Here is a 115,343-nt window from a genome sequence, read left to right on the forward strand (position 1 = left end):
CCCCCAGTCTGCAGACTCGCATGATCGAAGCTGTCGCTACTTGCGTCCTCGACCGTGATTCCCGCCGGAGCACACGCGGCTTTCGCTTCGGAGACGATCTGCGCCCGCACCGGGTCCGGTGCGAGGTACCCGACCCGGACGGTCAACTGGTCGAGGTCGGCTTCCGACAACGACGTCTTCGCAGCCTCGATGTCGGCATTGGCGTACCGATCACCGTCGACCGCAGCGGCGTCGCTGTAAACGAGTGAATCCGGCGCCATCAGTCGCGAATCGACCACGCCGGAACCCAAACCCGCCTGCGGCGCATTCTCCGTCTGCCCGAACTTCTCGAACAGAGTCGTACGCGGAACACAATGCGCGAACGCTCGACGGGCGGCTTCGTCGCCCAGCGAACCAGAGGTCGCGAGAACGAACTGCTCGATCGACCGCGACGGAATCTGTTGGACGTCGAACCCGGACGGAGTACCGAGTTCGCCAGCCGAGCCGGAAGCGACGTCGACTACCTCGATCGAGTTCTTGTCGAGATCCTCGGTCAGATTCACACCACGTGGCCAGACGACGATGCGATCGGTCGCAGGCTTGTTGCCCCACCACCGCTCGTTCGCGACCAGCACCAGGCCGTCGTCGGTACTGTACGAGTCGATTCGATACGGACCAGCGGAGGGCAGTACGGAGGTGTCCACCTGACCTGGAGTCAGGTTCCACCCGGTGTTCCAGAAGTCCGCGATCTTCGACAACGCTTCGGTGTCACCGGCATTCACCGCGCTCACCACGTCGCTGACACCCGTGCGCTGCGTCACGACGTGTGAAGGCATCAACGCAGTCGCACCGAACAACGACCGCCAATCGGTGAACGATCGCCCGGGTTTGAAGAACACCGTCGCGTCCTTCGCCCCGCTCTGGCAGTCGATCCGGTCGATGTCCGCGTATCCGAGATTGTTCGCCGTGTCGAACATGGGCTTCACGGCACCATCGACGTCTTCGGTGAACTTGCCACTCGACGCCGCCCAGGTGAGGACGAGATCGTCACAGGACATCGGAATCCCGTCGGAGTACACGGACGCCGGATTGAGCTTGTACGAGACCGTGAGCACGTCACCGGGCAACTCAGACGCCGTTCCGATGTCGGTGTCGGAGACAGGTGCTCCGGCCGGGCCGGTGAACGTGAAGCCGGGAAGCACCCGGCCGAACGCGGCCATCGCCCCGGACACCGATCCAGCTGTCGTGTTGGCGTTGTACGTGGAGATGGAGTTGTCGATGGCATATCCGATGGACGGAACCTGCTCGGCGCTTTCCGAGCAGGCCGCCAACGAACCCGCAGCCACAGCGGTGGCCGCAACGAACGTCATCGATCGAACCAGTGTGCGTGTTCTTGGGAGCATGTTCAGTGCCCCTTCTTGTTTCGCTTTCCGGTCGGCCGCGCACCCGGCTGCGGAGCAACCGGCGCACGGCGTGCAACTGGTGCGCCGACGGCAACCGTCTGCGTACCCTTCTCGGCCAGCGTAGCCCGGCGCGAGAGCACCTTACGAGTGTGCGCGGCAACGGGTCCCCAGCGTTCCTTCATCGACACCAGGAGCGGCGTCGCGAAGAAGATCGAGGAGTACGCACCCACGATGATGCCGACGAGCTGAACGAGCGCAAGGTCCTTGAGTGTGCCGACGCCGAGCATCCAGACCGCGACGACCATCAGAGCGATCACCGGGAGCACACTGATGACGGTCGTGTTGATCGATCGCATCAAGGTCTGATTCACCGCGAGGTTGGCCTGCTCGCCGTACGTCCGGCGCGTCAGATGCAGAACACCGCGGGTGTTCTCTTCGACCTTGTCGAACACCACCACGGTGTCGTACAGCGAGAAGCCGAGAATGGTAAGCAAACCGATCACCGTCGCGGGCGTCACCTCGAAACCGACGAGCGAGTAGACGCCGGCAGTGACGATGATGTCGAAGAACAACGCAACGATCGCAGCTACCGCCATGTCCCGCTCGAAGCGGATGGCGATGTAGATACTCACGATCACCAGGAACACAATCAGCGCGATCAGCGCCTTCTTGGTGATCTGGCCGCCCCAGGTTTCACTCACGTCCGCAAAACTGATGGCTTGCGCCGACGGGTTCCCGTTCTTGTCCTTGGGCTGGAACTCGTCGAAGAGAGCCGACTGAAGATCGTTGATCTGCGTCGCGTTCAACGTCTCCGACCGGATCTGCACGGTTGCGCTGGCACCCGAGCCGACTGTCTGCACGCTGACCGGTTCGAACCCGAGTGTGTCGGAGTAGACGGTTTCCACCGCCGACGTCTCGACTCCGCCCTCGGCCGGGAACTGAATGCGTGATCCGCCTTCGAAATCGATACCGAAGGTGAAGCCGCGCAGGATGATGCTCAGCAGCGCAATGGCGACCAGAGCGCCGGTCAGTCCGTAGTAGAAGCGACGCTTGCCGACGACCTCGAACGCACCCGTTCCGGTGTACAACCGCGAGAGCCAGCTGTGCTTGGGCATCGCGCCCTGATCGACGCCTGAGTCAGTGATCTCCGACCGGGCCGCCGCATCGGCGGACTCGGCGGCGGAACTGTTGGTGGACCCCACCGGGGAGTTGTTGGACTCGCTCATGCTCGTGTCTCCTTAGCCGACGCAGCGGCGGCAACCTTACGTTCGCGGGCAACCTCTTGCACTGCGCCGAGACCGTTGACGCTGGGCTTGGACCAGAACGCCGAACGGGACGCCATGCTGACCAGTGGCCACGTCACGAGGAACACGACAATCACGTCGAGAATGGTCGTCAGACCCAAGGTGAAGGCGAAGCCTCGCACCTGTCCGACCGCCAGCACGTACAGAACCGCAGCGGCGATGAAGCTCACCGCGTTGCCGGAAAGAATTGTTCGGCGTGCTCTTGCCCAACCGCGTGGCACCGCCGAGCGGAAGCTACGGCCCTCACGCATTTCGTCCTTGATGCGTTCGAAGAACACGACGAACGAGTCGGCGGTCATACCGATACCGATGATCAGACCAGCCATGCCGGCCAAGTCGAGCGTGAAGCCGATGTATCTGCCGAGCAGAACCATGATCGCGTAGACCATGACTCCGGAGAGAATCAGCGACAACGCCGTCAGAACGCCGAGCATGCGGTAGTAGACGAGGCAGTACAGCAGAACGAGAACGAGACCGACCGCGCCGGCGATCAATGCCGCCTGCAGTGAGGCCAGGCCGAGCGTGGCCGAGACCGTCTCGGCCTCAGAGGCTGCGAACGAGAGCGGAAGCGAACCGTACTTCAGTGTGTTGGCAAGTTCTTTGGCACTCTCGGCAGTGAAACTGCCCGTGATCGAGGTGGCGCTACCCGCAGGCGTTGCACCTTGAATCGTGGGAGCGCTGACGACCTTCGAGTCGAGCGTGAACGCTGCCTGCTTGCCGATGTTGGCTGAGGTGAACTCGGCCCAGGTGTTGCTGCCGGTCGTCTTGAACGAGAGGCTGATCTCGTGGCGCGACTGCTGCGAGTTGAAGACCGAAGACGCGTCGGCAATCTCCTGTCCGTCGATGATCGAAGGACCGAGGAGATAGATGTTCAGTCCGTCTTGCGAGCAGGCGACCAGCGGCAGGGTCGGGTCGTCGTTTCCACGGAGCGGATCCGCGACGGAGCAGTCGAGGTTCGCCACTGCTTGCTGCTGCACTGTCGGATCGCTGCTCTGCCGGAGGGCGCGCGCTGCGGCGATTTCCGCTGCTGCTGCGTCGCCTTCGTCGGTGCCGTCGCTCGGCGCGTCCCCGGTGGGGGCCGGAGTCGTTGTCTGCGGCGCGGGCGTTGCCTCGGGAGTAGTCGGGTCCTGAGCCAGGAACGGACGGTTCTGCGGCGTCTGCGTCCCGTCAGCGGGTGCTTCGGGGGCCGGTGCATCAGTGGCCGGAGTTTCGGCCGCCGGCGCCTCGGGCGTAGCTGTCCGATTCGCGTCACGGGTGGCGACGTCGATCGAACCCGTCACCGGGCGGATGTACAGACGAGCGGTCTGGCCGAGCGAGCGAGCCTGCGCACTGTCGTCGCCGGGAACGGTGATGACGAGGTTGTCACCGTCGACAACGACCTCGGAACCGGAAACGCCGAGACCGTTGACGCGGGTCTCGATGATTTCCTGAGCCTGCTTGAGACTGTCCTGACTGGGAGCGCTGCCGTCCGGGGTACGAGCGGTCAACGTGACGCGCGTTCCACCCTGCAGGTCGATGCCGAGTTTCGGCGTGGCCGACTTGTCTCCAGTGAAGAACACCAGGGCATACAGTGCCACTACCAGGACCCCGAAAAGGGCCAGGTAGCGGACCGGATGCACCGTTCCGGTGGAAGGTGCCACGATCTTTAAGTCTCCTCGGTAGGTGCAGAGCTTCAGTAAGTGCACGGCTCGGGTGGTCGACGACCACCCGAGCTGCGGCGTTCGAACTGCAACGATTGATCAACGGGGTGAACTGAGCTGCTGGTGTAAGAGCGGACAAACCGATCTGGACGTGTGTCCGAGTTCACAACTCTAGAACACGTACCAGTTCGACGAAGTCAGGACTCCTTGGTGAGCCGGATTTCGGTGTCGGCAGCAGACTCTTCGATCTCGGAAATCGAGTCGTCGTCGTACTCGTCGGTCTCGGTCGTCTCGACGACGCGCTCACGGATGACCAGACGCGACCAGGTGGTGATGACACCGTCCGCGATCTCGAGGTCCACGGTGTCGTCGTCCAGGGAAGCGATCGTGGCGTAGAGCCCGGCCGTGGTCTGCACCCGATCGCCGACCTGCAGCGAGTCCTGCATCTCGGAAGTCGCGGCCAAGGCCTTCTTCTGCTTGCGCATGCCCAGGAACATGGGCACCAGCAGTGCGAGGATCAAGAGGGGGAAAAGCAAACTCGACATGTGTTGATCAACCTCGGTTGTGTTGCACGTTTTACGCCGCGATGGTCCCGGATGGACCTACGCAATACACCAGTGTGCCATTAGTTGCTGAGGATTCCCGACAGATCGGCCGTTCAAGTAGGCCTTTCCAGTCGAAATTCACTCGCCGTTCGGATCGAACAACGTGGCCTGCGGTTCGTTGACACGAACCTCGATACCGCCCGCTGCGGCATCCGGCGGCGGTGTCATTCCGAGTTGAGTCCAAGCAGCGGCGGTAGCCACACGTCCTCGCGGCGTCCGGGCGATCATTCCGGCCCGGACCAGGAACGGCTCGCACACTTCTTCCACCGTCGACGGTTCCTCGCCGACGGCCACCGCAAGCGTCGACACGCCGACGGGCCCGCCGCCGAACGAACGCACCAAAGCACTCAGTACCGAACGGTCGAGACGGTCCAAGCCCAACTGGTCCACGTCGTAGACGGCCAAGGCCGCCTGAGCGACGTCCATGGTGACGATTCCGTCGGCGCGCACCTCGGCGAAGTCGCGAACCCGGCGCAGCAATCGGTTCGCGATACGCGGTGTCCCCCGCGAGCGTCGTGCGATTTCGGCACCGGCATCGACTTCGAGATCGACGCCCAGAATTCCGGCCGAACGCATCAGAATCTGTTGCAGCTCTTCGGGTTCGTAGAAATCCATGTGAGCGGTGAACCCGAAGCGGTCGCGCAACGGACCGGTCAGCGCACCCGACCGCGTAGTCGCACCGACCAGCGTGAACGGTGCAACCTCCAGAGGAATCGACGTGGCGCCCGGCCCCTTACCGACGACGACGTCGACACGGAAGTCTTCCATGGCCAGGTACAACATCTCCTCGGCCGGACGAGCGATTCGGTGAATCTCGTCGATGAACAACACGTCGCCCTCGACGAGGTTGCTCAGCATCGCAGCCAGGTCTCCGGCGCGTTCGAGCGCCGGTCCGGACGTCAACCGCAGAGAAGAGCCCAACTCCCCCGCGATGATCATCGCCATCGACGTCTTGCCGAGCCCGGGGGGACCGGACATCAGGATGTGATCAGGCGTGCTGCCGCGAAGTTTTGCTCCGGTGAGCACGAGCTGCAGTTGTTCGCGAACACGAGGTTGACCGATGAAGTCGTCGAGACTCTTGGGGCGCAGACTCGCTTCGACATCACCGTCTCCCGCCACCAATTCGGCAGAGACCTGCGACTCGTCGTCGAAATCGTCGATCGGGTCGAAGTTCATCGAGTCTTACCGAGCAGCGACAGAGCAGAACGCAGTGCGACCGACGTGGTGGCCTCGGGCGATTCCGCCAGAACCGAATCCGTGGCCTGCTCAGCCTGCTTGATCGGGAAGCCCAGACCTTCGAGAGCCTCGACGATCTGATCACGGATCGAACTGCCGACGACGACACCGGACGCCGCGCCAGCCGTCGTCGCGACGGCGTCGACCTTGTCACGCAGTTCGACAACCATGCGCTCGGCGCCGCGTTTTCCGATACCGGGCACCCTCGTCAACGCCGTCAGGTTGCCTTCCGAGAGCGCCCGCCGCAGCGCGTCCGGTTCGAGAACTGCGAGAGTTGCCATCGCCAGGCGCGGTCCGACTCCGGAAACCGTCTGCAGGAGGCTGAACAGGTCCTTCGACTCGGTATCGGAAAAACCGTACAGCGTCATCGAGTCTTCGCGAACGATCATCGTCGTGAACAGTCGCGCTTCGCTTCCCCGGTGCAGTGCACCGAGAGTCACCGGGGTGGCATTGACCCGATAGCCGACACCTGACGCTTCGATGACCGCGTGATCGAGCGCAATATCGAGTACCTCGCCGCGTACCGACGCGATCATCGTGAACCTGCCTTCTTCGTCTCGGCCAATTTTGCCTGATACTTACACATTTGTTCAGCGGCCATCGCCTCGGCGCGGGCCATCCGCTCGATCATCGGTGCTCGCCAGCAGTGACAGATCGCCAGCGCCAGAGCGTCGGCAGCGTCAGCCGGTTTCGGCGCCGTCTTCAAATTCAGAATTCGCGTCACCATCGCAGTGACCTGCGCCTTGTCGGCGTTACCGCTGCCGGTGACGGCGGCCTTCACCTCGCTGGGCGTGTGGAAACACACCGGAATGCCGCGTCTGGCGGCAGCGAGCGCGACAACTCCGCCTGCTTGCGCCGTCCCCATCGCGGTACTGACGTTGTGCTGCGCGAACACGCGCTCGATCGCGACCACCTCCGGCTTGTACTGCTCGATCCACAGTTCAGCCGCATCGGAGATCCGCAGAAGCCGAGAACCGAGGTCCATCTCGGCCGGAGTCCGCACCACGTCGACCGCAATGGGGCGCACTTTCCTGCCGTTGCTCCCGTCGACCACTCCCAACCCGCAGCGAGTCAAGCCTGGGTCCACTCCGAGCACGCGCACTTGTCACACCTCTCCATACCGAACAGCTGTTCGATAGCTTAGCGGTGCGCGGGACTACTACCCCGCATCAACACGCAACCCGGCCCGGACGCGGACGTCAGGGCCGGGTTGAGTTGAAAAGCAATCAGTCTTCGAGAGCCGCGAGAACCTCGTCGGACAGATCGATGTTGGTGTAGACGTTCTGCACGTCGTCAGAATCTTCGAGCGCGTCGACGAGCTTGAAGATCTTGCGTGCGCCGTCGACATCCAAGGGAACCTCGACGGAAGCGCGGAAATCGGCTTCAGCAGAGTCGTAGTCGATGCCGGCTTCCTGAAGTGCCGAACGTACGGCAACCAGATCCTGTGGCTCACTGACGATTTCGAAGGTTTCACCGAGATCGGTGACTTCCTCGGCACCGGCGTCGAGCACAGCCATCAGGACGTCGTCCTCCGACTGGCCGTTCTTCTCGAGCGTGACGACACCCTTGCGAGCAAACAGGTAGGAGACCGAACCCGGGTCAGCGAGGTTGCCACCGTTACGGGTCATCGCGGTGCGAACTTCACCGGCTGCGCGGTTGCGGTTGTCGGTGAGGCACTCGATCAGAACGGCGACGCCGTTGGGTCCGTAGCCCTCGTACATGATGGTCTGCCAGTCTGCGCCGCCCGCTTCTTCACCGGCGCCGCGCTTGCGCGCACGCTCGATGTTGTCATTGGGAACAGACGTCTTCTTCGCCTTCTGGATGGCGTCGTACAAGGTGGGGTTGCCCGTGGGATCGCCACCGCCGGTTCGTGCCGCCACCTCGATGTTCTTGATCAGCTTCGCGAAGGATTTGCCACGACGTGCGTCGATCACAGCCTTCTTGTGCTTGGTGGTGGCCCATTTTGAGTGGCCGCTCATGCGATTCAAGCCCCTTTCCTGCTGCGTTGCGCACGCCGAATGCGCGTCTTTCAGCTCTGCCGATGTTACCCGTCCCACGTCACAACTCGCTGCATCCCCCGACACGAATTAGTCAAACCTCGCATTGTTTGCATAGAATGCAAATATGTTGGTCCGAATAGATCACGCCTCCACAACTCCACTCGCGGAGCAGATTGCAGCCGGGGTTCGTGGCTCGGTCATCCGCGGTGAGATCGGTCCAGGTGACCGCCTGCCGTCCGCTCGCGCCCTTGCCGAGTCGATCGACGTCAATCTCCACACGGTTCTTCGTGCGTACGCAACACTGCGCGACGAAGGCCTGCTCGACCTCCGACGCGGACGTGGCGCCGTCATTCGCGCCGAATTCGACTCGGGAAGAACAGCTCTCAACGAATCTGCGCGCGAGTTCGTACGGCAAGCCCGAAATCTCGGACTCGACACCGCGCACATGCTCGACCTCATCAAGGAGACCAGCACACAATGACGACCAGCAAGATCCGACTCTGGACAGCAGCTTCGCTGACTCTGCTCCCGACCCTGATCCTGGTTATCGCACGCTTCGCGTGGGGTGACCGCCTACCCGAGACCGTCGCGAGCCATTGGTCCGGATCAAGCCCGGACGGGTTCAGCACCACGACGACCTTTTTCTTCATCGCGCTGGCGATTTCACTGGTGGCAGTCGTTTGCGCGTGTGTCGTCGCGGCCCGTTCGAGCGACAACGCGCCCTTGTTTCTCGCCGTAACCTCGATCTCGAGTGCGACACTGGCGACGATCTGGATTCTGAGCGTCGCCCTGACGATCGACGCCGGGTCGCCGGAAGCCGCGCGTATCGGCTGGTGGATTCTTGCGCCGATCGCGGCGGTACTCGTAGGAGTTCTGGCATACGCGCTGCCTGACCAGCAACGAAGCGGCCCGGAGTCGCCACTGCCGACCCCGACGCTCGACACTCCGCTGACGGCCTCCGAACGTGCAGTGTGGGTCGGGCAGGTCCGCAGCGTCTGGCCGTGGATCGTTACCGCCGGCCTCGTAGTTCTCGTGATCGCGACTGCCGCGTACTCGGATTGGTGGGTTGCCGTGATCCTGGGTGTGTCCACCCTCGCCGTCACAGCATTCGCGTCGGTCACCGTGCGCGTCGACCGTCACGGTGTCGGCATCAGTTCCTGGGGCGTTCAATGGAAGAAGATCCCCATCTCGAAGGTGAAGTCCGCATCAGTCGACGCGATACGTCCGGCCGAATGGGGCGGATGGGGTTACCGAATGACACCGCGCGGAACAGCCGTCACTCTCCGCTCGGGTGAGGCCATCGTGGTCACTCTCGAGAACGGACGACTGTTCGCCGTGACCGTCGATCACCCGGAAGACGGTGTGAAGCTGATCAATTCGTTGGTTCAGGCTGGTTGATTCATGAACAACACGGCAGCGGCATTGCCGGCGAGGTAGAAACCGGCAATGCCGAATATCCAACCCATTGCGCTGTCGCCGTAGCGAGACATCAGCGAGTCCACTCGGCGCAGCGGCTTGTCGAGGCGGTTGCCGGCCACGACCCGCCCGCACAACAGAAGCACTGCGGGCATGGCCATGATCAGGCAGTATCCGGCAAGTATCGACGCAGACGTGACTGCGGACAGCCCAGCAGCGGTGATCATCGCGATCGCCGCCAAGTAGGGCAGCATCGTCACCAACTCGGCGGTCCCGGCAGCAATTGCCAGAAGTACAACACTTCTCGCGGAACTGCCCGAGCCGAGCACCCGCTCTCGCCAAACATGAGTTCGATCGGCCTGACCGGATGTGCGCCTCTTCTCGGAATCGAATCGAAAGCTCCACGCGAACAACGCGATACCGAGTATCAACTGCGCACCGCGGGCGGCGGGGGTTTCGAGCAGCGGGGCGACGACAGGCATACCTGCCCGTGCCGTCGTCCAGACTGCCACCCCGACAACAAAATAGAACGTCGTGATGACCACCAGATACGTCAGCAGCCTGCGAACCTGCGGTCGTCCCGGCATCAACAACATCCAGACCGGGACGACCAATGTTCCGATGCTCGTACTGTCCAGCAGGGCGAGCCCGCCCAGCGTGGTGAGCACGACGAGTTCCACCTCAGTCGTTTCGGCGCTCGGGTATCGCTGTCTCCCTCGTTCGGACTGCATTCACGATGTCGAAGGCACCGATGATCGCGAGGATCACGCCGAGTGGTCCGCCGCGAAACCAGAAGAACTCGGCGTCACGCGCGAACAGCCACAGACAGCCGCCACCGACGACCAAGAGAATGCCGATCATCAACTCGAAGCGAATTTTCATACGTCGAGCCTGTCTTCTCTATCGAATCCGCACATCAGCCATCGGAACAACGCCGACCTCATCATTTGGTATGACAAGTCAGACGCCCCGATGTGCTCTGATAAGCCTGTGGTGACCAGAAGTCGGAGTGTCGGCAAGTGGAACGATCCGCTCATCGCCTTCGGCCTGTTCGCGATCGGGGTACTCCTCTACCTGGTCGGCCTGTACCAAATGTGGACCGATGTCGGAGGTGTCGCCGACGTTCCCGCCGGGGTACGGATCGGGATGCTGGCTCTGCTGTGTGCGATCGACTCGTTCCGGCGGGTGCGTCCGGCAACAGCTTTGGCGGCGGGGGCCGTCATCGTCGCAGTCGACGCTGCCCTGGGACCCACTCTGCCGATGTGGCTGGTCCTCTCGGATCTCACCTACGCCGCAGTTCTGTACGGGACGGCGCGGCTGGGCCGAGTGGTGTGTTCTCTGACCGCGGTGACGGTTGCCGCGCTCACCGCACTCGTCTACCTGTCCACCCAGGACGTCCGCGCTGCGGCTGGGGCAGGCGTCGTGACCGCTCTGTTCTTCGGTACACCGGTGTGGTGGGCACTGGTCATCCGTCGACAAGTCGAACTGACCGAGGCCGAACGCGAGCGTTCCAGAGTCCACGAAGCACTCGCCGCTCTGGACCGCGAGGCCGCGGTCGCTCACGAACGCGCGACCATGGCGCGCGATCTGCACGACGTGATCGCAAGCCACCTCTCCGCCATCGCCATCCACTCGGAGGCGGCACTGTCCACCTCAGCTCTCTCCGCTGAACGGGGTGAACCCGACGACGGTTTGCGGGAGATGATCGGGGCGATCAGATCGAGCAGTCTCGCGGGCCTTTCCGAGATGCGGTCGATGATCGAACTGCTCCACGCCGGGGACGACGAGACCCCGGACCCGCGTTCCTCTCCCCCGCGGCTGACCGAGTTGCCCGTCGTCCTGGACGCAGTTCGGGCAGCCGGCGCCGCCGTGCACGTTGCGATCGACATCGATACTGCCGACCTGCCGAGCGTGGTCGATCACACGGCGTACCGGATCACCCAGGAGGCGTTGACCAATGCGCTCAAGCATGCGCCTGGTGCACCGATCTCGATGTCGATCTCTCTCCAGCACAATGCATTACAGATCGAGATCCGAAACCCCATCGGTCGCGACAGATCCAGTTTTCGGGCGGGAACGCACGGACTTGCAAACATGCGTCACCGCGCCGAACTGCTGGGCGGTTCACTCGACGCACTTCCGGTCGACGGAGAATGGACGGTATGCGCACAGATACCGGTCCCCGCGCCGAACGGAACGGATCGGTGATCACCGTCGCCCTGGTCGACGACCACGCCGCGATCCGGTCGGGACTCGCGATGATCCTGCGGCAGCACGACGACATCGATGTCGTCGCAGAAGCCGGTGACGGAGCGTCGGCGATCACCGTCACCCGCACGCATCAACCCGACGTCGTACTCATGGACGTCCGGATGCCAGGCACCGACGGCATCGAGGCGACGCGTCAGATCATCGGGACGACCCGCAGCCGGGTTCTGGTGTTGACCACCTTCGACCTCGACGAATACGTCTTCGCGGCCCTGCGCGCCGGTGCTTCGGGATTCCTGCTCAAGACTGCGACCGCGGACGAGCTGACCAGCGCTATCCGCAACGTCGCGGCCGGAGATGCAGTGCTCGCTCCGCGCGCGGCGCGTGTCCTGATCGGCGAGTTCGTGCAGCGCGCACCCAAACCCACCGAACCGCTGGGATTGAGCGAGCTCACCGACCGTGAACGCGAGGTCCTCGCGCTGTTGGGGACGGGTATGTCCAACGCCGAACTGTCGCGTGAACTCGGAGTCGGTGCTCCGACGGTGAAGTCGCACGTGTCGCGAGTTCTGTCGAAGTTGCACCTCACCTCACGCGTCCAGGCGGCGATCCTTGCCCGCGAACTGGAGCTGTAGGTTCGGCCGAGGCTGACTACTCCAGTTATCCGCGAACCAGATCGACGAACATCTCGTGCACTCGACGGTCCCCGGTAACCTCGGGATGGAAAGAAGTGGCGATCACCGAGCCCTGCCGAACCGCGACGATCCGGCCCGCGGCCTCCCCCGCGGCGGCGGGAACCTGCGCAAGGACCTCAACGCCCGGCCCAACTCGCTCCACCCACGGCGCGCGGATGAAGACAGCGCGAATGGGATCACCGATGATGCCCTCGAACTCCAGGTCGGACTCGAAAGAATCGACCTGCCGACCGAAAGCGTTGCGGCGCACCGTCATGTCGATGGCGCCGAGATGCTCGGCGTCCGGCCGGGTGTCTAGTACCTCGCTGGCGAGCAGAATCATGCCCGCACACGATCCGTAAGCCGGCAGCCCGCCGCGGAGTCGCTCACGAAGCGGTTCCAGCAGCTCGAATACCTGCAGAAGCCGGCTCATCGTGGTGGATTCGCCACCGGGGATCACGATGCCGTCGACCTTGTCGAGTTCCTCCGGGCGCCGGATACCCACCGCATCCGCTCCCGAATCATCGAGTGCGGCAAGGTGTTCGCGAACATCACCTTGGAGGGCGAGTACACCGATCAACGGACGCGTCATCACACAGTTCCTGTCTTGTTCTCACGGCTGTTCTTGCTCTCATGGCTGTCGGGTTCGCGTTCGAGACGCGTCAAACCCTCCTGAACCACCGCTGCCACCATGTTGCCATCGCGATCGTAGATACGCCCCTGAGTGAGCGCGCGACCAAAACCTGCCGACGGCGACGTCTGGTCGTAGAGCAACCACTCGTCGGCCCGGAACGGACGCAGGAACCACATCGCGTGATCGAGCGAAGCAGTCTGCGTCTTCACGCCGCGGTGCGGGACTTTGGAAGTTCCGAGCAGGGTCATGTCACTGAGGTACGCGAGGGTGCAGATGTGCAGCAGCGGACGATCCGGCAGAGCCTCGCGGTAGCGCATCCACACGCGTTGTTGCGCGGCGAGATCCGGCGCTGACGCGCTCTGCTCAGCGGGCACAATTCTGATGTCCCAGTTCTTCCACTCCTGATAGAACTGCGATTCAGCCAACTTCGGAACGGTCTGCGCGTCCGGCAAGTCCTCCGGCGCCGGAACGGAGGGCATCCGGTCCTGGTGCTCGATACCTTCGTCGTCGACGTGGAACGAGGCCGACATCGTGAAGATCGTCTTGCCGTCCTGAACTGCATTCACCCGGCGGGTGCAGAACGAGCGCCCGTCGCGGATGCGGTCCACCAGGTAGACCGTCGGAATCTTCGGATTGCCCGGGCGCAGGAAATATCCGTGCAACGAGTGCACGTGGTAGCTCTCGTCAACGGTGCTCACGGCAGAAACCAACGACTGCCCGGCAACCTGCCCGCCGAACGTCCGTTGAAGTGCGGTGGGATGGACCGCACCACGGAAGATGTCCTTCTCCAGGTGTTCGAGCGCGAGGATCTCCTCGATACCAACCATGAGTCCTCCGAAAACATAGACCGCCGCACTGGGCGCGATGACGGTTCACAATATCGCCTCGGCGAGCGGGCACGGCACCATGGTGGGCGTGAGTACATTCATCCCGTCCAGTCCCCTCGCCTTGGCCGAGCAGATTGCAACGCTGAGCGGATCGTTTCCGTCGGTGGCGGTAGTAGCGATCGACGGACCTGATTGTGCACAGCCGTCTCGGCTCGCGGAACTGGTCGGCACCGCCGTCGAGTCGCGCAACAGGCCGAGTGCTGTTGTGTCACTGCACGACTACGTACGGCCGGCTTCGCTGCGATACGAGTTCGGCCACGAGGATACGCTGAGTTACCGCACTATCTGGTTCGACTATCGGGCACTCGATCGTGAAGTGATCACCGCAGCCCGCACCAAACGGGCGTTCTTGCCGAAACTCTGGGACGAACCCACCGATCGATCGGCTCGTTCGACCCGTATCCCCGTCCATGAGCGCGCGGTCATCGTGATCGCCGGTCCGATGTTGCTCGGGCGCGGGCTGGAGTTCGACGTCAGCGTCCGCCTGGACATGAGCGAACCTGCCATGCGGCGGCACACACCGGAGGCAGATCTGTGGACCGTCGAGGCACTCCTCGAACACCGATCAGAAGTGTCCGAGGAGGTCGATTTCGAGGTCAGATACGACCATCCGGCCCGGCCTGCGGTGCGGTCCCGCCAGTGAAGGTCACACTGCGATTGATCTCACGTCGGCCGACCTCACTTCGGGCGATACAGCCTGGTCAGACCCTCCTGGACGACTGCAGCAACCATATTTCCTCGGCTGTCGAAGATTCGTCCCTGCGTCAGTGCGCGACCGAAGCCCGCTGACGGCGACGTCTGGTCGTACAACAGCCACTCGTCGGCGCGGAACGGCCGCAGGAACCACATGGCGTGATCGAGCGAAGCGCTTTGCATGGCGACGTCCATGTGGGGGCCGCGAGAAGATCCGAGCAGCGTCATGTCGCTCATGTAGGCAAGCGTGCACACGTGAAATACCGGGTCGTCCGGGAGTGCCTCGCGGGAACGGAACCACACTTGCTGCTGCGCGGCAGCGCCCGGACGTTTGTCGATGTCGGCCTTCGGCACCATTCGAAGGTCCCAATCGGACCACTCACGCGCCAGCCACGCAGTCTCGGGATCCTCCGAATCCTGGGCGATGGCCAAGGTCTCGGGGTCAGGAACGGGTGGCATCTCGTCCTGGTGCTCGATGCCTTCGTCTTGGACGTGGAAGGACGCCGACATCGTGAAAATGGCTTGCCCGTCTTGAATTCCGGTGACCAAGCGGGTCGCGAACGATCGACCGTCCCGAACACGATCAACCAGAAAAACCGTGGGCTCCATCGGATTTCCCGGACGCAGGAAATATCCGTGCAACGAATGAACCGAGTAGGCCGGATCGACCGTGCGTACCGCCGACACCAATGCCTGTCCGGCGACCTGGCCGCCGAAAGTGCGGGTCAGGGTGGTCTCCGCGATGATTCCTCGAAAGATGTCCCGCTCGAGGCGTTCCAACTCCAGAATTTCTTCGATCCTCGCCATCGATGCTCCACATCTTCCCGTGTACCGACGTCTACCGACCTTCACACAATGCCTGACGCACCCCCGGCCACCAAAGTGGGCATCCGAAAACACTGAGCGACGGGGCGCATCGACTCAGAATGGCGGTGGATCGTCTCCGCCGTCGAAGGTCCTCCTCTGTGCCTTCTTCATCCGCCGGTGCATTCGTATCCGCTGCCGCCGGCGTTCCCCCCACACACGAGCGGCCTTGTTTTCCAGACGTGTGCGCCGACGCCGACCACCCTCGGGCAGTACAGGCTCGAGCATTCCCGCCAGCAGACCTGACGGCCTCGTTCGGTAGCAATGTCCGGTCGGCGAGGTCAGCATGACGCTGCGGTCCGGGTTCGAGGTGTGCACCCACTGACCGGAGTGCTTGAGGCGGTGATGGTTTCGACAATAGGCACTCAAGTTCGAGGCCACGGTCTTTCCACCACGAGTGGGATCGCGATGATCAAAGGGTTCAGTGTGATCGAGATCTGAATTCCATGCAGCGACATCGCAGTGCAACCACTGGCAGCTTCCTGCGATCACCCGCACCCAGGTGTCGAGGACAGCGCCGGGGCGGTACACGAACGCAGAAGGAACGACGGGCGAAGGTACTGGCTCGCCCTCACCGGCAGACTCGAGCGCGGCATCGGCTGGTACCTTCACCTTCCGAATCAGCGCACCCGCGGCGATGTCACGCGCATGCTCTGCACTGATCACTCCATAACCGTCGAGGTGAGCGGGTTCGTCTGCACCTGGTGCGTCACCGCCCTGAAGCGTTGATTCCAGCATGACCACGTGAACCAACGGCCGACGCACCACCACAATCCCGCTTCGATCTTGTGGGCACTCGTGCCGGCCGCAATCGCACGGCAGAATCGTCGATCCGGATACCAACGCTCCCAATGCGTCAGCTCGTCGTTGCTCGTACTTACGGGAATCGTGTCGACACACCGACATTGCCAACTCCCGCAACCGACGGTCGAAAGCCCGTGCTTCCTCCGCCGGAATACTCCCCAATATCCGCGCCATTCCGTCCTCGGCAGCGCTCACACCCACGAACCGATCAGCCAGGGCGCGGCGTCGACGTTCGCGTATCCCCTCGGGATCCACCACGGCGACGATCCGGTCGATAGCCGCTGTCAATCGGCGACCCGTCAAGCCGGTACCGCCAGGCATCGGGGGCGCCGAGATCTTCTCGAGGAGTTGCCGTTCCACCTCGTCGATCAAATCGTCGGCTACGTTGGCCGTAGCGGAGTCGATCAATCCGACTCGATACAGATCCAGTTCTCCGCGCGCCATGGCGGCACGCGTGCGATGGAGGCGAGTCTTGAGAGAAAAGCCGAGACCGATCAACTTTCCCGCTGCGGCACGGCCCATGGTCAATGCCGCGCCGAGCTCGGCCTCAGCCAGTTCGTGAGCGGTAGACGACCAAGCACCGTTATCAGTGTGGTCAGCGCTGCGACGCTCGAAAAACTCGGCAATGGCAGCCAGTTTCCGTTCCACGAGCATCGATTCGCGCGCATGCAGATCGGCGATGAGATCGATGAGGGCGCAGTCGGATTCAGCACCGGACAGCTGCGCTGCGGTACCCGAACTTCCTACTCCGTCATCGAACATTCCTCAACATTATTCGAATATACGTTCGATATCCATGATTTCCAGGAATCAGTCCGAACAATCCTGATTGACCGAAAATTGTTGCGGAGCAACCTTTGCGGCCACTCGTGTTCCGGCAACGGATTCCCCTACTGAACCAGGGCGTTGATAATGCGGGCAGCTTCGGCCGGGTAGATAGGGCGGTCGGACCCACCACTCAATACCCAGTGGACTGGACTACCTTCGTCTAGGACTCGGAGTTGCACGTCGAGCGGAAACGCATCGATGTCAGCCGAGTCGACTCCAAAGACATGGACAATCTCATGCCCAGGTCGCCCCTCGAACTCGAAGATATTCTCGACGACCTCCGTGACAGAGTCCTTGCCGTCGAGCACCAGTACGCGACCGGACAGGCGAATATCACCAAAAGTGATGGGGTGGGCGCAAATACGACTTGGACTTGCCGAGACTCCCGATGACAGACTCGAGCATCATTCCCAGACAAAAGAATCCATTGAGGAACTCGATGAACGACGCTAGTACCTGGACCGCACGACTCGCAGCACTCGACCTGACCCTCCCGCCGGTCGCTACCCCGGCAGGCTCCTACCTCCCCGCTGTTCAGACGGGGTCATACGTCTATACATCGGGGCAATTGCCGCTCGTCGACGGCACTACGACGTGCATCGGCAAGTTGGGCGAGGGCGTCTCCGTCGAAGACGCCGCCCAGGCGGCGCGGTTGTGCACTCTCAACGGACTCGCGGCAGTCGATGCCTTAGTCGGGCTCGATCGCATCGTTCGGGTCGTCAAGGTCGTTGGATTTGTTGCGTCCGGATCCGGATTTTCGCAACAACCCCAGGTGATCAACGGTGCGTCCGACCTGCTGGCCGAGATCTTCGGTTCGGCTGGACAACACGCCCGCTCAGCGATCGGCGTCGCCGAACTACCCCGAAACAGTGCCGTCGAGGTCGAGTTCGTGTTCGAGGTATCGGACAGCATCTGATCGGTCTGCCACACCCCGAAGGGGCGGCGGTTGCCAACGCAACCGCCGCCCCTTCGTCTGTGAGGACTTTCAGGCACTGGGCCCGGTCGTCGAACCTGCTGTCACCAACCGCGCTCTGCGAGGCGGTGTCCGACAGGCAGGTCGTCGACGTTGATACCGACCATTGCCTCGCCGAGTCCGCGCGAGACCTTGGCGAGCACGTCCGGGTCGTCGTAGAACGTGGTGGCCTTGACGATTGCCTCGGCGCGCTGCTTCGGATTGCCGGACTTGAAGATGCCCGATCCGACGAACACGCCCTCGGCGCCGAGCTGCATCATCATCGCAGCGTCTGCCGGCGTGGCGATGCCGCCGGCGGTGAACATGGTGACCGGCAGCTTGCCGGCCTTGGCGACCTCGACGACCAGTTCGTACGGGGCCTGCAGTTCCTTGGCGGCTACGTACAGTTCGTCTTCGCTCAGCGAGGTCAACCGGCGGATCTCGCCGCGGATGGTGCGCATGTGGGTGGTGGCGTTGGAGACGTCTCCGGTGCCTGCTTCACCCTTCGAGCGGATCATGGCCGCGCCTTCGTTGATGCGACGGAGCGCTTCGCCGAGGTTGGTGGCGCCACAGACGAAGGGAGCGGTGAACTTCCACTTGTCGATGTGGTTGGCGTAGTCGGCCGGGGTCAGGACCTCGGACTCGTCGATGTAGTCGACGCCGAGGCTCTGCAGGATCTGCGCTTCGACGAAGTGACCGATGCGTGCCTTCGCCATGACGGGGATGCTGACGGTGGAGATGATGCTGTCGATCATGTCCGGGTCACTCATGCGCGAGACGCCGCCCTGTGCGCGAATGTCTGCGGGGACCCGCTCGAGTGCCATGACGGCGACGGCGCCGGCGTCTTCGGCGATCTTGGCCTGCTCAGCGGTGACCACGTCCATGATCACACCGCCCTTGAGCATTTCAGCCATGCCGCGCTTGACGCGGGCGGTGCCGATGGCGGTGGTGGGGGCAGAGTCGGGGGTGCTCACAGCAAACTCCTGCAGTAGTGGCGTGACGAAAGAAACAAGGCACGGCGAACACACGAGTTCATTCGCGCGGAGGCCTCTGGCCAGAACTCTAGGACGAACCGGCCTTCGATTCCGTATCCAATTTGCCATTGCTGGCCTTAAACTGCCCGCGAGAACTGAACGACCGAAGGATCAGCGGATGGAACGCACTTCCGGATCCTCGGTACCGTCCGCGATCGTCGCCGCTTCCACCAGGAGGTTTGCCAGATCCAACGGGTAGACCGGCTCACCGGACTTGGCCAATTGGCGGATCTCGTCGGCGCTGCACCAGCGATGGCCGGTGATGGCACGCTGCTCCAATTCCGTGTGGCCTTGGAAGACCGGCTCGAAGCCGTGAGTGCGCGTAGCGAAGAACAGCTCTTCCGAACGGATCAGCTCACCGTCGAACGGGAAAATCGCCACACGACGCCAGAGTGGACCTCGCAGATTCTCCGGAGCCACGACGAATCCGGTCTCCTCCTCGATCTCACGAACGGCAGCCGCCCGCAGGTGTTCGCCCCGTTCGAGCCCGCCGCCGACGGTGAACCAGAAGTAAGTGTTCGGGATCTTGGGATCGTGGCCGCGCAACAGCAGCACCCGATCGTCCTCGTCCAGCATCACCACGCGGGCAGAGGTCCGTGACGTATCCACGGTGATGCCCTCGGGCACCGCCGCCGCGGTGGTGCGCTCGGAGATCTCGAAATACTGAGGCAGCGGTGCCGTTCCACCGAGGTGCAGCCAGCGAACAAGTCGACGCGTACGCAACGCGAGAGTGTCTCGCACCGCGTCGTTGTGGAACCGCCGGGCGATCAGCACGCGCGCTTCGGCATCGGCCAACTCGGCCACCAGTTGAGGGCGCAGCGACGTCGTGCCGTAGGCAGCGAGAGCATTGGACAGCCGGTTCTCGGCAAGCTCGCGATCCTGACGATCCGCACGTTCGGCAGCGTCCGCCAAGGTGACGAATCTGCGCGCGTCGTCGGCGTTCATGTCCACCGCCGCCGCGCGGACAACCGCGGCACGACGGGACAGAGCCGCATCGAGCGCCAACCACGACTGATCCGAACGCACATGCAGTCGATCGAGTCGGTTCGCCGTCCCGTACGCCCACAGTCCGACGACCAGGACGACGGCAGCGACGAGCCCGAGAATGAAGATTGTCAGAGCGGAGAAGGTCATGAACCCACCACGCGTACGCCGGTGCCGCCAACCGTGACGGTCTCGTAGACACGCAGGATCTGTTCGGCCACCACCGGCCAGTCGTATTCGGCAACAACACTTGTCGCGGTGTTGACCAGCGCGCGTCGTCGATCCGGGTCACCGAGAACGGAATCGATTGCCTCGGCCAAGGCATCGGAGTTCCCGATGGGGACCAGCAAGCCGGCCTGACCGTCGCGAAGAACACGGCGAAAAGCGTCCAACTCACTGGCCACGACGGCAGTGCCAGCCGCCATGGCCTCGACCAGCACGATCCCGAAGCTCTCACCGCCGAGATTGGGCGCGCAGTAGACGTCCGCACTGCGAAGCGCCGACGCTTTCTCCTCGTCACTGACCTGCCCGAGCAGGCGGAGATGCTTGAAGTACTTACCCGCCTCTTTGCGGAGTTTCTCCTCGTCGCCGCGTCCGACCACGATCACTTCGAGATCCGGGTGACGCTCGACCAACTCCGGCAGCGCACCGAGGAGGACGGCCATCCCCTTGCGCGGTTCGTCGTAGCGACCGAGGAACAGAATGGTTCCACCTTCGCGCGGGTAGCCGGGCAACAGATCGGCCTCGGCAAACGCTGCGACATCGACGCCGTTGGGGATCTCGACCGCGTCGGATCCGAGAGACTCGACCTGCCAACGACGCGCCAACTCCGAGACTGCGATCCGGCCGCTGATCTTCTCGAGATACGGAGCCAAGACACCCTGAAACGTGCTCAGCACCAACGACTTCGTGGTCGACGTGTGGAAGGTGGCGACGATCGGGCCTTCCGCGATGCGCAACGCGAGCATGGACAGACTCGGCGCATTGGGTTCGTGGATATGTAGAACGTCGAAGTCACCTTCCGCGATGAACTTGCGGAGGCGGTTGTTCGCCGTCGGGCCGAAAGACAACCGCGCAACAGAACCGTTGTAGGGAATCGCGACGGCTTTACCTGCGGAAACCACAAAATCCGGCAACTCGTCGTCATCGGACGACGGCGCAAGCACACTCACTTTGTGACCACGTTCGATCAGCACCTCGGCCAGATCCACCACGTGCGCCTGGACGCCGCCGGGGACGTCGAAGGAGTACGGGCAGATCATGCCGATTTTCATTCACCCTCCATGCGGGCGAGCCGCGATTCGGAAAGGTCCGAGCGCCACAGCGGTTGAAGCATGTGCCAGTCAGCGGGGTGCGCTGCGATGTTGACCGCGAAACGGTCGGCAAGTGCTTGCGTGGCCGGGCCGACTCCGCCGGATACGTCGATCGGTGGGTCGATCTTGAAACCCCATCCGTCGGGTGTGAACCAGCAGTGGACCGGAAGTAGCGGCGCGCCGGTGTCGATCGCGAGCTTCGCCGGGCCCGCGGGCATCCGAGTAGGTTCGCCGAAGAAGGTGACGGGCACACCCTTCTTCGCCAGATCGCGCTCCCCCAACAGGCACACGATCTTGTTCTCACGCAGATGCTTGGAGAGTTCGACGAACGGTGGATGCTCCCCGCCGCTGAGCGGGAAGATCTCGAAGCCGAGACTCTCGCGATAGTCGACGAACCGTTCGTACAGGGATTCGGGCTTGAGCCGCTCGGCAACGGAGGTCAACCCGCCCCACTGCTGAACGCACCACACGCCGGCCATGTCCCAATTACCGCTGTGAGGCAGCGCCAATACCGCGCCATGACCTGCCGCCATTGCCTTTTCCAGATGCTCCTGGCCCTCGACCAGCGCATGCAGCGCCTTACCTGTCGCGACCAGGTCCATCGAAGGAAGACGAAACGCCTCACGCCAATACCGGGCGTACGAGCGCATCGAATCCTTGATCAACTGATCCGGAACTTGCTCCGGCGTCGTGCCCAGAACTCTCGCGAGGTTCTTCCTGAGTTGTTCGGGTCCGCCCTTGCGTACCGCGAAATCCGCTCCGGCGTCGAACAGCTTGACCGCCACCGATTCCGGCAGGCTTCGCACCAGACGCCAACCCGCGGCGTATCCCAGATCTGTTGCACGCTCGGCAAAGCTCATTTCTCTGCCTCGCCGTCCGTGTCCGGCGCACCTTCGACCGTCGATGCGGCCGGGGCGATCGGCAGAAGTTCCCGAGCGCCAGGGGAATTGCGCACCGCGAGCACTCGCTGGAAGACCGTCACGATGCTTCCGGCGGCAAGTACCCACATCGCGATGTGGATTGCCCACGGAAGACCCATACCCGTCAGGCCGGATCCGACCAACACGATGATCAATCGGTCCGGGCGCTCGATCCACCCGCCGTCCGCAGTCAGCCCGCTCGCCTCCGCGCGCGCCTTCGCGTACGAGATGACCTGCGAGGTGACGAGGCAGATGAGCGTCGCGACGAGCAGCCACTTGCTGTTCTCGTGGTAGACCGCCCACCAGGCCAGGCCGGCAAAAATCGCGCCGTCGGCGACGCGGTCGCAGGTCGCGTCCAGTACCGCCCCGTACCGCGTTCCGCCGCCGCGAGCACGAGCCATTGCGCCGTCGAGCATGTCGAACATGACGAAGAACCAGATGAACATGGTTCCCCAGAACAGATGTCCGGACGGAAACAGCGTCACCGCACCGGCGACGCTTGCCACCGTGCCGATCACCGTCACCGAGTCCGGCGTCAGACCGGTCTTGACCAGCGCCTTCCCCATAGGTGCCGTCACCTTGGACACCGATGCGCGCCCGAAGAAGCTCAACACCGCAGGAACCCTCCCCGTCGTGAGTTCCGGTTCGGAACTCGTTGCAGCAATGCATCCTGCCATGAAGCCGGATGCGTCAACCTATTGTTGCCAGGCACCGGCGAGTAGTCCCCTGGTCTCCCGCAGCAATTGCGGCATCACCTTGACCCCACCGAGCACGGTGATGAAGTTGGCGTCGCCGCCCCAACGTGGCACTACGTGTTGGTGAAGGTGCTCGGACAGCGAACCGCCCGCAGCGGCACCGAGATTCAGGCCGACGTTGAATCCGTGAGGATTCGACACGCTCTTGATCACCCGCAACGCCTGCTGGGTGAACGCCATCAACTCGGCGCTCTCCTCCGGCGTCAGGTCTTCGAGTGCCGCGACCTTGCGGTACGGAACCACCATCAGGTGCCCCGGGTTGTACGGATACAGGTTCAGAACCGCATAGACATGCTCACCGCGGGCAACGATCAGTCCTTCTTCGTCCGACATCTTCGGAATGTCGATGAACGGTTCACCTGTCGTGCCCGGGGTGTTGGGCGCCTCGGTGATGTACGACATCCGATGCGGCGACCAAATGCGCTGCAAATGGTCAGGGTCACCGACGCCGTGGTCGATCAGCGAACCCGGACCGTCGTCACCGGGGGCGCTCACTGCGCCACGCTTGGCTGCACCAGTTCGGCTGTCGGCGAGGCGTTCTCGCGGCGGCCGATCCACTCGGTGATGATCCGGACGGCGTCGTCGACGGGAATGCCGTTAATCTGGGTGCCGTCGCGGAAACGGAAGCTGACCGCGCCGGCCTCCACGTCACGCTCGCCCGCGAGGAGCATGAACGGGACCTTTTGCGTGGTGTGGTTACGGATCTTCTTCTGCATACGGTCGTCACTGAAGTCGACCTCGGCGCGAACACCGGCTGCCTTGAGCTTCTTCGTGACGTCGAACAGGTGATCGGCGAAGGCCTCGGCCACCGGGATTCCGACGACCTGCACCGGCGCCAGCCACGCCGGGAACGCGCCCGCGTAGTGCTCGGTCAGGACACCGAAGAACCGCTCGATCGAGCCGAACAGCGCGCGGTGGATCATGACCGGACGAGTCTTGACGCCGTCGTTGCCGGTGTATTCGAGCTCGAACCGCTCGGGCAGGTTGAAGTCGAGCTGGATGGTCGACATCTGCCAGGTGCGGCCGAGTGCGTCCTTGACCTGAACGGAGATCTTGGGACCGTAGAACGCGGCTCCGCCCGGATCCGGCACCAGAGTCAGGCCGGAAGCTTCGCCGACCTCGGCGAGGGTTGCAGTTGCCTCTTCCCAGACGTCGTCGCTACCGACGAATTTGTCCGGGTTCTTGGTGGACAGCTCGAGGTAGAAGTCGTCGAGGCCGTAGTCCTTGAGCAGGTTCAGCACGAACTGCAGCGTGGTGGTCAGCTCGTCGCGCATCTGCTCACGGGTGCAGTAGATGTGAGCGTCGTCCTGGGTCATGCCGCGCACGCGGGTCAGGCCGTGGATGACGCCGGACTTCTCGTAGCGGTAGACCGAGCCGAATTCGAAGAGCCGCAACGGCAATTCACGGTACGAGCGTCCGCGAGCACGGAAGATCAGGTTGTGCATCGGGCAGTTCATCGGCTTGAGGTAGTAGTCCTGGCCCGGCTTGCGCACGGTGCCGTCCTCGTTCAGTTCCTCGTCGACGTGCATCGCCGGGAACATGCCGTCGCGGTACCAGTCGAGGTGACCGGAAACCTCGTACAGATGCCCCTTGGTGATGTGCGGAGTGTTGACGAACTCGTAGCCCGCCTCGATGTGGCGGCTGCGCGAGTAGTTCTCCATCTCGGTGCGGATGATGCCGCCCTTGGGATGGAACACCGGCAGACCCGAACCGAGCTCGTCGGGGAAGCTGAAGAGGTCCAGTTCGGTACCGAGCTTGCGGTGATCACGACGCTCGGCCTCGGCGAGCAGTTCGAGGTATTCGTCCTGAGCCTCGGTGGACTCCCACGCGGTGCCGTAGACACGCTGAAGATCGGCGTTGTCCTGGTTGCCACGCCAGTAGGCGGCGGAGCTTCGGGTCAACTTGAAGGCCGGGATGTGCTTGGTGGTCGGAATGTGCGGGCCGCGGCACAGATCGGACCAGATCTTGTCGCCGGTACGAGGATCGAGATTGTCGTAGATGGTCAGCTCGTTGCCGCCCACCTCCATGATCTCGGGATCGTCGATACCGGACTTGTCGTCGATCAATTCGAGCTTGAAGGGCTCGTCGGCCAACTCGACCCGAGCGTCCTCGATCGAATCGACGACTCGACGCGAAAAGCGCTGTGATCCCTTGATGATCTGCTTCATACGCTTTTCGAGCTTGGCCAGATCTTCCGGAGTGAACGGGCGGTCCACCGCGAAGTCGTAGTAGAAGCCGTCCTTGATCGGCGGACCGATGCCGAGCTTCGCGTCGGGGAATTCTTTCTGAACCGCCTGCGCGAGGACGTGGGCCGCGGAGTGCCGGATGACGCTGCGGCCGTCCTCGGTGGATGCTGCCACCGGCTCGACGTCGACATCGACCTCAGGTGTCCACGACAGATCCTTGAGCGTTCCCTCGCCATCGCGGACAACGACGATCACGTCGGGCCCCTTCGTGGGGTATCCGGCTTCGCGCACTGCAGTCCCGGCGGTCGTCCCCGCGGGCACCCGAAGTGGGGCGGCTGAGTGCTCTGGCGCGGGACTGGTCACGGCGATGTGCTCCTAAAGGTATTGCGACAAGTTAGACAGGCGTCGTACCCACTGCGAGCACGCGCACGATCATGTTATCGGCCCTACCGACATGGTGAGACAACCGAGTGAAGGAAACCGGGCCGCGTTCAACTCACAGCGGCGACTCGAGCCACGAGTAGTCCAGGCCCACCCATGTCCCGATCAGGCCGAAAGTGCCGAGCACCCACAAAGTCGCCAGGACGATCACTGTGGTGAACAGAACGCCCAACCCTTTGACGAACAGCGACTGCTTGCCGAACCATTCCATGAACCGGTCGTATCGAGCCTTCGCGAAATGAAGGAGTCGATGTGCCCACGCGAACTCCGACGCCAGGATGCCGAGGCCGGCGAAAACGATGAGCCAACCGGGCCCGGGGTACGGAATAGCCACGATGCCGGCGGCGAACACGATCGTGCCCACGACTCCGACGCCGATGCGGTACGCAAGATTGAGGGTGGGCCGCGCGGCGATTCCCGCGCGCCACCGCTCCCAGCGGGACTCTGCGTCCTGGAAGACGGACAGGTCTGAATCGTCGACGGAAGAATCGACCTTTTCGGTACTCAAAGCAGTCACCTTTTCGGTCGCGAAATGTCTCTTCGACCAGGCTACCGAAATCGTCGCCCGGCGACCTGCGACGACGGTCTGCATGCCGAAACGACCGTGCCCTCGAACAGCTGTGCTCTCAAACAGCTGTGCTCTCAAACGACTGAAGGCGTCCCCGATGATCGGGAACGCCTTCAGTGTTTTTCTGTGGTCCCGGCTGGGATCGAACCAGCGACCTTCCGCGTGTGAAGCGGACGCTCTCCCACTGAGCCACGGGACCGTAAGTCATACGAACGCATGCGCTCGAACGAGTTGGAACATTAACACGGCTGCGCGATGAATACGAATCACCAGGTTGGCATTCGTTTTGCTCCAGGCCGCCCCGAAATCTACGAATTCGAACTGATTTCAGACCGTATTCATCGCCCAGACGGACAGTTGCAACGCGCGCGACGGGCCGATTCGACTCCGAACACGCCACTGAGCTGGTGATTTGTGTGTATCCGACACGGTCGGCTAATGTTTCCAACGCACCGAGGAGAGCGAGCAGCTCCCCAAGCAACACGGTGCGATGCGGACGTGGCGCAGCTGGTAGCGCACAACCTTGCCAAGGTTGGGGTCGCGGGTTCGAATCCCGTCGTCCGCTCGAGAGGTGTGACTCAACCTTTTACGGTGGAGTGGCCGAGTGGTGAGGCAACGGCCTGCAAAGCCGTGCACACGGGTTCGATTCCCGTCTCCACCTCGCGCGATTAGCTCAGCGGGAGAGCGCTTCCCTGACACGGAAGAGGTCACTGGTTCAATCCCAGTATCGCGCACCACGTCAGACCCTAGGGCCTGATGGTCAAGACCTGCTTGCAGGTCTGATAAGTTAGAAAAGTACTGAGTTCCGGTAACGGAGTTCATTGCTCATGCGGACGTGGCGCAGCTGGTAGCGCACAACCTTGCCAAGGTTGGGGTCGCGGGTTCGAATCCCGTCGTCCGCTCCATTTTTCTCCAGAACCCGCGCGATTAGCTCAGCGGGAGAGCGCTTCCCTGACACGGAAGAGGTCACTGGTTCAATCCCAGTATCGCGCACCATTTGAGAATGCAAGAAGCCGGAACCTCAGGGTTCCGGCTTTTTGCGTTCGAGCGCCGAACACACGGGCCGCAGTACTGACGCGAGCCCCCTCGGGAATCCACGTCAGTACTGCGGTTGATGTAGCTGATCAGATTGTTGTAACTGCTCAGTGAGAGAAGCGGTTCGCTGCCGAAGTCATCGCGCGGAGCGAGGACTCCGTCGACGACTCCGCGATACCCATCGCCCAGCTCCGACGGCCGTCGCACTCGGTGAAGATGAACGTAGCCGTGCGGTGGCCGATGTGATGCTGATGGAAAGACAAGATCTCGAGCGAGATTCCCGCGTCGTGCAGCATCGACGTCATGGCCGAGATCGCGCCGGTCGAGGTGGCGGACGCTTTCTGGATACGCTCCCCCAGACCGAGAGTCGCTTCGAAGGTCCAACGACCCGGCGCAATCTTCTCGGAGGACCACGCACCCAGACGGATCGGGCCGCTCATAGCCGCATACGTGGACTCGAACTCGGTCCACGACATCGCTGAGCATTCGGCACGCAAGCCGGCGGGCAGAGATTTGCCGTGACGCGCCGCGAAGGGATCAGCAGCAGAAGAAGAATCAGAAGCGAAAGCGAAGTTGTAAGTCATGATCGTGGTCTTCCTGGAATGAAGTGGAGGACCAACTGGTAGCAAGACGACCCGCAGCGAGGGGTCGGTCCGATTCAGACCCCGCTACGGCGGCTTACTACGAGAATTCGCTTCATGAGAGACGAGGCTAGGCGGCCCGGTTCGAGAATGCAACCCAGACCGCCTCCGCACAGGTCAGACCTGAGCCGCTTTGTGCTCGGCGATGAGGGCGCGATACCACTCGAACGAGGTCTTCGGAGTGCGCTTCTGGGTGTCGAAATCGACGTGCACCAGGCCGAATCGCTCTTTGTATCCCGCAGCCCATTCGAAGTTGTCGAGAAGTGACCACACAAAATAACCGCGGACGTCGACACCGTCGTCCATTGCCGATCGGAGGGCGCGAAGGTGCGCATCGTGGTAGTCGATTCGTGCTTCGTCGTCGACGACGCCTGCGGCATCCGGGGCGTCGTGGAATGAACATCCGCTTTCGGTGATGTAGATCGGCGGCAGTGCGTCACCGAAGCGGGCGTGGAACGTCCGCAAGATCTCGCCCAGCCCCTCGGGAACGATCGGCCAACCGAAATCGGTTGTGGGATAACCGGTAATCGCGACAGGGGCAAAGGGCAGGCCCGGGGGCAGGTCGACTTCGAGCACACCTTCGGTCCCCTGGCCTTCCACCGGAGCAGCAATCATCGTCGGCTCGTAGTAGTTGATCCCGTACCAGTCGAGCGGCGCCCCGATGATTTTCAAGTCCTCGTCGACAGGACCGCTGAGCAGCTGAGCGAATTCGTCGGCCGGGTACTTCCCGACCAGAACCGGGTCGGCGAACATCCAATTGACGACGTGGTCGTAGATGTCGGCAGCCATCACGTCTTCCGGCGAATCCGAAGCGGCACGCACCGGAGCATGGTTCGAGGCGATTCCGATGTTCGTGCATCCGGTTGCCCGAAGCGCTTCGACAGCGAGGCCATGCCCGAGCAGCTGGTGATGTGCGGCTTGGAAAGCCTCGAACCCCAAGGCCAGTCCGGGGGCGTGAACTCCGAGGGCATGCCCGTAAAGCGTGTGCACAACTGGTTCGTTGAGCGGCATCCACATTCCGACCCGATCCGACAGTCGCTCGCCGACGACCTGCGCATACTCCCCCAGCCGATACGAGGTGTCGCGGTTCATCCAGCCGCCCTGCTCCTGCAAGGCAATGGGCAGATCCCAGTGAAAGAGCGTGACGGCAGGAGTAATTCCCACCGAACACAGTCGGTCGATCAGGCGGTCGTAGAAGTCGAGCCCCTTCGCATTCACGGCCCCCGATCCGGTGGGCAGAATGCGCGACCACGACAGAGACAGCCGATAAGCGTCGAGCCCGAGCTGATTCATCAGCTCGATGTCCGACTCCCAGCGGTGATAATGATCGGCAGCGACCGTCCCGGTGTCGCCCCCGACGACAACACCGGGACGGTCACAGAACTCGTCCCAGATCGACGGTCCGCGACCGTCTTCGGCCACAGCTCCTTCGATTTGATAGGCCGCAGTGGCGGTTCCCCAGACGAAGGAAGTCGGAAATTCTGGTGTCGGCTGCCGAGTCATGTCGGTCAGTTAATCAAAGAACCGTGCAAAACACGCAGCTTTGTTGGACACTCGACCAGTATCAAGATCCAGTACCGTTCGGCCTAACCGAACGAACGAGACAAAGGCCCTGCTTGATGACGGATAACACCCGCACCCTGACGAGGGCTCGGATCGCCACTTCGGTGGCCTTCGGACTTCAAGGATTTCTGCTCGCCGCCATTCTGACGCAGCTGCCGCAGTACAAGGACTTGTTCGAGCTGAGCGAGACACTGGTTGTGGTTGCGGTTGTCACCGTGTCCGTCATCGCCGGGCTCGGCAGCGTGCTCGCCGAGATGCTGGCCGTGAGAACGTCGAGCAAGATGACCCTGCGAACTGGGCTCGCCGTCATCGCAGTCTTCGGCGGGGCAACCGGAATTGCGCCCAACGCAGCGATGTTCTTCGTCTTCCTGGCGATCTACGGCATCGGACTCGGCATGGTCGACGCGGCCGCCAACATGCAGGCAGTCTCGATCCAACACGCCAAGGGCCGCTTCATCCTCTCCTCGTTCCATGCTTCCTGGAGCGTCGGAGCGATTGTCGGCGCCCTGTTCATCTCTGCTACCGCAGGCCTCGACATTTCGATCCGCGTCACGCAGGTGATCGCGGGAGTTGTTGTCGGACTGATGCTTCTGGCCTTCGGCCCGCAACTGCTCGATCGGTCCGAGTCTCCGGTTGCCGAGGCAAACATCACGAGCACCGCGAAATTCGCGGTACCCACCCGCGCCTTCGTCCTCCTCGGCGTCGCGATGGCATTGTTCTACGCGGTCGACTTCAGCGTCGGAAACTGGTCGACTCTGTACGTCAAAGACGAACTGCTCGCCGACGCCGGGACCGCTGCCCTTTCCGTGGCGGCGTATCAGATCGCGGCACTTGTCGCACGACTGACCGGGGACTACTGGGTCGGGAAATTCGGTGAGACCACCGTCGTGCGGATCGGCTCTCTCATCGGCGTAGTCGGTATGACAGTTGTCGTCCTCGCGCAATCTCCCGCCGTTGCCATCGCCGGGTTCCTCATCGTCGGGCTCGGGGTACCGGTGATCGCTCCGATCTGCTTCAGCGCTGCCGGCAGGATGGCTCCCCCGGATCAGGTCGATGCGGTGATCGCACGCATCAACCTCTTCAACTACGTCGGCACAGTCGTCGGCGGCGGCATCGTCGGCGCGGTCGCTGCCTTCAGTGACCTTCGAATCGGGTTCCTGATTCCGCTGGCGTTCTGCGCGATCTTGATAGTTCTTGCTCCCGCGTTCGCACCGAAACGAGCCACAACTCCGGTGGCCGAGAACGCCGCTTGAGCATTGCGCCCGAGGAAAGTGGTGTACTTGATCGACCGAATTGTGTGCACGAGAGGCAGAAACTGACGTGACGATCACCGTTGACCGGGCCGGGATCTGGGATTCCGAAGCAATAGCCGACGTGGCAGCGGTGACATTTCCACTGGCGTGTCCGCCGGACGCATCCGACGACGACATCAGTGCCTTCATCGACAACGTTCTCTCCGTCGACAAGTTCTCCGAGTACCTGACCGATCCGACACGAACCGTTCTCAAGGTCATTCGCGACGGTTCGATCGTCGGCTACGCGATGCTTGTCGACGACGAGCCCTCCGACCCGGACGTCAAAGCTGCTGTGACACTTCGCCCGACAACGGAACTGAGCAAGTTGTACGTGCTTCCGGGTAACCACGGAACCGGCGCGGCAGCATCCTTGATGGACGCGGTTGTCGACCACGCACGACGCAGCGGAAGTGCCGGGATCTGGCTGGGCGTCAATCAGGAGAACCTGCGCGCCCAGAAGTTCTACGCAAAGCACGGTTTCACACAGGTCGGCACGAAGACTTTCCTCGTGGGCGCACAACTCCACCACGATTTCGTGATGGAGCGCCCCGTCAGCTGACAGGCGTGCAGACTAGCCGGCCGCGACCTCGAAACGAGAAAGTGCGAGCAGGCGCGAGGTCGCGCGCAAGTACTTCTTCTTGTACCCACCGGCGAGCATCTCGGGGGTGAAGATCTCGTCGAGGCGTGCGCCGGAAACGGTGACCGGGATGCTCGCGTCGTACAGGCGGTCGGCGAGAACCACGATGCGCAGTGCAACGGACTGATCCGTTGCCGGGTGGACACCGTCGATGAACACGGCCTTCACACCCTCGACCAGCTTGTTGTACCGCGACGGGTGCAGGGTGCTGAGGTGCTTGCACAGCTCGTCGAAGTTGTCGAGCGTGGCGCCGTCGATGGCGTCGGCCCGAGAGACCAACTCCTCCGAGGAGATGGGCTCGGGTGCGGGCGGGAGATCGCGGTGACGGTAGTCGGGGCCGTCGACGCGAATCGTCTCGAAGATCGAGCCGAGCTTCTTGATCTCGCGCAGGAAGTCCTGGGCGGCGAAGCGACCCTCCCCGAGCTGGCCGGGAAGCGTGTTCGACGTCGCGACGATGGACACGCCTCGCGCGGAAAGCTCCGAAAGGAGGCGGGATACGAGCATGGTGTCGCCCGGATCGTCGAGCTCGAACTCGTCGATGCAGAGAACGCTGTGGTCGGCGAGCGCTTCGACCGCCTTGTTGAAGCCGAGAGCGCCGACGACGTGCGTCAGCTCGACGAAGGTTCCGAAAGCCTTCGGCGACGGAACGCTGTGGAAGATCGACGCCAGCAAGTGAGTCTTACCGACACCGAACCCGCCGTCGAGGTACAGGCCGGCGCCGGTCGCCTGAGTCTTCTTGCCGAACAGTCCGCGGCGTCCACCACTACGGATCTTGGTGACGCGCTTGGAGAATTCCTCGGCCTTGGCGACAGCAGCTGCCTGGCTCGGTTCCTTCGGATCAGGAATGTAGGACGCAAAACTCACCTCGTCGAACATTGCGGGAGGCACCATTTGAGCTACCAGTTGATCGGCGGGTACCACCGGGCTGCGATCGACAAGACGTTCATGCATCCGTCAAGGGTATCTACGTGATGTGATCTCTCATGTGCACCGTATGGATATTGCGACCTACTTCACACCAGGCCACGACGACGAACTCCGCGGCTTGTACGCCTATCCGGAGAACCTCTCGCAACCCTGGATGCGCGTGAACTTCGTTTCCAGCATCGACGGGTGCGTCGCCGTCGACGGAGTGAGCGGTGGACTGGGCACACCGGCAGACAAGTCGGTATTCGGGATCTTGCGCGAACTTTGTGACGTCGTCGTGGTCGGCGCAGGCACAGCGCGAGCCGAGAACTACGGGGGTGTGCAGGTCTCGGACGAAGCCCGGGCGCGACGAAAGGCGAGCGGCCTCGCTCCGGTCCCACCGATCCTCGTCGTCTCGGCGCACGCGTCGATCGACCCCGAAAGCCGACTCCTTCGCGATACCGAAGTTCCACCGATCCTTGTTGTCGGTCGCGACGCGGACTCCGCGGCAATTTCGGCGCTGAGATCTGCCGGAGCGCAGGTGGAGGTGACGGACTCACCGAACGTCACCAGCGGCGACATCGACAGGGCCTTGTCGGCTCGCAAGCTCCGTCGCGTGCTGTGCGAGGGCGGACCGTCACTTTTCGGGCAGTTGATCGAGGACAATGCCGTCGACGAACTCTGCATCACCACGTCACCTGAACTGGTGGGGAGCAAAGTCGGCCGAATCTCACTCTCCCCCAACGCAATGCCCACAGCCATGCGTCCCGCGCACATTCTCGGTGATACGGACGGCACGATCCTCACTCGATGGGTTCGTCAGCAGCCACGTCGGTGAACCTGGCACTCTGGTCGGCATGCGCAGAGTTGCTTTGATGGCCGTCGTCCTCGCGACGTGTTGTGCGTGCGGCGCCGGTCCGTCGCTTCGGCCCGCCGTCGCGGTCGAAGGCCGCACCGACGGCAGCCCTGCCCAGAGCGAGGGACCGTCGCCCGATGCGCCGCCGGTTGACCCTGGCGTCCCGACCGATGACATACCGTGGCGAGACTGCACCGGCACGTCACTCGCCGACCAGGCTCTCGCGGCGTCGAGCGCCGGCGTCATTCTCGAATGCGCGGAATTCAATGCCCCCATCGACGTGACCGGCGCCATCGACGGCAACTTCACTGCCGGCTTGACCCGCGCTCGGACCTCGTCGACGCCTGCCGACGCGTATCCGATCGTGTTCACATCGGGCACCGATCGTTCGTCGGGAAACTCTCTGGCCATGCTCGCCGCATCCGGCTTGAACACGGTTCTCGCCGAACATCCCGTGGTTGCCCTCGATCGACGCGGAATCGACAGGTCCACCGCAATCGACTGCATGACGCCGGAAATTCGGCGCGGCCTTCACGATCTGGGCCAGTTCGACGCGGATTCCACCGGTGACGCCGCCGATGCGGTCGCGGCCCTCGGTCACGACGCCACCATTGCCTGCACGGACTACCTCGACCCTCAAGAACTGAAGTTCGGCGCCGACTCCGCAGCCGAGGACATCGACGCTCTACGTACGCGGTGGGGCGTCGAGACCATCGCTCTGTGGTCGGCAGGGTCCGGCTCGGACATCGCGCTGAGCTATGCGGCGGCCCACCCGAACAACCTCGCGAGGTTGATCCTCGATTCTCCCGCTCCGGTGGCCACCGACGCTGCCACCGAGGCAGAGAGTCGCGTGCAGGGCGAGGAAGCCGCGTTGACCGCGTTCGCTCAGCGATGTGTGGCGCTGGGGTGCTCGCTCGGACCTGATCCGAAGAAATCGGTCACGGACTTGATGGAGCGCGCTCGAGCCGATGAATTCCAGCCGCTGTCCGCCGCTGCGGTGTCGAACGCGATTTCGGCCAGCCTGTGGACTGCCGGAACCAACCGTGAGCAGGAGACCCGCTCACTGTCCGACGCTCTGTCCGCGCTCGGTACCGGCAACGCTTCGCCGATTCGAGAGCGCGCCGCCCGGGCGGAGAACGAGGTGGACGGCGACGGCCAGTTCATCGGACGGTGCACCGACGGCATGCAATGGCCGGGCATCGGGCGTGCGCGCGAGCTTGCGGACACCTGGGGCACCAACTATCCGGTGTTCGGGCGAGAAGCCGCGCTCGGGTTGCTGGCGTGCGCCAGCTGGCCGTCGACCGCCAACTCCCCCCTGCCGAATCAGTTGAAGCCCCCAGTCCTCGTGCTGAGCGGTCAGGGTGACCCGGCCGTCGGGAACTCCGGACTCTCGACCGTCACCGGCGTCGTGACCAATGCAGGATCGCGCTTCGCAACTCTGGACTGGCAAGGTGCGGGTCACCCCGCGGCACAATCCACCTGCGCTCAACAGGCGATGCGCCTCTACCTCAGCGACGCCTCCCTGCCCAGTAACGGAAGCGTGTGCCCGGCCTGACTCGGGCGCTCGTCCACCACGACCGAAAAGGGGTGCATCCCCCGATCACACCCTGCTCCGGTGTACCGTGCCGAAGTGTTCCTTCGACAGCTCGAGCCGCGCACCGGGCGGACAACCCAACAAGTCGTCAACTTCGTTTTGTGGCCGATCGCCGTGATGACAGTGCTCAATCGTGTCATCGTCACAGCAGTCAACGGCGCCATCACCGATGACTTCCGACCGGTCTACAACGCCGCGCTGGCGTTCTGGAACGGGCGCGACGTCTACACCGCAGATTTCAACTCCGTAGACCCCCATTACCTGTACCCACCATCGGGTTCCTTGTTGATGGCACCCCTGGCGATCCTCGATCCCGAGCGCTCACGGTGGCTGTTCATCGGTGTCAATGCCGTCGCCATTCTCGTGGCTCTCTACCTGCTGTTGCGCTTGTTCGACCTGACGATCAGTTCCATCGCGGCGCCGATTCTGGTGCTCGGCGCGTTCATGTCGGAGACGGTCACCAACACATTGGTGTTCACCAACATCAACGGCCTCGTCCTGCTCGGCGAAGTTGCCTTCCTCCTGTTGCTGATGCGCAAGAAGGATCTGTGGGCCGGCGCCGCGATCGGTCTCACCATCGCGGTGAAACCCACGCTCGCGCCGCTGCTCCTGCTGCCACTCGTTCGCGGTCAGTGGAAGGTGTTCGTCACCGCCCTGGGCATCCCGTTCATTCTCACGGTCGTGGCATGGCCGCTGGCGTCGGATCCGATGGACTTCGTCCGCCGCACCGTCCCGTACCTGCTCGAATCTCGTGACTACTTCAACAGTTCGATTGTCGGAAACGGCGCTTACTTCGGTCTGCCCGAATGGTTGATCCTGCTCTTGCGCGTCGTGTTGGCCGCCATGGTCGTCGTCTCTCTGTGGCTCCTGTACCACTACTACCGCAACGACGAACTGTTCTTCCTCACCACCGCGACCGGTGTGATCATGACCGCGTCGTTCCTGCTGCCCTCGCTCGGCCAGATGTACTACTCGATGATGCTGCTCCCGCTCCTGATGTCCGTGGTACTCAAGAACTCGGTCATGCGGAACTGGCCCGCGTGGCTTGCGGTCTACGGCTTCATGACGTTCGACAGCTGGTGGTCGAACCGCTGGCCGACCTTCGGCCGGGCGGCCGAATACACCAAGAGCACCCTCGGCTGGAGCCTTCTGCTGATCGTGATCTTCTGTGTCCTCGGATACCGGTATCTGGTCGCGCGTCGAGAGGGCCGCTTGGATCGGGGAATCGATCCCGCCTACCTCCTCGATCCCCCAATCGATACCGTCTCACCTGCCGACGAAGCCGAAACGGCGACAAAGCATTAGCGTGGAGGCATGAGTTCTTCACACGATGGCATCGACAGCACACCTGAGGTCACGTACACCGAGAGCGAGTGGCGCGAAAAACTGACGCCGGAGGAGTTCGCCGTCCTGCGCCAAGCCGGCACCGAACGCCCCTTCGTCGGCGAGTACACCGACACCACCACGGAAGGTGTCTACTCCTGCCGGGCCTGCGGAGCCGAACTGTTCCGCAGCACCGAGAAGTTCGAATCGCACTGCGGGTGGCCGTCCTTCTTCGATCCGGCGGATTCGGATGCCGTGATCCTGAAAGAAGACAGCTCACTCGGAATGCGCCGGGTCGAGGTCATCTGCAAGAAATGCCATAGCCACCTCGGTCACGTCTTCGAGGGCGAGGGATACCCGACGCCGACCGATCAGCGGTACTGCATCAACTCGATCTCGCTGGTTCTCAAGCCCGCTCAGTAGCCAGGTCGTGGGCTACCCCGTGTCACTGGTAGCCCACGATTCGAGACTTTCCACTCAGAAGTCCCAGTTCAGCGCAGTCGGGCTCAGACCGGCCGCATTCAGGTCCTCGTTGCGAGCGACAAGGCCGTCTTTGACGGAACCGATCCCGCCACCGATCGCGCCGGAAGTGATGTCCGTCAACGAGGCGTCGCCGCCCGTGACTTCCTTCGTCACGATCGCAGCGGACGCTCCCGACACCGCGTCGTCGAAGGCGCCCCGCGCGATCTCCTGCACTCGCGAACCGGTCGGGAGCGGGTTCGGGTCAGGGCCGACACGATCCGGCGTCGTCTTCAACCCTCCGTTCGCAAGTCCCTTGATGAAACCGTCGCGCCCCTCGGTCACGACCTTGCCACCGTCGATCGACTGGCGATGATCCATCGTCATCTGCCCGAGTTGAATGGCGAGGCCGGAGAAGACGGCAGCGGCAGCTTCCACTGCCGCAGCCTCGATCACTCGTATCAACAATTGCTGCAACAACATTCGGACCGTGAGTGTTGTTGCGACCTCAGCCGCCACGACCCCGGCGGTACTGACACCAAGTGTCGGGACAGCAGCCGCCATCATGGCGGCAATCTCGAGCGCCAGTGCGCCCAGCGCCGCGAGGATCGACAGTTTGGTGTACTCGATGTCCGTGCCGGTATCGGTGCATGACTGACCCAGTTCGGCCGCGGCAGAGGACAACCGCTCGAAGACCTCCGCAACTCCCCCGGCCTCGGACCAATACCGAGACAACGAGTCGCCGGCTCGACCGTCGATCGATGCCAGTACTGCCTGCAATCCGTAACCACCGGCAGCGGCCGAAGCCTCGATCCGATCGGCCGCACCTGACCAGGCATCACCCAACCTCCACAGTGCCGTTTCGTCTCCTTGCGGCCAGTCACTGCCCACCGCGACCGACGCAACCGCCTGTAACCAGCCGGGAATCTCGAGTCCCATCAGAGCCCACCCGCCATGTCGTCGGCAAGCGAGGTGTCGATCGATTCGAAACGATCGGTGATCTCGATCAGCGTGGCGGTCAATTCGCGGAGCGCGCCCGCGACCAGTGTCATCCCACCGACTGCTGACTCCGCACCGGGAACATATGCGCCTGAGAATGCGGATCCGAACTGGTCAGTGCCCCAGCAACCCTCTTCGGCGGCGACCACTGCGTCGAGAGCGCTCCGCGCCTCGTCGAGATCGGCACCGACCACCGCGAAGGCTGGTGCAGCACTTTTCATCGCGGCCACATTCACGCCCAGTTCAGACATTGCCGGAGCTCCTCAGAACGGTGCGGTCCCAGTTCTCGTCGCAGGAAGCCGGTGTGGAGCTCGGACGAGGTTCGAGAATCTCGCGCAATCCGAGCACGCCCGGAACCAGATCCGGCAAGTCGATTCCGGCCGCCTCCGTGAGCGGCTTCGTCATCTCGGCAACCTGTCGGCGTATGTCTTCTGCCGCAGACGCGGCCGTAGCCAGGATCAGATTCCCCAACGCTGCCGGCGAATGCTTGGCGTAAGAACTCCCCGAGAGATCGACTCCCACCACCGCCCCCGAGGCGTCGACGACGATTTCCACGCTGCCGTCACTCGAACGCGCGCTCGCCGTCGCTCGAGCGATCCTCTCCTGCAAGTCCGCCAGCGATCGAGTCCGCTCCAACAGAACGTGCTGCATCGAATCGATCTGAGCCCGAAGTACTTCGACTTGCCCCCGCATCGAACCAACATCCGCTGCACTCACGATGGCCCCCACCTTCGATAGATCGTGACACCTGATTCAGGCGCTCACGAGGTTCGACGCGAGAGGTGGCCGATCGGTTCCGTCAGCGTGAACGAAGCACGGGCGGATCGAATGCCTTGACCGGCGGCAGGGCCCCGTCGAATTTCTCGATCTGCACCAGAACGTGCTGGCCGGTGCACCCGTGCGAGAGTGACGACGTGCCGACGTCCGGTGTCAGAACGTTGGGATTGCCGTGCACACACAGAGAGTCGGGATCGGCAGGATCGAGCGGGTCGTACCAGGCACCGGTGGAAAGTTGGACGACGTCGCTCCGCAAGTCCGAGTCGACGATCACACCAGCAAGGCACGCTCCGCGATCGTTGAACACCCGCACCACGTCTCCTGCCGAGACGCCGCGCGCGGCCGCTGCATCGGGGTGCATACGAATCGGCTCGCGTCCCTGAATCTTCGACGCCTGGCTCGCAGCGCCGTGATCGAGTTGGCTGTGCAGACGCGTCTTGGGCTGATTGGCGATCAAGTGAAGCGGGAATTGCGAGGCTCGCGGTCCACCCAGCCACTCGTCGGGCTCGTACCAGCGCGGATGGCCGGCGCAGTCGTCGTAGCCGAAGGACTCGATGGTCTCGGAGAAGATCTCGATCTTCCCACTCGGAGTCGAGAGCGGATATTTCTCGGGATTCTCACGGAAGTCACCGAAGAGCACGAGGTTGTCTTCGGTTCGCATCCGGTAGTGCCCTTCTGCCCAGAAGTCCTCGAACGTCGGTGTGTTGCCGCCGTCTGCATCGACGAACGGCCGCCATTGACCGTAGAGATGCTCGATCCACTCCTGTGAGGATCGCCCCTCGGTGAACTGTTCCCCGAATCCGAGCGCAGAAGCCAGAGCGGCAAACGTGTCGTAGTCGTCACGCGAGTTCTCGAAAGGTGGAACGACCTGCTGCATCGCGACCAGAAGCGGGTCGTTTCGAGTGCAGCTCAGGTCATTTCGTTCGAGCGAGGTGGTCGACGGGACAACGATGTCGGCGTTGCGGGCCATCGGCGTCCAGTACGGATCGTGAACGACGATCGTGTCCGGACGCGCAAATGCCCGTCGCAGCCTCGGGAGATCCTGATGGTGGTGAAACGGATTGCCACCGGCCCAATAGACCAACCGGATGTCGGGATAGGTCAAGCGCCGGCCGTCGTAATCGAACTCCTCCCCGGGCGAAAGCAGCAGGTCGGAAATCGCGGCTACCGGAATGAAATCCGACACCGGATTCACACCTTGCGAGAAGGTCGGCAAGGGATACGGCACCGGAGCCAGACCCGGCTCGTTCATCGAACCGTAGCCGTGCCCGAAACCTCCACCCGGAAGCCCGAATTGGCCGAGCATCGCTGCGAGTGTCACGCCCATCCACGGTGCCTGTTCACCGTGTTTGATGCGTTGCAACGACCACGTGACGGTCACCAGCGTCCGGCCAGACGCCATTCTCCGAGCCAGGTCGGTGATGAACTCCGCCGACACACCGGAGATCTTCTGCGCCCAGCGCGGATCCTTCGGTACACCGTCGGAACGTCCGAGCAGGTAGTCCTCGAAGCGTTCGTAACCGACGCAGAAACGGCCCAGGAAATCGCGATCGTGCAGGTCCTCCGACGCCAGGACAAACGCCAGGGCAAGCATGATTGCAACGTCGGTTCCCGGAACGGGTGCGATCCACTCGCAGTCACCCTCGACGTCGTCACGCAACGGACTGAAGGAGACGATCTTTCCGCCGCGGGCACGAAACGCGTCGAGCGCCCCGCGCGTCGGATGATCGCTCGTACCACCGGCATTGACTCCGGTGTTCTTGATCGGCACTCCTCCGAACGAGACGAGGAGATCGGAGTGCTTCGCGATGACGTCCCACGACGTGGAGCGCGCGAACAACTTCGAGTGCGTTCCGACCACACGCGGCATGATGACGCCGGTGGCACCGAGCGAGTAGCTGTGAACTGACTTGGTGTATCCACCCAGCTGATTCAGAAATCGGTGAACTTGGCTCTGCGCGTGATGGAATCGGCCGGCGCTGGCCCAGCCGTACGAGCCGCCGAAGATCGCGTTGTTTCCGTGCGCGTCGACCACGCGACGCAGTTCACGCGAGAGGAGTTCGGTCAGTTCGTCCCAGGAGACCGAGACGAATTCGTCGGCTCCACGTCGGTCGCTGGGACCCGGCCCGTTCTCGAGCCAACCCCGACGCACCGCCGGGCCCGAAACACGAGCCCGACTGCGCACCGAACCGGCGAGGTTCCCGAGCATCGGCGAAGGATTCGCATCACCCTCGTACGGATGCACGGCGGTCACCTCGCCGGCGACCGATTCGGCGGTGAACATTCCCCAATGGCCCATGTGTTGACGACGCCGGTTCGGTGCAGTTGTCACAGAAACTACTTTCGAAGCAGATCAGGGAAGGGAAAGGACCAGCTTCTCGATGTCCACGCGCGGGCCGGTGAAGAACGGCACCTCTTCGCGAACGTGCAAGCGAGCTTCGGTGGCACGTAGATCGCGCATCAGATCGACGATACGAATGAGCTCGGGTGCTTCGAACGCGAGAATCCACTCGTAGTCCCCCAGGGCGAAGGCCGGGACCGTGTTGGCGCGAACGTCCTTGTACGAACGAGCAGCCATACCGTGATCGGCGAGCATCTTGCGACGCTCCTCGTCGGGGAGCAGGTACCACTCGTACGAGCGGACGAACGGGTAGACGCAGATGTAGTCGCCCGGATCCTCACCCGCGATGAACGAGGGCACGTGGCTCTTGTTGAACTCCGCGGGGCGGTGCACCGCCGAGTTGCTCCAGATGGGAGCACTGGCCTGTCCGAGGACGGTGGTGCGACGGAAATCCGCGTACGCGGCCTGCAGTTCCTCGATGGTGGCCGCGTGGGTCCAGATCATGAAGTCCGCGTCGGCGCGCAGGCCGGCGACGTCGTAGATCCCGCGAACCACGACGCCCTTGTCTTCGAGACCCTCGAAGAACAAGCGGGCGTCCTTGACCGCAGCTTCCCGATCATCGCCCAGCACACCGGGTTCCACCTGGAACACGGAGAACATGAGGTAACGGATTTCAGAGTTCAGTTTGTCGAAATCAAGGCGTGCCATGGGTCTATCGTGCCACTCGCTCGAATATCCGTGTAGCCGCCGTCGTGCCGACTGCGACACACGCCGGAACCCCAACGCCGTGCAGCCACGACCCGGCCAGGGCGAGGCCGTCGAACTGCGTCATCCCGGACTCGATTTCAGCCACGATTTCCGTGTGACCTGGGGCGTATTGGGGAAGACCTCCGTGCCACCGCTGTACGAAAGTCGCGCCTGGCTCCTCGGTGATTCCGGTCACGGTCTCGAGATCGGCGCGCGCGAAGTCGATCAACTCACCATCCGGCCGGTCGACGATCTCCGATGCACCGAATCGACCGAACGACACCCGAACGAGGTGCTCACCGCGATCAGCGAGGTGTGTCCACTTTCGGCTCGACAGCGTGAACGCCTTGGCGGTCAGGTCGGCGTCGGTGGCTACCAGGATCCCTGAATTCTGCGGAAGTTCGACCTGCCCGGACAACCGGAGCGCCACCACCGCGGACGACGCCAGTTCGATCCGAGCGACGGTACTCGCAACATCCGCATCGACTCCGGCCAACAGCGCCGCCGCGCGCGGCGCCGGGACGGCCAGAATCACCGCGTCGACGCTTCCGAGCGGATCGACGTTCCAACCAGCCCCGTCGCTGCGCAACCCGGAAGCCTCGCCACGGACGAAGGTCGCGTCGGCGGCCTGCTGCAGCGCATCGAGCAGGATGCCGTACCCGTCTCTGAGCGCTCCGAACACCGGCCCCGGTGCAGGCGTCGGCAATGCGGCTGCGACTGCATCCGTGAGGCTCCGAGAGCCCGCATCGAGGGCCGCAGCGAGTGTCGGCAAAGCTGCACGCACGCCGATGGTCTCCGCCAGCCCCGAGTACACCCCACCGAGAAGCGGATCCACCGATCGGCTGACCACCTGATCACCGAATCGCTGCGAAACCAGTTCGGCAACACTGCAATCGGAACCGCGGGTCCACTCCAGCGGGACGCCGGCCTCGGCCGCTATGCGCGCCAGGGTCTGCTCGTCGACAAGATCTCGAACCGACTCCGCCGAAGCCGGGATTCCCATCAGGGTTCCGGTCGGCAACCGATTCAGTGAGCCCTGAGACCAGATCAACGGACTCAGGCCCGCGGGATAGACGATCTGATCGGTCAGTCCCAGCTCGGCGAGAAGCGCGGGAACCTCGGGCCGACGAGCGATGAAAGCCTCGGCACCGATGTCGATCGGTCCGCCGCCCAGATCAATCGTTCGCAGCTTCCCGCCCAGCCGCGGTGAGTCGTCGACGATCGTGATGTCCGCTTCGGAGCCCAGACTGCGCCGAAGCCGGTACGCGGCAACCAGACCGGAGATTCCGCCTCCGATCACCGCGACCGACGACCGAGTCGTTGTCACAGCGAGTGCACCAGCTCCACCGCCGAGGTGATCGCCGTGGGATCGGTGTCGGGAAGAACTCCGTGGCCGAGGTTGAAGATGTGGCCGATGGCACCGGCCTCGATCGCGCGGTCCCCTTCGGCGGCGATCCGGCGCACCTCACGATCGATCACCTCGGGGCCCGCGAACAGTACGGCGGGATCGAGATTGCCCTGCAGCGCCTTACCCGGACCGACACGACCAGCCGCGACGTCGAGCGGAATCCGCCAGTCGACACCTACGACGTCGGCGCCTGCCTCCCCCATCGCGCCGAGAAGTTCACCGGTGCCGACACCGAAGTGGATACGCGGGACGCCGGCAGCGGCAACCTCGGCGAACACTCGCTCGGAATGCGGGAGAACAAATTCCCGGTAATCGGCCAGCGAGAGCGCGCCGGCCCACGAGTCGAACAGCTGGACCGCGTCGACGCCCGCCTTGAGCTGCGCCTGCAGGAAGCAGATCGTGGTGTCGGCCAAGCTTCCGAGCAACGCGTGCCAGGTCTTCGGATCGGAGTGCATGAGCGCTTTGGTCTTCTCGTGGTTCCGGCTCGGACCACCTTCGACCAGATACGACGCCAGAGTGAACGGCGCTCCGGCAAAGCCGATCAGCGGCGTGGAGCCCAACTCGGTGGTGAGAAGCCGAACGGCCTGCGCGATTGCGCCTACCTCTTCGGGGACCAGTCGCGGAAGTGCTGCAACGTCGGCGATGGAGCGAATCGGATTGGCGACCACCGGTCCGACGCCGGCAACGATGTCGAGATCAATTCCTGCGGCTTTGAGTGGAACGACGATGTCCGAGAACAGGATTGCCGCGTCCACGTCGTGACGGCGCACCGGTTGCATCGTGATCTCACAGACCAGCGCCGGATCGAAACAAGATTCCAACATGCCGATCCCGGCGCGGATCTCGCGGTACTCCGGCAACGAACGCCCGGCCTGGCGCATGAACCACACCGGCCGTCGACTCGGAGTGCGTCCGGTCGCCGCGGCAAGCAACGGTGCGTCGGGCAAGACTCGCCGAGCGCTGTATTCCGCCGACCCGGTAATGCCTGAATTCATGTTGTCCAACCCGCTCATCAGTCCTCGCGCTCTCCGCCAACGTGTGTCTTCGATCGACTCAATGCTGCCACGTCCCACACTCGGGATCGGACACCCGAGCGGTTCGTGAGCGGCCACACACCCGAGCCACACTCGGTCGGCGCGCCTCCACCTCCCCGCCCGCATCCCCGACTAACGTCCTGACCTGTGACGACATCCGGATCGACAGCCGACCCGGCCGAGTTCCGTGCCGCCGTGGAGGCGATGACCGCTGCGCGGGTTCGGCCCGAGATAGAGGTCGGTCCCATCCGCCCGCCGCAGCGCCTCGCTCCGTACAGCCACGCGGTGGGGGCCGAGGTTCTCCACCCGGACTCCGACGTCGTGGCCGAGCAGTCCGAAGGTGACGCTTTCGGCCGCCTGATCCTGTTGTTCGATCCGGACGGCGACGAGGCGTGGAACGGCACCATGCGGTTGGTGGCGTACATCCAGGCCGATCTCGACGAAGCCGTCGCCGCGGATCCACTACTTCCCGAAGTAGCCTGGAGTTGGCTGGTGGACGCTTTGGAGGCCGGACCGGAACCTTTTGTGGCCCTGGGCGGTACGGTCACAGCTACAACTTCCGTGCGGTACGGCGACATCGCCGGACCTCCGCGAGCCCATCAACTGGAGTTGCGAGCGTCCTGGACTGCAACTTCGTCCGAATTGGCTCACCACGTCGAGGCTTTCTGCGAGGTTCTCGCGTACGCGGCGGGGCTTCCGCCTGCCGGGATAACCACGCTGTCGCGGCAGAACGACTAACTCTGTCACTCGTTTGAGCATTCCCCCGGAAAAATACTAGAACCTGTTCTAGAATAAGTCATGCAACGTCTCAGCGGACTCGACGCGACCTTCCTCTACTTGGAAACACCGACCCAGCTATTGCACGTTTGTGGACTTGTCCTGCTCGACCCCACGACCATCCCGGGCGGCTACGACTACCGGAAGCTGCTTCGCGAGTTGGACTCGCGAATGGCCACCATGCCGACGTTCCGGCGCAAACTCAAAGATTCCCGTCTCAATCTCGACTACCCCGTGTGGGTCGACGATCACGATTTCGACATCGAGCGGCACTGCCACCGGACCGCGGTACCTGCTCCCGGCACACACGCGGAACTGGCAGAGCTCGCCGGACACATCGCGAGCCAACCGCTGGATCGTTCCCGACCGCTGTGGGAGATGTGGGTGATCGAGGGACTTGCCGACGGACAGATCGCCGTCATGTCGAAGATCCATCACAGCGCTGCCGACGGTGTCACCGGCGCGAACATCCTGGCTCAGCTGTGCAGTCTCGAACCGGATTCACCGGCGCTCGTGGATCCCACCGCACAGGGTGCGGGCGACGCGGGAACGCTGGACATCGCCATCGGCGGACTCATGGCCGTCATCGCCCGACCCGCAAGAATTGCCCGTCTGGTCCCCGGCGGAATCGCCATGCTCCCGAAGTGGGTGACGCGTGCGCGAAAGGGTGAAGCGATGCCTGCTCCGTTCACCGCGCCGCGGACCTCGTTCAACGGCGCGATCACCGGTCACCGCAACGTCGCGTTCAGCCAACTCGATCTCGCGAAGGTCAAAGCCGTCAAGGACCGTCACGGCGTCAAGGTCAACGACGTGGTTCTCGCGCTCTGCGCCGGGGCACTGCGTAAGTATCTGGAGGACCGGGACGAGCTGCCGGAGGACTCCCTCGTCGCCATGGTGCCGGTGTCGGTCCACGGCAAATCCGATCGTCCGGGCACGAACCAGATCTCGGGCATGTTCACGCAACTCGGCACCCAGATCGCCGATCCGGTCGAACGCCTGCACGCGATCAGCGATTACAACGCCACCTCGAAGAACCACAACGAGGCTCTGGGCGCGAACATGCTCCAGGACTGGTCGCAGTTCGCTTCGCCGGCGGTGTTCGGCGCCGCCATGCGCGTGTACTCGTCGCTCAAACTCGCCGAGCGTCACCCCGTCGCGTCCAACCTGGTCGTGTCGAATGTGCCTGGACCGCCGGTCCCGCTCTACTTCCTCGGTGCCCAGATCAAGGGAATGTTCCCGCTCGGCCCGATCTTTCACGGAGCAGGTCTCAACGTGACGGTGATGTCTCTCGACGGAAAACTCGACGTCGGCATCGTCAGTTGCTCCGATCTGGCACCCGAATTGGACCAGCTCGCGCAAGGTTTCGGAGCCGCACTCGACGAACTGTTCGACGCTGAGGTGACAACCCCGGCCCCGACTGCGACGTAGAGTCAGTGACCATGTCCGAAGTCACCGATGATGCAACCGAGCCCACCTCCGACGTAGTTCCGCTGCTAGTTCCGCGTGACGGAGTTCCGGACGTCATCACCACTGCCGCCGGTGTCGCCGACGCCGCGGCCGCGCTGGCCTCCGGCCACGGCCCGCTCGCCGTGGACGCCGAGCGCGCATCCGGATTCCGCTATTCGGCACGGGCGTACCTGATCCAGCTTCGACGCGAAGGAGCAGGATCGTTCCTGCTCGACCCGATTCCGACAGCGCAAGACCTGCAGCCGTTGGCCGAGGTGATCAACCCGTTGCAATGGGTGCTGCACTCTGCCGATCAGGATCTCCCCGGCCTCGCCGAACTGGGCCTGACGCCGGCCGAGCTGTTCGACACCGAACTGGCCGGACGACTGGCCGGGTTCGAGCGAGTCGGACTCGCCGCGATCGTGGAACGAACCCTGCGAGTGGAACTTCGCAAGGGTCACGGGGCTGCGGACTGGTCGACACGTCCGCTGCCGGACGCCTGGTTGAACTACGCCGCCCTCGACGTCGAAGTGCTTCTCGAACTGCGCGACGCAATGGAAGCCGAACTCGAATCCCAAGGCAAGCTCGAGTGGGCGAAGGAAGAGTTCGAGTACATCCGTCTGGCCGGCCCGCCCAAGCCCAAACCGGACCGCTGGCGTCGTACGTCGCACATCACCTCACTCAAGACCACCCGTCAGTTGGCGGCGGTACGGGCGCTGTGGCAGGCGCGCGAGGATCTCGCACGCAAGCGCGACGTGTCTCCGAGTCGGGTTCTTCCTGACTCCGCGATCATCGATGCCGCTCTCAAAGATCCTCGGTCGTTGGACGCGCTCCGCTCGCTTCCCGTCTTCGGCGGACCACGTCAACGCCGTTATTCGCGTATCTGGATGGATGCACTGGAAGCCGCGCGCAAGCTCCCCGACAGCGAGCTTCCGCCGAAAACCCCGCCGATCGTCGGGCCGCCCGCTGCCGGCCGCTGGGCCCGCCAGGATCCAGCGGCGGCCGACCGACTGACGGCGGCTCGGGCCGCACTGTCGGACCTGAGCAAAGAGGTTTCGGTGCCGGTCGAGAATTTGCTCCAACCCGACCTGGTCAGGCGCCTGTGCTGGGACTGGAAACTGGAACCCGACTCGGACATCGCCGAAGTCGAGAGTGCGATCGAGACCAAGCTCACTTCCGGTGGCGCACGTGGCTGGCAACGCACTTTGACCGTTCCCGTCCTCGCCGAGGCACTGAACTCCGTGGTCCCGGCCGAGCCCGAAGTGGAAGAGCCGGAATCCTGACCTGACCCCGGTGTGAGGTTGGAGCAATTCGGCACGTTAAGTTACCGGTCAGTAATGGGCAGTAGTACGCTCGATACGAGGCCGGACGCCTGGCCGTGATCGCCGAACCAACGTCTCACCGCCCTTCGGTGCGGTGGGCAGCTCCATCAGGAGGAATTCGCGTGGCTCCATCCACAAACAACCAACGCAACGTCGTCTTCGTCGACGGCATTCGCACCCCGTTCGGCAAGGCCGGCCCGAAAGGCATGTACGCCGACACGCGCGCAGACGATCTCGTCGTCAAGGCGATTCGTGAGCTGCTTCGCCGTAACCCGCAGCTCGATCCCGCACGGATCGACGAAGTTGCTGTCGCAGCCACCACGCAGACCGGTGACCAGGGCCTGACCATCGGCCGCACCGCTGCGATCCTCGCCGGTCTCCCCGAAACCGTTCCCGGATTCGCCATCGACCGCATGTGTGCCGGCGCGATGACCGCCGTCACCACCACCGCGTCGGGCATCGGCTTCGGCCAGTACGACGTCGTGATCGCCGGTGGCGTCGAGCACATGGGTCACCACCCGATGGGTGAGGGCGCAGACCCCAACCCGCGTTTCCTCGCCGACCGCCTGGTCGACCCGAGCGCCCTCGTGATGGGTAACACCGCCGAGAACCTGCACGACCGGTTCCCGACCATCACCAAGGACCGCACGGACGCCTACGCCGTCAACAGCCAGAACAAGTACGACGCTGCCAAGAAGGCCGGCTTCATCGCCGACACCCTGGTCCCCGTCGCCACCCGCAGTTCCGCGGGCTGGGGTCTGGCCACCGAAGACGAGCCGCCGCGCCCCGGAACCACCGTCGAAGATCTCGCGAAGCTCAAGACGCCGTTCCGCCCGGCCGGACGCATCACCGCCGGTAACGCAGCCGGACTCAACGACGGTGCCACCGCAGCACTGCTCGCCGGTGAGGACACCGCAGCCGAGCTCGGCCTGCCGGTCGGCATGCGCATGGTGGGCTTCGCCTACCAGGGCGTCGACCCCGCCGTCATGGGCATCGGCCCGGTTCCCGCCACCGAGAAGCTGCTGGCACGCACCGGCCTCAAGATCGAGGACATCGGACTCTTCGAGATCAACGAGGCGTTCGCCGTTCAGGTCCTCGCGTTCCTCGAGCACTACGGAATCGCCGACGACGACCCGCGCGTCAACCAGTGGGGCGGCGCCATCGCGTGTGGCCACCCCCTCGCTTCCTCGGGCGTTCGCCTGATGACGCAGCTCTCCCGCCAGTTCGCGACACGCCCCGACGTGCGCTACGGCTTGACCACCATGTGCATCGGCCTCGGCATGGGCGGCACCGTCATCTGGGAGAACCCGAACCACGCTGACTACCAGGCAGGAGTCAACTAAATGTCTGATATTGCAACAGCATTCGCCGACGAGGTCGTCACGAACGCCTACACCAAGATCATCTCGGTCCCCGGCATCGAGGGCCCGTTTGCACTGATCACCCTCGACAACGGCTTCGACCACACCAAGCCGTCGTCCTTCGGTCCCGGCGGACTCGCAGCATTCGACGCCGCCCTCGACGAAGCCTTTGCCGCCAACCCGGTTGCCATCGCCGTCACCGGCAAGCCCTTCATCTTCGCCGCCGGCGCGGACCTCAAGGGTGTTCCCGCGATCACCTCTCGTGAGCAGGGACTCGAGCTGGGCCGCTTGGGCCACAAGGTGTTCCGACGCCTGCGTGAGTCGTCCGTTCCCACGTTCGCCTTCATTAACGGTGTCGCTCTGGGCGGCGGCCTCGAGGTCGGACTGCACAGCCACTACCGCACGGTTGCCGCCAATGCGGGCGCACTGGGTCTTCCGGAAGCATTCCTCGGTCTGGTCCCCGGTTGGGGCGGAACGCAGTTGCTCCCCAACCTCGTCGGCCCGTCGAACGCCGTCACCGTGGTTATCGAGAACTCGCTGAACCAGAACAAGGTGCTCTCCCCCAAGAAGGCACTCGAACTCGGCGTCGTCGACGTCGTTCTCGATTCCGCCGACTTCATCGAGCAGTCCCTCGCCTGGGCGTCGCAGGTCCTCGCCGGCACAGTGACCCCCGCTCGCCCCGAGATCGATCGTGGCCAGGGCTGGGACGACGCGATCGCTCGTGCGAAGGCGATCGTCGACGGCAAGACCAAGGGCAACGCTCCCGGCGCCGTCAAGGCCGTCGAGTTGCTCGAACTGGCTCGCAGCACCGACATCACCGATGCCGCCTCGCTCGACAAGGGCTTCGCGGCCGAGGACGAGGCTCTTGCCGACCTCCTCCTGACGGACGAACTCCGCGCGGGTCTGTACGCCTTCGATCTGGTGAACAAGCGCGCCAAGCGTCCCGCCGGAGCACCCGACCGCTCGCTCGCTCGTAAGGTCAGCGGCGTCGGCATCGTCGGCGCCGGCCTCATGGCCAGCCAGCTCGCGCTGCTCTTCGTCCGCCAGCTCAAGGTGCCGGTCATCCTGACCGACATCGACCAGGAACGCATCGACAAGGGTGTCGGCTACGTCCACACCGAAATCGAAAAGCTCCAGGGCAAGGGGCGCCTGTCCCCCGACGCTGCGAACCGCCTCAAGGCGCTCGTCTCCGGTTCCCTCGACAAGGCCGCGTTCGCCAAGACCGACTTCGTCATCGAAGCCGTCTTCGAGAACATGGACGTCAAGAAGAAGGTCTTCGCGGAACTCGAGCAGTTCATTGCTCCCGAAACCATCCTCGCCACCAACACCTCTTCGCTCTCCATCACGGAAATGGCGTCCGGCCTCGAGCATCCCGAGCGTGTGGTCGGCTTCCACTTCTTCAACCCGGTGGCCGTTCTTCCCCTCCTCGAGATCATCAAGGGCAGCAAGACCGATGATGCCACTCTCGCAACGGCTTTCGCCACCGCGAAGTCGTTGAAGAAGTCCGCCGTCCTCTGCGGCGACAAGGCCGGCTTCGTCTTCAACCGCCTCGTCACCCGCACCTTGGGTGAGGTCATGTCCGCCGTCGACGAAGGCACCCCCTTCGACGTCGCAGACAATGCCATCGCCGAACTCGGCATGCCCATGTCGCCGTTCACCTTGCTGGCCCTCGTCGGACCCGCAGTGGCACTGCACACCGGTGAGACCCTGCAGGAGTCGTACCCGGACCGGTTCAAGAGCTCACCCGGACTCGAAGCACTCGTCGAGGCCCGCAAGCCCGGCGTGTGGACCTGGGGCGAGAACGGTCAGGCCGTCGACCCCGAGGTCGCCGCACTGTGGCCGCAGGGTGACAAGGTGTCAACTTCGGAAGAGGTCCTCGAGCGCACACGTCGTGCATTTGCCGAGGAAATTCAGATCATGCTCGACGAGGGCGTCGTGGCGGCAGCCGAGGACATCGACCTCTGCCTGCTGCTCGGCGGCGGATTCGGATTCTGGAACGGCGGCATCACGCCGTACCTGGACCGCACCGGCACCTCCGAGGCCGTCAACGGCAAGCGCTTCCTCGCGCCTGGTGTTGCCAGCGTCTGAGTCAGTCGATCGACCCGTCACGGACGGCGTGCCTTCGGGTACGCCGTCCGTGGCGTTTGCGCAGGTTCAGAATAGGGTTCCCACATCGTCTTTCACGATGTTCTCGAGCGCACGCTCCGCGACGGCGGCGATGGTCATCGACGGATTGCACGCAGCGGAGTTTCCCGGCAGCAGAGCGCCGTCGAGCACGTACAACCCCCGCTGGCCCAGAATCCGCCCATCGAGATCGCACACCGAGTTCATGCAGGCACCGCCGAGGGGATGCCACGTGGACGGCAGTATCGCGTTCGTATCGGTGAGCAGTCCTCCTGCCGCGATCTGCTGGGCCGCAGGTCCGATGTGGCCTTGCTGGATCGCAGAGTCGCCATCACTCGGCCAACGGAGCACCGCCTCGCCTCGCGCTGAGTCGTACACGAACCGACCCCGGTCGCTGCTGACCCCGAATCCGACCATCACCGTGCTGTGAGCGTCGAACGCCACCGGCGGGAACGACGCCTGAATGACGGTGAACGCGTTATGCGGGTCGTCCCAGTTCCGGCTGCCGTAGACGACCGGCCCGCCCTGCGTCGCGCCGAAATTCTCGGCGAGATCCGACCAGATGTAGATCCGATCGGCATTGGTCCCCCACCCTGCGCCGAGCTCGTCGGGCAGATCCGTGATCCGCCCCGTTGCCGCGGCGCGGACCAGGAGTTTGGTGGTGTTCATGCTGCCGGCAGCCATGACGAGCGCATCCGTCGTCAAGATCTTGTTCTCGAGAATGTTGCCGGAAATGTCGGTCCGGTCCACGTACACGCGCCACCGTCCGTCGGCAGCCCGCTCGACATCGGTGACCTGGTGCAGAGTCTCCACATTCACCAATCCGGTCGCTTCCGCTGCCGCAATGTAGGTGACATCCACCGAATGTTTGCCACCGTTGTTGACACCGAGCGCGCCGTCACCGTTGGTGTAAGACGGCTTCATCTCACCCCTCAGTTCGGCCAACGCGTAGTTCCAGTCGATCGGCATCGGAATCTTCGACACGGGTAGACCGGAACGCGTTGCGTTACGCGCGAATACACGTGCCGCCTCGTAGTTCGGGCTGGAAATCAGTTCGTCTGGTGCAGTTTCCACTTGCAGCATCCGCGCCACCCGCGGGTAATGGACGCGGTCCATTCGTGCGTAGTCGAGCTCCTCCGGAAAGTGCGTGTTGAAGACCGCTTCTTCCGGTTGCAGCGTCATCCCTTGGTACACAAGCGATCCGCCGCCCACACCGGCTGTGCAGATCGCGGTCATGTTCTCACCGGTCACCGTCTCCAACAAACCCGCGTATGGCTCGAAGATCGCCGGCCTGCCGAACAGAGTCGGGTTGGACTGATGCCAGAGGATGCGCTTGTCCGGGCTGGCGGGGTGCGGGAAAGTTTCGGCATTCGGCCCGGTCTGCCACCGAATCCCTCTCTCCAGCAAAGTGACCGGAACCCCCGCCTCGGCCAGGCGAAGTGCCGTCACCCCGCCGCCGAACCCCGATCCGATAACCACGACACGGTGCACTTCACGTGTCAGCGGAATCCCTGTTGCAGCCCTGGCAGTGCGTGGCGCCATCATCGCGACTCCCACGGCGGCCGTACCGGCCAAGAACGATCTGCGTTTCACTCCGGACATGACTGGTGCTCCCTCGAAGAATGTCGCCAGAGAATTCCGGGCACGCCAAAACTAGACACTCTGACGCTCGAGTGTCAAGGTTTTGGCGGAGCAGGCGAGGAACTACGAGGTCGACCGGATTGCGGGCCCGAGCCACCTCGAGAGAAAGGCCCGCAAGGAGTCGTCGGAATGTACGAGGTCACTGTCGAATGCAACAACCGAAAGCCCCAGTCGCACGGCAATTTCCACTATCTCATCCAACTCCGCCTCGGTGGCGAGGCCACGTTCGACCATAGGGGTGAGCATCTGACCAGCGAAAGGTATTGCTCGACTCATCATTTCGAGATCGAAGACAGGGTTTCCCCGCTCGGCGAGGAGCAGAGTCGCGAGCACCGGGTGAGCACGCACGGCAGTTCGCGCGGCAACGATGAATTCGACGACGTAATCACACGCCGTGTCGACCGACTCCACCTGTGCCGTGATCTCCCCGAGAACCTCGACAGCGAGACCGCCCATCGCCTGGGAGACGACCTCCTCACGTGTGCCGAAAATCGAGTACACCGTCTGGCGCGAGACACCGGCCGCGGTGGCAACTGCGGCAATGTTCACAGCCTCGAATCCGCCACCTTCGATCAGTTCGAGGGCGGCGCCGAGAATCTTCTGCTGTGATCGCACGAGGAAAGTATTGCCCACCGAAATGGTGCACTGAGAAACGCGGTCCAGATCCGACTCCCACCTGCATAAACGGCACAATCGGTTTCGTTTGGCTGCCGAAATTCAGTAGGTTAGGCTGCCCTTCATGAAAACTTCTGTTCGGGGCTTCACTGCCCTCGGTGCGGCTGCAATCGCGGTCACCGCACTTGTCTCGTGCTCCTCGGATTCAGGCACATCCACGCCATCCCAAGGTACGGGCGGATTCCCCGTCAGCATCGAGAACACCTTCGGCACCACGACCATCGACTCGAAGCCCGAGCGCCTCGTCACCCTCGGATGGAACGCGCAGGACATCCTGTACGCACTCGATCTGACTCCGGTCGGACAGCCCAAGTACACCTACGGCGCGGACGACAACGGCGTCATGCCGTGGGCGCAGGACTACTTCGACGCGGACAAGACAACGCTCTTCGACATGCCGGCCAGCGGAGAACCGCCGATCGAGTCCATCGCGTCGTTGACCCCCGACGTCATCCTCGCGCCGTACGAGGGCTTCGAGGAATCCGTCTACAACCAACTGAGCAAGATCGCACCGACGGCCGCCTACCCCGGCGCGGCCTGGCAGACATCCTGGCAGGACCAGACCCGCATCGTCGGCAAGGCAGTCGGCAAGAGCGAAGAGGCCGACAAGCTCGTCGACGGCCTCGACGCGACTCTCGCCGATACCGCCACAGCCCACCCGGAGTTCGCCGGAAAGACATTGGCAGTGGTCAACTTCGACACCGATTCGAGCAACATCAACGTCTATCTGCCCACTGATCCGCGGGTCCAGGTGCTGACTGAACTCGGATTCGTCAACGCGCCGGGCGTCGAGAAGCTCGCCGCGGACAATGCAGGTGGATCGTTCTTCAAGACGATCTCCTACGAGAACATCGCCGACATCGACGCCGACGTGATCGTCGGCTTCACCGACGGCTCCGGCGATCCGTCCGGCATACCCGCAGTCGGTGGACTCGACGCGGTCAAACGCGGATCCACCGCATTCCTCAGCGACACCCGCGTCATCGGCGGACTGAGCAACGTCAACGTCCTGAGCACGCCGTGGGTCCTCGGCCAGATCACACCGACGTTGAGCGAAGCCGCAAAGCGCGCCTCCGCCTAGAAACGAGATTTTCCCGACAACCCTCTCCGGCGTGATCCGTATCGAACGGCTCGCCGGAGAGGCGGGTGACCCGGAAATTCGTGGCGAAGGATCTCGAAGACATCGCAGCAAAAGCCGAGCGTCTCTCGGGCGAGTAAAGCGCCCTCACCTGCACTTACCATATTGTTTGCATAATAACTGCAATCAATACGACATCACTGTGTCCAGCTGATTCGCTGCGGGAATGGACTCAGCTGGGTAACGGCGCGTGAGTCCCCGCCAAATCTGCCCGGGTGGGCGTAGCGTGCAGAGTGCTCGCGGATGGATCGGCGCATCGGGGTGTCGACCGTAGGGCCTTTGAGGGGGCAGGAATGGCATTCAGCGGAACCGCCTCCGGCGGTGGATCCGGCGCTACTCGCGCCGACGTCGGACATGCAGTGCTCTTCGCCGGCGCCGCCGCGCTCGGCGGTTTTCTGTTCGGATACGACACCGCAGTCATCAACGGGGCGGTCGGTGCGATCCGAGACAAGTACGACATCGGCGCCTCGGGCACCGGGCTCACGGTCTCACTGACTCTGCTCGGCGCAGCACTCGGCGCCTGGATCGCAGGCACACTCGCCGACCGACTCGGCCGCATCCGCGTCATGCAGATAGCCGCGGTGTTGTTCATCATCGGCGCCGTAGGCTCCGCAATTCCGTTCAGCGTCTACGACCTCACGTTCTGGCGCGTGGTCGGCGGCCTGGCAGTGGGTTTCGCGTCAGTCATCGCCCCGGCCTATATCGCGGAGATCTCCCCCGCCGCGATTCGCGGACGTCTCGGCTCGATGTACCAACTGGCGATCGTTCTCGGAATCGCCGTGTCGCAGTTGGTCAATTACGCCCTCCAGGCCGCGGCCGGTGGTGATCGCAATCAGATCGCAGGCCTCGAAGCCTGGCAGTGGATGCTAATGCTCGAGGCGGTTCCCGCAGTCCTGTACCTGATCATGACAACCACGATTCCCGAATCTCCACGGTTCCTCGTGGCGCAGGGCAAGGACGATCGTGCTCGCAAGATCATCTCCGATCTCGAAGGTGGAGATCACGACGCCGTCACCGAACGCATGAACGAGATCCGCGAATCTCTGACGGAGAAGCAAGCCAAGACCACAGTCCGCCAACTCTTCTCGAAGCGGCTCGGGGTCTCCCATCTGGTGTGGGTCGGTATTGCACTCGCCGCATTGCAGCAGTTGGTCGGTATCAACGTGATCTTCTACTACTCGAGCACCCTCTGGCAGGCGGTCGGATTCGGCGCCGACCGGTCCCTGCTGATCAGCGTCGTGAGCGCCTTGGTCAACATCGTCGGTACGTTCGTCGCCATCGCCGTCATCGACCGGGTCGGTCGAAAGCCGTTGTTGCTGGTCGGTTCCGCCGGTATGGCCATCTCACTGGGCACCGCAGCGTTCTGTTTCCATTCGGCAACAGTGACCAAGAACGAGATCGGCGAATCCGTGGCCACACTGACCGGAGCCAATGCCACTATCGCTCTTATCGGGGCGAACGCATTCGTGTTCTTCTTCGCCTTGTCCTGGGGCCCGGTCGTCTGGGTGTTGATCTCCGAAATGTTCCCCAACCGCGTGCGTGCTGCAGCAGTCGGAATTGCGACCGCCACCAACTGGGTCGCGAACTTCCTGGTCTCCTGGACGTTCCCGGCACTGGCCGATTGGAATCTGTCGTACACCTACGCCGGCTACGCCGTCATGGCAGTGTTGTCGCTGTTCGTCGTCCTGAGGTTCGTGAAGGAAACGCGAGGCAGCACACTCGAATCCGTCCAGTAGCGAGCTCTCACGATTTCACCGAAAGCGGTGGCCCTCGGATTGATCCGTGGGCCACCGCTTTTCGAGATCGTAGTGAAGATTATCGTGAGACGAGCTGTCAGCCTTGCGCGACTTCACCTTGAGCCGACGCCGAGGACGCGTCTTCCTGGACGTGGACGCCGACGCTACCCATCCCCGCCACCCAGCCGGTGATCTTGCGGGAGAGGTCCTGAGCCGTGAGTCCGAGTTCCTTGTGGATGGCCTCGCGGCTGGCGTGATCGAGGAACTGCTGGGGAACGCCCATGTCGCGGCACGACGTGTGCACTCCGGCTGCCCGCATCGCGGCCGAGACCGTCGAACCGATGCCGCCGTGCAGACCACCGTCTTCGATGGTGACCACGAGGGCGTACTTGTCCGCCATCTTCACCAGGGAATCCGCGACCGGCAGAACCCACCGCGGATCGACGACGGCAACCGAGATGCCCTGCTTGTCGAGCCGCTCGGCAATCTCGAGTGCCAGGGATGCAAACGGGCCCACCGCGACGAGGAGCACGTCGCCGCGCTCACCCTCGCTGGACTTGAGAACGTCGACCATTCCGTCGAGTCGCTTCACGGCCGGAATCGCTTCGGGTACAGCACCCTTCGGGAAACGAACGACCGTTGGGCCGTCGTCGACGAGAAGCGCCTCGTCCAGCTCTTCCCGCAGCGTGTCTGCGTCACGCGGTGCCGCGACGCGGATCCCGGGGATGATTCCGAGCAGCGAAAGATCCCAGACGCCGTTGTGGCTGGCGCCGTCGACTCCGGTGACCCCGGCGCGGTCGAGCACGACTGTGACCGGTTGCTTGAGTAGAGCGACGTCCATCAACAACTGGTCGAAAGCCCGATTGAGGAAGGTCGAGTAGATAGCAACGACGGGGTGAAGTCCGCCAAGTGCAAGACCGGCGGCCGAGGTCATCGCATGCTGCTCGGCGATACCGACGTCGAAGATCCGATCGGGGAACTTCTCACCGAAGGCCGCGAGGCCGGTGGGCCCGGCCATCGCCGCGGTGATGGCGACGATGTCCTCACGACGCGAAGCCTGCTCGATCAACGCGGCCGAGAAGACCGACGTCCAGTCCGGCGCGGACGACTTGGTGCCGCGACCGGTGACGGGATCGATGACACCGGTGGCATGCATCTGGTCGGCCACGTCGTTCTCGGCGTGTGCGTAACCGTTGCCCTTACGAGTGACGGCATGCACGATGACCGGTCCGCCGTAGGCCTTTGCCCGGCGCAATGCCGATTCCATGGCGGCTTCGTCGTGTCCGTCCACCGGTCCGAGGTATTTGATACCGAGATCGGTGAACATGACCTGAGGGCTGACCGCGTCTTTGAGACCCGCCTTCATTCCGTGCAGGACGGAGTACGCGGTGCGCCCCACCCAGGGCAGTCTCTTGACCATGCGTCGGCCACTGTCGAGGGCGCGCTCGTAACTCGGTGCGGTTCGCAGTGCCGAGAGATGGTCGGCGAGTCCGCCGATGGTCGGTGCGTAGGAGCGGCCGTTGTCGTTGACGACGATCACCACCGAACGGTCCTTGCCTGCCGCGATGTTGTTGAGAGCTTCCCAACACATTCCGCCGGTCAGCGCGCCGTCACCGACGACGGCAACTACGTGGCGATTCTGACCCGTCAGCGCGAAGGCCTTCGCGAGGCCGTCGGCATAGGACAACGCGGCGGAAGCGTGAGAGGACTCGACCCAGTCGTGTTCGCTCTCGGCGCGGCACGGATACCCGGACAGTCCACCCTGCTTACGCAGAGTGTCGAACTGATCCTGACGACCGGTGAGGATCTTGTGTACATAGGCCTGATGGCCCGTGTCGAAGATGATCGCGTCCTGCGGCGAGTCGAAAATTCGGTGCAGTGCGAGGGTCAACTCCACGACGCCCAAGTTGGGCCCGAGGTGACCACCGGTCGCAGCGACCTTCAGCACGAGGAACTCACGAATCTCGTCGGCCAACTCCGTCATCTCGGCGTGGCTCAACTGACGTAGATCGTCAGGACCCTGAATGCGGGCAAGAACACCCAACGAGATCGCTCCCTCCGTGCTTCACAGCTGCACCGGTGCGCGCCGCGGCTGTCTTCGCGACAGTGCTGCCAGTCTACGGAGCGTTCCGGCGAACCGACACGCGGACTCGGCCCGATTCCGGTGTGACTTCGCGTAACAGCGAAATCCCGCGGATCGCTCGTGATCGCAATCACAGACAAATGGGATCCGTCGCGATCGACTCGGCAACTCTTCTTCCACAAAACGACCGCCATGTCAGCTTAAGGTCGACGTATGGGAACTGTGGTCGACGACCTGATAACGCGAGTGTTCGACGAAGTCCGATCACTCGACGAAGGCGAGTTGGCCGACTACATCCCCGAACTCGCGGCGGTCGCCCCCGATTCGTTCGGAATCTGCATCGCCACCGTAGACGGTTACGTCTACGAGATCGGTGACTCGCGAATCCCGTTCACCATTCAGTCGATCTCGAAGCCCTTCACCTACGCCTTGGCTCTCGCCGATCGAGGAAGCGAGGCGGTTGCCGCGAAAATCGACGTCGAACCATCCGGCGAGCCGTTCAACGAAATCAGCCTCGACCCGCTCACCGAACGGCCACGAAACCCCATGATCAATGCCGGGGCTATCACCGCTGCATCACTGGTTGCCGGACCGAATCCCGAGGCCCGCTTCGAGCGCATCCGCTCGGCGTACTCGCGATACGCAGGCCGCGAGCTGACCTTCAACGAAGCCGTCTACACCTCCGAGGCCCGCACCGGTCACCGCAACCGTGCGATCGGCCACATGCTGCGATCCTTCGACGTCATCACCGGCAATCCCGACGAGGCCGTCGACCTGTATTTCCGTCAATGCTCGATCGACGTGACCTGCCGCGACCTGAGTCTGATGGCTGCGACGATGGCGAACAACGGTGTCAATCCGCTCACCCACGAGCGCGCGCTGGCACCCGCAGGCGTCGAACAGGTCCTCAGCGTCATGGCTACGTGCGGAATGTACGACGGCGCCGGCAAGTGGCTGGTAGAGGTCGGATTGCCGGCCAAGAGCGGTGTCGGCGGCGGAGTGCTGGCGGTTCTGCCGGGCCAGATCGGCATCGCCGTGTACTCCCCCAGGCTCGACGTTCACGGCAACAGTGTTCGCGGAGTTGCTTCTGCCCGGGCACTGTCGAAGGAACTCGAACTGCACTTCCTCCACGTGACGCGGGCGTCACGCTCGTCGATCCGGGCCAGATACAGCGTCATCGAAGCACCGTCGCGAGTACGACGCACCCCGACCGAACAAGCCGTGCTCGACGACGTCGGCAAGCGCAGCCGGGTCTACGAACTGCACGGCGATCTCCTCTTCACCGGTGCCGAATCGGCGGTCCGCGAAATCGGCTCGGTGGACGAGGGCCTCGAAGTTGTCGTCATCGACGTCCGCCGCGTCGACGACGCCAGCGACGTCGCGGTGCGCATGATCACTGCACTGCAGGTTCAACTGGCCGAGCAGGCTTGTGCTGTGGCCGTCGTCGATCCGCAAGGACTGCTGGGACAACGAAGTTCGAGCATCGACCCCGCCAGAAGAAGTGGTCGGGTTTTTGCGGACCTCGATTCCGCCATGCAGTGGTGCGAAGACACGCTGCTTGCGGTGCATTGTGAGGCCGAACGGCAGGCGTCGACGATCTCGATCGAGGACCACCCAGTTCTCGATGCTCTGTCCGCGGCACAGATCGAGGGATTTTCGGCAGAGTTGGAGACGCGAACCTATGCCCGCGGCGAGAAGATCGCCCGCCGAGGTGAATCGGCGTCTGGCTTCTACCTGATTCTCAGTGGCCAGGTCAGCACCATGTTCACCGACGCGCACGGGGTCGAGCACCGCATCACGACGCTCTCCGCCGGAATGACGTTCGGCGAGATGACGATGTTCCTCGACACTCCGTTCCTCAACGACATCCGCGCCGATTCCACGGTCACCGTGGCCGTCCTGACTCCGGAGCGATATGCAGAACTGACCGCGCAGGCACCCGAGTTGAAACTTGCGCTTCTCGAACGACTGGCGGCGGGCGCCTACGAGCAATTGGACCTGATGTTGCGGAGTGTCATATCCGCCGGACGAATCGGATAGGAACCACACGTGCCCACCACCGCCTTCACCTCGGAGCCGTCCACTGTCACGGTGACCGGAACTGCCACTGCAACAGCTGTTCCCGACATCGTGCGATTGACGATCGGAGTATCGGTGACACAGACGGCCGTTTCCGACGCATTCGACGCCGTCGCGCGTCTGTCCACTGCGCTGACCGAGACCCTGCACGCGCGCGGTGTGCGCGGAGCGGACCTCACCACCGCCGGGCTGAGCGTCCATCCGCAGACTCAGTGGAGCGACGGAGGCCGCCAGGAGACAACAGGATTCACGGCATCGACAACTTTCCGAGTCGTACTGCGAGAGCTGGAGCCGGAAGCGGCGAACTCCCCCGCTGCCGTCATCGCGGCATGTGTATCGGTGGGTGGCGACGCGATTCGGCTCGACGGACTGGAGTTCGATCTCGACGACCGCAGCGATCTGGCGACAAGAGCACGCGAATTGGCCTGGACGGCAGCCGAATCGAAGGCCAGACAGTTCGCAGACCTGGCAGACAAAGATCTGGTCGAAGTCCTCGAGGTGCTCGAGGACTTCGACCAGATAGTGCCGATGCGCGGACGTGTCGCGGCCATGAAAGCGGATTCGGCCCCGATAGCCGTCGAACGCGGAGAGATCGAAGAATCGATCTCGGTCCGCGTTCGATGGGCTATGGCGTGACAACAGTAGTTCAGAAGACGCTGCCGGCAGTAGACCAGCCGGGCATGCGGATCAGCGAGTGAGGTTCTTCTCTTCGCGCTCTTCTTCGTACTTCTGCTCGGCGTCGGGGGTTGCCATGTCGATGGTGGTGCGCAACGGACGGTTCGGGATGAAGATGACCGACACGAGCGTGACCACGGCGACGACGGCTGCGACCAGGAAGATCCGTCCTGTTGCGTCGCCGTAGGCGAACCGAACGATCTGCGAGACGAAGTCAGGCATATTGCTCAGGTCGAGGCCGTCCTGGAGGCTCTTTCCAGCTACTGCCTGCTGCTCGGGCGGCAAGGTGGAGACCGAATCGACTGTCAGTGTCTTGACGCGGGTCGCAAGAATCGAACCGAGCACCGACACGCCGATCGCGCCGCCGAAGGTGCGGAAGAACGCCACGATACTGCTGGCCGCGCCGATGTTCTCGACGCTGACCGTGTTCTGCACGGCGAGAACGATGTTCTGCATCAGCATGCCGGTACCGAGACCCACGATGGCGATGAAGATTCCGATTGTCCACAGGCTGGTTGCGTGGTCGATCGTCGACAGCAGCCCGAAACCGACCAGCAGCAGAACTGCGCCGGCGACGATGAAGGGCTTCCACTGACCGAACTTGGTGATCAGCTGGCCCGAGCCGACCGAGGCGACGAGCATGCCTGCGACCATCGGAATGGTGAGCAATCCGGCTTCGGTGGGATCGAATCCGCGTGCGGTCTGGAAGTACTGCGTCAGGAACGTCGTCGCGCCGAAGAGGCCGACACCAACTGCGATCGAGGCGATGATCGCGAGAGCCGTTGTGCGCTCGGTGATGATCTTGATCGGCAGGATCGGATCCTTGACCTTGGATTCGACGAACATCGTCAGGCCGAGCAGGGCCAGACCACCGATGACGAAGAAGGCCGACTCCTTCGAGAACCAGGCGTAGTAGTCGTCCTGACCGGCAAACGAAACCCAGATCAGCAGGACGCTGACACCGGCGGTGAGCAAGGTGGCGCCCATCCAGTCGATGGAGACGTTGTCCTTCTTCACGGTCTCGACGTGCAGTGTGCGCTGAAGCAGGAACAATGCGATGACTGCCAGCGGAACACATACGTAGAAGCACCAGCGCCAGCCGGCAGTGTCCACGAGGACGCCGCCGAGGATCGGTCCACCGGACATCGAGACGGCCATGGCCGCACCCATGTATCCGGAGTAGCGACCGCGATCTCGCGGCGGGATGATCGTGCCGATGATGGCTACGACGAGAGCGGTCAGACCGCCCATACCGATGCCCTGGATGACACGCGCACCGAGCAGCAACGGAACGTTGTGCGCCGCGCCGGCGATGACCGAGCCGATCACGAAGATGACGATCGCGGTCTGGACCAGGACCTTCTTGTTGTAGAGGTCGGCAAGCTTGCCCCAGATCGGCGTCGACGCCGCGGTGGCGAGCAACGCTGTCGTGATGATCCAGGCGTACTGCGTCTGAGTTCCGTGCAGTTCACCGATGATCGTGGGAAGCGCTGTGGAAACGATGGTGCTACTGAGCAGCGCGGTGAACAGCGCTGCGATGAGTCCGGTGAGTGCTTCGAGAATTTCGCGGTGAGTCATCGCGCCCGCTTCGCGAGCCGATCCGTCACCTCCGGTACTTGCCCGGGTTTCTCCTACTGTTGCTGCCATGTGCCTTATCTCCCAATACTTTCTACGCCCGTGTGCGGAACTGCCGGTGAGGCCTGCCGATTCGATGCGCCGAACGTCTCGTTGAGACGTTGCAGCGATGTCACTGCGGCCATGGCCTCTTCCTGGCTCCAGTCTTCGAGCATGTTGCGCAAACGCGCCGCACGCCGCTGCGTGGTTCTCCGTAAAACGTCGTGTCCCTCTTCCGATACTCGGATGCGGAACGCCCGCTTGTCAGCCGGATCGGGATTTCTCTCGACATACCCAGCGTCGACCAGATCCGACATTTGTCGGCTGAGCGACGACTGACTGACACACAGATCGACGGCCAATTCGTTCTGTCGGCACTCCCCACGCGCCGCCAGCATGAACAACACACTGACCAGCGCAGGCGGCAGCAGGCTGTCTGCACCGGTGGTGACCGCGGCTCGCAGCGATCTGCCGAACATGAAGATCGTGTCGACGAGCGCTTGGGCCGTCTCCGGCTGTACCGACATTGCCTACCCCTGAATTCGAGTGGCCCGAACGAGCCGTGACTTGAAAACGGAAAACTACTTGCAGAACGAAACTATACGATTAGTTGCGTAATGCAAGCAACTGTTGTGAACGCGAGAAGCGTCACACCGTTTCAGGGAAAGATTTCGGGACGTCTCAGCGTTCGAGGAGCGCGATGCACTCCATGTGGTGAGTCTGGGGGAACGCGTCGAACGCCCGGAGGCCACCGATTCTGAAGCCCTGCTCCAGGTAGAGGCCGATATCGCGACCGAACGACGCCGGGTCGCACCCGATGTGGACTATCCGCTCAGCGCCCGTTGAGGCGAGAGCTTCCACGACCGGACGGCCGGCCCCCGCACGTGGCGGGTCGAGCACGACGACAGCAGGCGAACGCTCCAGATCCGCGATGATGTTCTCGACGCGGGCGCTGTGGAAGCGCACCTGACCGAGATCGGACAGCGCTGCCTGCCCGTCCGCGACTGCACGCGCCGAAGATTCGACGGACTCCACCACGCCGAACGGCCCGACAAGCTCGGCGAGCACAGCTGCGAACACGCCGACACCGCCGTAGAGATCCCAGGCCGTGTCCGCGGTAGCGGCTCCGGCCCACTCCCCGACCACCTGTGAGTACGCGGCCGCAGCGCCGCGATGGGCCTGCCAGAAACCGGTCGCGGCCAGCGCCCATTCTCGACTGCCGACGCGCTCGGTCACTGTGTCCGATCCGATGGCAACTCGGGTCTTTCGCGGGCCGCCGCTTGCCGCTCGGCGTGCCATCGCGCCGCGTCGCCCGGGCGTCCGCCGTCCCGTCTTGGACACCGCGGGTGCCGCGATTTCCACGACGTGCCGCTCGCCCGCAGCGTCGAGAACGACCTGCAGCTCGCTACCTGGCGCCCACTGCGCACCGCCGAGACCGTCGTACGCGCTCTGATCGATCTGGGTGCACCGCAGGTCTGTGACGATCCGGTTGCTGCGGTACGCGTGGTATCCGGCGACACCGTGCCCGTCCACCGCCAACCGGACTCGCGTGCGCCAACCCGTTCCGCCTCCGGTTCCGGGCAGTTCCTCTACCTCGACGTCCGATTCGACACGAGCCAGTCGCAGAAGCTGCTCCCGCACGACCGAGGTCTTCATCTCACGTTGGACGCTCAGATCCGCATGCGAGTAGTCGCAGCAGCCCGCCCCGCCCGGGCCGGAGATCGGGCATGTCGGATCGATCCGATGCGGAGAAGCGTCGAGAACGGTGATCGCGTCGGCGCGGCAGAACGATCCGCCCTTGTCCTCGGTCACCCGGACCAGCGCACGCTCCCCCGGCAAACCGTGACGGACGAACACGACCCGCCCCTCGTGCCGGGCGACGACGAACCCGCCGTGACCGGGGTTGCCCAGATCGACCTCGAAGGTCTGTCCGGTCCAATTCTCACTCAACGAACTACGCCTGCCATTTCGATGTTGCCGATCATTTTTCGCCGGTGATCATTTCTCGCCGGTGTCGTAACCGCGACGCGTGGCACCTGCGGTCTTCTCGATGTCGAGCGGCTTCGCCTTTGCCGACGAACTCAGCTGCCACGGAACGCTGGTCACCATCACGCCGGGCTGGAAAAGCAGACGACTCTTCAGACGAAGCGCGCTCTGATTGTGCAGGATCTGCTCCCACCAGTGTCCGACGACGTACTCGGGAATGAAGACGGTGACGACGTCACGCGGAGCATCGCGTCGTACACGCTTGACGTAATCGAGAACCGGCTTGGTGATTTCGCGGTACGGCGACTCGATCACCTTGAGCGGAACCGTCACGTCGCTCTTCTCCCACTCACGCACGAGTGCACGGGTGTCCGGCTCGTCGACGTTGACCGTGATGGCTTCGAGGGTGTCCGGTCGCGTGGCTCGCGCGTAGGCGAGAGCTCGCATCGTCGGCATGTGCAACTTCGAGACGAGCACGATCGAGTGCGTGCGGCTGGGCAGTACGCCGTCCCACTCCTGCTCCTCGAGCTCGGCTGCGACGCTGTCGTAGTGCTTGCGGATCATCTTCATCACGATGAAGATCGCGACCATCGCGACGATGGCGATCCATGCGCCGGCAGCGAACTTGGTGATCAGAACGATGATCAAGACGGTGGCGGTCATTGCCAGACCGATCGAATTGATCACTCGCGAGCGCTGCATACGGGCCCGTTGCGCCTTGTCGGTCTCGGACTTCAGATGCCGAGTCCAGTGCTTGATCATGCCCGTCTGGCTGAGCACGAACGAGACGAAGACGCCGACGATGTACAACTGGATGAGCTTGGTGACCTCGGCGCCGAACACCACGACGAATGCGATGGCAGCACCGGAGAGGAATAGGATTCCGTTGCTGAATGCCAGTCGGTCGCCGCGCGTGTGCAGCTGACGCGGTAGGTACCGATCCTGCGCCAGGATCGATCCGAGTACCGGAAATCCGTTGAACGCGGTGTTCGCGGCCAGAACCAGGATCAGTGCCGTGACGATCGCCATGAAGAAGAAACCGATCGGGAAACCACTGAACACGGCTTCGGCGATCTGCGCGATCAAGGTCTTCTGATGGTAGCCCTCCGGCGCTCCGACCAGCTGTTCCTGCGGATTGTGTGCGTAGACGATGCCGATCTTCTGAGCCAGGATGATGATGCCCATCAGCAGGACGATGGCGATCGACCCGAGCAGCAGCAAGGTCGTGGCAGCGTTGCGCGACTTCGGCTTCTGGAACGCCGGTACGCCGTTGCTGATGGCCTCGACGCCGGTCAGTGCGGCACAGCCCGAGGAGAATGCGCGGGCGATCAGGAACGCGAAGGCAATTCCGTACAGATGCGAATCCTCGGCGTTGAGCGTGAACGACGACGATTCCGCGTGCACATCCTCACCGAGGACGTAGATCCGGAAGAATCCCCACCCGAGCATCAGGAACATGCCGACGATGAATGCGTAGGTCGGAATTGCGAACGCGGTCCCCGATTCACGGATACCGCGAAGGTTGACCGCGGTCAGCAACACGATCGCCGCAACCGCGAACAACACCTTGTGCTGCGCGACGAACGGCAAAGCCGAGCCGATGTTCGACGCCGCCGACGAGATCGACACGGCGACCGTCAGCACGTAGTCGACCATCAGCGCACTACCGACGGTCAGACCGGCGGTCGGGCCGAGGTTGACCGTCGCGACCTCGTAGTCGCCGCCACCGGAGGGGTATGCGTGGACGTTCTGGCGGTAGCTCGCCACCACCACAGCCATGACGATGGCGACGGACAATCCGATCCAGGGTGTGTACGCATACGCGGAAATACCCGCGACGGAGAGAACCAGGAAGATTTCTTCGGGGGCATACGCGACGGACGACATCGCGTCGGACGCGAAGACCGGTAGTGCAATTCGCTTGGGTAGCAGCGTGTGCCCGAGTTTGTCGCTTCGGAACGGCCGACCGAGCAGGAGCCGCTTGGTAGCGGTCGAGAGCTTAGACACGTGCAAAGCGTAAGCCGTCTCGCCCGATTCGGAGTCATCAGAGCCCCAACTTCACCTTTTGTCGTGACAACCGGCACGCGAGCGACCGTTGTACTTGCTCTTCCCGCGAGGGGCTGTACCGTTCGATTCGGCGTGCAATCGCGCCATGAGGGTCCATGAACGGAGTAGGGCGTGTATGTCGTCATCATGGGGTGCGGTCGAGTGGGTTCTTCCCTCGCCGCGTCTCTGACCAGGATCGGACATGAGGTCGCCGTCATCGACCGCGATCAGAGTGCGTTTCTGCGTCTCGATCTCGACTTCCCGGGAACCAAGGTTCTGGGAATGGGGTTCGACCGTGACGTGCTGGTCCGGGCGGGAATCGAGCGGGCCGACGCCTTTGCCGCGGTGTCCTCGGGAGACAATTCCAACATCATCGCAGCGCGAGTCGCACGCGAGACTTTCGGCGTCGAACGCGTCGTCGCACGTATTTACGACGCCAAGCGTGCCGCCGTTTACGAGCGACTCGGCATTCCCACGGTCGCCACCGTGCCGTGGTCGACGGATCGTTTCCTGCACACGTTGACCAAGGAAAGTCAGACTGCGAAGTGGCGCGATCCTTCGGGCACTGTCGCCATCACCGAACTTGCCCTGCACGAGGATTGGGCGGGCAAGCCGATCGCGCTCCTCGAGGGCGCGACCAGTTCGAGAGTCGCCTTCATCATCCGCTTCGGGACCGGCATTCTCCCCGACCGCAAGACTGTCATCCAGGCCGACGATCAGGTCTACATCGCCGCCGTGTCGGGAACCGTCGCCGAAGCTGTCGCACTGGCCGGCAACCCGCCGCCGAGCGACGACTGAGGGAGGCCGCAGATGACTGATCCGTACGCCGCCCCCCACAACAAGACTGCGACTGTGTTGCACTACAACGTGATTGGAAGTTCTCGATGAAGGTCGCCATCGCCGGAGCCGGCGCCGTAGGCCGTTCCATTGCGCGAGAGCTGATTCGAAGCTCACATGACGTCATGCTGATCGAACGCAAACTCGATCACATCGAACCGGAGTCGGTGCCCGAGGCGAAGTGGGTGCACGCGGACGCCTGCGAACTCAGCAGACTCGAGGACGCGTCGATGGAGTCGTACGAGGTCGTGATTGCCGCGACCGGAGACGACAAGGCAAACCTGGTCCTCAGTCTGCTCGCGAAAACCGAGTTCGGTGTTCGCCGAGTTGTCGCCCGCGTCAACGATCCCCGCAACGAGTGGCTCTTCGACGAGTCCTGGGGCGTGGACGTCGCCGTCTCGACACCGCGGATGCTCGCTTCGCTCGTCGAAGAGGCCGTCTCGGTCGGTGACCTGGTCAAACTGATGACACTGCGGCAGGGACAGGCCAACCTCGTCGAGATCACGTTGCCCGACAACACACCTCTTGCCGGAAAAGCCGTCAAGAAACTCGAACTTCCGCGAGACTGCGCACTGGTCACCATCCTGCGTGGCGGACGCGTGATCGTCCCGCAGATGGACGATCCCATCGAAGGCGGGGACGAACTGCTCTTCGTTGCGGCCGTCGACGCCGAGGATCAGTTGCGCGTTGCACTCCGCCTGGAGAATTGACCGACGAACACACTGACGACGAAAGGGAATCACATGGCACAAGCGCCCGAAAACACCGTAGTCACCGACAATCCGGCCCAGAGCCGGTACGAGATCCATGCCGACGGCGACCTCGCCGGGATCGAGGACTACACCACCTCCGGTGACGTCGTCTCGTTCAACCACACCGAGATCTACCCCGCCTTCGAAGGTTTCGGATTGGCCGGGGTTCTCGTCCGCCAGGCTCTGGACGACCTACGAGCACGCGGCCTCAAGGTTCATCCGGTGTGCCCGTACGTCGTGAAGTTCCTCGACAAGCACCCCGAGTACCAGGACCTGATCAGCTGAGATCGCGGTCTTCGCGCGGCTTCGTCAGATTCACCGAGCCCACCTCTTCGGACCCTGCGTCCGTGGCGGTGGGCTCGCTGCTTTCGGGCTCCACAACCGGTTCAGGCTCGACGATGCGATCGGCCTTACGCACAGCCCAGACCGTCACGAGCAGCACCAAACCGGTCAACGGCCACCCCATGCCGATACGCGCGACTGCGAGCCATCCGGTGTGGTCGGTGTCGTAGAGCTGTGACTGAACGAGATACCGCGCACCGAAGACCAACGCCCACGCTGCCGTCGCGACGTCGTAGAGCCGGACGGCGGAGCTGTGCTTGCGCCAGAGATTGCCGTGCCCGTTGAGATAACCCCAGATGATTCCGACGAGGGGCCAGCGCACGAGGATGGAAATCAGGAAGACCGCACCGTAGGCGAGGCTCGTGTAGATACCGAAGAGGAAATATCCTTTGGCGTCGCCGGTGCGGTAGGCGATGAATGCGGAAACTCCGACTCCGAGAAAACCGGAAATAGCGGGTTGGAGGGAATCCTTGCGGAAGAGGCGCCAGGCCGCGATAGCGACAGCGACGCCCAATGCGGCCCAGATTGCCGCGGTGAGATTCCAGATGCTGTTGACCGGGACAAAAATCAGAATCGGCAAAGACGAATAGATCAGACCACTCAGCCCGCCGAGTTGGTCGATTACCGATCGCTGTTGTGTTTCAGTCACCTGTCGAGGGTGCCACAGTCACCGAGTTGCACGGTAAATGCGGGAAACGCGCCTATTCGCCGCGCAGTTCGTAGTAAGGGTTGAAGATCGCCTTGCGACCGTCACGCTCGCCCACACGACCGCGGATCAGCAGGGTCTTACCGGTCTCGATTCCCGGGATCCGGCGACGCCCGATCCAGACGAGATTGATCATCTCGGTGCCATCGAAGAACTCGGCCTCGATACTGGCATTTCCCGACTTGGGACACGCGTCGACGCTGCGGAGTCGGCCCACCATCGTGACTTCTTCACCGCGACGACAATCGCATGCCTTCTGACCTCCGGAAGCCTTGTTGGACTCGGCCATCTCCTGGGCGTCCAACTGGTCGACGTCCTCGGTCAGACGCTGGGTCAGTCGACGAAAATATCCTGCGGCGGCGGGTGCCATTGCGCGCTCCTGCGAACATGTGTGACGCAAGGGTTTCGCGTCACGTGAAGGGCTGTGTGATCGCCACTGTAGACCCATTACGAGCGTGTAACCACACCGGTCAGTCCGCGTCTCGGGGGCACCGGGCAAGATCAAGAGATGCAGAACTCGGAATTGGCGACCGTTGCCGTCGTTCTCCCAGGTACAGGCTCTGACGCCCACTTCGCGGACCGCGCATTCCGGGCGCCGCTGGAGGCTCTGGGTGTGCGCATCGTCGCAATTGAACCGGACCCTCGGCGTGTCGTGGACGGCTATCTGGACGCGATGGACAGAGCCGCGGACACGCACGGCCGAATCATCGTCGGAGGGGTCTCGATCGGAGCGGCCGTTGCACTCCAGTGGGCCGCCGACAATCCCGATCGAACCGTGAGTGTGTTGGCAGCGCTTCCGGCCTGGACGGGCTCGGCCGACGACGCCCCCGCAGCAGCGAGCGCGCGGTTCACCGCCGGGCAACTGCGCTCCGAAGGCTTGGAGTCGGTGATCGCTGCGATGCTCGCGTCGAGTCCGGCGTGGCTCGGAGCCGAACTCGAGCGCTCCTGGCGCTCTCAGTGGCCCGATCTCCCGGCTGCGCTCGACGAGGCGGCGTCGTACCACTCACTCGGCGAGAGCGCGCTACGGGCGGTAGGCGTTCCGGTCGGCATTGCGTCGGCGGTGGACGATCCGGTTCATCCCGCGTCAGTGGCGCAGGCCTGGGCGGCTTCACTCCCCCGCGGCGCAGTCGCCACGACGACGCTCGACATGATCGGGCGCGACCCCGCGGTTCTCGGGTCCACCTGCATCAAAGCGCTCGCGGCGATCGAATCCGATACCACCGCGAGCGCCTGAAGAAAATCCTGTTACTGACCCAATTGCTGCATGGCAGAACCGGATTCGCCGCTACGAGGCGGCGGGGTCGGCCGTGCTGGAGGTGCCGGCGGAGCGGGCGGTGCTGACTGCTGTTGCTGCTGGGCGGCGACCTGTTGCTGCTGCGCTGCCGCCAACTGCTGCTCGTGTGCGGCCGCCAACTGCTCGGCGAGCACCTGCGGGAGCACCACGGGCAGCGGTGTCCGCACCGGATGCGGCTCTGATCCTCGGTTGACGACGGTGTCACGCAAGATGTCCCGTGCGATTGCCACCAGAGGAGCGTTCGCGGCGGTGGATCCACTCGGACCCGCGACCACGCAGCGCACCATCCACCGGGGACCGTCGACGCCGATGAACCGCAGGTCCATGTTGGCCGTCACAGCAGCCAGTTCACGGCCCCACGGGCCGTTCTCGACGCTCACCGCGGAATTGTCGTCGCGAAGCGACTGCGCGAGCTCGGCAACGACCTCACGCCACTGACCGGGCGATTTCGGGGCGGCGTAGGCAGCAACCGTGATGCGGCCGTGCTCGGTGACCAGGTGCACGGCCTGCGGCGAACCGTTGGGCGCCATCTCGACCTGCAACTGCCCGCCGGTCGGCATCGGCACCAGAACGGAACCGAGATCAAGACGCTGACCGTCACGGCCTGCCGTCGGATCGTCGGAATCGATCTCCGAGATGTCGTAAGGGCCTTCCGATTCGTCACCGAACTCGTCGCCGGTGACTTCGAGATCGTCTTCGACCTCGTCGATCTCCACCGACTCGTCGTTCTCGTCACCGAAGAAGCTGGTGGTTTCCTCGTCGACATCTGTCTTCTTCTTGCGTCCGAACATGATTCAGACTCCCTCTCCGACTACCGCGCCAGGCGCATCGGTATCGAGTATCGCGTGCCCGCCGCTGGAACCGTAGCCTCCGGTTCCTCTGGTCGTGTCGTCCAGCGATTCGACTTCCTCGAAAACCGGAAGTTCGACTCGTTGAACCACGAGCTGAGCGATTCGGTCACCGCGGCGGATGTCGATGGCTGTGGCCGGATCGAGATTGATCAAGCAGACCTTGAGTTCGCCCCGGTATCCCGCGTCCACGGTTCCGGGCGCATTCACGATCGACAGTCCCGATTTGGCGGCGAGTCCGGAACGCGGATGGATCAACCCGACGGTGCCCACCGGCAAAGCGATCGCGATCCCCGTTCCGACCAGTGTTCGGTGGCCGGGTTCGATGGTGACGTCGCTGGTGGAGCACAGATCCACACCCGCATCTCCGGGATGCGCACGCTGTGGAACGGGCAGGTCTGGATCCAGTCGCTTCAAGGCGATGGAGAGATGGTCGCTCACGTGGGCCAAGACTACTCGTAGCGACGGACTATCCTTGACAGGTGCCCGAAACATCTCGACCTGACGTCGCCACCACAACGCCCCCGTCCACGACGCTGTACTCCGAGCGCCTGTGGGTGCCGATCTGGTGGTGGATCGCCGGGCTGGCCGTAGCCGGACTCCTCGCGGCCGAGGTCCACATGGGCCGCCCGGGGCTTCTCTCGTACCTGGCGTATGTCGTACTACTCCCGATCCCGATCTGGGCGGCATTCTGGCTCAGCCGGATGCGCGTCGAGGTGGTGGAGACAGCAGGGGTGAAGGAATTGCACGTGGGTAGAGCCCACCTGCCGGTCGAATTGATTTCACGGGCGGCAGCAGTGCCGGCTTCCGCGAAGAGTGCTGCGATGGGGCGCCAACTCGATCCGTCGGCGTTCGTCCAGCATCGCCCATGGGTCAAGACAATGGTGTTGATCGTGCTCGACGACCCGGAGGATCCCACGCCGTACTGGTTGGTGAGCACACGTCGTCCCGCTGATCTGCTGGCTGCGCTGGATCTCTGACCAGCGCGGTCACAGCAAAGCAGTACTTCCCGACCCTTGGTCGACCCTCGCGCTGACGGGTCGACCACCGGGAAGGGAGATCAGGCAGCGCAGTCCATGCATACGAGCTGTCCGTTGGCATCACTGGCCAGGCGGCTGCGGTGATGAACCAGGAAGCAGCTCGAACACGTGAACTCGTCTGCCTGCTTCGGAACAACTCGAACCGAGAGTTCCTCGCCGGAAAGGTCGGCACCCGGCAGCTCGAAGGACTCCGCGGTGTCCGTCTCGTCGATGTCGACGACGGCTGACTGCGCTTCGTTGCGTCGCGCCTTCAGCTCCTCGAGCGAGTCCTCCGAAACCTCGTCGGACTCTGTACGCCTCGGTGCGTCGTAGTCAGTTGCCATCTCGTCTACCCCATCCTCTTCGTGTATCCCGGTCCCGTGTGCGCCGAGAATCCGGTAGATCCTTGATGCGCATGGAAACCGCCGTGGCATCCAGATCATTCCCTGTCGCTGCATAACGCTGCAGGACTGGAATTAGTGCCCGGAAGTTCCTTCCGAGAACGTGATCTGCGCCTCATTTGGTTGTCATTTCGGCGTCCGGCCGATGCCCAGTTGAACGACCTGGGCCGCCAGACAGTAGCCGACGTGAGCACGAAAGTAGTAACCGAATCGGAAATTTCCGAAAAATGACTGCGAATTGTCACCAAGGCAAGAGCAAGCTGTGACCTTTCCACGATGTTTTCGGGCCGAATCCGGGTAGAAACAGGCCGGTAATCGGCCAACTGCCGTTTCTCAATCGACAAGGACTCGACGCGTCGAGCCTCGCTTCGGCTGTCTCGTCACACAGGCCCTCTAAGGTAGGCACCGAACGTCATGCCGGCGCCGCTCGGCCCGATGGCGAAGTAGAAGTTTCGTCAAGAAAGTCGAGGGATACCGTGGTTTCTCTGATCACCGAAGGCAGCTCTACCGATGACCAGGGACGTCCGTTCCGCCGTCGGCGCGCGTGGCCGGTGATCGCCGTGTTCGCGGTACTCGCATTGATCGGCAGTGTCTTGTGGGTCCGCATCCTGAGCGCCGAGGCGGAAGTCAGTGACACCGTCGCCTGCAACCTGCCGCAACCTTCGTCCGATCCTTCGGCAGCGGCGCCACTACCGCTGGGAACCGTCGTCGACCGCTCGAAGCTGCTCGACGTGGATCCCGCTCCCCTCGCCGCCACCAAGGTTCGTGTGTTCAACGCCAACGGTGAACACGGCCAGGCGGCCCAGGTGGCAGCGCAACTGAGCGAGTTCGGCTTCTCCAGCGCGCCGGACGTCCAGGTCGGAAACGACCCCGTCTACGTCGACCAGAACATGGAGTGCCAGGGTCAGATCCGATTCGGAGCGAACGGCCTCGCCGCCGCCAGTTCCGTCTGGCTGGTCGCCCCCTGCGCCGAACTGGTCCAGGACGGCCGCGGCGACGACACCGTCGACCTGGCTCTCGGCACCTACAACAAGGGCGCCCTGACCCCCAACACCGACGCCACCGCGATCTTGCATGCTCTGGCCGAGCAGCCCGCAAACGCCGAAGTCGCTCCGATGGACATCGCACTGCTCAAAGCAGCGCGCACGGCGCGCTGCTGACAGGCCTCAGCTCGGAATCGGCTGATCTGCGCCGATCGAACTGAGCATGTGCGCGAACTGCTCGGCGATCGCCGGAGCGACTGCGTAAACGACATCGCCGTCGGCGGACGTGGAATTGGGCGCCGGGACGTTGATCACGGCGCCCGCTTCGGAAGCGATCAAGGAGCCGGCTGCCCAGTCCCACGGACTCAGTCCGTGTTCGAAGTGAGCGTCGACCCGGCCGGAGGCAACCATGCACAGATCCAACGCAGCCGAACCGATGCGTCGGATGTCGCGGACCTGCGGCAGGATCTGCCCGATCAACGTGCCCTGCACCTTCCGGCGATCCGCTCCGTAACCGAAGCCGGTGGCCAACAGCGCCATTGACAGCTCGGTCACCTCATTGGCTTGCAGGTCGCTGACGACGCCGTCGGCCGTGGTCATGGTTGCACCGCCGCCCCGATGCGCGGCGTACGTGGTTTCCAACGACACGTCGACGACAGCCCCGGCTACCGAGACCCCGTCGATCTGTACGGCCACCGAGATGGCGAACGCGGGGATTCCGTAGAGAAAATTCACCGTGCCGTCGATGGGATCGACAACCCATCGAACTCCCGCGGAATCGTCGGTGTCTCCGCCACCTTCCTCACCCAGGATCGAATCTGCAGGCCGCCATTGCGCCAGAAGGTCGCGAATCACCTGTTCGGTTTCGGTATCGACCACCGTGACGGGATCGGTGGGCGTGCTCTTCGCCGCAACCGAACCACCCTCGGCGGCACCGGAACCCACCAGGCCGAATACCTCGGGCCGACGCAAGCGGACGTGTTCGGCTGCGCGTTCGGCGACGGCTACGGCTACTTCCCGCAACTGTGCGGGGTCCAGAGAATCGGCGGAAAAGTCGGGCAACGTTCTTTCTGAAGGGCGCACCGGACCATCGCAACACATCTCTACCGAGGGGCACCACTCGAACGTCTCGAGGCGGGCGGTTCGAGAGGACGCGCCCGGGTCCTTGTTCGGGTTAGTGTTTGCAACGGTAGATCGTGACCTCGAATTCGACACTCAGGAGCGCAGGACGATGACAACCACAGGTTTCGGGATCGACGTCGGCGGTAGCGGCGTCAAGGGCGGCACGATCGACCTGAGCACCGGGGAAATGATCGGTGAACGCATCAAGATCCTGACCCCGCAGCCGTCCACACCCGATGCGATCGCGGGCACTGTCGCCGAGATCGTCGAGCAGGCCAAGTGGACCGGTCCGGTCGGCATCACCTTGCCCGCTGTCGTGACCGGCGGCGTCGCGCGCAGCGCCGCGAACATCGACAAGTCCTGGATCGACACCGACGCCGCCGCGCTCTTCGGCAAGGCCCTGGGCGGGCGCGAAGTCACCGTCCTCAACGACGCCGACGCTGCCGGAATCGCCGAGGACTCGTTCGGAGCGGGCAAGGACACCTCCGGCGTCGTGATCTTGTTGACCTTCGGCACCGGAATCGGATCTGCCGTGTTGCACAACGGAGTTCTGTTGCCCAACACCGAGTTCGGCCACCTCGAGGTCGACGGCAAGGAAGCCGAGCATCGAGCGGCGTCGTCGGTGAAGGAAAAGAAGGACTGGAGCTACAAGGAGTGGGCGGTCGAGGTCTCCCGAGTTCTGACCACCTTCGAGAACCTGCTGTGGCCTGATCTCTTCATCGCCGGAGGCGGAATCAGCCGCAAGCACGAGAAGTGGATTCCGCACCTGACCAACCGCACGAAGGTCGTCCCCGCCACCCTCCTCAACACCGCGGGAATCGCCGGAGCTGCGCTCGCATCGGTCGGACTGACCAGGCCGGCCCCCGTCGCCGGATGAGAAAACCCGCACGTGAAAAGCGGAAAATCTACCTGTTACGGCCCGCCGTGACGTAAGAGTTTCCTGAGAGTCGTTACAATGGTGAAGTCCGGCTGCGCGCCGGCCAACAACCATTGACCTCTCCGCCGGATCACCACTCTGGCGTGACGCCGCACGACACCGTCACGAAAGGGCGTACGTGGCAGCCACCGATACACGTCAGACTGCTGATTCTCCATCAGAGTCAGAGCCACAATCTCCAGCCGTGGAGGCGGCCACCGTCACCGCTCCGGCAGCCAAGAAGGCTCCGGCGAAAAAGGCCCCCGCCAAGAAGGCAGCAGCAAAGAAGGCTCCGGCCAAGAAAGCTCCGGCCAAGAAGGCAGCAGCTAAGAAGGCCAGCCCCAAGAAGGCCGGCGATCCTGACGCCGAAGACGGCGATGTCGAGTTGGAAGACATCGACATCACGGACGGCGACCTTGCCGAGGTCGAGTCCGATGTCGTCGAGGTCGTAGCAGTCGGCGAAGACGAAGAGACCGCTGCAGAGCCGTCCGAGAAGGACAAGGCTTCCGGCGACTTCGTCTGGGACGAGGAAGAGTCCGAGGCTCTCCGCCAGGCACGCAAGGATGCCGAACTGACGGCGTCCGCCGACTCGGTTCGCGCCTACCTCAAGCAGATCGGCAAGGTCGCACTCCTCAACGCCGAAGAGGAAGTCGAACTGGCCAAGCGCATCGAGGCCGGCCTCTACGCCGTGCAGATCATGCAGGACCTCGCTGACAAGGGCGAGAAGTTGCCTGCGGCTCAGCGACGCGACATGAGCTGGATCTGCCGCGACGGCAACCGCGCCAAGAACCACCTCCTCGAGGCCAACCTCCGCCTGGTCGTCTCGCTGGCCAAGCGCTACACGGGCCGCGGCATGGCGTTCCTGGACCTCATCCAGGAAGGCAACCTCGGTCTGATCCGTGCAGTCGAGAAGTTCGACTACACCAAGGGTTACAAGTTCTCGACCTACGCCACGTGGTGGATCCGTCAGGCCATCACCCGCGCAATGGCCGACCAGGCTCGCACCATCCGTATCCCGGTGCACATGGTCGAGGTCATCAACAAGCTCGGCCGTATCCAGCGTGAGCTGCTCCAGGACCTGGGCCGTGAGCCCACGCCGGAAGAGCTCGCCAAGGAAATGGACATCACGCCGGAGAAGGTGCTGGAAATCCAGCAGTACGCGCGTGAGCCGATCTCTCTCGACCAGACCATCGGCGACGAGGGCGACAGCCAGCTCGGTGACTTCATCGAGGACTCCGAAGCTGTTGTCGCAGTCGATGCCGTCTCGTTCACCTTGCTGCAGGATCAGCTGCAGTCGGTACTCGAGACGCTGTCCGAGCGCGAAGCCGGCGTGGTTCGCCTCCGCTTCGGTCTCACCGACGGTCAGCCGAGGACTTTAGACGAAATCGGACAGGTCTACGGCGTCACGCGTGAGCGTATCCGCCAGATCGAATCGAAGACGATGTCGAAGCTGCGCCACCCGTCGCGTTCGCAGGTTCTGCGCGACTACCTCGACTAGTCACACCAGCTATGCACACAAGAGCCGCTCTCCGGATCTCCGGAGAGCGGCTCTTGTGCGTTTGCCGCCTCAGACCAAGAGTGTGTCCCGGAGTTGTGCGACATCGTCCTCGCTCAACTGAAGGCCGTCCCGGACGTAGTTGTCGAAGTTGCCGTACACCCGATCCACCGTGGCGAAAGACGTGTCCAGCCAAGACTGTTCGACGCCGTCGATGAACGCGCTCCCCGTGCGGGGTCCGGTGAGGTACTGATTGCTGAGCATGTAATCGGCGTTCACGTCGGTGCGACTCACGCCGAGGACGGTCAGGAGAACTGCGGTCATCCAACCGGTACGGTCCTTGCCCGCCGAGCAGTGGTAGAGGACTGCACCGTCGGTGTTCGCGACGTTCACCAGCGCGTCGTGGAATGCGCGGCTCGCCCCCGGATCGGTCACCATCAACGCGTACATCGTCGGCATGTCCACCAGCGCCGGGAGGTTGGCGGGGTTGGTTCCGATGACGTCGAACCAGTTGCTTCGCGCCCCGTTCGGAAGGCGATCCTGCGAGAGCGTTCGTTCGACGACCGTACGGAAGTCGTCGACCGATTCCACTCCGCGTTCGCTCAACGACGCGAGATCCGACGGTGTCAGCTTGTCGAGGGCATTCGAGCGAAATACCTTCCCCCACCGAACGGTCTGCCCGTCCGCGGCGTCGTAGCCACCGATGTCACGCGCGTTCGACGCACCCTCGAGGTGCAGCGATCGATCCGCGGCAACCTGCGCAGCTGTGGGTCCGGCGTGGTCGAGAGCGGGAATTCCACCGGCGAGCGCCGGGACCGGTGCACACGAGATGATCAGCGCACACAGAGCGGTCGCGGCGGGACGGGCGATTCTGTTCGACATCCGGACAGAATAGGACCGCAATCAGGACTTCGTACGAACCTTGATGTACAACGAGGCGACCGGTTCGATAACTCTTGCCGCCACCGGGCCGATGACCGCCATCAGGAGCACGTAAGCAGTTGCCAATGCGGCAAGTTCGGCGTCGACGGCGCCTGCGGACACCGCGAGGCCGGCGATGATGATGGAGAACTCACCGCGGGCGATCAGAGCGGCACCGGCGCGCGCCTGACCCATTCGCGCGACACCCTGACGTCTGGCCGCCCAGGCGCCGGTTACCAGCTTCGTGATCGCCGTGACCACTGCCAGGATCGCGGCCCATCCGAGGACTGGCGGAATGGAACTGGGATCGGTGTTGAGACCGAAGACCACGAAGAACATTGCGGCGAACAGATCTCGAAGGGGCTCGAGCACGCGACTGGCATTGTGCGCCGTCGACCCCGAGATCGCGATTCCGAGGAGGAATGCGCCCACAGCCGCCGACACCTGCATCGCCGAACTGATGCCGGCGACCAACAGTGCGGCACCGAGCAGCTTGAGCAGGAGCGTCTCACTGTCGGGACTGTCGAGGAGGGCAGAGACGTACCGTCCGTATCGGAGGGCCACGACAAGAACCACGGTGATGACCAACAACGAGATCCCGACCGCTTCGAGCCCGCCCATGAAGCTCACGCCCGCGAGCATCGCGGTCAGAATCGGCAGGTACAGCGCCATCGCCAGGTCTTCGAACACCAGAATCGAAAGCACGACCGGTGTCTCGCGGTTACCGAGGCGCCCCAGGTCGCTGAGCACCTTGGCGATGATTCCCGAAGACGAGATGTAGGTGACGCCGGCCATGACCGTCGCCCCCACGACGCCCCAACCGAGCATCAAGCCGACAACCGCGCCAGGGGTGGCGTTGAGGACGATGTCGACGATGCCGGCTACCCGCGAGCGTTTGAGACCGGTGACGAGCTCGGCCGCAGTGTATTCGAGCCCCAACAGCAGCAAGAGCAGGACGATCCCGATCTCACTTGCCAGATGGGAGAACTCGCCGATGTCGCCGAGCTGGATGAAACCGCCCTGTCCGAAGCACAGGCCGCCGATCAGGTAGAACGGGATCGGCGACATGCCGACGCGAGCAGCGAGCCGTCCGAGCAGTCCGAGCGCGAAGAAGACCGCGCCGAGTTCGATCAGTGCGAGGGTGGTTGTGTCCACGCGCCAGTCAGCCGTTGGCCAAGATTTTTGCCGCTGCAGCCAAACCGTCCGGCGTTCCGACTGCCACGAGAAGGTCTCCCCCGGTGAACGTGAAGTCGGGGTTCGGAGACGGGCTCACCTGTCCTGCGCGCATGACGGCGACGATGGACACTCCGGTGCGCGTGCGCATGCCGGTGTCCCCGAGGGTCTGTCCGTCGTAGCGAGAACCGTCCTTGATGTAGAGCTGTTTGGTTCGAATGCCCGGAAGGTCACGGTGCTCTTCCTCGAGCTGAGCAACGAGCTGTGGGGCACCCAGGAGATTGCTGAGCGCTGCCGCTTCCTCGGTGGTCAGAGGCAGCGAGGCAGCACACGCGTCAGGGTCGTCTGCCTTGGAAACGATGAGGTCGGTATGACCGTCCCGATGGGTGACGACACCCACGCGACGACCGGAAGACAGAACAAAATCCTTGCGCGTCCCGATCCCCGGTAGTGGGGTGACTTCTACGTTCATACACCAACGGTAGCGCCGATCGGTGACCTGCATCGCGGGAGGGCCGTTATCCGCGGGGAGCACTTCGCGGCGAGCGAACCGGCGACCTACCGAACCGGCGAAAACACGCCGTTCTCGCCCGGAAAATACTCGACGACAGCGGTGACGGCTGCGACGGGAATCGGGGCGTACAGATGCGGGAATCGCATCGATTCCGGGTCCGAGGGGACACCCGGTTCGTACTTGACCTGACCGACGAGCAAGGCCGAATCGATAGCCAGAAGGACTATGTCGTCACGGCCGGCAAAGATCCGATTGGCCGGGAGATGAACTTGCGCCGGAGTCGACATGTGGACAAATCCCTCCGCCTCGAATCCGTCGGGGATACGTTCACCGAGCTGTTGTGCCCGCGCCCACTCCTCGCGCGTGCACATGTGGAGCAACTCGACGCTCTCGTCGACAAGTGGTTCGCGTCCCGGGTTCATCCGCCCAGAATATCGGGCTGTGGTCGGCGATCCGAATCAGCTGTCAGCGAACAATCTTCACCCGAGAATGCCTGCCCAGCGCATTTCCAGTGAGACACAACACTAAGAAACGCCTTCGGGAACAACCCGTAAACCCCAAACGTCTGTAAGAGTGGATCTACCGCGCCATTCCGACGCGGCGGACCAGGCCCCAGGCACGCGGCCCGAATGCCGCAAAGCCAGTACGGAGGAGTCATGCCCGGAACACTGACCAGCCCACAGTTGACCGCTGCCGACCGGTGCGACCGGTGCGGTGCCGGAGCACGCGTACGCGCCGTGCTTCCCACCGGCGGCGAGCTTCTCTTCTGCGGACACCACGCAACCGAACACGCGGATCGACTTCGCGAGATGAATGCCGTCGTCTCCGAAAGCGAACCCGCAATCTGACCTGTCAGCCGGGGGTGGCCTCTTCACGAGGCGCGCCATGAACGCCAGAACGGGCGATCACAGTCACTGTGATCGCCCGTTCTGCCGTTCCGGGGCCGCAAGCACGCGAAGCGTGCGGGACCGGTATCGGCTGCTACCAGCTGCGGAGAATCGCGATGCGTTCGGTCAGCTGATCGACAGTAGCGATGGCCGTCGGCGGACCGCCGCACACCCGGCGCAGTTCCGCGTGAATGATGCCGTGCGGCTTACCAGTGCGGTGAACGTTCATCGCCACCAACCCGTTGAGCTCCTTGCGGAGCGCACCGAGCTGATCTGCCGTGGCCGCTCGATCGGATACCACTGCCGCCGTGGGTTGCGGGGCGGCGGCCTTGGCCGAGTTGGCCTCGACCTGCGTCTGCTGGCGTTGACGCAGCAATGCCCGCATCTGATCGGCGTCGAGTAGGCCTGGCAGACCGAGGTAGTCGGCTTCCTCGTCACTTCCGGCGAATGTCGCGGTACCGAAGGATGATCCGTCGTAGATCACCTGGTCGAGTTCGGCATCGGCGCCCAGGGACGTGAACGCCTTCTCCTCCTCGCCCAGCTCGTCCTTCTGCTTGTTCGCATCGGCGAGCAGGTCGTCTTCGAGGCCGTCCTTCTCACGATGCGGCTTGCCGAGTACGTGATCACGCTGGGCCTCGAGCTGTGCGGCAAGGTCGAGAAGCACCGGCACCGACGGCAGGAAGACGCTGGCAGTTTCGCCCTTACGACGCGAACGTACGAAGCGCCCGATCGCCTGAGCGAAGTACAGCGGAGTCGACGCGCTGGTCGCGTACACACCGACCGCCAGACGGGGAACGTCGACGCCCTCGGACACCATGCGGACCGCGACCATCCATTTCTGGTCGCTCGCACCGAATTCGGCGATTCGCTTGGACGCGGTGGGGTCGTCGGACAGCACGACGGCCGGCTGTTCGCCGGTGATCGCGGTCAGGGCCTTCGCGTACTCGCGGGCCACTGTCTGGTCCGTCGCGATGACAAGTCCGCCGGCATCGGGCATACCGGTACTGCGCAGCTGCGCCAAACGGGTGTCTGCTGCTTGCAGCACGGCAGGAATCCAGTCGCCGGCAGGGTCCAGGGCCGTACGCCAGGCCCGAGTCGTCTGCTCGGCGCTCAGCGGCTCGCCGAGTCGAGCGGTGAATTCCTCGCCGGCGTTGTTTCGCCACCGTGCCTCGCCCGAGTAGGCGAGAAACACGACGGGGCGAACCACGCCGTCCTTGAGGGCATCCGAATATCCGTAGGAGTGGTCGGCTTTCGAGCGGAGCAGACCTTCCTTGTCCGGCTCGTACTCGACAAAAGGAATGGCACTGTCGTCACTGCGGAACGGGGTTCCGGTCAGTGCGAGACGCCTGGTCGCGTCGCCAAACGCTTCACGAATGGCGTCGCCCCAGCTCTTGGCGTCGCCGCCGTGGTGGATCTCGTCGAGGATGACCAGCGTCTTGCGGCCCTCGGTCCGCACACGATGCTTCGACGGGTGCGAGGCAACCTGGGCGTAGGTCAGCACGACGCCGTGATAGTCACTCGAGGTCTGGCCGGTCGAGTTGGAGAACCGCGAGTCCAATGCGAGGCCGGAGCGCTGTGCGGACTCCGCCCACTGGTGTTTGAGGTGCTCGGTCGGCGCCACGACGGTTATCTGGTCGACCGTCCGGTCACGGAGCAATTCCGAAGCTACCCGCAGAGCGAAGGTGGTCTTACCTGCTCCCGGCGTTGCGACCGCCAGAAAGTCACGCGGACTGCTGGAAAGGTATTTGGTCAGTGCACGGCGCTGCCATGCACGAAGGGAACCGGTAGGGGCGCCAGGTTGGGTTCCCGCGGATTGAGCTCCGGCGGGTTCGGGCGACTTGCCGAACTCGGCTGCCACGGTCTCAGACGTCATAGGCCGCGCCTCCACTGGAATCGCACTGTTGTCTCGCGCTCCTCGAATTTTCATCAATGTCCGGCGACGAGCCTAGCCGCCGCCACCGACGAAAGCCGCACTCGAAGCGCGTACTCATGGCCGTTCTCACTCCGGCCGGCGAGGTTTCGCTTCTCTCGCATCCTGCCGACCTGCACGCGAATTGTCTCAGAAATGTGCGACACGTCGGCGCCATGGTTGGGCAACCGGGTGTGTCGTCAGGGATGCTGGAGACATCATGAGTGAAGCGCGAGGCGAGAAGTCGAGCGGAAGTGATCTGCACCACCGCAGATGGCATCCGCTACGCCGCACCGGGCAGTTGATCGGTCGAACCCTGAGCAAGGCCTGGGACGATTCCATCTTCGGAAAGGCGGCTACGGCCGCGTTCTGGCAAACGCTGTCGCTTGCTCCCCTGCTGCTCGGCCTTCTGGGAATGATCGGCTACATCGGTGGGTGGTTCGGACCCAACACCGTCGAGATCATCGAATCCAAGATCGTCACGTTCAGCGGAACGATCTTCAGCGAAAGCGTCGTCGACCAGATCATCCGCCCGACGGTGACGGACGTCCTTCAGCGCGGACGCCCGGAGATCATCTCCGTGGGCTTCCTGCTGTCCCTGTGGGCGGGATCATCGGCGATCAGTACGTTCGTCGACTCGATCGTGGAAGCACACGGGCAGCAGGATGCCCGCAATCCCATCTGGCAGCGCATCTTCGCCCTGCTGCTCTACGTGATGTTCCTGGTGATGGCGGTGTTCATCCTGCCGCTGGTAGCTCTGGGGCCGACGCTCGTCGGGCGAGCACTGCCGGCCTCCTGGTACGTGGTCGGATCGAATCTGGTCGACACGTTCTACTACCCCGCTGTCGGTCTGCTGGTGATCATCGGCCTCACGACGCTCTACAAGGTCGCTCTGCCGAAGTCGCTGCCGTGGCATCGGCTGCTCGCGGGCGCCCTGGTCGCCGGTGTGTTCTTCATGGCCGCCAGCACCGGATTGCGCTGGTACCTGGGATTCGTCACCAGCACCGGCTACACGTACGGCGCACTGGCAACGCCGATCGCGTTTCTGCTCTTCACGTTCTTCCTCGGTTTTGCCGTCGTGCTCGGCGCCGAGTTCAACGCGACGGTTCAGGAGTTCTGGCCGGCTCGTGCCACTCGGATGGAGCAGATGCGAGAGTGGCTTGCGGCTCAGAACACCGACGAAAAGACCGGTCCGGTCACCAACCTGACCTGGCACCTGGCCACCAGCCCGATCCGCATCTCGGGCGACAAAGCGGACCCGGCCACGGTCCCCTCGTACGGGCGGCCCCGCAGCAGACAAACCGAGAGCAGACAATCGGAGTCGCGCCAGAACTCGTGCGTCGACCAAGATCCCTGCGATGAACCGCACGCAGACGCGAAGAGCCCGGCGGCCGACTGCGTCGAGGCTGTCGATCCGCCGAGCTCCGGAAGTACTCCCGCTCGCCTGACCCGAGGTCAGTCGCCCTTACGGAGTCCTTCGTAAATCTTCTTGCAGTCCGGGCACACCGGTGATCCCGGCTTGGCGGACTTCGTCACGGGAAACACCTCACCGCACAGCGCGACGACATGGGTTCCCATGACGGCGCTCTCGGCGATCTTGTTCTTCTTCACGTAGTGGAAGAACTTCGGGGTGTCGTCGTCGGTCGTTTCGTCGGTGGAGACGTCGGGACGTTCCTTGGTTTGAGTGCTCACCCCTCCAATAATGCCGTCTCCGTCACAGCGGTGCGACCCACGGGTCGTGTGCAATTGTCGGCCGAGAGTGGAACAGTGGAGTCATGGCACGAAATGGCGCGTTCGGCAGGTCCGACGAGGCCGGGACTCCCGACAATCCCGTACTGATCACCGAAGCGCAGCAGTCCGTCGAAGAACAGCACAAAGCCCGAGTGCGCAAGTACATGATCATCATGTCCTTCCGGTTCCCGGCGTTGATCCTCGCGGCGATCGCGTACGGCATCTGGGCCAACGCCTGGATCTCGATGCTCATCATCGGTGCATCCATTCCGCTTCCCTGGATCGCCGTCCTGATCGCCAACGACCGACCACCGCGCACCAAGGACGAACCGAGTCGATACGACGGACGAAAGAAGACCGCAGGCGAGATCGAATCCGCGACGCACCACACCATCGAAGGCTGACAAGTTCCGCCTGCGAGAATGACAGGGTGAGAAGCGAAACGCTCCTGTCCATCACCCCTGCGCTGCGTGAGGCTCTGCTTCGCAATCGATTCGACACCGGAACCATGCTCGAGGCGTTGGGTCCCGAAGTTCACGCTGCTCTCGGTCGAAGTGAGCCGGTGCCCGTGCGCCGCGCCACCCGAGAACTCGGGGACCTGGGCGTTCTCATCAGACTGTTCCTTCTCGCCGATGACTGCCCGGCGGGCGACGTCGCCGCGGCGCTGGCTCCGCTGACAATCGCGCAGTGCGTCGACGGCGGTCTGCTCGAAGGTGAGAACTTCGACAGTGAGAATCCGCTCGTGCGGGCCGCGGTGGATCTTCGCCCCATCGACGTCGGCGACGGCGATCGTTGGGTGATCTCGGATCTCGACGGCGGAATCCGTCCCAAGAAGGCCACGGCCGATCATGTGCTGGGCGTCGGGCATGCGTCACTGTCCTTGCTGCAGGCCACGCCCACCGCGAGGGTCGGCAGCGTGCTCGACCTCGGTACGGGATGCGGCATCCAAGCCCTGCACGCGAACACGTACGCCGATTCGGTCACCGCAACCGACATCAATCAACGCGCTGTCGACCTCACGGCAGCAACCATGGCCCTCAACGGACTGGACGTCGAACTCCTTCAAGGGTCCTGGTTCGAACCCGTCGAGGGTCGAACCTTCGACCAGGTGGTCGCCAATCCGCCGTTTGTCGTCGGCGAGGCACGCGTCCATCACACGTACCGCGATTCCGGCCTCGATCTCGACGGTGCGAGCGAATTGATGATCTCGCAATCGATCGACTACCTGAACCCCGGCGGCACGGCAGCTCTGTTGGCGTCCTGGGTGCACGTCGAAGGGCAGGACTGGCGGTCGCGGATCGCGTCGTGGCTGCCGGCCCACGGCGTCGATGCCTGGGTGGTCCAGCGCGATGTCGCGGATCCGGCTCTGTACGTCGGCACGTGGCTCAAGGACGGCGGGCAGGATCCGCGAGATCCGGAAACGGCATCGAGAGCAAACGCCTGGCTGGATCACCTCGAAGAATCCGATGTCGAGGGCGTCGGCTTCGGTTTCGTGTTCCTTCGCCGCACCGACTCCCCCACCGACCTGATGGCCGAGGACCTCATGCACGGCTTCTCGGACCCGCTCGGGGCCGAGGCGCTCGCATACTTCGACCGTCTTGCCTGGTTGCGTGAACACGACGTCCTCGAGGAACGCTTCGTCCTCGATCCGGACACGGCTCTCGAACGCGTCTACCTCCCCGGTGACGAGGGATGGCAACAAGTGGTCACGCGTGTGCACCGCGGCAACGGACCGCACTGGCAGCACGAGATCGACGAGCTCGGTGCTGCGCTGTTGGCCGGACTCCGAGCGGATGGACTGGTGGTCGACGAATTGATCGAACTTCTTGCCGCGGCGAACGGCGAAGACCCGGACCAGCTACGTGAGGCCGTCGTCACAATGATGGTCTCGCTGGTTCGACACGGGTTGGTGCTTCCCGTCACGAACTGAGTTCCCGGTGAGTTGCAGATTTTTGTGTTCTCAGCAACTTCTCAGGACGACTGGGAAATAACTGCAGGTCACGGCGATTTAGCGGAAATCGGCACGGGAACTTTCCCGGAACTCTCACACGTTGAACTGTGTGAGAGACCGCCGATAGGGAGGCAAGTCATGACAAGCCCCAGCACCACTACTCGCATTCGTCCGAGCGCCGCAGATCTGGACGCCCAGAGCCCGGCCGCAGACCTGGTCCGCGTCTACCTGAACGGGATCGGTCGTACTGCACTGCTGACAGCAGCAGACGAGGTCGAACTGGCGAAGCGAATCGAAGCGGGGCTGTACGCCAGCCACGTCCTTGCCACGGGAAAGCGCCTGACAGTCGCCAAGAAGAGGGATCTCGCAACGATCGTTCGCGAGGGACAGTCGGCACGTAGCCACCTCCTGGAAGCGAACCTGCGACTCGTCGTGTCGCTGGCCAAGCGCTACACCGGCCGCGGCATGCCGCTCCTCGATCTGATTCAAGAAGGCAACCTCGGACTCATCCGTGCGATGGAGAAGTTCGACTACGCCAAGGGCTTCAAGTTCTCGACGTACGCCACCTGGTGGATCCGTCAGGCGATCACCCGCGGAATGGCTGATCAGAGCCGCACCATCCGGCTCCCAGTCCACCTCGTGGAGCAGGTCAACAAGCTCGCCCGCATCAAGCGCGAACTGCACCAGCAGCTCGGGCGAGAAGCCACGGACGACGAGTTGGCCGAAGAGTCGGGCATCCCGGCGCACAAGATTGCCGACCTGCTCGACCACAGCCGCGACCCGGTAAGCCTGGACATGCCTGTGGGCAACGACGAAGAAGCGCCCTTGGGCGATTTCATCGAAGATTCCGAGGCGACCTCGGCCGAGAACGCCGTCATCGCCGGTCTGCTGCACAGCGATGTGCGCAGCGTGCTCGGGACGCTCGACGAGCGGGAGCAGCAGGTCATCCGACTTCGCTACGGTCTCGACGACGGCCAGCCCCGCACCCTCGATCAGATCGGCAAGCTCTTCGGCCTCTCGCGTGAGCGGGTTCGTCAGATCGAGCGTGAGGTCATGGGCAAGCTCCGCGTCGGCGATCGCGCCGAGAAACTGCGGTCCTACGCGAGCTGATCAAACAACACAGCACGTGCGTCAGCGCGCCACACCACTCGCGCTGACGCACCGCACAAAGCACCGGCCACCGCTACTTCCCTCCCCCTCGGGAATGTGCGGTGGCCGGTGTTGTTCGCTGTGTCTACCGCAGCCGCCTGGGCCCCAGGTCGATTGCGCTCGGCTCAGGTCCGATTCGGACACGTGAATCGGTGATCTCCGCGCCGGTAGCCGAAGCGAGTACCGGCTCACAGGCCAGTTCGCGGACTTCGGGAATGTCGTCGGCCAGCGCCGAGATGCGCTGGACCAGATCAACCAACGCACCCTTGTTGACCGGAACGGCGTTGCGGTATCCGGAGAGAAGCGGCGCGGCCTTGGGCGCGTCGATCAATTCCGTAGCAGCGTCCTCGGTGAGAGGCAGTACGCGATAGGCACGGTCACCGAGGAGATCGGAGATCACACCGGCAAGCCCGAACGAGATCAGCGAACCGAACGACGGGTCGTCTTGGACACCAACCACACATCCGATGCCCTTGGTTGCCATTTTCTGCACGTGCAGCAGCGGTTCACCCGACGCTGCCGCAAGATCTCGGTAAGCGAGGCGCACCGATTCCGGTCCACTCAGATCCAGCCTGACACCGCCCAGATCCGGTCGGTGTCGCCACATTTCGCCGGTTGCCTTGACCGCGACCGGGTAGCCGACAGCATCCGCTGCCTCTACTGCTTCGTCTTCGCTCAGGACCGAACGGAATTCGACGACGGCGACCCCGTAACACTCGAGCAGCGCCGCCGCTTCCACATCTGAAAGCCAACGGCCAGGAGAGTTTTCAAGCCAATCTGCCACCATCTTCTGGGCTCGCTCGGAGTCGATACCCACGGGGCGAACCACCTTCGACGCAGGCTTGCTGCGCCACTCCGCATATCGCCAAGCCCTCGCCAACGCCAGGGCGGCACGCTCCGGCCCCGGGTAGGACGGCACCGAACCGCGGGTCGGGTTACCGACTTCGTCACGAACCGCCAGGACGTCCGGCACACCCTCAGCTGCGAGGAACGTGGTGAGAATCGGCTTGTCCGAGCCTGCGACGGCGTCCTTGAGTGCTTTCGCGAACGGCTCGACCGGAATGGCGACCGGAGGAACGAAGACGGCAATGACGGCATCGACGTCGAACGACGCCAAAGCGTCGCGCACGGCAGTGGCGAACAGTTCCGGACTCGCCTGGGCGCCGAGGTCGACCGGGTCGCTGACCTGCAGACCTTCACTGCGGGCCGCGTCCGCAGCAAGGACACCGAGCGCGGTCGAGTTGCCGATGACCGCAAGCCGGGGGCCGGCGGGCAACGGTTGGTATCCGAAGAGCAAGGCGCAGTCGAACAATTGTGAAATGGACCCGACCTGAATGACGCCCGCCTGTTCGAAGAGGGCGCGGACGATCGAATCGTCGATCTCGACTCCGGTGGCGGCGAGCACCGGCGGAACCGCGTGCCGACCGCTCTTCACTGCGACGATCGGCTTCTTCCGCGCAACTCGACGCGCGATGCGAGAGAACTTCCGTGGGTTGCCGAAGCTCTCCAGATAGAGAAGGACCACTTCGGTGGACTGGTCGGAATCCCAGTACTGCAGAAGGTCGTTACCCGAGACGTCCGCACGGTTACCGGCGGAAACGAAGGCGGACAATCCGATTCGGCTGCGCGCGGCTTCGTCGAGAATGGCGATACCGAGCGCGCCGGACTGACAGAAGAAGCCGACGTTGCCTGCCACCGGCAAGACCGGCGCGAGCGTCGCATTCAACGAAATCGCCGGGTCGTTGTTCGCGACACCCAGCGCATTCGGGCCGATGAGGCGCATACCGTGAGCGCGCGCTGCATGGACCAGTTTGCGTTCGGACGAGCGCCCGTCCGGACCACTCTCACTGAAGCCCGACGAGACGACCACCAGCGCTTTGACGCCCTTGTCGAGGCAGTCGTCGAGTACCGAATTGATCGATTCTGCAGGTACAGCCACGACGGCGAGATCGACGTCGTCGGGGATGTCACGAACCGTCGGATATGCCCGAACGCCGTGTACCGAACGATGCTCCGCGTTGACGGGATAGACCGGTCCGGTGAATCCGCCGCGCAGCAGGTTGGTCAACACCGCGTTACCCACTTTGGCCGGGTCCGCTGATGCGCCGATCACCGCCACCGATCGCGGGCTGAGCACGTTTCCCATGCTGCGGGCCTCAGCTGCCCGCTCACGCGAATTGCGTACTGAAACAAGCGCTTCCGTCGGGTCGATCGCGAATTCGAGTCTCAGCACGCCACCGTCGAAAGAGCGGCTCACCTGATACCCCGCCTCACGGAACACCGTCACCATGTTGCGGTTCTCGGAGAGGACCTCGGCGACGAACATCGTCAGACCGTTCTCGGCCGCTGCCGCTGCCAGGTACTCGAGCAGGATCGGGCCGAGGCCGCGCCCCTGGTGTGCGTCGGCGACGACGAAGGCGACCTCGGCAGACTTTCCGTCACCGACGTCGAGCAGTCGCTCGTATCGACCCACCGCGATGATCTCGTCGCCGAGCATCATCACGAACGCCACACGGTTGTGGTGGTCGACCGTCGTGAAGTTCTTGACGTCGCGCGCCGACATCGTGGGGTACGGGCCGAAGTAGCGCAGATACCGGGTGCGCTCGGAGAGTTTGCCGTGGAATTCGACGAGCTTGTCCGCGTCTTCGGGAACGATGGGTCGCAACGCCACCGCTCCGCCGTCGGAGGCGAGAACATCGACTACCCAGGAATGGGGATAGGTGTGAGCGGGGTCGGTCTTCGGCGCCTGGCCGCTCGCCTCGCCGCCTGCAGCTTCGGTATCGGACTGTTCAGTCACGGGGATCCTCCGGGTCGAGTCCGAGTAGCGGGAACGAAGCGCGACGTGTCGCGATGATCGCCGAGTCGATGCGGGTGAGTGCACGGTCCACCGAGGCGACACCTGTCTCCGGTGTACCACCCGGGCCGTCCCACGGCGTGTAGGCGACATCACCGCCGTCCCCCATGGTCGGCGGGAGGTCGACGCTCGGCGCTCGCAGCTTCGTCGATTCCTTCCAGTCTTCGGGGACAGCGATGTCGACGTCGATCTCGCGATCGAGCGCTGCAGCGATCAAGTGAGTCCATGCCCTCGGCACGACGCGCACCAGTCCGTATCCCCCGCCTCCGACTGCCAGCCACCGCCCCTCGGAGTAGCGGTCGGCGAGGTCACGCATCGCCAAAAACGCGGCGCGCTGACCGTCGACGGTGAGGGCGAGATCCGCGAGCGGGTCCTCGCGGTGCGAGTCGACTCCGCACTGGCTGATGATGATCTGCGGGCGGAAGGCTGCAATGGCTCCCGGGACGACGGCGTGAAATGCACGCAGCCACAACGCGTCGACGGTTCCGGGCAGCACCGGGATGTTCACCGCCGTACCTTCGGCGGCCCCGTCGCCGACCTCGCTCGACCATCCGGTGTTCGGCCACAAGGTTGCCGGGTGCTGATGCAGCGAGACCGTGAGCACCCGCGGGTCCCCGAGGAACGCATGTTGCACTCCGTCGCCGTGGTGAGCGTCGACGTCGATGTAGGCGATGCGGTCGTAGCCGTTGTCGAGCAGCCACGAAATCGCAACCGCCGCATCGTTGTAGACGCAGAATCCAGAGGCCCAATCCGCCATCGCGTGGTGCATGCCGCCGCCGATGCTGACCGCGCGCCTCGTACGTCCCGAAGCGATTTCCTGCGCTGCGGCCAGCGAGCCGCCGGCGAGGATCGCACTGGCTTCGTGCATGTGCGGGAAGACCGGGTTGTCCTCGGTACCGAGCCCGTGGGGAACATCCTGGCCGCTCACACCGTTGTTCGCAGAGTTACCCGCGTCTTTGACCGCTGCAAGATATGCCGGTGTGTGGATTCTGAGGAGGTCGGCATCGGACGCGGCACTCGGTTCGAGAAATTCGATGCCCTCGAGAAGTCCGAGGCTTCGCGAGAGTGCCATCGTGAGATCGAGGCGAGTGGGATTCATCGGGTGATCGGCGCTCCACCGATAGCTCAGGTACTCCGGACTCCACACCACGACTCGATTCGCTCGAGACGCCGCGGGGTCCCCGTCAGATCTGATCGACGCGGTCATGGGATCACGCTACTTCCTTCTCGTTTCGTGCTGCACACCACACTCGTGGCCCGCTTCGGAGACCGAGATCGAGTGACACGAATCCAATTCGGACACGCGCTGGACTCGCCGCGGTGGAGGCGGCACCGGAACCACGAACTGAACGGTAGAATGATCAACTGACGAAGGGGTTGAGTGTGAAGGATCTAGTCGACACCACGGAGATGTATCTCCGGACGATCTACGACTTGGAAGAAGAGGGCGTAGTCCCACTCCGGGCGCGGATCGCCGAACGGCTCGAACAGAGCGGACCCACCGTCAGCCAGACTGTTGCGCGTATGGAGCGTGACGGCTTGCTGATGGTCGCCGGCGATCGACATCTGGAACTCACCGACAAGGGTCGCGATCTCGCGATCTCTGTCATGCGTAAGCACCGGTTGGCAGAGCGCCTGCTGGTGGACGTCATCGGTCTCAAATGGGAAGACGTACATGCCGAGGCATGCCGTTGGGAGCACGTGATGAGCGAGGAGGTCGAGCGTCGGCTCGTCGTCGTTCTGAACAACCCCACGACGTCGCCCTACGGCAACCCGATTCCGGGCTTGGACCAGTTGGGACTCGACGGCCCGGTTGCCACCACCGAAACATTGGTGCGCCTGACCGATATTCCGCACGGCGCACAGACAGCTGTGGTCGTTCGGCGACTGGCCGAGCACGTGCAGTCCGATCCCGAGGTGATCGCGCAGCTGCGTGACGCCGGCGTCGTTCCCGACGCCAGGGTGACGGTCGAAACCCGTCCGGGCTCGGTGACGATCATCGTGCCGGGTCACAGCGGGTTCGACCTGTCCGAGGAAATGGCTCACGCCGTTCAGGTCAAGCAGGTCTGAGGAAGTAGATGAAACTCCTGGTCACCGGCGGCGCCGGTTACGTCGGCAGTGTGTGCAGCACTGTGTTGCTCGAGCGTGGACACGAGGTTGTCGTCATCGACGACCTCTCCACCGGAAATGCCGACGCGGTGCCTGCCGGTGCCGAGTTCATCGAAGGAGACGTGGGAGCGCTTGCTGGCGACGTCCTCGGCAGTGCGGGTTCACCGGTTTTCGACGGTGTGCTTCACTTCGCGGCGCAGTCGCTGGTCGGCGAATCGGTGCTGCACCCCGAGAAGTACTGGCGCGGAAACGTCGTCACGACCATCGAGTTGCTCGAGGCGATCCGTGTCTCCGGTACTCCGCGCCTCGTGTTCTCGTCCACCGCCGCAACGTACGGCGAACCGGAGCAGTCCCCCATCGTGGAGACCGCTCCGACCCGCCCCACCAATCCGTACGGCGCGACCAAGCTCGCGATCGATCATGCGATCACCTCGTACTCGATCGCCCACGGCCTCGGTGCGACGAGCTTGCGCTACTTCAACGTCGCAGGTGCGTACAAGTCCGCCGGCGAGAACCGGGTGATCGAAACCCACCTGATTCCACTCGTCCTGCAGGTCGCGCTCGAACAGCGGGACAAGATCTCGGTCTTCGGAACCGACTGGCCCACGCCGGACGGAACCGCGGTACGCGACTACATCCACGTGCTGGACCTCGCCGAAGCACATCTACTGGCGCTCGAATCCTCGGTTCCCGGCGAGCACCGCATCTACAACCTCGGAAGCGGTGCCGGCTTCAGCGTGCGCGAGGTGATCGCCGCCTGTGCGCGGGTCACCGGCCTGCCGATCAACGTCGAGGACGCGTCACGACGGCTGGGTGATCCGGCAGTACTGATCGCATCGAGCGACAAGGCGATTGCCGAGCTGGGTTGGACGCCCACGCGTACCGATCTCGACGTCATCGTCGCCGACGCATGGCAGTTCCTCCAGGATCTGGGCGACCGCTCACACGCTGCTCGCTAGCTTCCATTCGGCAGCGCCGGCGGCAATCCGGTGATTCCGAGCGATTCCCCGATGGACAATCCGACGGCCGCGAGGTCACGGATTCCGTCGGGGCGCATACCGGATTGCAGCGATAGATCCAGCAATCCCGCCAAGGTGTGTTCCGAATCGGCCGACAGTGCGGCCGACAGCGCAACACCTGCCAGAGGGCCGTCGCCACGCACGTATGCAAAGAAGCCGAGAAGTGTTGCCGGCCAAGCTCGTTCGGGCGACGGTACTTCATGGGTGAGCACGAGCCACAATTGCTCAGCATGTGCCGCAACGGACGTGATCGCCAATCCCAGCACCACGTCGCGCACGCGTACGTCCGTCAAAGCGACCACCAGATCGGCGCATTCCTGCGGGTCAGGGCAGTGAGCGCCTGCCGCGACACGGCGGACATGTTCCAACACCAGATCGATCCGGCGCTGAACTGCGGTTTCACCGCTCGGTCCCCCACTGTGCGCGCTCGACTCTCGTCGGCTCGCGATCAGTCGGGCAATCGTGCCGTGATTGCGAGCGGCGCCGTGTACCCACCGGACCAGTTCCTCACGCGAACGGCGAATGACCCTCCCGCCCAACACCTGTGCTGCTGCAACCGACGAAGATGCCGGGTCTGGCAGGGTGCCGCGGTGAATCGAACGCATGACGCTCGTCCACGGCTGGCCAGATTCTATTGCGGCCGTGCACAATACGTCGGCCAGCTCGACGCAGGTTCCGCCGAGCATGTCTTCGAATACCTCGGCCAGCTCGATGGTTTCATCGATCAGAGTTTCAGCTGCCGAGCAATCGGTGATCACCACGAGAACGACCGCACGCGCGCCTTCCCCGTCACAGACGGCGGCGAACTGGCGCAGCGCCGCGCTCATCTGCCTCGCGGGCTTTCCCCTGACACTGGGAAAGTAGTCGTGCCGCATCACTGGTCCGAGCGTCGAGGCGGAGGCGCCCATCAGAGACAGCGCAACCACAGAGTTGGACGGGTGGAAGCCCAGGAGTGCGGGTATTGCCGCGATCAATTCGCCTGGATCGGAGACGCGTTCGACGCATCCGAGAAGGGCGGCAAGGTCGTCGTCGGAGAATTCGAATTCTCCCGGAAGAGGTGATGTCGTCATGCACACACCGTCGCTGATCACCCTGACCCGGCCGTCTGCTCGACCAGGGAAAACAGCTGCGTCCAAGTCGTCTGTGGATTACCGCATTTGTTGGGGACCAAGTACCGCGCCGCACCGAGCAGTTCCGCTACTTGTCGGACCTGTGTGCTGCGAAATCACTTGCCTGCTTTGACCTTCTGTACGGCTGCGGTGAACGCTTGATCCAGCGGTGCCGTCGAGGGCGTCGCAGAACCGAACGTCATCAGTGTTGTCGCCACCCGTACGTCGCCGACCTGCGCGATCAAGGTCAGCATCGTCTGATCACCGGCTGTGGCCTTGGGGGACACGACAGTGCGGCGAAGTGACATCGTCTTGTCGGCATCGATCGGCGACGGCGGAAGAATTTCCGTCGTCACTGTCGTAGTGACGCCGTTCGCAGTGACAGTCATGGACGGGCACTGCCGAGTCTGCGCTTCCAACTCGTCCAGTGGTGCATCGACCTTCGTGAGTTCGACCGAAATCGTTGCCCTCGTCGCATTGTCGGTCCCGACCGCCATCACGGTCCCGTTCGGACCGTAATCCTGTTCCGGTGGCTCACATTCGGACGGATCGACGGTGGCACCGCGCGGGACGCCGACTAGATCCGGCGCTGCCATCGGAACGGCTTGCGGGGGCAGCACAACAGCGCCGAAGGGCTCGGGGAATTCCTCGGGAGTCAGCAGCAGTTCGGACAGCGGTGCCGCCGTTTTCGGAGAGGTGGATTTCGGCGTCGAGGATTTGGGTGCAGCCGTCGTACTCGGCGCCGCCGTGCCGCTGTCGGTCGCACCGGCAGTCGCCGGCGCGGAGTCCGGAACGGGTGCTCCTTGGACCGACCCGGAGCAGCCCGCGAGTAGTGCAACGGCGGCCACCGCAGCAAGTGAGCATGCGGCCACTCGCCTGGACGATCGTGGACACACCCGCATGTAAGCCTCCGCACTCGACCGATACCGACAATCGACCAATCCATTTCGGACAAATCGGCCGTGCCGACCTTGTGTTCCACTCTGCCATGTCCGAAGCCGCGCACCCGACATCTAGCGAACGCCCAGGCCAAGTGTCGAAAGATACCGCTCAGCTTCGCTCTCGGCGAACGCCTGTCTCGTCGGATCGGGAATGATCGGTCACCAACTCGGTGTTCTTACCGATGAACGTCTGATCCAGTGCTGTCGGGCACCTGACTCCGATGCTGTCGCGCGTGCGCCGGTAGTGGACACTTGAGATCAAGACCGAAGAGCGAAGGGGACTGCGATGGACGAACAGTCGAGGATGTACGAGCTGGAATTTCCGGCGCCCCAGTTGGCGGCTGCCGACGGCCAGGGACCGATCCTGATTCACGGACTCGAGGGTTACTCCGACGCCGGTCACGCCGTGAAATTGGCGACGACGCATCTGCGCGAAAGCCTCGAGACCGAGCTTGTCGCGTCGTTTGCTGTCGACGAGCTGATCGACTACCGCTCGCGTCGACCGACGATGACGTTCAAGGCCGATCATTTCTCCGATTACGACGCTCCGGCGCTCAATCTGTACGCACTGCGCGATACGGCCGGCACGCCGTTCCTGCTGCTCGCAGGGATGGAACCGGACCTCAAGTGGGAGCGGTTCACCACAGCTGTTCGACTGTTGTCCGAACAGTTGGGAGTGCGTCGAACCATCGGGCTCAACGCGATTCCGATGGCAATCCCGCACACCCGACCGCTCGGTGTGACAGCACATTCGACCAACAAGGACCTGATCCAGGACCATCAGCGTTGGTCAGGTGAACTGCAGGTTCCCGGCAGCGCATCATCACTGCTCGAGCTTCGTATGTCTCAGCACGGGCACGAGGCGATGGGCTTTTCGGTGCATGTCCCCCACTACCTCGCGCAAACGGACTACCCGGGCGCCGCAGAAACTTTGCTCGAAAACGTTTCCGAGGTTTCGGATCTGGAGTTGCCCTTGGTTGCACTGGGTGAGGCCGCGGCGCGCGTTCGGGAACAGGTTAACGAGCACATAGCCGGGAACGAAGAAGTTCAGACTGTAGTCCACGCTTTGGAGCGTCAATACGACACTTTTGTCGCCGCTCAGGAACAACAGTCGTCCCTTCTGGCCGGCGAGGCCGACCTTCCCAGCGGTGACGAGATCGGCGCAGAGTTCGAAAAGTTCCTGGCCGAACAGGCAGGAAATGACGACTTCGGCTCAGCTGGAGACCTCGATCGAGGCGACAACTGACGAAAATGTGACGGGCGGGGCGCATAATTCGACATTGTGCGCATTCCGCAACCCCTCCGTTACCTGGGCTGTTGTTCAGGACACATCCGTCGGATAGCCTCAAACTCTGTGTGATTTTCGTTGACGGCTCAACAACTGGAGCAGACAGTCAACGTGGTCACACGCAGAGCCAGGAGGCGACATGAGCAGACCACGGAACCGTCAGCTCCGACCGGTCCCCGACGAGGAACCGCGGATGATGTTCCGGACGATTCACGGCTACCGACGCGCATTTCGGATAGCCGGCGAGGGTCCGGCAGTACTGCTCCTGCACGGAATCGGCGACAACTCGTCGACGTGGACCGAGATCATTCCCCACCTCGCCAAGAAGTACACGGTCATCGCACCTGACCTGTTGGGTCACGGCCGTTCCGACAAGCCACGCGCGGATTACTCGGTAGCCGCGTACGCCAACGGCATGCGGGATCTTCTGTCGACGCTCGGCATCGAGCACGTCACCGTCATCGGGCACTCGCTCGGCGGCGGCGTAGCGATGCAGTTCTCCTACCAATTCCCGCACATGGTGGATCGCCTCGTGCTGGTCTCGGCCGGTGGCGTCACCAAGGACGTCCATCCGCTACTGCGCCTCATGTCCGTTCCGGTGGTCAACGAGGTGGTAAAGCTGCTCCGGATACCTGGTGCGATGCCGCTCGTCCGGATGGCCGGGAACCTTGCCGGCGTAGTTCACGGTTCAAATTTGCGTCCCGGCACCATGTTGCATGACACACCGGACCTGATTCGCGTGCTCGCTGATCTCCCCGACCCCACTGCCTACGAGGCCTACCTTCGTACGCTGCGGGCCGTCGTGGACTGGCGCGGACAGGTCGTCACGATGCTCGACCGCTGTTATCTGACCGAGAATCTGCCGGTTCAACTGATCTGGGGCGACGACGACTCCGTCATTCCCGTCTCCCACGCTCACCTCGCGCACGCGGCGATGCCGAACTCACGGCTCGAAGTCTTCCGCGGCTCGGGCCACTTCCCGTTCCGCGACGATCCGATGCGTTTCCTGCAGATCGTCGAAGATTTTCTTTCCAGCACCGCACCACTCGTCTTCGACGAGGCTCGCTGGCGCCACATGCTGATCTCCGGGGTCGGCGAGAACACCATCACCGGAACGTCGTCCACCCGCATGGCGGTGCTCGACGCCATGGGCTCGGACGAGCGAAGCGCAACCTGATCCACGGTTGCGGCTAGCCTGTACGAGTGCTGCTGACGGAACTTCTCCCCGACAACGCGGATCCTGATTCCGTTTTCGACGCCTTCTCTTCGTGGACCATCGAACGAGGTTTGACGCTCTACCCGGCCCAAGAAGAGGCCGTCATGGAGTTGGTCTCGGGTGCAAACGTGATCCTTGCGACGCCGACCGGGTCAGGCAAATCGATGGTGGCGATCGGCGCGCATTTCTATGCGATGTCGCTCGGCAAGCGCACGTACTACACAGCGCCGATCAAGGCCTTGGTGAGCGAGAAGTTCTTTGCACTGTGTGAGGTCTTCGGTGCCGAGAACGTCGGCATGATGACTGGCGACGCCGCCGTGAACTCGTCGGCGCCGATCATTTGTGCGACGGCCGAAATCGTCGCGAATCTTGCACTGCGCGAGGGCCCGAACTCCGATATCGGCCAGGTCGTGATGGACGAGTTCCACTTCTACTCCGAACCCGATCGAGGTTGGGCGTGGCAGGTTCCGCTCATCGAGTTGCCGCACGCCCAGTTCCTGTTGATGTCGGCAACTCTCGGTGAAGTCGACTTCTTCTCCGAAGATCTGACGCGGCGTACCGGGAAACCCACCACCGTCGTCTCCGGCACAGAACGCCCCGTGCCTTTGATGTTCTCCTACGCGACCACGCCGGTCGGCGAAACCATCGAAGATCTGGTGACCACCAACCAGTCCCCCGTCTACATCGTGCATTTCACGCAGGCCGCCGCCCTCGAACGCGCCCAGGCACTGACGAGCGTCAATTTCTGTTCCAAAGAAGAGAAGGAAGCGATCGCCGAGGCGCTGGGTGGTTTCCGCTTCACCACCGGGTTCGGAAAAACACTCTCCCGCCTGGTCCGGCACGGCATCGGCGTTCACCATGCGGGCATGCTGCCCAAGTACCGACGGCTCATCGAAGTTCTCGCACAGGACGGGCTTCTCAAGGTGATTTGCGGTACCGACACCCTCGGCGTCGGCATCAACGTCCCGATCCGCACGGTGCTGCTCACGGGTCTGGCCAAGTACGACGGCGTCCGCACTCGGCATCTGAAAGCCCGCGAGTTCCATCAGATCGCCGGTCGCGCGGGTCGTGCAGGCTACGACACGATGGGCACCGTCGTCGTCCAGGCACCGGAACACGAAGTAGAGAATCTGCGGGCAGTCGCCAAGGCCGGCGACGATCCGAAGAAGATCAAGAAGATTCAACGCAAGAAGGCTCCCGAGGGGTTTGTGTCCTGGAGCGAAGCGACGTTCGATCGCTTGGTCGCCGCATCGCCCGAGCCGTTGGTGTCGCGATTCTCGGTCAGCAACTCGATGCTGCTCAATGTCATTGCCCGCCCGGGTAACTGCTTCGACGCGATGCGGCACCTGTTGGAGGACAACCACGAATCGCGTCCGGCGCAGCGCAAGCACATCCTCAAAGCGATCTCGCTGTATCGCGGATTGCTCAGCGCCGGCATCGTGGAACGCCTCGACGAACCCGACGAGTACGGCCGCATGGCTCGGTTGACGATGGACCTGCAACGCGACTTCGCCTTGAACCAGCCACTCTCACCGTTCGCCTTGGCGGCATTCGAACTTCTCGACGTCGAATCCGACAGTTACGCACTCGATGTCGTCTCGATCATCGAGTCGACGCTCGACGATCCGCGTCAGGTTCTGATGGCGCAGCAGCACTTCGCTCGTGGCGAAGCGGTTGCGCAGATGAAGGCCGACGGCATCGAGTACGAGGAGCGCATGGAACTCCTCGAAGAGGTTACGTGGCCGAAACCGTTGTCGGACTTGCTGTTCCCGGCTTTCGAAATGTACCGGGGTGGCCACCCGTGGATCACCGAGTTCGCCCTCTCCCCCAAGTCCGTGGTGCGCGACATGATCGAACGCGCCATGACGTTTGCCGAGTTGATCAGCCATTACGGACTCACCCGGTCCGAGGGCCTCGTCCTGCGCTACCTCGCCGACGCCTACCGCGCGCTGCGACAGACCGTCCCGACGGAAGCGCGCACCGAGGAACTCGAAGACATCATCGAGTGGTTGGGCGAGCTGATCCGTCAGGTCGACTCGAGCCTGCTCGACGAATGGGAGTCACTCACCGACCCCGGAGCCGAGGCAGATACGGAAGAGGTTGCGTTCGGCGCCGACATTCCCCGTCCCATCTCGGCGAACCCGCGCGCATTCCGCGTCATGGTGCGCAATGCGATGTTCCGACGCATCGACCTCGCGTCGCGTCGGCAGTGGAATGAGCTGGAAAACCTCGAGGACGGTATCGACGCCGCCGAGTGGGAAGAGCAACTACTCCCGTACTTCGAGGAGTACGCAACAATCGGAACCGGGCCATCGGCGCGCGGGCCGGCGCTCTTCCAGGTCACCGAAGAGGGTGAGTTCTGGCGGGTGCGGCAGGTGCTCGAGGATCCGGAGGGCGATCACGGATGGGCACTGCTTGCCGTCGTCGACATCCCGGAATCGGATGCCGCGGGTGAAATCGTGTTCGACGAGCTGAGCGTCGTAGAAGGCTAGCGCCTGTGCGCCTTTCTGGTAGTCGGCGCTACCAAAAAGGCGCACAGGGGGCGTCAGCCCCTTCGAGCCTTCCGCGGCTGGTTGCGGCGAGCAGCGCGCTTTTCCTTGATGCGAACGTTCTCGGCCCGCACCTCGGCCTGAACAGCGCGTTCCTTTTCGAGCCATTCGGGCTTCTCTTCGAGGAGTGCGGCGATCTGATCCGTGGTGAGTGCTTCTTCGACGCCGCCGCGGGCCAGGCCGGCGATCGATACGCCCAGCTTGGCTGCGATGACCGGGCGAGGGTGCGGTCCGGTGCGTCGCAGCTCCAGCAGCCACTCCGGCGGATCGGTCTGCAGAGCGGTCAGCTCGTCACGAGTCACGTCGCCTTCCTGGAACTGCGCAGGTGTTGCTTCCAGGTACACACCCAGCTTCTTGGCAGCCGTCGTCGGCTTCATCGTCTGGGGAGTTTTGTTCGACGTCATGCAACAAGAGTAACCAGCCGATACGGGTGCTTTTACCAAGGCGGTAGCCTTGCCTGGTGACAGACGCGGATAGTCAGGCAATTTTTCGACTCGCGTACGCCCCGGGGGTGACGCCCACCAAGTGGGTCCGGGTGTGGCACGAGCGGCTCCCCGAGGTGCGTCTGGAACTTGTTCAGTTCCCGGTTCTCGAACTCGAAGCTGCACTTCGCGCCGGTGAAGCAGATGCAGGTTTGGTTCGACTGCCGATCGACCGGACCGGCATCAGCGCCATCTCGCTGTACGCGGAAACCCCGGTGGTGGTGGTACCGAAAGATCACGTATTCACTACTGTCGATCAGATTTCCGTCGACGATCTGGCCGACGAGATAGTGCTCGATCCTCTCGACGACAGACTCGACTGGCCGACCCGTCCCGGAAAGACCGCCGCCGAGCGACCAGCGACCATCGCCGACGCCATCGAGTTGGTGGCCGCCGGCGTCGGAGTTGTCGTGGTTCCCCATTCGCTGGCGCGGTTCCACCATCGCAAGGACCTGACCTTCCGTCCGGTGGACGGTGCGCCCGAGGCTCCTGTGGCTTTGGCATGGATGGAGTCCAAGACCACAGATCTGGTCGAGGAACTGATCGGCATCGTGCGGGGCCGAACGGCACAGAGTTCCCGCGGACGGAACGGCGAGCCGGCCGAGAAGATCAAGGGCTCCGTCAAGGCCAAGATCGCGGCCCGCGAGCGTCGCGCAGAAGCTGCCAAGAACGGGCAGAAAGCTAAGGGCGCCGGCACCGCGAAGAACATATCCGGACGCAACGCCGGTTCCGGTAAGGCCAAGGCGGGCGGCAAATCAGGCAGCGGGAAGTCCGGTGGGACCAAGAGTTCGGGTGGCCGGTTCTCCGGAAAGCAGAAGGGCCGCTAGGGCTTCAACTGGCAACTCGGAGGATCGCTGCCGGACAACGCTGAACTGATCAGGCGCGACAGACTCGGGCTGTGGTCTCGCGAATTGGCGCATCGTCGAACTCCGTCGAGCATGATGAGAGTATGACTCCCGCGAGTTCTTCAGCCCTCGACGAATTGGTAGCGGCACTCCCCGAGGGAGCCGTCCTGCTGGATCCGGACGTGACCGCGGGCTACCGCCAGGACTGGGCCGCCGACCCGACCGCCGGCCGTCCAGCTGCCGTGGTTCGCGCTACGTGCACCGAAGACATCCAAACCGTGATGCGATGGGCAACCGCCCACCGCGTTCCGGTGGTTCCCAGAGGTGCCGGCTCGGGCCTTTCCGGTGGATCCAGCGCCGTCGACGGTTGCATCGTGGTCAGCACCGAGCGAATGCGACAGATCACGATCGACCCGGTCGCCCGGGTGGCGGTTACTCAGCCCGGCTTGATGAATGCGGAGGTCAAGAAAGCCGCCGCAGAGCACGGACTCTGGTACCCACCTGACCCGTCGTCCTTCGAGATCTGTTCCATCGGCGGCAATGCAGCCACCAACGCCGGCGGGCTCTGCTGCGTCAAGTACGGAGTTACCACCGACTACGTTCTCGGACTCCGGGTCGTGCTGGCGGACGGTACAGCTGTCAGCCTCGGAGGTCCCCTTCTCAAGGACGTCGCCGGACTCTCACTCACCAAACTGTTCGTGGGCAGCGAGGGCACTCTCGGCATCATCACGGAAATCACGTTGCGTTTGATTCCCGCGCAGCCGCCCGCATCAACCGTCGTCGCGTCGTTCGACTCGGTACAAGAAGCTGCCGACGCGGTCTTGGCGATCACCAGCAACATGCGTCCGGCGATGCTCGAGTTCATGGATCACGCCAGTATCAATGCTGTCGAGGATTCGGTACGCATGGGTCTGAACCGCAAGGCTCACGCACTACTGCTCGCGCAGTCCGACGCACCCGGCGCGGCAGGCGTGCTGGAAATCGAGACGATTGTTCAGGCGTGCGAAAACAACGGAGCCACCGAAGTATTCGCCACCGATGACCAGGCCGAAGGTGACGCTTTTGCGGCGGCACGGCGAGCGGTGTTCCCGGCCGTGCTCGCGATGGGAAGTCTGCTTCTCGAAGACGTGGGCGTTCCCATGCGCGCACTCCCCCAGCTGGTAACCGGGGTCGAAGCCATCGCAGACGACCTCGACGTCCTGATCTGCACGGTGGCGCACGCCGGAGACGGAAACACCCACCCGCTCATCGTCTTCGACCCCGCAGACCCGGACATGTCCGAACGCGCACAGATCGCATTCGGACGGGTGATGGATCTCGCCATCGCGCTCGGCGGCACGATCACCGGCGAACACGGGGTGGGTCGACTCAAGCGCGACTGGCTGCCGTCACAGTTGGGTGAAGACGTCATGGCCCTCAATCGCAAGGTCAAGGATGCGCTCGACCCGCTGGGAATTCTCAATCCCGGAGCGGTCATTGCCGTGAAAGAAGGCTCTCTCGACTAGCTTTCACGTCGACGTCGAACGAGTTACGTCATCGAGGAACCGTCGGGCTGACCGAACGGACCAGCTCGGCCAGCTGACGGAATCCTTCTGCTCGGCCACTCGACGAGCGGAACACGACGCCGATCGTGCGACCTGGAGCTGGCGAAGCGAAACGCGCCGTCGACAAGTCCCCGCGTCGAACCTCCACTGCAACAGCCGATTCCGGGACCAAAGTCACCCCGAGTCCCCCGGCCACACATTGCACGACTGTCGCGAGAGAGGTAGCCCGCGTGTCGCCGGCAAGCGGATGGGCGTCTACCGAACGGCACAGATCCAACGTCTGGTCACGCAGGCAGTGGCCGTCGTCGAGCAAGAGCAACGGCAGCGCGTCGAGCACGTCCGCCGTGAGATCGACACGTCCGGCCAAGGAATGATCGTTCGGCACGACCATCACAAAATCCTCTTCGTACACAGGAACTTCCACCAGGCCAGGTGTTCCGGCAGGAAGCGCCAACACCGCGACGTCGAGCGCTCCCGATCGCAGTGCATCGAGTAGGCGCGCCGTTTGATCCTCGACTATTTGCGGCGCCAACGACGGCAACTTCTCGCGCAGCTCCGGCAACAACCCCGGAAGAATGTAGGGCGCAACGGTCGGGATCAACCCGATGCGTAGCGGTCCGGTCAGAGAGTCGCCGGAGCCGGCCGCGCTCGCGACGAAACCGTCGGCAGCTTCGAGAATCTGCTTGGCCTGACCGAGCAAGCGCTGTCCGTCCGCGGTCACGAGCACACGCCGGGTACTGCGTTCGATCAGTCTGACTCCCAGCCCCGCCTCTAGAGCTGCCAGCGCCTGCGACAGTGTGGGTTGGCTCACACCGGAACGCGCTGCGGCAGTACCGAAATGCCGATACTCGGCGACCGACACGAAGGCACGCAGCTGTGACAAGGAAGGTTGATAAGTCTGATCAGACATGCCTATCAGTGTAGTGCCACCCATCACCTTTACCTTTTGAACGGTTTGATGCAGAATGGACTCATACCAAAAAGCGCCGGTCACAACCTCGACACTCCAGTCGAAACCGTCCGACCCGCTGACGGTGACAAACCCTCTCGATCCAGCACGTTCGGCCGTCACAGTCCGAACAGCCGGATCGTGTGCGCAAGAAATTCCTGTTCACGAGACACGTAGGAGAATGAGACACATGGCTCTGCTCACAATCGGCGACCAGTTCCCCGCTTACAACCTCACGGCTGTCATCGGCGGCGACCTGTCCAAGGTCGATGCCCAGCAGCCCGATGACTACTTCACCACCGTCACCAGTGACGACTACGCAGGCAAGTGGCGCATCGTCTTCTTCTGGCCCAAGGACTTCACCTTCGTGTGCCCCACCGAGATTGCTGCATTCGGCAAGCTCAACGAAGAGTTCGCAGACCGTGACGCTCAGGTTCTCGGCGCTTCCGTCGACAACGAGTTCGTGCACTTCCAGTGGCGTGCACAGCACGAAGAGCTCAAGACCCTCCCCTTCCCGATGCTCTCGGACCTCAAGCGCGAGCTTGCCGAGGCCACCGGCGTCCTCAACGCCGACGGCGTTGCAGACCGCGCGACGTTCATCGTCGACCCCAACAACGAGATCCAGTTCGTCTCCGTCACAGCCGGTTCCGTCGGCCGTAACGTCGACGAGGTTCTCCGCGTCCTCGACGCTCTCCAGAGCGACGAGCTGTGCGCATGCAACTGGAAGAAGGGCGACCCGACCATCAACGCCGGCGAGCTCCTGACTGCGAGCGTCTGAGTATGAGCGTCGAGAACCTCAAGAACTCGCTTCCCGAGTACGCGAAGGACCTCAAGCTCAACCTGAGTTCCATTGCGCGCACGACGGTCCTGAACGAGCAGCAGTTGTGGGGAACGCTCCTCGCAACGGCCGCAGCCACCAAGTCTGCGTCCACGCTCAAGGAGATTGCTTCCGAGGCTGCCGACAACCTGTCGGCAGAGGCGTACAACGCCGCTCTCGGCGCAGCGTCGATCATGGGCATGAACAACGTCTTCTACCGCACCAAGGGCTACCTCGACGGTAAGTACGACGACCTTCGTGCCGGCCTGCGGATGAACATCATCGGCAACCCGGGCGTCGACAAGGCCGACTTCGAATTGTGGTCGCTTGCAGTGTCCGCGATCAACGGCTGCAACCACTGCCTCGAAGCTCACGAGAACACCCTCCGCCAGGAAGGTGTCGACCGCGAGGTCATCTTCGAAGCGATCCGCGCCGGTTCCATCGTCGCGGGTGTCGCACAGGCTGTCGAAGCCAACGAGATCCTCTCTGCCGCACAGGTCTGATCACTCGGACCTGAGTGCAGTTCGACGAGCCCTCCCCACCGTGAAGGTGGGGAGGGCTTTTCGCGCGCTAGGGTGGACCGATGGGTATCGAGGTGAGTGTGGTCCGGGTCTTCACGGACGAGTACGGCAAGCACGGGAATCCGTTGGGAATCGTCGACGCGTCCACGGTTGCAGAATCGGATCGACAAGCCGTCGCGAAGGAACTCGACTACAGCGAGACCATCTTCATCGACGTTCCGGATGACGGCGCCTCGCGTGCGCGGGTCCAGATCTTCACTCCGGCAGCAGAACTCCCCTTCGCCGGACACCCGACCGTCGGTGCCACGTGGTGGCTGGGCGAACAGGGCCGTCGCGTGAGCGCCCTCGACGTTCCTGCCGGCAGTGTCGACGTCCGCCAATCCGGCGCTTTGACGTGGGTACGCGCGCGTGCCGAATGGGCACCGGAATTCGCGATCTATCCGATGGACACGGTGGACGACGTCATCGACGCAGATCCGTCCGACTACGAGGCGGATCATTCGTATCTGTGGGCGTGGCAGGACAAGCTCGAAGCTGCCATCCGCGCACGCATGTTCGCACCGGTGATGGGAATCGCCGAGGACGAGGCGACCGGATCTGCAGCGCTGCGCATCACGGACCGATTGAGGAAATCATTGCTCATCACCCAGGGACGCGGATCGGTCCTTCACACGACCTTCTCTCCGGAAGGTTGGCTCGAAGTCGGCGGCCGCGTCGTCGCCGAGCCGTCACGAACCTTGTGAGTACCCGGCGGGATTGCGTCCGGCCTCGAGGTCACGTGCACTCAGTGATACCGAGATCTCGTCACCGAGCGCAACTCCCGGCGCGAGGGGCAACTGATCTCCACTCCAGAACTTGCCCGGGTCGAACCAGTTGACACGACGATTGCCGACGAGCAGACCCATCGCTTCATAGGTCTTGGCAACCACTTCGGCGCAGTAGGCGCTCTCGACGGCCACTGCCGATACGTCGGACTTCTTGCGCAGCTTCGGGATTCGGCCTCCGAACCAGCGCGAAGCAAGCTTGGCCGTCGAGGGGAAAGGCGTACCGTCCAGCCGCGCGATCGTCTGGAGCAGAGCGTCTTCCTGCTCCCGGGTGACTTCGTGGTCGAGCTGGCGCAACCATCCACGCTGCCCGTACTTGGCGCCCCAAACCTGAACGGCCGATCGCAGATCGTGCAGTTGGACACCACGCTGGAAGCGTCCGGTCCACATGTCCTGCAGCGAGTGACCGAGTTCCGCATGCCACATCAGCGGCGGGAGGTCGTCGATCACGACCGACATTCCGACGTGGTTGACGGGACTGTTGGTCAGTGTCTGAATGGCCCGGTCCGCCGTCGACTCTCCACGGAAGATCCAGATGTCGCCCGTGCGGGTCGCCGCAGCGGCCTCGTCGAGACTCACCTGCGAAAGCAATCGTCGGTCCATGCCTCTAGCGTAGAGGGATGAAACTCCGTACTCCTCTGCGCGCCTCGCACGTTTGGAAACTGGTCGGCCTCGCCGGTGCAATGGGCGTTGCCGCCACCGGGGTTCTCGTTGCGCGCGGCGAACGCCAGCGTCGGGCCTACTCTCCGGACGAAATTCGCTCGGTACTGCACGAGCGGTACACCCAGGCCTACGCCAAGCAGTCGGAACAAGAGGTTCTGGAACTCGAACCTGCACCCAACGCTGTGCGGCGCCGAATCGAGAAACTCTTTCGGCGCCGCAGCTGACTTCAGCCGAGAGCTGCGAGGATTCCTGCTGCCATCTCCGCGACCTGATCATCGGTCATGACGAACGTCGGCGAAATCTGCATCGCACCCTGACCCGCCGCGCGACCCGAAATACCGTGCTCACGAAGCGTCTTCACGAACGGCAACGCCTCCGCCGGATCAGCCAACTGCACCGCAGCAACCGCACCGAGCCCACTACGAACCTCCGCCACCCGCGGATGCTCCGCCAGCGGCTGCAGATGCGTATGCAACGACGCCTCCAAACGCTTCGACTCCGCGAGCAGATTCTCACGCTCGAGAATGTCGAGGTTCGCCATCGCCGCCGCAGCAGCACCGGCATGCCCGCCGTACGTGTACCCATGGCGCCACCACGAACCCGCATAGAACGGCTCCGCCACCCGCGGCGCGATGAACACCGCACCCATCGGAACGTAACCCGACGTCAAACCCTTTGCCGTGGTCATCATGTCCGGCTGCAAATCGAAACGAGTAGACGCGAACCACTCACCACCGATCCGGCCGAAACCGGTCACGACCTCGTCGACGACAAAGAGGATGTCGTGCTCACGGCAGATGTCACGCACCTCGGCCAGATACCCCTCCGGCGGCAGATACACCCCACCCGCACCGATGATCGGCTCCGCGAAGAACGCAGCGATCTTGTTCGCACCGATCTTCTCGATCAACTCGAGCAGGCTCTTCGCATCATCCCAGCCGACGGTCGCCGCATCCGCCATCAGCTCGCCGTACCCCTCACGGTTCACCGGAATACCAGCGAGAGCCGTTCCGGCAACGTGCATTCCGTGATACGCCTTCTGGCGTCCGACGATGATCGCCTTCTCCGGCTGCCCCACCTCGTGCCAGTACCGGCGAGCCAGCTTCGCCGCAGTGTCCACCGAATCCGAACCACCCGAGGTGAAGAAGATCTTGCTCCCGGCAACCGGCGCGATCGTCGCCAGACGCTCCGCCAACACCTGCGTGGTCTCGGGAACAAAATCACCGAAATTCGAGAAATGAGCGATCTTCGACAACTGAGCCGCCACCGCGTCCGCGATCTCCGTGCGCCCGTGCCCGACATTGGTGAACCACAGGCCCGCCGTCGCATCCAGATACCGAGTGCCCTCGCGGTCCCAGATGTACGCGCCCTCACCGCGAGAGACGACAAACGCGCCGTTCTTCTCCACAGCGCCCATGTCCGCGAACCCGTGCCACAATGCCGAAGCCATCATTGTCCCCTTCGAATACAAACGATGCTGGTGTGCAAACGATGTGCTGCGACTATATCGACACCGGAAATCCGCGCACGACGGCGCTCGCCCGGCACCGGCTTTCACGGGCGCACCCGTAATCTGTCGACCATGACTTTTGCCGACAATCTTGCAGCACTGCCCGCCATCGATCATCTGGCCGCCATCGAGGTACTCGACGCCGACGGAACCGTCCTCGACACCGTCGAGAACAAGCCCGGAAAGTCCGGCTCGGTCAAGGTGTACAACCATCTCGCTCAGGTCTACGGCGCGCTGACACCCGAAGCCGCCTCGGCAGGACTGACGATCTTCGCCGAGCACACCGAGGACGCGCGGGCGAACCCCGGTAAGCATCCGAACGTGGACCGCCTCGAGCAGGTGCTCGCCTCCGGCAATCCCCTAGGACTTCGCAGCGTTCCGTCCGCGTAGCCCGGCTCCCAGCCGTCCGACGGCATTGACTGCCAACGCCATCAGGGCCATCGCGATGCCCAGTACGACGAATCCGATGAACAGGGCCAGATAGCCCTGGTGGCGCGGATCCATGAACGGGTAGGGATACCAGTCGACGATCGAGCCTCGGATCAACGTGTACACGCCGTACACGACCGGGAACAGCAACCACTGCAGTGAACGTGCTTCGGAGATCCTGTGCCTCGAGGCGAAGAACACCCAGTCGAGCAGCATGACCAACGGAAGAATCCGATGCAGTGCCGAGTTGATCCAGGCATCGTTCAAATTGACGTCGATATCTGCCAGGAGGACGGCGTAGATGATGCCGGTGATCACCATGTACAGCGTCACCGCCCCGCGGATCGACTGCCACGCCTGCGATTGTGGATCTCGAATTGCACCGATCAGCAACACGATCACTGCAAGAATGTTGCTCTCGATGGTGAAGTAGCTCAGATAGTTCGACAGAGACAGCTCAGCCGCGTCACGGATCGGGATCCACAGCAAAGCGGCAAGTCCGAACACAGCAAACAACAGTCTCAGGGCTCGCACGGCGATCGGCGTCGACAAGACAGGCACCGATGACTCATTTGCGGTATTTGTCGTCACTGGTCGATATTTGCACATCAGCACGATCTGCGAGCGGTAGTTGTGAACGCGTTCGATAGGCTGTCATCAGCATGTCTACAACACCACCGGCCCCGCTCTCCCCCAAGCGGAGTGACCTGAAGAGCGCGCTGGCGCAGGTCTCACTCCGCGACGAGAGTCGACTCCGTCGCAAACTCGACCGTGCCCGCACACCAGACGCTTTGGTGGCGCTGGCCGAGGAAATCGAAACGGCGCGCACGCGGTTGGCTGCACGCTCCGCCAATGTTCCCGCAGTCTCGTATCCGGAAGCTCTGCCCGTCAGTCAGCGCAAGGACGACATCGCGACCGCGATCTCGGAGAATCAGGTTGTCATCGTCGCCGGCGAGACCGGCTCGGGTAAGACAACCCAGATCCCGAAGATCTGTCTCGAACTCGGACGTGGCGTCCGCGGTCTGATCGGACACACACAGCCGCGCCGGTTGGCAGCACGCACCGTTGCCGAACGTATCGCCGAAGAACTCGACACCGAACTCGGCGACGCCGTCGGATACACCGTGCGGTTCACCGACCAGGTCTCGGACCGCACCTACGTCAAGCTCATGACCGACGGCATTCTCCTCGCCGAAATTCAGCGCGACCGTATGCTCCGACGCTACGACACGCTGATCATCGACGAAGCGCACGAACGCAGCCTCAACATCGACTTCATCCTCGGTTACCTGGCTCAGCTGCTCCCCCGCCGACCCGATCTCAAGGTCATCATCACGTCGGCGACCATCGATCCCGAGCGCTTCGCCAAGCACTTCGCTGTCGACGGTAAGCCCGCGCCGATCGTCGAGGTTTCCGGGCGAACATTCCCTGTCGAAATGCGTTACCGGCCACTGACCGTCGAATCCGGCGACATCACCTTCGACCGCGATCCCGTCGACGCGGTCTGCGAGGCGGTCGACGAGCTGAGCGCGGAGGGCGAAGGCGACATCTTGGTCTTCCTCTCCGGCGAACGCGAAATTCGCGACACCGCAGATGCTTTACGCGATCGGCGTCTTCGCAACACCGAAATCGTCCCGCTGTACGCGCGGCTGTCTGCCGCCGAGCAACACAAAGTGTTCTCGCCGCACACCGGCCGACGCGTCGTCCTTGCCACCAACGTGGCCGAGACCTCGCTGACCGTTCCCGGCATTCGGTACGTCGTCGATCCGGGAACCGCGCGCATTTCGCGATATTCGGTGCGCACCAAGGTTCAGCGGTTGCCGATCGAGCCCATTTCGCAGGCGTCAGCTCGTCAGCGTTCCGGGCGTTGCGGCCGCGTCGCCGAAGGAATCTGCATCCGCCTGTATTCCGAGGAGGACTTCGAGTCACGGCCGGCATTCACCGAACCGGAGATCCTGCGAACCAACCTCGCATCCGTGATCTTGCAGATGACGGCCCTCGGCCTGGGCGACATCGCGGCATTCCCCTTCGTCGAACCGCCGGACCAGCGCGCCGTGAAGGACGGAATCGGACTCCTCGAGGAACTCGGCGCCATCGCGCGAGGTTCCGAGGCCAGCCACCCCGAACTGACGCCGGTCGGCCGCGAGTTGGCCCAGATTCCGGTGGATCCGCGGATGGCACGGATGCTGGTGGAAGCCAAGAACAACGGTTGCCTTCACGAAACCCTTGTCATCGTCGCGGCGTTGTCCATCCAGGACGTTCGCGAGCGGCCCGCCGAGTTCCAGCAAGCCGCCGACGAAAAGCACGCCCGCTTCAACGTCGAGAACTCCGACTTCCTGGCCTACCTGAAACTGTGGGACTACTTACGCGAACAACGTAACGATCTGTCCTCCAACCAGTTTCGCAAGATGTGCCGGAACGAGTTCCTGCACTGGCTCCGCATCCGCGAATGGCAGGATCTGCACGGGCAACTCCGGCAGATCACCCGCGGTCTCGGCTGGACAGTGGGAGAGACACCGGCAAGCGAGAACGCGATCCATCAGTCGCTCCTTGCCGGGTTGCTCTCGCATATCGGGCTACGCGAGGGCGAGAAGCGGGACTACCTCGGCGCCAGAGGCAGCCACTTCGCGATCTTCCCCGGATCGGGACTGTTCAAGAAGCCACCACGCTGGGTCATGGCCGCCGAACTCGTGGAAACGTCGAGGCTGTGGGCGCGCATGTCCGCGCGTATCGAACCCGAGTGGGCTGAAAAGCTCGCCCCGCACCTGGTGAAACGGACCTATTCCGAACCGCACTGGTCCTCCAAGCGCGGCTCGGCGATGGCATACGAGCGGGTCACTCTCTACGGAGTTCCTCTGGTAACCGGCCGCGCAGTGACGTACTCACGAATCGATCCCGAGGCCTCTCGCGATCTCTTCATCCGCCATGCGCTCGTGCAGGGCGAATGGCAGACGAACCACAAGTTCTTCCACGAAAACCGTGCACTCCTCGACAACGTCGAAGAACTCGAGAACCGCGCGCGCCGACGCGACATCCTCGTCGACGACGAAACTCTCTACGAGTTCTACGACGAACGTATCGGCCAGGAAGCCGTATCCGCCAAGCATTTCGACCAGTGGTGGAAGGCCGAGCGGCGCAAGAATCCGAGTCTGCTGACTTTCACACCGGAAACCGTGGTCAACTCCGACGCGGCTGCCGTCCTGGGCGGCGAGTACCCAGACGCTTGGCGCCAGGGCGACATGCAGTTTCCGCTCACTTACCAATTCGAGCCGGGAAAGGACGACGACGGCGTCAGCGCGCACATCCCGGTCGGCCTGCTCGCGCAACTTCAGCCGGTCGGCTTCGACTGGTTGGTCCCCGGTATGCGCGTCGATCTGGTTACTGCTCTGATCAAGACGTTGCCCAAGAACATCCGACGCGCTGTCGTGCCCGCACCCGACTACGCCGCCGCAGCGTTGGCAGCAGTCAAACCTCGATCCGAGCCGTTGATGACCGCAATGGCCCGCGAACTCTCGCACTTGGGCGGGATCCAGATCGACGCCAAGGACTTCGATCCCGCCGCGCTGCCCGACCATCTTCGGATGACATTTGTCGTCGAGGACGAATCGGGCAAGGTTCTCGCGAAGGGCAAGGATCTGGCGCAGCTACGACGCACACTCGCCCCGCGCGTGCAGAAGGAAGTGGCCAAGGCGGCAACCGGAACCGAACGGGCAGCAGCAACCGTCTGGACATCCGAAACCCTGGGCGCATTGGAAGAGACCATCACTCGCTCCATCGGCGGACAGCAGGTGACCGGCTACCCAGCTCTGGTGCCGGAGAACGGCGGAGTTGCCGTTCGTGTCCTGAGTACGCCGGCCGCGCAGGCGCAGGCGATGAGGGAAGGTACGCGGGCGCTTCTCCTCGCGGCCGTTCCCACCCAACTCAAGGCAGTGACCGCCGGCTTGTCGAACACGCAGCGTCTGGCTCTCGGCCAGAATCCGGACGGCGGCTTGGAGGCCCTCATCGAAGATTGCCGGGTGGCAGCTGCCAACGAAGTGATTGCGGCTCACGGTGGACCGGTACGCACGCCTGAAGCGTTCGATGCCCTGGTGAAGATCGCACGCTCCGAACTGGCCGGACGCGTTTCCGCGATCCTGCGCATGATTGTTCCGATCCTCGAACAAGCACACCGACTGAGCGTCGTGCTGGACCGCTCTCGCGGCGAGGCAGCCGACGACGTCCGAGAACAGTTGACCTCACTGCTGTTTCCGGGATTTGTCGCCGAACTGGGATCGGCCCGCCTACGCGATTTACCGCGGTATCTTGCCGCAGCAAAATTCCGTCTCGAAGCTCTGCCCGCAAGTGCACAACGAGATCAGCAGGCTATGGATGTCCTCGACCGGGTGTACGCAGCGTACGACCGGTTGTTGAGTTCGCTTCCCGAAGAGCGTCGCAATGCTCGAGATGTCGACGCGATCAGTTGGATGATCGAGGAACTGCGCGTGAGCCTGTTTGCGCAGTCCCTCGGTACACCCACACCGATTTCCGAAAAGCGAGTCCTGAAAGCTATCGAAGCGATCAAGCGTTGATGTTCGGCGAGAATTGCGCGATCAGTAGATTGTCTGAATGTTGACGTTGGTGAGGAAACCGCCAAAGGTGGCAACAGTGTTGGCGAACCCGAGGGTTACCAGGCTGTTCACGACTCCGAGAACTGCAACTAAGTTCATAACGCCTCCGTGAAGATCCGAGATGCGGACGAACGTACCTGGTAGACACTAAGCGAATAACGTGCCCGATTTGTTCGATTGTTCGCTTTGTGTTCTCAGCGTTACCTAAGACCGCTCTGTGCTCTCAGCGTTATCTGAGGCGACGGCCTCAGTCGACGGAAACGGTCTCGGCGCCGGGAGCCTTCTCGGCGGCACGGGTCTCTGCATGCTCGCGCATGTCGGTGATCTCACGTTCGAAATCCGCAGCCGAGCTGAAGGACTTGTACACCGATGCGAATCGCAGGTAGGCGACTTCGTCGAGATTTCGAAGCGGATCGAGGATCGCGAGCCCTACCTCGTTACTGGGAATTTCGGCAGAACCCGAAGCTCGAACGGCATCTTCGACCTGTTGGGCGAGCAAATTCAGCGAATCGTTGTCCACTTGGCGGCCCTGGCATGCGCGACGCACACCTTTGACAACCTTTTCTCGGCTGAAAGGCTCCGTGACGCCGCTGCGCTTCACGACCGAGAGAACTGCCGTCTCGACCGTGGTGAATCGGCGGCCACACTCGGGGCACGAACGGCGCCGCCTGATCGCCTGGCCCTCGTCGGCCTCGCGCGAATCGACCACTCGGGAATCAGGGTGCCGGCAGAACGGGCAATGCATCGGGGTTCCTTCGTTGTCGCCGAAATGGCCGCAACTCAGATTCGCTACCGACTGCAAATCCTCCGACGATTTACAGAGCAGATCCACGTACTCAACGCGACCACCCGAGGTGGTGGGACTGTCAAGTGGACAGCTTACTCGCTGTGAACGGACTGCTCTCACGCTCGGTACGCCCCCGCCTGGTACGGGGTAGGTCAGCGCCCCGAGGCCGGCACGATCAGCGTTTGTCCCACTGACAGTCCGGAACTCGACATCGCATTGAGATCCATGATCTGCTCGATCACCGAACCGACAGCCTGGCCAGGTGCAACCTTGGCAGCAATATCACTGAGGGATTCACCCGCGGCAACGCGAACCACTTCGGTCGCGCCGTTTGTCGCAGCTACGTCACCACTCGACAAAGCGCCGATCCCCACCAACGCCAACACTGCGAATGCGGTGAATACGGCGCCCAGGAAAACCGTCTTCCAACTGACATCCTCGGCGGCCACTTCATGTTCGACCCGTGACACACCGACCCTGTTTCGGTGCGCGAAACTTCCTCCGTACGGGCGTGACGAATCGTGCTCGCTGTCCCACCGGCGAGGAGATTCGCGCAATGAACGCGAACCTGAAACCGCGCCCACCGCCGGAACCCGGCGAACGACGGCCGCCTGCGGTTCGTTGTCGACATCCCTGGCCACGCCATGCATTTCGGCCGCTCCGCGCCGTTCGAAGGACACAGCGTCT

At 63.3% G+C, this 115,343-nt stretch carries 109 protein-coding genes and 6 tRNA genes (2 of these 115 cut by a window edge); 52 read left to right on the top strand and 63 right to left on the bottom strand.

Annotated elements, in window-relative coordinates:
- The 8 genes from G4D79_RS20625 to G4D79_RS20660 all read right to left on the bottom strand — a co-directional run.
- A protein-coding gene (locus tag G4D79_RS20625) for an ABC transporter substrate-binding protein (protein ID WP_214514324.1) crosses the window boundary here: on the bottom strand, positions 1–1,382 show its 5' portion. 349 nt of this gene lie to the left of the window's left edge; the window shows 1,382 of its 1,731 coding nt (coding positions 1–1,382); the start codon lies at positions 1,380–1,382; its stop codon lies off the left edge, out of view.
- A gap of 2 nt (positions 1,383–1,384) precedes the next feature.
- Positions 1,385–2,608, bottom strand: a complete 1,224-nt coding sequence (gene secF, locus G4D79_RS20630) for a protein translocase subunit SecF (protein ID WP_007732958.1) — start codon at positions 2,606–2,608, stop codon at positions 1,385–1,387.
- A complete protein-coding gene (gene secD / locus G4D79_RS20635) occupies positions 2,605–4,326 on the bottom strand; it encodes a protein translocase subunit SecD (RefSeq protein ID WP_007732956.1) in 1,722 nt (573 codons plus the stop codon). The genes secF and secD overlap by 4 nt, the downstream gene beginning before the upstream one ends.
- Positions 4,327–4,523: 197 nt before the next feature.
- Positions 4,524–4,871 carry a preprotein translocase subunit YajC gene (yajC, locus tag G4D79_RS20640; protein ID WP_003943339.1) on the bottom strand — a complete coding sequence of 116 codons (348 nt, stop codon included), beginning with the start codon at positions 4,869–4,871 and terminating at the stop codon, positions 4,524–4,526.
- Positions 4,872–5,009: 138 nt separating this feature from the next.
- Positions 5,010–6,107: a Holliday junction branch migration DNA helicase RuvB gene (gene ruvB, locus G4D79_RS20645; protein ID WP_003943304.1), complete on the bottom strand. Its 1,098-nt coding sequence runs from the start codon at positions 6,105–6,107 to the stop codon at positions 5,010–5,012.
- On the bottom strand, positions 6,104–6,703 hold the full coding sequence (ruvA, locus tag G4D79_RS20650) for a Holliday junction branch migration protein RuvA (RefSeq protein WP_007732953.1): 600 nt from the start codon (positions 6,701–6,703) through the stop codon (positions 6,104–6,106). The genes ruvB and ruvA overlap by 4 nt, the downstream gene beginning before the upstream one ends.
- Positions 6,700–7,269, bottom strand: a complete 570-nt coding sequence (gene ruvC, locus G4D79_RS20655) for a crossover junction endodeoxyribonuclease RuvC (RefSeq protein ID WP_214514325.1) — start codon at positions 7,267–7,269, stop codon at positions 6,700–6,702. Before ruvC ends, ruvA begins: the two co-directional genes overlap by 4 nt.
- Before the next feature lie 124 nt (positions 7,270–7,393).
- Positions 7,394–8,146: a YebC/PmpR family DNA-binding transcriptional regulator gene (locus G4D79_RS20660; protein ID WP_007732951.1), complete on the bottom strand. Its 753-nt coding sequence runs from the start codon at positions 8,144–8,146 to the stop codon at positions 7,394–7,396.
- Positions 8,147–8,291: 145 nt separating this feature from the next.
- On the opposite strand from G4D79_RS20660, the gene G4D79_RS20665 reads away from it, so the two are divergent.
- Together G4D79_RS20665 and G4D79_RS20670 are read left to right on the top strand one after the other, a co-directional pair.
- Positions 8,292–8,648 (top strand): GntR family transcriptional regulator, encoded by a 357-nt coding sequence (locus tag G4D79_RS20665; protein WP_030536855.1) that lies wholly within the window; start codon positions 8,292–8,294, stop codon positions 8,646–8,648.
- Positions 8,645–9,565, top strand: coding sequence for a hypothetical protein (locus G4D79_RS20670; protein WP_211920231.1), 921 nt, complete (start codon positions 8,645–8,647; stop codon positions 9,563–9,565). Before G4D79_RS20665 ends, G4D79_RS20670 begins: the two co-directional genes overlap by 4 nt.
- On the opposite strand, the gene G4D79_RS20675 is transcribed toward G4D79_RS20670, so the two are convergent.
- Positions 9,553–10,251 carry a GAP family protein gene (locus G4D79_RS20675; protein ID WP_308252598.1) on the bottom strand — a complete coding sequence of 233 codons (699 nt, stop codon included), beginning with the start codon at positions 10,249–10,251 and terminating at the stop codon, positions 9,553–9,555. The two genes, G4D79_RS20670 and G4D79_RS20675, sit on opposite strands and share 13 nt — an antisense overlap.
- 13 nt (positions 10,252–10,264) lie before the next feature.
- On the bottom strand, positions 10,265–10,465 hold the full coding sequence (locus G4D79_RS20680; protein WP_003943331.1) for a hypothetical protein: 201 nt from the start codon (positions 10,463–10,465) through the stop codon (positions 10,265–10,267).
- Between the two features lie 111 nt (positions 10,466–10,576).
- On the opposite strand from G4D79_RS20680, the gene G4D79_RS20685 reads away from it, so the two are divergent.
- Entirely contained in the window at positions 10,577–11,791 is a 1,215-nt protein-coding gene (locus G4D79_RS20685) for a histidine kinase (RefSeq protein WP_308252599.1), read from the top strand.
- Positions 11,746–12,423, top strand: a complete 678-nt coding sequence (locus G4D79_RS20690) for a response regulator transcription factor (protein ID WP_054826058.1) — start codon at positions 11,746–11,748, stop codon at positions 12,421–12,423. The genes G4D79_RS20685 and G4D79_RS20690 overlap by 46 nt, the downstream gene beginning before the upstream one ends.
- Positions 12,424–12,448: 25 nt before the next feature.
- Here the strand turns inward: G4D79_RS20690 and pdxT are convergent, their stop codons facing one another.
- Together pdxT and tesB are read right to left on the bottom strand one after the other, a co-directional pair.
- Positions 12,449–13,054 (bottom strand): pyridoxal 5'-phosphate synthase glutaminase subunit PdxT, encoded by a 606-nt coding sequence (pdxT, locus tag G4D79_RS20695; RefSeq protein WP_007732937.1) that lies wholly within the window; start codon positions 13,052–13,054, stop codon positions 12,449–12,451.
- Complete coding sequence (tesB, locus tag G4D79_RS20700; protein WP_007732935.1) at positions 13,054–13,923, bottom strand: acyl-CoA thioesterase II; 870 nt, start codon at positions 13,921–13,923, stop codon at positions 13,054–13,056. The genes pdxT and tesB overlap by 1 nt, the downstream gene beginning before the upstream one ends.
- A 79-nt stretch (positions 13,924–14,002) precedes the next feature.
- Between tesB and G4D79_RS20705 the strand changes: the two genes are divergently transcribed.
- Positions 14,003–14,626, top strand: a complete 624-nt coding sequence (locus G4D79_RS20705; protein WP_042920002.1) for a hypothetical protein — start codon at positions 14,003–14,005, stop codon at positions 14,624–14,626.
- Positions 14,627–14,661: 35 nt separating this feature from the next.
- Here G4D79_RS20705 and G4D79_RS20710 read toward each other — a convergent pair whose 3' ends face one another.
- Together G4D79_RS20710 and G4D79_RS20715 are read right to left on the bottom strand one after the other, a co-directional pair.
- The gene (locus G4D79_RS20710; protein ID WP_003943337.1) at positions 14,662–15,483 is read right to left on the bottom strand and encodes an acyl-CoA thioesterase II; all 822 of its coding nucleotides are present in this window, start codon (positions 15,481–15,483) and stop codon (positions 14,662–14,664) included.
- A gap of 114 nt (positions 15,484–15,597) precedes the next feature.
- The gene (locus tag G4D79_RS20715; RefSeq protein ID WP_058038729.1) at positions 15,598–17,106 is read right to left on the bottom strand and encodes an HNH endonuclease signature motif containing protein; all 1,509 of its coding nucleotides are present in this window, start codon (positions 17,104–17,106) and stop codon (positions 15,598–15,600) included.
- Positions 17,107–17,611: 505 nt separating this feature from the next.
- Between G4D79_RS20715 and G4D79_RS20720 the strand changes: the two genes are divergently transcribed.
- Complete coding sequence (locus G4D79_RS20720; protein ID WP_050656607.1) at positions 17,612–18,088, top strand: RidA family protein; 477 nt, start codon at positions 17,612–17,614, stop codon at positions 18,086–18,088.
- Between the two features lie 101 nt (positions 18,089–18,189).
- On the opposite strand, the gene pdxS is transcribed toward G4D79_RS20720, so the two are convergent.
- The 9 genes from pdxS to G4D79_RS20765 all read right to left on the bottom strand — a co-directional run bounded on the left by pdxS (position 18,190) and on the right by G4D79_RS20765 (position 26,524).
- Positions 18,190–19,098, bottom strand: coding sequence for a pyridoxal 5'-phosphate synthase lyase subunit PdxS (gene pdxS, locus G4D79_RS20725; RefSeq protein ID WP_003943338.1), 909 nt, complete (start codon positions 19,096–19,098; stop codon positions 18,190–18,192).
- A 171-nt stretch (positions 19,099–19,269) separates the two neighbouring features.
- Complete coding sequence (locus G4D79_RS20730) at positions 19,270–20,292, bottom strand: NUDIX domain-containing protein (RefSeq protein ID WP_047269324.1); 1,023 nt, start codon at positions 20,290–20,292, stop codon at positions 19,270–19,272.
- On the bottom strand, positions 20,289–21,416 hold the full coding sequence (locus G4D79_RS20735; protein ID WP_003943332.1) for a glycosyltransferase family 4 protein: 1,128 nt from the start codon (positions 21,414–21,416) through the stop codon (positions 20,289–20,291). Before G4D79_RS20735 ends, G4D79_RS20730 begins: the two co-directional genes overlap by 4 nt.
- A complete protein-coding gene (locus G4D79_RS20740) occupies positions 21,413–22,315 on the bottom strand; it encodes a phosphatidylinositol mannoside acyltransferase (protein WP_030536867.1) in 903 nt (300 codons plus the stop codon). The genes G4D79_RS20735 and G4D79_RS20740 overlap by 4 nt, the downstream gene beginning before the upstream one ends.
- Entirely contained in the window at positions 22,312–22,989 is a 678-nt protein-coding gene (gene pgsA, locus G4D79_RS20745) for a phosphatidylinositol phosphate synthase (RefSeq protein WP_007732918.1), read from the bottom strand. The genes G4D79_RS20740 and pgsA overlap by 4 nt, the downstream gene beginning before the upstream one ends.
- A gap of 81 nt (positions 22,990–23,070) precedes the next feature.
- Complete coding sequence (locus G4D79_RS20750) at positions 23,071–23,625, bottom strand: HIT domain-containing protein (protein ID WP_003943307.1); 555 nt, start codon at positions 23,623–23,625, stop codon at positions 23,071–23,073.
- Positions 23,622–25,679, bottom strand: a complete 2,058-nt coding sequence (gene thrS / locus G4D79_RS20755) for a threonine--tRNA ligase (protein WP_007732914.1) — start codon at positions 25,677–25,679, stop codon at positions 23,622–23,624. Before thrS ends, G4D79_RS20750 begins: the two co-directional genes overlap by 4 nt.
- Before the next feature lie 133 nt (positions 25,680–25,812).
- Positions 25,813–26,265: a TIGR02611 family protein gene (locus G4D79_RS20760; protein WP_030536868.1), complete on the bottom strand. Its 453-nt coding sequence runs from the start codon at positions 26,263–26,265 to the stop codon at positions 25,813–25,815.
- Positions 26,266–26,452: 187 nt separating this feature from the next.
- Positions 26,453–26,524, bottom strand: a tRNA-Val gene (locus G4D79_RS20765).
- A gap of 293 nt (positions 26,525–26,817) precedes the next feature.
- Here G4D79_RS20765 and G4D79_RS20770 point away from each other — a divergent pair.
- From G4D79_RS20770 to G4D79_RS20790, 5 genes are all read left to right on the top strand, one after another.
- Positions 26,818–26,890: transfer RNA gene (locus G4D79_RS20770), tRNA-Gly, on the top strand.
- Positions 26,891–26,915: 25 nt separating this feature from the next.
- A tRNA-Cys gene (locus G4D79_RS20775) sits at positions 26,916–26,986 on the top strand.
- 1 nt (position 26,987) lies between these two features.
- A tRNA-Val gene (locus G4D79_RS20780) sits at positions 26,988–27,062 on the top strand.
- 92 nt (positions 27,063–27,154) lie between these two features.
- Positions 27,155–27,230 (top strand) — tRNA-Gly (locus G4D79_RS20785).
- Between the two features lie 16 nt (positions 27,231–27,246).
- Positions 27,247–27,321: transfer RNA gene (locus tag G4D79_RS20790), tRNA-Val, on the top strand.
- A 146-nt stretch (positions 27,322–27,467) separates the two neighbouring features.
- Here G4D79_RS20790 and G4D79_RS20795 read toward each other — a convergent pair.
- Positions 27,468–27,944: an alpha-isopropylmalate synthase regulatory domain-containing protein gene (locus tag G4D79_RS20795; RefSeq protein WP_054781939.1), complete on the bottom strand. Its 477-nt coding sequence runs from the start codon at positions 27,942–27,944 to the stop codon at positions 27,468–27,470.
- A 174-nt stretch (positions 27,945–28,118) separates the two neighbouring features.
- A complete protein-coding gene (locus G4D79_RS20800; protein ID WP_214514328.1) occupies positions 28,119–29,504 on the bottom strand; it encodes a GH1 family beta-glucosidase in 1,386 nt (461 codons plus the stop codon).
- 116 nt (positions 29,505–29,620) lie between these two features.
- On the opposite strand from G4D79_RS20800, the gene G4D79_RS20805 reads away from it, so the two are divergent.
- Both G4D79_RS20805 and G4D79_RS20810 read left to right on the top strand, forming a co-directional pair.
- A complete protein-coding gene (locus tag G4D79_RS20805) occupies positions 29,621–30,817 on the top strand; it encodes an MFS transporter (RefSeq protein ID WP_007732911.1) in 1,197 nt (398 codons plus the stop codon).
- A gap of 67 nt (positions 30,818–30,884) precedes the next feature.
- Positions 30,885–31,418, top strand: coding sequence for an N-acetyltransferase (locus G4D79_RS20810; RefSeq protein ID WP_007732909.1), 534 nt, complete (start codon positions 30,885–30,887; stop codon positions 31,416–31,418).
- 12 nt (positions 31,419–31,430) lie between these two features.
- On the opposite strand, the gene zapE is transcribed toward G4D79_RS20810, so the two are convergent.
- Positions 31,431–32,447, bottom strand: coding sequence for a cell division protein ZapE (zapE, locus tag G4D79_RS20815; protein WP_003942629.1), 1,017 nt, complete (start codon positions 32,445–32,447; stop codon positions 31,431–31,433).
- Positions 32,448–32,490: 43 nt separating this feature from the next.
- On the opposite strand from zapE, the gene G4D79_RS20820 reads away from it, so the two are divergent.
- The 4 genes from G4D79_RS20820 to msrB are packed head-to-tail and all read left to right on the top strand — an operon-like array spanning position 32,491 to position 36,598.
- A complete protein-coding gene (locus G4D79_RS20820; protein ID WP_214514329.1) occupies positions 32,491–33,240 on the top strand; it encodes a pyrimidine reductase family protein in 750 nt (249 codons plus the stop codon).
- Positions 33,241–33,259: 19 nt separating this feature from the next.
- A complete protein-coding gene (locus tag G4D79_RS20825; protein ID WP_064444547.1) occupies positions 33,260–34,813 on the top strand; it encodes an alpha/beta hydrolase in 1,554 nt (517 codons plus the stop codon).
- 60 nt (positions 34,814–34,873) lie between these two features.
- Positions 34,874–36,157 (top strand): glycosyltransferase family 87 protein, encoded by a 1,284-nt coding sequence (locus G4D79_RS20830; RefSeq protein WP_214514330.1) that lies wholly within the window; start codon positions 34,874–34,876, stop codon positions 36,155–36,157.
- A 9-nt stretch (positions 36,158–36,166) separates the two neighbouring features.
- Complete coding sequence (gene msrB, locus G4D79_RS20835) at positions 36,167–36,598, top strand: peptide-methionine (R)-S-oxide reductase MsrB (RefSeq protein ID WP_003942631.1); 432 nt, start codon at positions 36,167–36,169, stop codon at positions 36,596–36,598.
- Between the two features lie 54 nt (positions 36,599–36,652).
- Here the strand turns inward: msrB and G4D79_RS20840 are convergent, their stop codons facing one another.
- The 7 genes from G4D79_RS20840 to hemE all read right to left on the bottom strand — a co-directional run bounded on the left by G4D79_RS20840 (position 36,653) and on the right by hemE (position 43,919).
- Positions 36,653–37,573 carry a hypothetical protein gene (locus tag G4D79_RS20840; protein WP_214514331.1) on the bottom strand — a complete coding sequence of 307 codons (921 nt, stop codon included), beginning with the start codon at positions 37,571–37,573 and terminating at the stop codon, positions 36,653–36,655.
- Complete coding sequence (locus G4D79_RS20845) at positions 37,573–37,884, bottom strand: hypothetical protein (RefSeq protein WP_065352426.1); 312 nt, start codon at positions 37,882–37,884, stop codon at positions 37,573–37,575. Before G4D79_RS20845 ends, G4D79_RS20840 begins: the two co-directional genes overlap by 1 nt.
- The gene (locus tag G4D79_RS20850; protein ID WP_223304570.1) at positions 37,877–38,350 is read right to left on the bottom strand and encodes a YbaB/EbfC family nucleoid-associated protein; all 474 of its coding nucleotides are present in this window, start codon (positions 38,348–38,350) and stop codon (positions 37,877–37,879) included. Before G4D79_RS20850 ends, G4D79_RS20845 begins: the two co-directional genes overlap by 8 nt.
- Positions 38,351–38,432: 82 nt before the next feature.
- Positions 38,433–40,709: a molybdopterin guanine dinucleotide-containing S/N-oxide reductase gene (locus G4D79_RS20855; RefSeq protein ID WP_214514633.1), complete on the bottom strand. Its 2,277-nt coding sequence runs from the start codon at positions 40,707–40,709 to the stop codon at positions 38,433–38,435.
- Positions 40,710–40,763: 54 nt separating this feature from the next.
- The gene (gene hemQ, locus G4D79_RS20860; RefSeq protein WP_003942644.1) at positions 40,764–41,459 is read right to left on the bottom strand and encodes a hydrogen peroxide-dependent heme synthase; all 696 of its coding nucleotides are present in this window, start codon (positions 41,457–41,459) and stop codon (positions 40,764–40,766) included.
- Between the two features lie 4 nt (positions 41,460–41,463).
- Positions 41,464–42,825, bottom strand: a complete 1,362-nt coding sequence (locus tag G4D79_RS20865; protein ID WP_214514332.1) for a protoporphyrinogen oxidase — start codon at positions 42,823–42,825, stop codon at positions 41,464–41,466.
- Entirely contained in the window at positions 42,822–43,919 is a 1,098-nt protein-coding gene (gene hemE, locus G4D79_RS20870) for a uroporphyrinogen decarboxylase (protein ID WP_030536874.1), read from the bottom strand. The genes G4D79_RS20865 and hemE overlap by 4 nt, the downstream gene beginning before the upstream one ends.
- 168 nt (positions 43,920–44,087) lie before the next feature.
- Between hemE and G4D79_RS20875 the strand changes: the two genes are divergently transcribed.
- The 5 genes from G4D79_RS20875 to G4D79_RS20895 all read left to right on the top strand — a co-directional run bounded on the left by G4D79_RS20875 (position 44,088) and on the right by G4D79_RS20895 (position 50,934).
- Complete coding sequence (locus G4D79_RS20875) at positions 44,088–44,678, top strand: DUF3000 domain-containing protein (RefSeq protein WP_003942604.1); 591 nt, start codon at positions 44,088–44,090, stop codon at positions 44,676–44,678.
- Between the two features lie 60 nt (positions 44,679–44,738).
- Complete coding sequence (locus G4D79_RS20880) at positions 44,739–46,145, top strand: wax ester/triacylglycerol synthase family O-acyltransferase (RefSeq protein WP_214514333.1); 1,407 nt, start codon at positions 44,739–44,741, stop codon at positions 46,143–46,145.
- An 11-nt stretch (positions 46,146–46,156) separates the two neighbouring features.
- Positions 46,157–47,446, top strand: a complete 1,290-nt coding sequence (locus tag G4D79_RS20885; RefSeq protein ID WP_050656618.1) for a ribonuclease D — start codon at positions 46,157–46,159, stop codon at positions 47,444–47,446.
- A gap of 161 nt (positions 47,447–47,607) precedes the next feature.
- Complete coding sequence (locus G4D79_RS20890; protein WP_003942598.1) at positions 47,608–48,828, top strand: thiolase family protein; 1,221 nt, start codon at positions 47,608–47,610, stop codon at positions 48,826–48,828.
- Entirely contained in the window at positions 48,829–50,934 is a 2,106-nt protein-coding gene (locus G4D79_RS20895) for a 3-hydroxyacyl-CoA dehydrogenase NAD-binding domain-containing protein (RefSeq protein WP_007732875.1), read from the top strand. It abuts the gene before it with no gap.
- 66 nt (positions 50,935–51,000) lie between these two features.
- Here G4D79_RS20895 and G4D79_RS20900 read toward each other — a convergent pair whose 3' ends face one another.
- Both G4D79_RS20900 and G4D79_RS20905 read right to left on the bottom strand, forming a co-directional pair.
- On the bottom strand, positions 51,001–52,572 hold the full coding sequence (locus tag G4D79_RS20900; RefSeq protein ID WP_214514334.1) for a GMC oxidoreductase: 1,572 nt from the start codon (positions 52,570–52,572) through the stop codon (positions 51,001–51,003).
- Between the two features lie 102 nt (positions 52,573–52,674).
- Positions 52,675–53,226: a TetR/AcrR family transcriptional regulator gene (locus G4D79_RS20905; protein ID WP_007732871.1), complete on the bottom strand. Its 552-nt coding sequence runs from the start codon at positions 53,224–53,226 to the stop codon at positions 52,675–52,677.
- Positions 53,227–53,350: 124 nt separating this feature from the next.
- Here G4D79_RS20905 and G4D79_RS20910 point away from each other — a divergent pair, with 124 nt between their 5' ends.
- Positions 53,351–54,367 (top strand): iron-siderophore ABC transporter substrate-binding protein, encoded by a 1,017-nt coding sequence (locus tag G4D79_RS20910; RefSeq protein ID WP_007732870.1) that lies wholly within the window; start codon positions 53,351–53,353, stop codon positions 54,365–54,367.
- Between the two features lie 350 nt (positions 54,368–54,717).
- Positions 54,718–56,160 carry a sugar porter family MFS transporter gene (locus G4D79_RS20915; protein ID WP_007732869.1) on the top strand — a complete coding sequence of 481 codons (1,443 nt, stop codon included), beginning with the start codon at positions 54,718–54,720 and terminating at the stop codon, positions 56,158–56,160.
- 97 nt (positions 56,161–56,257) lie between these two features.
- Here the strand turns inward: G4D79_RS20915 and dxs are convergent, their stop codons facing one another.
- Complete coding sequence (gene dxs, locus G4D79_RS20920) at positions 56,258–58,204, bottom strand: 1-deoxy-D-xylulose-5-phosphate synthase (protein ID WP_007732868.1); 1,947 nt, start codon at positions 58,202–58,204, stop codon at positions 56,258–56,260.
- A gap of 252 nt (positions 58,205–58,456) precedes the next feature.
- Here dxs and glsA point away from each other — a divergent pair, with 252 nt between their 5' ends.
- Both glsA and G4D79_RS20930 read left to right on the top strand, forming a co-directional pair.
- Positions 58,457–60,283, top strand: a complete 1,827-nt coding sequence (gene glsA, locus G4D79_RS20925) for a glutaminase A (RefSeq protein WP_003942619.1) — start codon at positions 58,457–58,459, stop codon at positions 60,281–60,283.
- Between the two features lie 9 nt (positions 60,284–60,292).
- Positions 60,293–60,958 carry an SIMPL domain-containing protein gene (locus tag G4D79_RS20930; protein WP_003942616.1) on the top strand — a complete coding sequence of 222 codons (666 nt, stop codon included), beginning with the start codon at positions 60,293–60,295 and terminating at the stop codon, positions 60,956–60,958.
- A gap of 51 nt (positions 60,959–61,009) precedes the next feature.
- On the opposite strand, the gene G4D79_RS20935 is transcribed toward G4D79_RS20930, so the two are convergent.
- From G4D79_RS20935 to G4D79_RS20950, 4 genes are all read right to left on the bottom strand, one after another.
- Entirely contained in the window at positions 61,010–62,644 is a 1,635-nt protein-coding gene (locus G4D79_RS20935; protein ID WP_193777210.1) for an MDR family MFS transporter, read from the bottom strand.
- Positions 62,645–62,649: 5 nt separating this feature from the next.
- Positions 62,650–63,138 (bottom strand): MarR family winged helix-turn-helix transcriptional regulator, encoded by a 489-nt coding sequence (locus G4D79_RS20940; RefSeq protein WP_003942624.1) that lies wholly within the window; start codon positions 63,136–63,138, stop codon positions 62,650–62,652.
- A 154-nt stretch (positions 63,139–63,292) separates the two neighbouring features.
- A complete protein-coding gene (locus G4D79_RS20945) occupies positions 63,293–64,561 on the bottom strand; it encodes a class I SAM-dependent RNA methyltransferase (RefSeq protein ID WP_214514335.1) in 1,269 nt (422 codons plus the stop codon).
- A 48-nt stretch (positions 64,562–64,609) separates the two neighbouring features.
- Positions 64,610–66,604, bottom strand: coding sequence for an APC family permease (locus G4D79_RS20950; RefSeq protein ID WP_007732857.1), 1,995 nt, complete (start codon positions 66,602–66,604; stop codon positions 64,610–64,612).
- A 171-nt stretch (positions 66,605–66,775) separates the two neighbouring features.
- Here G4D79_RS20950 and G4D79_RS20955 point away from each other — a divergent pair, with 171 nt between their 5' ends.
- The 3 genes from G4D79_RS20955 to G4D79_RS20965 all read left to right on the top strand — a co-directional run bounded on the left by G4D79_RS20955 (position 66,776) and on the right by G4D79_RS20965 (position 68,517).
- Positions 66,776–67,441 carry a TrkA family potassium uptake protein gene (locus tag G4D79_RS20955; RefSeq protein ID WP_003942587.1) on the top strand — a complete coding sequence of 222 codons (666 nt, stop codon included), beginning with the start codon at positions 66,776–66,778 and terminating at the stop codon, positions 67,439–67,441.
- 86 nt (positions 67,442–67,527) lie between these two features.
- A complete protein-coding gene (locus G4D79_RS20960; RefSeq protein ID WP_003942632.1) occupies positions 67,528–68,190 on the top strand; it encodes a TrkA family potassium uptake protein in 663 nt (220 codons plus the stop codon).
- A gap of 33 nt (positions 68,191–68,223) precedes the next feature.
- Positions 68,224–68,517 (top strand): GNAT family N-acetyltransferase, encoded by a 294-nt coding sequence (locus G4D79_RS20965; protein ID WP_003942641.1) that lies wholly within the window; start codon positions 68,224–68,226, stop codon positions 68,515–68,517.
- Here the strand turns inward: G4D79_RS20965 and G4D79_RS20970 are convergent.
- Positions 68,510–69,223, bottom strand: coding sequence for a DUF3159 domain-containing protein (locus G4D79_RS20970; RefSeq protein ID WP_003942611.1), 714 nt, complete (start codon positions 69,221–69,223; stop codon positions 68,510–68,512). The two genes, G4D79_RS20965 and G4D79_RS20970, sit on opposite strands and share 8 nt — an antisense overlap.
- A 52-nt stretch (positions 69,224–69,275) precedes the next feature.
- Entirely contained in the window at positions 69,276–69,650 is a 375-nt protein-coding gene (locus G4D79_RS20975) for an OB-fold nucleic acid binding domain-containing protein (protein WP_030536883.1), read from the bottom strand.
- A 138-nt stretch (positions 69,651–69,788) separates the two neighbouring features.
- On the opposite strand from G4D79_RS20975, the gene G4D79_RS20980 reads away from it, so the two are divergent.
- Positions 69,789–70,514, top strand: a complete 726-nt coding sequence (locus G4D79_RS20980; RefSeq protein ID WP_030536884.1) for an alpha/beta fold hydrolase — start codon at positions 69,789–69,791, stop codon at positions 70,512–70,514.
- Positions 70,515–70,525: 11 nt separating this feature from the next.
- Here G4D79_RS20980 and G4D79_RS20985 read toward each other — a convergent pair whose 3' ends face one another.
- Complete coding sequence (locus tag G4D79_RS20985) at positions 70,526–71,365, bottom strand: DUF3710 domain-containing protein (RefSeq protein ID WP_003942585.1); 840 nt, start codon at positions 71,363–71,365, stop codon at positions 70,526–70,528.
- Between the two features lie 3 nt (positions 71,366–71,368).
- Positions 71,369–71,863: a dUTP diphosphatase gene (dut, locus tag G4D79_RS20990; protein ID WP_003942635.1), complete on the bottom strand. Its 495-nt coding sequence runs from the start codon at positions 71,861–71,863 to the stop codon at positions 71,369–71,371.
- Positions 71,864–71,904: 41 nt separating this feature from the next.
- Between dut and G4D79_RS20995 the strand changes: the two genes are divergently transcribed.
- Complete coding sequence (locus G4D79_RS20995; protein ID WP_003942596.1) at positions 71,905–72,402, top strand: DUF3093 domain-containing protein; 498 nt, start codon at positions 71,905–71,907, stop codon at positions 72,400–72,402.
- Between the two features lie 80 nt (positions 72,403–72,482).
- Here the strand turns inward: G4D79_RS20995 and G4D79_RS21000 are convergent, their stop codons facing one another.
- A complete protein-coding gene (locus G4D79_RS21000) occupies positions 72,483–72,785 on the bottom strand; it encodes a DUF4193 domain-containing protein (protein WP_003942593.1) in 303 nt (100 codons plus the stop codon).
- Between the two features lie 533 nt (positions 72,786–73,318).
- On the opposite strand from G4D79_RS21000, the gene cei reads away from it, so the two are divergent.
- Positions 73,319–74,002: an envelope integrity protein Cei gene (gene cei, locus G4D79_RS21005; protein WP_003942618.1), complete on the top strand. Its 684-nt coding sequence runs from the start codon at positions 73,319–73,321 to the stop codon at positions 74,000–74,002.
- A gap of 6 nt (positions 74,003–74,008) precedes the next feature.
- Here the strand turns inward: cei and G4D79_RS21010 are convergent, their stop codons facing one another.
- The gene (locus tag G4D79_RS21010) at positions 74,009–74,887 is read right to left on the bottom strand and encodes an inositol monophosphatase family protein (protein ID WP_214514336.1); all 879 of its coding nucleotides are present in this window, start codon (positions 74,885–74,887) and stop codon (positions 74,009–74,011) included.
- A gap of 169 nt (positions 74,888–75,056) precedes the next feature.
- On the opposite strand from G4D79_RS21010, the gene ppgK reads away from it, so the two are divergent.
- Positions 75,057–75,824 carry a polyphosphate--glucose phosphotransferase gene (gene ppgK / locus G4D79_RS21015; protein ID WP_064112879.1) on the top strand — a complete coding sequence of 256 codons (768 nt, stop codon included), beginning with the start codon at positions 75,057–75,059 and terminating at the stop codon, positions 75,822–75,824.
- 112 nt (positions 75,825–75,936) lie between these two features.
- A complete protein-coding gene (locus tag G4D79_RS21020) occupies positions 75,937–77,361 on the top strand; it encodes an RNA polymerase sigma factor (protein WP_370333980.1) in 1,425 nt (474 codons plus the stop codon).
- Positions 77,362–77,430: 69 nt separating this feature from the next.
- Here G4D79_RS21020 and G4D79_RS21025 read toward each other — a convergent pair whose 3' ends face one another.
- From G4D79_RS21025 to G4D79_RS21040, 4 genes are all read right to left on the bottom strand, one after another.
- On the bottom strand, positions 77,431–78,240 hold the full coding sequence (locus G4D79_RS21025) for a tyrosine-protein phosphatase (protein WP_042449914.1): 810 nt from the start codon (positions 78,238–78,240) through the stop codon (positions 77,431–77,433).
- Positions 78,241–78,261: 21 nt separating this feature from the next.
- Positions 78,262–79,434, bottom strand: coding sequence for a cation:proton antiporter (locus tag G4D79_RS21030; protein WP_003942634.1), 1,173 nt, complete (start codon positions 79,432–79,434; stop codon positions 78,262–78,264).
- Positions 79,435–79,441: 7 nt separating this feature from the next.
- The gene (locus G4D79_RS21035) at positions 79,442–79,924 is read right to left on the bottom strand and encodes a cation:proton antiporter regulatory subunit (RefSeq protein ID WP_021344116.1); all 483 of its coding nucleotides are present in this window, start codon (positions 79,922–79,924) and stop codon (positions 79,442–79,444) included.
- Between the two features lie 86 nt (positions 79,925–80,010).
- A complete protein-coding gene (locus tag G4D79_RS21040; RefSeq protein ID WP_214514337.1) occupies positions 80,011–80,388 on the bottom strand; it encodes a DUF952 domain-containing protein in 378 nt (125 codons plus the stop codon).
- A 234-nt stretch (positions 80,389–80,622) separates the two neighbouring features.
- Here G4D79_RS21040 and G4D79_RS21045 point away from each other — a divergent pair, with 234 nt between their 5' ends.
- Positions 80,623–80,814: a hypothetical protein gene (locus G4D79_RS21045; protein ID WP_003942643.1), complete on the top strand. Its 192-nt coding sequence runs from the start codon at positions 80,623–80,625 to the stop codon at positions 80,812–80,814.
- A gap of 133 nt (positions 80,815–80,947) precedes the next feature.
- On the opposite strand, the gene G4D79_RS21050 is transcribed toward G4D79_RS21045, so the two are convergent.
- Positions 80,948–82,726 carry a DEAD/DEAH box helicase gene (locus G4D79_RS21050; RefSeq protein ID WP_003942642.1) on the bottom strand — a complete coding sequence of 593 codons (1,779 nt, stop codon included), beginning with the start codon at positions 82,724–82,726 and terminating at the stop codon, positions 80,948–80,950.
- Positions 82,727–82,982: 256 nt separating this feature from the next.
- Between G4D79_RS21050 and G4D79_RS21055 the strand changes: the two genes are divergently transcribed.
- Positions 82,983–84,245, top strand: a complete 1,263-nt coding sequence (locus tag G4D79_RS21055; protein WP_030536891.1) for a YihY/virulence factor BrkB family protein — start codon at positions 82,983–82,985, stop codon at positions 84,243–84,245.
- On the opposite strand, the gene G4D79_RS21060 is transcribed toward G4D79_RS21055, so the two are convergent.
- Positions 84,218–84,454, bottom strand: a complete 237-nt coding sequence (locus G4D79_RS21060; protein ID WP_003942602.1) for a DUF3039 domain-containing protein — start codon at positions 84,452–84,454, stop codon at positions 84,218–84,220. The genes G4D79_RS21055 and G4D79_RS21060 overlap by 28 nt on opposite strands.
- An 83-nt stretch (positions 84,455–84,537) precedes the next feature.
- Here G4D79_RS21060 and G4D79_RS21065 point away from each other — a divergent pair, with 83 nt between their 5' ends.
- The 3 genes from G4D79_RS21065 (at position 84,538) to G4D79_RS21075 (ending at position 87,554) form a co-directional block, all read left to right on the top strand.
- Entirely contained in the window at positions 84,538–84,897 is a 360-nt protein-coding gene (locus tag G4D79_RS21065; protein ID WP_003942638.1) for a DUF3099 domain-containing protein, read from the top strand.
- A gap of 26 nt (positions 84,898–84,923) precedes the next feature.
- Positions 84,924–86,423, top strand: coding sequence for a class I SAM-dependent methyltransferase (locus tag G4D79_RS21070; protein ID WP_214514338.1), 1,500 nt, complete (start codon positions 84,924–84,926; stop codon positions 86,421–86,423).
- Between the two features lie 159 nt (positions 86,424–86,582).
- The gene (locus G4D79_RS21075) at positions 86,583–87,554 is read left to right on the top strand and encodes a sigma-70 family RNA polymerase sigma factor (RefSeq protein ID WP_003942639.1); all 972 of its coding nucleotides are present in this window, start codon (positions 86,583–86,585) and stop codon (positions 87,552–87,554) included.
- Between the two features lie 124 nt (positions 87,555–87,678).
- Here the strand turns inward: G4D79_RS21075 and G4D79_RS21080 are convergent, their stop codons facing one another.
- A complete protein-coding gene (locus tag G4D79_RS21080) occupies positions 87,679–90,390 on the bottom strand; it encodes a bifunctional GNAT family N-acetyltransferase/acetate--CoA ligase family protein (RefSeq protein WP_030536893.1) in 2,712 nt (903 codons plus the stop codon).
- On the bottom strand, positions 90,383–91,654 hold the full coding sequence (locus G4D79_RS21085) for an acetoin utilization protein AcuC (RefSeq protein WP_042919945.1): 1,272 nt from the start codon (positions 91,652–91,654) through the stop codon (positions 90,383–90,385). The genes G4D79_RS21080 and G4D79_RS21085 overlap by 8 nt, the downstream gene beginning before the upstream one ends.
- Before the next feature lie 176 nt (positions 91,655–91,830).
- On the opposite strand from G4D79_RS21085, the gene G4D79_RS21090 reads away from it, so the two are divergent.
- Entirely contained in the window at positions 91,831–92,517 is a 687-nt protein-coding gene (locus G4D79_RS21090) for a metal-dependent transcriptional regulator (RefSeq protein ID WP_003942150.1), read from the top strand.
- Between the two features lie 8 nt (positions 92,518–92,525).
- Positions 92,526–93,515: a UDP-glucose 4-epimerase GalE gene (gene galE / locus G4D79_RS21095; protein WP_214514339.1), complete on the top strand. Its 990-nt coding sequence runs from the start codon at positions 92,526–92,528 to the stop codon at positions 93,513–93,515.
- Here the strand turns inward: galE and G4D79_RS21100 are convergent.
- Positions 93,512–94,645, bottom strand: a complete 1,134-nt coding sequence (locus G4D79_RS21100) for a DUF4192 domain-containing protein (RefSeq protein ID WP_214514340.1) — start codon at positions 94,643–94,645, stop codon at positions 93,512–93,514. The two genes, galE and G4D79_RS21100, sit on opposite strands and share 4 nt — an antisense overlap.
- Positions 94,646–94,800: 155 nt before the next feature.
- Positions 94,801–95,556 (bottom strand): sensor domain-containing protein, encoded by a 756-nt coding sequence (locus G4D79_RS21105; protein WP_042919947.1) that lies wholly within the window; start codon positions 95,554–95,556, stop codon positions 94,801–94,803.
- A 355-nt stretch (positions 95,557–95,911) separates the two neighbouring features.
- Between G4D79_RS21105 and G4D79_RS21110 the strand changes: the two genes are divergently transcribed.
- The 3 genes from G4D79_RS21110 to G4D79_RS21120 all read left to right on the top strand — a co-directional run bounded on the left by G4D79_RS21110 (position 95,912) and on the right by G4D79_RS21120 (position 100,621).
- A complete protein-coding gene (locus G4D79_RS21110; protein WP_003942198.1) occupies positions 95,912–96,871 on the top strand; it encodes a proteasome assembly chaperone family protein in 960 nt (319 codons plus the stop codon).
- A 181-nt stretch (positions 96,872–97,052) separates the two neighbouring features.
- Positions 97,053–98,090: an alpha/beta fold hydrolase gene (locus G4D79_RS21115; protein ID WP_007732813.1), complete on the top strand. Its 1,038-nt coding sequence runs from the start codon at positions 97,053–97,055 to the stop codon at positions 98,088–98,090.
- Between the two features lie 26 nt (positions 98,091–98,116).
- Positions 98,117–100,621 carry an RNA helicase gene (locus tag G4D79_RS21120; RefSeq protein ID WP_003942173.1) on the top strand — a complete coding sequence of 835 codons (2,505 nt, stop codon included), beginning with the start codon at positions 98,117–98,119 and terminating at the stop codon, positions 100,619–100,621.
- 53 nt (positions 100,622–100,674) lie between these two features.
- Here G4D79_RS21120 and G4D79_RS21125 read toward each other — a convergent pair whose 3' ends face one another.
- Positions 100,675–101,082, bottom strand: coding sequence for a DUF5997 family protein (locus G4D79_RS21125; protein WP_007732807.1), 408 nt, complete (start codon positions 101,080–101,082; stop codon positions 100,675–100,677).
- A gap of 56 nt (positions 101,083–101,138) precedes the next feature.
- Here G4D79_RS21125 and G4D79_RS21130 point away from each other — a divergent pair, with 56 nt between their 5' ends.
- Together G4D79_RS21130 and G4D79_RS21135 are read left to right on the top strand one after the other, a co-directional pair.
- On the top strand, positions 101,139–101,987 hold the full coding sequence (locus G4D79_RS21130) for a LysR substrate-binding domain-containing protein (protein WP_003942255.1): 849 nt from the start codon (positions 101,139–101,141) through the stop codon (positions 101,985–101,987).
- Positions 101,988–102,109: 122 nt separating this feature from the next.
- Positions 102,110–103,510: an FAD-binding oxidoreductase gene (locus G4D79_RS21135; protein WP_030536896.1), complete on the top strand. Its 1,401-nt coding sequence runs from the start codon at positions 102,110–102,112 to the stop codon at positions 103,508–103,510.
- A 28-nt stretch (positions 103,511–103,538) separates the two neighbouring features.
- Here G4D79_RS21135 and G4D79_RS21140 read toward each other — a convergent pair whose 3' ends face one another.
- Positions 103,539–104,459 carry a hydrogen peroxide-inducible genes activator gene (locus tag G4D79_RS21140; RefSeq protein WP_030536897.1) on the bottom strand — a complete coding sequence of 307 codons (921 nt, stop codon included), beginning with the start codon at positions 104,457–104,459 and terminating at the stop codon, positions 103,539–103,541.
- A 229-nt stretch (positions 104,460–104,688) separates the two neighbouring features.
- Here G4D79_RS21140 and G4D79_RS21145 point away from each other — a divergent pair, with 229 nt between their 5' ends.
- The 3 genes from G4D79_RS21145 (at position 104,689) to G4D79_RS21155 (ending at position 106,579) form a co-directional block, all read left to right on the top strand.
- Positions 104,689–105,276, top strand: coding sequence for a peroxiredoxin (locus G4D79_RS21145; protein ID WP_003942119.1), 588 nt, complete (start codon positions 104,689–104,691; stop codon positions 105,274–105,276).
- 2 nt (positions 105,277–105,278) lie between these two features.
- On the top strand, positions 105,279–105,818 hold the full coding sequence (locus tag G4D79_RS21150) for a carboxymuconolactone decarboxylase family protein (protein ID WP_003942122.1): 540 nt from the start codon (positions 105,279–105,281) through the stop codon (positions 105,816–105,818).
- A gap of 80 nt (positions 105,819–105,898) precedes the next feature.
- On the top strand, positions 105,899–106,579 hold the full coding sequence (locus tag G4D79_RS21155; RefSeq protein WP_214514341.1) for a PhzF family phenazine biosynthesis protein: 681 nt from the start codon (positions 105,899–105,901) through the stop codon (positions 106,577–106,579).
- Here G4D79_RS21155 and G4D79_RS21160 read toward each other — a convergent pair.
- Positions 106,565–107,263, bottom strand: a complete 699-nt coding sequence (locus tag G4D79_RS21160) for a hypothetical protein (RefSeq protein WP_042919956.1) — start codon at positions 107,261–107,263, stop codon at positions 106,565–106,567. The two genes, G4D79_RS21155 and G4D79_RS21160, sit on opposite strands and share 15 nt — an antisense overlap.
- A 17-nt stretch (positions 107,264–107,280) precedes the next feature.
- On the opposite strand from G4D79_RS21160, the gene G4D79_RS21165 reads away from it, so the two are divergent.
- The gene (locus G4D79_RS21165; protein ID WP_003942156.1) at positions 107,281–107,547 is read left to right on the top strand and encodes a hypothetical protein; all 267 of its coding nucleotides are present in this window, start codon (positions 107,281–107,283) and stop codon (positions 107,545–107,547) included.
- Positions 107,548–107,549: 2 nt separating this feature from the next.
- On the opposite strand, the gene G4D79_RS21170 is transcribed toward G4D79_RS21165, so the two are convergent.
- Positions 107,550–108,773, bottom strand: coding sequence for an aspartate aminotransferase family protein (locus tag G4D79_RS21170; protein WP_172827079.1), 1,224 nt, complete (start codon positions 108,771–108,773; stop codon positions 107,550–107,552).
- A 132-nt stretch (positions 108,774–108,905) separates the two neighbouring features.
- Here G4D79_RS21170 and G4D79_RS21175 point away from each other — a divergent pair, with 132 nt between their 5' ends.
- Positions 108,906–109,223 (top strand): DUF2322 family protein, encoded by a 318-nt coding sequence (locus tag G4D79_RS21175; RefSeq protein ID WP_030535540.1) that lies wholly within the window; start codon positions 108,906–108,908, stop codon positions 109,221–109,223.
- Here the strand turns inward: G4D79_RS21175 and G4D79_RS21180 are convergent.
- Complete coding sequence (locus tag G4D79_RS21180; protein ID WP_054188523.1) at positions 109,194–109,823, bottom strand: Pr6Pr family membrane protein; 630 nt, start codon at positions 109,821–109,823, stop codon at positions 109,194–109,196. The genes G4D79_RS21175 and G4D79_RS21180 overlap by 30 nt on opposite strands.
- A gap of 101 nt (positions 109,824–109,924) precedes the next feature.
- Here G4D79_RS21180 and hrpA point away from each other — a divergent pair, with 101 nt between their 5' ends.
- Positions 109,925–113,830, top strand: coding sequence for an ATP-dependent RNA helicase HrpA (gene hrpA / locus G4D79_RS21185; RefSeq protein ID WP_214514342.1), 3,906 nt, complete (start codon positions 109,925–109,927; stop codon positions 113,828–113,830).
- Positions 113,831–114,116: 286 nt separating this feature from the next.
- On the opposite strand, the gene nrdR is transcribed toward hrpA, so the two are convergent.
- On the bottom strand, positions 114,117–114,614 hold the full coding sequence (nrdR, locus tag G4D79_RS21190; protein WP_030535543.1) for a transcriptional regulator NrdR: 498 nt from the start codon (positions 114,612–114,614) through the stop codon (positions 114,117–114,119).
- A 194-nt stretch (positions 114,615–114,808) separates the two neighbouring features.
- On the bottom strand, positions 114,809–115,343 hold the 3' portion of the coding sequence (locus tag G4D79_RS21195) for a LysM peptidoglycan-binding domain-containing protein (RefSeq protein ID WP_030535544.1). Its footprint extends 179 nt past the window's final position; only the last 535 of its 714 coding nucleotides appear in the window; its start codon lies off the right edge, out of view — the gene reads right to left on this strand; the stop codon is at positions 114,809–114,811.

Origin of the sequence: Rhodococcus sp. WY5 (assembly GCF_018588185.1) — a bacterium.
In the GTDB taxonomy this organism is placed as follows: Bacteria; Actinomycetota; Actinomycetes; order Mycobacteriales; family Mycobacteriaceae; genus Rhodococcus_F; species Rhodococcus_F qingshengii.

Excerpts from the sequence above, each read along its gene's own strand:
- G4D79_RS20855 (WP_214514633.1), bottom strand. The coding sequence starts at position 40,709 with ATGGGCCATTGGGGAATGTTCACCGCCGAATCGGTCGCCGGCGAGGTG.
- G4D79_RS20660 (WP_007732951.1), bottom strand. The coding sequence starts at position 8,146 with ATGAGCGGCCACTCAAAATGGGCCACCACCAAGCACAAGAAGGCTGTG.
- zapE (WP_003942629.1), bottom strand. The coding sequence starts at position 32,447 with ATGCATGAACGTCTTGTCGATCGCAGCCCGGTGGTACCCGCCGATCAA.
- hemE (WP_030536874.1), bottom strand. The coding sequence starts at position 43,919 with ATGAGCGGGTTGGACAACATGAATTCAGGCATTACCGGGTCGGCGGAA.
- G4D79_RS20900 (WP_214514334.1), bottom strand. The coding sequence starts at position 52,572 with ATGTCCGGAGTGAAACGCAGATCGTTCTTGGCCGGTACGGCCGCCGTG.
- G4D79_RS20940 (WP_003942624.1), bottom strand. The coding sequence starts at position 63,138 with ATGTCGGTACAGCCGGAGACGGCCCAAGCGCTCGTCGACACGATCTTC.
- hemQ (WP_003942644.1), bottom strand. The coding sequence starts at position 41,459 with ATGGCACGCCTTGATTTCGACAAACTGAACTCTGAAATCCGTTACCTC.
- G4D79_RS21075 (WP_003942639.1), top strand. The coding sequence starts at position 86,583 with ATGACAAGCCCCAGCACCACTACTCGCATTCGTCCGAGCGCCGCAGAT.
- pdxT (WP_007732937.1), bottom strand. The coding sequence starts at position 13,054 with ATGACGCGTCCGTTGATCGGTGTACTCGCCCTCCAAGGTGATGTTCGC.
- G4D79_RS20740 (WP_030536867.1), bottom strand. The coding sequence starts at position 22,315 with ATGAGCTTTGCCGAGCGTGCAACAGATCTGGGATACGCCGCGGGTTGG.
- G4D79_RS20825 (WP_064444547.1), top strand. The coding sequence starts at position 33,260 with ATGCGCAGAGTTGCTTTGATGGCCGTCGTCCTCGCGACGTGTTGTGCG.
- tesB (WP_007732935.1), bottom strand. The coding sequence starts at position 13,923 with ATGGTTGGTATCGAGGAGATCCTCGCGCTCGAACACCTGGAGAAGGAC.
- G4D79_RS21145 (WP_003942119.1), top strand. The coding sequence starts at position 104,689 with ATGGCTCTGCTCACAATCGGCGACCAGTTCCCCGCTTACAACCTCACG.
- G4D79_RS20960 (WP_003942632.1), top strand. The coding sequence starts at position 67,528 with ATGAAGGTCGCCATCGCCGGAGCCGGCGCCGTAGGCCGTTCCATTGCG.
- G4D79_RS20975 (WP_030536883.1), bottom strand. The coding sequence starts at position 69,650 with ATGGCACCCGCCGCCGCAGGATATTTTCGTCGACTGACCCAGCGTCTG.
- G4D79_RS20795 (WP_054781939.1), bottom strand. The coding sequence starts at position 27,944 with ATGACTTACAACTTCGCTTTCGCTTCTGATTCTTCTTCTGCTGCTGAT.
- G4D79_RS20680 (WP_003943331.1), bottom strand. The coding sequence starts at position 10,465 with ATGAAAATTCGCTTCGAGTTGATGATCGGCATTCTCTTGGTCGTCGGT.
- G4D79_RS21140 (WP_030536897.1), bottom strand. The coding sequence starts at position 104,459 with ATGTCTGATCAGACTTATCAACCTTCCTTGTCACAGCTGCGTGCCTTC.
- ruvB (WP_003943304.1), bottom strand. The coding sequence starts at position 6,107 with ATGAACTTCGACCCGATCGACGATTTCGACGACGAGTCGCAGGTCTCT.
- G4D79_RS20820 (WP_214514329.1), top strand. The coding sequence starts at position 32,491 with ATGGATATTGCGACCTACTTCACACCAGGCCACGACGACGAACTCCGC.
- G4D79_RS20885 (WP_050656618.1), top strand. The coding sequence starts at position 46,157 with ATGTCCGAAGTCACCGATGATGCAACCGAGCCCACCTCCGACGTAGTT.
- nrdR (WP_030535543.1), bottom strand. The coding sequence starts at position 114,614 with ATGCATTGCCCGTTCTGCCGGCACCCTGATTCCCGAGTGGTCGATTCG.
- G4D79_RS20710 (WP_003943337.1), bottom strand. The coding sequence starts at position 15,483 with ATGGCGAGGATCGAAGAAATTCTGGAGTTGGAACGCCTCGAGCGGGAC.
- G4D79_RS20715 (WP_058038729.1), bottom strand. The coding sequence starts at position 17,106 with ATGTTCGATGACGGAGTAGGAAGTTCGGGTACCGCAGCGCAGCTGTCC.
- G4D79_RS20910 (WP_007732870.1), top strand. The coding sequence starts at position 53,351 with ATGAAAACTTCTGTTCGGGGCTTCACTGCCCTCGGTGCGGCTGCAATC.
- G4D79_RS21115 (WP_007732813.1), top strand. The coding sequence starts at position 97,053 with ATGAGCAGACCACGGAACCGTCAGCTCCGACCGGTCCCCGACGAGGAA.
- G4D79_RS20935 (WP_193777210.1), bottom strand. The coding sequence starts at position 62,644 with ATGGCAGCAACAGTAGGAGAAACCCGGGCAAGTACCGGAGGTGACGGA.
- glsA (WP_003942619.1), top strand. The coding sequence starts at position 58,457 with ATGGGAACTGTGGTCGACGACCTGATAACGCGAGTGTTCGACGAAGTC.
- G4D79_RS21055 (WP_030536891.1), top strand. The coding sequence starts at position 82,983 with ATGAGTGAAGCGCGAGGCGAGAAGTCGAGCGGAAGTGATCTGCACCAC.
- G4D79_RS20730 (WP_047269324.1), bottom strand. The coding sequence starts at position 20,292 with ATGACCTTCTCCGCTCTGACAATCTTCATTCTCGGGCTCGTCGCTGCC.
- secF (WP_007732958.1), bottom strand. The coding sequence starts at position 2,608 with ATGAGCGAGTCCAACAACTCCCCGGTGGGGTCCACCAACAGTTCCGCC.
- G4D79_RS21100 (WP_214514340.1), bottom strand. The coding sequence starts at position 94,645 with ATGACGACATCACCTCTTCCGGGAGAATTCGAATTCTCCGACGACGAC.
- G4D79_RS21085 (WP_042919945.1), bottom strand. The coding sequence starts at position 91,654 with ATGACCGCGTCGATCAGATCTGACGGGGACCCCGCGGCGTCTCGAGCG.
- G4D79_RS20840 (WP_214514331.1), bottom strand. The coding sequence starts at position 37,573 with ATGGGACTCGAGATTCCCGGCTGGTTACAGGCGGTTGCGTCGGTCGCG.
- G4D79_RS21155 (WP_214514341.1), top strand. The coding sequence starts at position 105,899 with ATGGGTATCGAGGTGAGTGTGGTCCGGGTCTTCACGGACGAGTACGGC.
- G4D79_RS21035 (WP_021344116.1), bottom strand. The coding sequence starts at position 79,924 with ATGAACGTAGAAGTCACCCCACTACCGGGGATCGGGACGCGCAAGGAT.
- G4D79_RS21170 (WP_172827079.1), bottom strand. The coding sequence starts at position 108,773 with ATGGCTTCGGCATTGTGGCACGGGTTCGCGGACATGGGCGCTGTGGAG.
- G4D79_RS20805 (WP_007732911.1), top strand. The coding sequence starts at position 29,621 with ATGACGGATAACACCCGCACCCTGACGAGGGCTCGGATCGCCACTTCG.
- G4D79_RS21040 (WP_214514337.1), bottom strand. The coding sequence starts at position 80,388 with ATGAACCCGGGACGCGAACCACTTGTCGACGAGAGCGTCGAGTTGCTC.
- G4D79_RS20735 (WP_003943332.1), bottom strand. The coding sequence starts at position 21,416 with ATGAAAATCGGCATGATCTGCCCGTACTCCTTCGACGTCCCCGGCGGC.
- G4D79_RS20985 (WP_003942585.1), bottom strand. The coding sequence starts at position 71,365 with ATGTTCGGACGCAAGAAGAAGACAGATGTCGACGAGGAAACCACCAGC.
- G4D79_RS20705 (WP_042920002.1), top strand. The coding sequence starts at position 14,003 with ATGGTGGGCGTGAGTACATTCATCCCGTCCAGTCCCCTCGCCTTGGCC.
- galE (WP_214514339.1), top strand. The coding sequence starts at position 92,526 with ATGAAACTCCTGGTCACCGGCGGCGCCGGTTACGTCGGCAGTGTGTGC.
- ppgK (WP_064112879.1), top strand. The coding sequence starts at position 75,057 with ATGACAACCACAGGTTTCGGGATCGACGTCGGCGGTAGCGGCGTCAAG.
- G4D79_RS20690 (WP_054826058.1), top strand. The coding sequence starts at position 11,746 with ATGCGCACAGATACCGGTCCCCGCGCCGAACGGAACGGATCGGTGATC.
- G4D79_RS21160 (WP_042919956.1), bottom strand. The coding sequence starts at position 107,263 with ATGGACCGACGATTGCTTTCGCAGGTGAGTCTCGACGAGGCCGCTGCG.
- yajC (WP_003943339.1), bottom strand. The coding sequence starts at position 4,871 with ATGTCGAGTTTGCTTTTCCCCCTCTTGATCCTCGCACTGCTGGTGCCC.
- G4D79_RS20800 (WP_214514328.1), bottom strand. The coding sequence starts at position 29,504 with ATGACTCGGCAGCCGACACCAGAATTTCCGACTTCCTTCGTCTGGGGA.
- G4D79_RS21045 (WP_003942643.1), top strand. The coding sequence starts at position 80,623 with ATGCCCGGAACACTGACCAGCCCACAGTTGACCGCTGCCGACCGGTGC.
- G4D79_RS20880 (WP_214514333.1), top strand. The coding sequence starts at position 44,739 with ATGCAACGTCTCAGCGGACTCGACGCGACCTTCCTCTACTTGGAAACA.
- G4D79_RS20895 (WP_007732875.1), top strand. The coding sequence starts at position 48,829 with ATGTCTGATATTGCAACAGCATTCGCCGACGAGGTCGTCACGAACGCC.
- G4D79_RS21135 (WP_030536896.1), top strand. The coding sequence starts at position 102,110 with ATGACTCCCGCGAGTTCTTCAGCCCTCGACGAATTGGTAGCGGCACTC.
- G4D79_RS21065 (WP_003942638.1), top strand. The coding sequence starts at position 84,538 with ATGGCACGAAATGGCGCGTTCGGCAGGTCCGACGAGGCCGGGACTCCC.
- G4D79_RS20720 (WP_050656607.1), top strand. The coding sequence starts at position 17,612 with ATGAACGACGCTAGTACCTGGACCGCACGACTCGCAGCACTCGACCTG.
- G4D79_RS21000 (WP_003942593.1), bottom strand. The coding sequence starts at position 72,785 with ATGGCAACTGACTACGACGCACCGAGGCGTACAGAGTCCGACGAGGTT.
- G4D79_RS20665 (WP_030536855.1), top strand. The coding sequence starts at position 8,292 with ATGTTGGTCCGAATAGATCACGCCTCCACAACTCCACTCGCGGAGCAG.
- G4D79_RS21165 (WP_003942156.1), top strand. The coding sequence starts at position 107,281 with ATGAAACTCCGTACTCCTCTGCGCGCCTCGCACGTTTGGAAACTGGTC.
- G4D79_RS20965 (WP_003942641.1), top strand. The coding sequence starts at position 68,224 with ATGGCACAAGCGCCCGAAAACACCGTAGTCACCGACAATCCGGCCCAG.
- G4D79_RS21175 (WP_030535540.1), top strand. The coding sequence starts at position 108,906 with ATGACTTTTGCCGACAATCTTGCAGCACTGCCCGCCATCGATCATCTG.
- G4D79_RS21110 (WP_003942198.1), top strand. The coding sequence starts at position 95,912 with ATGGACGAACAGTCGAGGATGTACGAGCTGGAATTTCCGGCGCCCCAG.
- G4D79_RS21050 (WP_003942642.1), bottom strand. The coding sequence starts at position 82,726 with ATGACGTCTGAGACCGTGGCAGCCGAGTTCGGCAAGTCGCCCGAACCC.
- G4D79_RS20845 (WP_065352426.1), bottom strand. The coding sequence starts at position 37,884 with ATGTCTGAACTGGGCGTGAATGTGGCCGCGATGAAAAGTGCTGCACCA.
- ruvA (WP_007732953.1), bottom strand. The coding sequence starts at position 6,703 with ATGATCGCGTCGGTACGCGGCGAGGTACTCGATATTGCGCTCGATCAC.
- G4D79_RS21150 (WP_003942122.1), top strand. The coding sequence starts at position 105,279 with ATGAGCGTCGAGAACCTCAAGAACTCGCTTCCCGAGTACGCGAAGGAC.
- G4D79_RS20980 (WP_030536884.1), top strand. The coding sequence starts at position 69,789 with ATGCAGAACTCGGAATTGGCGACCGTTGCCGTCGTTCTCCCAGGTACA.
- G4D79_RS20915 (WP_007732869.1), top strand. The coding sequence starts at position 54,718 with ATGGCATTCAGCGGAACCGCCTCCGGCGGTGGATCCGGCGCTACTCGC.
- G4D79_RS20670 (WP_211920231.1), top strand. The coding sequence starts at position 8,645 with ATGACGACCAGCAAGATCCGACTCTGGACAGCAGCTTCGCTGACTCTG.
- hrpA (WP_214514342.1), top strand. The coding sequence starts at position 109,925 with ATGTCTACAACACCACCGGCCCCGCTCTCCCCCAAGCGGAGTGACCTG.
- msrB (WP_003942631.1), top strand. The coding sequence starts at position 36,167 with ATGAGTTCTTCACACGATGGCATCGACAGCACACCTGAGGTCACGTAC.
- G4D79_RS21025 (WP_042449914.1), bottom strand. The coding sequence starts at position 78,240 with ATGTCGAACAGAATCGCCCGTCCCGCCGCGACCGCTCTGTGTGCGCTG.
- G4D79_RS21125 (WP_007732807.1), bottom strand. The coding sequence starts at position 101,082 with ATGACGTCGAACAAAACTCCCCAGACGATGAAGCCGACGACGGCTGCC.